Source organism: Deinococcus metalli (genome assembly GCF_014201805.1).
GTDB lineage: Bacteria > Deinococcota > Deinococci > Deinococcales > Deinococcaceae > Deinococcus > Deinococcus metalli.
Map to the genome: position 1 here is coordinate 444609 of NZ_JACHFK010000001.1, position 109289 is coordinate 553897.

111 protein-coding genes and 2 tRNA genes (2 of these 113 cut by a window edge) are annotated in these 109289 nt (G+C 70.2%); 54 read left to right on the forward strand and 59 right to left on the reverse strand.

The features are described 5' to 3' along the window. Positions 1–371: the beginning of a heme-dependent oxidative N-demethylase subunit alpha family protein gene (locus tag HNQ07_RS02165; RefSeq protein WP_184109247.1), read on the reverse strand. It extends 616 nt beyond the left edge of the window; only the first 371 of its 987 coding nucleotides appear in the window; it begins with the start codon at positions 369–371; the stop codon falls past the left edge of the window. 67 nt (positions 372–438) lie between these two features. Continuing rightward, positions 439–1275 (reverse strand): undecaprenyl-diphosphate phosphatase, encoded by an 837-nt coding sequence (locus HNQ07_RS02170; RefSeq protein ID WP_184109248.1) that lies wholly within the window; start codon positions 1273–1275, stop codon positions 439–441. Positions 1276–1340: 65 nt separating this feature from the next. Between HNQ07_RS02170 and HNQ07_RS02175 the strand changes: the two genes are divergently transcribed. The 6 genes from HNQ07_RS02175 to HNQ07_RS02200 all read left to right on the forward strand — a co-directional run bounded on the left by HNQ07_RS02175 (position 1341) and on the right by HNQ07_RS02200 (position 6467). Next, a complete protein-coding gene (locus tag HNQ07_RS02175; RefSeq protein WP_229831784.1) occupies positions 1341–2150 on the forward strand; it encodes an aminoglycoside phosphotransferase family protein in 810 nt (269 codons plus the stop codon). Between the two features lie 141 nt (positions 2151–2291). Then, the gene (rpsB, locus tag HNQ07_RS02180; protein WP_184109249.1) at positions 2292–3044 is read left to right on the forward strand and encodes a 30S ribosomal protein S2; all 753 of its coding nucleotides are present in this window, start codon (positions 2292–2294) and stop codon (positions 3042–3044) included. Positions 3045–3140: 96 nt separating this feature from the next. After that, entirely contained in the window at positions 3141–3935 is a 795-nt protein-coding gene (gene tsf, locus HNQ07_RS02185) for a translation elongation factor Ts (RefSeq protein WP_184109250.1), read from the forward strand. Between the two features lie 115 nt (positions 3936–4050). After that, positions 4051–4758, forward strand: a complete 708-nt coding sequence (gene pyrH / locus HNQ07_RS02190) for a UMP kinase (protein WP_184109251.1) — start codon at positions 4051–4053, stop codon at positions 4756–4758. Positions 4759–4843: 85 nt separating this feature from the next. Next, positions 4844–5395 carry a ribosome recycling factor gene (gene frr, locus HNQ07_RS02195; protein ID WP_184109252.1) on the forward strand — a complete coding sequence of 184 codons (552 nt, stop codon included), beginning with the start codon at positions 4844–4846 and terminating at the stop codon, positions 5393–5395. Between the two features lie 238 nt (positions 5396–5633). Further along, complete coding sequence (locus HNQ07_RS02200) at positions 5634–6467, forward strand: phosphatidate cytidylyltransferase (protein WP_184109253.1); 834 nt, start codon at positions 5634–5636, stop codon at positions 6465–6467. Positions 6468–6481: 14 nt separating this feature from the next. Here HNQ07_RS02200 and HNQ07_RS02205 read toward each other — a convergent pair whose 3' ends face one another. Further along, complete coding sequence (locus HNQ07_RS02205) at positions 6482–7327, reverse strand: M8 family metallopeptidase (RefSeq protein WP_184109254.1); 846 nt, start codon at positions 7325–7327, stop codon at positions 6482–6484. Between the two features lie 89 nt (positions 7328–7416). On the opposite strand from HNQ07_RS02205, the gene dxr reads away from it, so the two are divergent. Both dxr and HNQ07_RS02215 read left to right on the forward strand, forming a co-directional pair. Continuing rightward, entirely contained in the window at positions 7417–8577 is a 1161-nt protein-coding gene (gene dxr, locus HNQ07_RS02210) for a 1-deoxy-D-xylulose-5-phosphate reductoisomerase (protein ID WP_184109255.1), read from the forward strand. Next, a complete protein-coding gene (locus HNQ07_RS02215) occupies positions 8574–9692 on the forward strand; it encodes a M50 family metallopeptidase (protein ID WP_184109256.1) in 1119 nt (372 codons plus the stop codon). The genes dxr and HNQ07_RS02215 overlap by 4 nt, the downstream gene beginning before the upstream one ends. 9 nt (positions 9693–9701) lie before the next feature. Here the strand turns inward: HNQ07_RS02215 and HNQ07_RS02220 are convergent, their stop codons facing one another. Then, on the reverse strand, positions 9702–10265 hold the full coding sequence (locus HNQ07_RS02220; RefSeq protein ID WP_184109257.1) for a peroxidase-related enzyme: 564 nt from the start codon (positions 10263–10265) through the stop codon (positions 9702–9704). A 118-nt stretch (positions 10266–10383) separates the two neighbouring features. After that, positions 10384–11550, reverse strand: a complete 1167-nt coding sequence (locus HNQ07_RS02225; protein WP_184109258.1) for a BMP family ABC transporter substrate-binding protein — start codon at positions 11548–11550, stop codon at positions 10384–10386. Between the two features lie 166 nt (positions 11551–11716). Between HNQ07_RS02225 and msrP the strand changes: the two genes are divergently transcribed. The 4 genes from msrP to HNQ07_RS02245 are packed head-to-tail and all read left to right on the forward strand — an operon-like array spanning position 11717 to position 14374. Further along, positions 11717–12673 carry a protein-methionine-sulfoxide reductase catalytic subunit MsrP gene (msrP, locus tag HNQ07_RS02230; RefSeq protein WP_184109259.1) on the forward strand — a complete coding sequence of 319 codons (957 nt, stop codon included), beginning with the start codon at positions 11717–11719 and terminating at the stop codon, positions 12671–12673. Beyond that, positions 12673–13347, forward strand: coding sequence for a protein-methionine-sulfoxide reductase heme-binding subunit MsrQ (gene msrQ / locus HNQ07_RS02235; RefSeq protein WP_184109260.1), 675 nt, complete (start codon positions 12673–12675; stop codon positions 13345–13347). Before msrP ends, msrQ begins: the two co-directional genes overlap by 1 nt. Before the next feature lie 44 nt (positions 13348–13391). Further along, a complete protein-coding gene (locus HNQ07_RS02240) occupies positions 13392–13925 on the forward strand; it encodes a redoxin family protein (protein WP_184109261.1) in 534 nt (177 codons plus the stop codon). Further along, positions 13922–14374, forward strand: a complete 453-nt coding sequence (locus HNQ07_RS02245) for a hypothetical protein (RefSeq protein WP_184109262.1) — start codon at positions 13922–13924, stop codon at positions 14372–14374. The genes HNQ07_RS02240 and HNQ07_RS02245 overlap by 4 nt, the downstream gene beginning before the upstream one ends. Here the strand turns inward: HNQ07_RS02245 and HNQ07_RS02250 are convergent. From HNQ07_RS02250 to HNQ07_RS02260, 3 genes are read right to left on the reverse strand one after another with little or no spacing between them, the layout of a single operon-like run. Beyond that, positions 14353–15246 carry an ABC transporter permease gene (locus tag HNQ07_RS02250; protein WP_184109263.1) on the reverse strand — a complete coding sequence of 298 codons (894 nt, stop codon included), beginning with the start codon at positions 15244–15246 and terminating at the stop codon, positions 14353–14355. The genes HNQ07_RS02245 and HNQ07_RS02250 overlap by 22 nt on opposite strands. 24 nt (positions 15247–15270) lie before the next feature. Further along, complete coding sequence (locus HNQ07_RS02255; protein ID WP_184109829.1) at positions 15271–16326, reverse strand: ABC transporter permease; 1056 nt, start codon at positions 16324–16326, stop codon at positions 15271–15273. After that, on the reverse strand, positions 16326–17870 hold the full coding sequence (locus HNQ07_RS02260) for an ABC transporter ATP-binding protein (RefSeq protein WP_184109264.1): 1545 nt from the start codon (positions 17868–17870) through the stop codon (positions 16326–16328). The genes HNQ07_RS02255 and HNQ07_RS02260 overlap by 1 nt, the downstream gene beginning before the upstream one ends. 125 nt (positions 17871–17995) lie before the next feature. Between HNQ07_RS02260 and HNQ07_RS02265 the strand changes: the two genes are divergently transcribed. After that, positions 17996–18661: a phosphate signaling complex PhoU family protein gene (locus tag HNQ07_RS02265; RefSeq protein WP_184109265.1), complete on the forward strand. Its 666-nt coding sequence runs from the start codon at positions 17996–17998 to the stop codon at positions 18659–18661. A gap of 156 nt (positions 18662–18817) precedes the next feature. Here HNQ07_RS02265 and HNQ07_RS02270 read toward each other — a convergent pair whose 3' ends face one another. Genes HNQ07_RS02270 through HNQ07_RS02285 form a run of 4 tightly spaced genes read right to left on the reverse strand, consistent with a single transcriptional unit; the run spans position 18818 to position 23004 of the window. Continuing rightward, entirely contained in the window at positions 18818–19945 is a 1128-nt protein-coding gene (locus HNQ07_RS02270) for an LLM class flavin-dependent oxidoreductase (protein ID WP_184109266.1), read from the reverse strand. Positions 19946–19992: 47 nt separating this feature from the next. Then, the gene (locus HNQ07_RS02275) at positions 19993–20847 is read right to left on the reverse strand and encodes a carbohydrate ABC transporter permease (RefSeq protein ID WP_184109267.1); all 855 of its coding nucleotides are present in this window, start codon (positions 20845–20847) and stop codon (positions 19993–19995) included. Beyond that, on the reverse strand, positions 20844–21758 hold the full coding sequence (locus HNQ07_RS02280; RefSeq protein WP_184109268.1) for a carbohydrate ABC transporter permease: 915 nt from the start codon (positions 21756–21758) through the stop codon (positions 20844–20846). Before HNQ07_RS02280 ends, HNQ07_RS02275 begins: the two co-directional genes overlap by 4 nt. Positions 21759–21762: 4 nt before the next feature. After that, positions 21763–23004 carry an ABC transporter substrate-binding protein gene (locus HNQ07_RS02285; RefSeq protein WP_184109269.1) on the reverse strand — a complete coding sequence of 414 codons (1242 nt, stop codon included), beginning with the start codon at positions 23002–23004 and terminating at the stop codon, positions 21763–21765. A 176-nt stretch (positions 23005–23180) separates the two neighbouring features. Here HNQ07_RS02285 and HNQ07_RS02290 point away from each other — a divergent pair, with 176 nt between their 5' ends. After that, a complete protein-coding gene (locus tag HNQ07_RS02290; RefSeq protein WP_184109270.1) occupies positions 23181–24980 on the forward strand; it encodes a M3 family oligoendopeptidase in 1800 nt (599 codons plus the stop codon). Positions 24981–25039: 59 nt separating this feature from the next. On the opposite strand, the gene HNQ07_RS02295 is transcribed toward HNQ07_RS02290, so the two are convergent. From HNQ07_RS02295 to HNQ07_RS02305, 3 genes are read right to left on the reverse strand one after another with little or no spacing between them, the layout of a single operon-like run. After that, the gene (locus HNQ07_RS02295; protein WP_184109271.1) at positions 25040–26653 is read right to left on the reverse strand and encodes a S49 family peptidase; all 1614 of its coding nucleotides are present in this window, start codon (positions 26651–26653) and stop codon (positions 25040–25042) included. Positions 26654–26696: 43 nt separating this feature from the next. Beyond that, a complete protein-coding gene (locus tag HNQ07_RS02300) occupies positions 26697–27509 on the reverse strand; it encodes a group III truncated hemoglobin (protein WP_229831782.1) in 813 nt (270 codons plus the stop codon). Positions 27510–27566: 57 nt separating this feature from the next. Further along, positions 27567–28223: a c-type cytochrome gene (locus HNQ07_RS02305; protein ID WP_184109273.1), complete on the reverse strand. Its 657-nt coding sequence runs from the start codon at positions 28221–28223 to the stop codon at positions 27567–27569. An 80-nt stretch (positions 28224–28303) separates the two neighbouring features. Between HNQ07_RS02305 and HNQ07_RS02310 the strand changes: the two genes are divergently transcribed. Next, positions 28304–29053: a helical backbone metal receptor gene (locus tag HNQ07_RS02310; RefSeq protein WP_184109274.1), complete on the forward strand. Its 750-nt coding sequence runs from the start codon at positions 28304–28306 to the stop codon at positions 29051–29053. A gap of 31 nt (positions 29054–29084) precedes the next feature. On the opposite strand, the gene HNQ07_RS02315 is transcribed toward HNQ07_RS02310, so the two are convergent. After that, on the reverse strand, positions 29085–29684 hold the full coding sequence (locus HNQ07_RS02315; RefSeq protein ID WP_184109275.1) for a TetR/AcrR family transcriptional regulator: 600 nt from the start codon (positions 29682–29684) through the stop codon (positions 29085–29087). 82 nt (positions 29685–29766) lie between these two features. Between HNQ07_RS02315 and HNQ07_RS02320 the strand changes: the two genes are divergently transcribed. Further along, positions 29767–30339, forward strand: a complete 573-nt coding sequence (locus HNQ07_RS02320; RefSeq protein WP_184109276.1) for an MOSC domain-containing protein — start codon at positions 29767–29769, stop codon at positions 30337–30339. Here the strand turns inward: HNQ07_RS02320 and HNQ07_RS02325 are convergent. The 3 genes from HNQ07_RS02325 to HNQ07_RS02335 are packed head-to-tail and all read right to left on the reverse strand — an operon-like array spanning position 30326 to position 32089. After that, on the reverse strand, positions 30326–30988 hold the full coding sequence (locus HNQ07_RS02325) for an LrgB family protein (protein ID WP_184109277.1): 663 nt from the start codon (positions 30986–30988) through the stop codon (positions 30326–30328). The genes HNQ07_RS02320 and HNQ07_RS02325 overlap by 14 nt on opposite strands. A gap of 10 nt (positions 30989–30998) precedes the next feature. Continuing rightward, positions 30999–31397, reverse strand: coding sequence for a CidA/LrgA family protein (locus tag HNQ07_RS02330; protein ID WP_184109278.1), 399 nt, complete (start codon positions 31395–31397; stop codon positions 30999–31001). Beyond that, on the reverse strand, positions 31394–32089 hold the full coding sequence (locus HNQ07_RS02335; protein WP_184109279.1) for a 5'-methylthioadenosine/adenosylhomocysteine nucleosidase: 696 nt from the start codon (positions 32087–32089) through the stop codon (positions 31394–31396). Before HNQ07_RS02335 ends, HNQ07_RS02330 begins: the two co-directional genes overlap by 4 nt. Positions 32090–32161: 72 nt before the next feature. On the opposite strand from HNQ07_RS02335, the gene HNQ07_RS02340 reads away from it, so the two are divergent. After that, positions 32162–33355 carry a MalY/PatB family protein gene (locus HNQ07_RS02340; protein WP_229831781.1) on the forward strand — a complete coding sequence of 398 codons (1194 nt, stop codon included), beginning with the start codon at positions 32162–32164 and terminating at the stop codon, positions 33353–33355. A 6-nt stretch (positions 33356–33361) separates the two neighbouring features. On the opposite strand, the gene hisG is transcribed toward HNQ07_RS02340, so the two are convergent. Then, positions 33362–34009 (reverse strand): ATP phosphoribosyltransferase, encoded by a 648-nt coding sequence (hisG, locus tag HNQ07_RS02345; RefSeq protein ID WP_184109280.1) that lies wholly within the window; start codon positions 34007–34009, stop codon positions 33362–33364. Beyond that, positions 34006–35157: an ATP phosphoribosyltransferase regulatory subunit gene (locus HNQ07_RS02350; protein WP_184109281.1), complete on the reverse strand. Its 1152-nt coding sequence runs from the start codon at positions 35155–35157 to the stop codon at positions 34006–34008. Before HNQ07_RS02350 ends, hisG begins: the two co-directional genes overlap by 4 nt. A 135-nt stretch (positions 35158–35292) precedes the next feature. Between HNQ07_RS02350 and HNQ07_RS02355 the strand changes: the two genes are divergently transcribed. The 6 genes from HNQ07_RS02355 to HNQ07_RS02380 are packed head-to-tail and all read left to right on the forward strand — an operon-like array spanning position 35293 to position 39865. Continuing rightward, positions 35293–35868 carry a hypothetical protein gene (locus HNQ07_RS02355; protein ID WP_184109282.1) on the forward strand — a complete coding sequence of 192 codons (576 nt, stop codon included), beginning with the start codon at positions 35293–35295 and terminating at the stop codon, positions 35866–35868. Between the two features lie 53 nt (positions 35869–35921). Then, positions 35922–36512 carry a DedA family protein gene (locus tag HNQ07_RS02360; protein WP_184109283.1) on the forward strand — a complete coding sequence of 197 codons (591 nt, stop codon included), beginning with the start codon at positions 35922–35924 and terminating at the stop codon, positions 36510–36512. Positions 36513–36559: 47 nt separating this feature from the next. Further along, positions 36560–37306: an endonuclease III domain-containing protein gene (locus HNQ07_RS02365; RefSeq protein WP_184109284.1), complete on the forward strand. Its 747-nt coding sequence runs from the start codon at positions 36560–36562 to the stop codon at positions 37304–37306. After that, positions 37303–38334: a 3'(2'),5'-bisphosphate nucleotidase CysQ gene (locus tag HNQ07_RS02370; protein WP_184109285.1), complete on the forward strand. Its 1032-nt coding sequence runs from the start codon at positions 37303–37305 to the stop codon at positions 38332–38334. Before HNQ07_RS02365 ends, HNQ07_RS02370 begins: the two co-directional genes overlap by 4 nt. Positions 38335–38343: 9 nt before the next feature. Further along, a complete protein-coding gene (locus HNQ07_RS02375) occupies positions 38344–38937 on the forward strand; it encodes a GNAT family N-acetyltransferase (RefSeq protein ID WP_184109286.1) in 594 nt (197 codons plus the stop codon). A gap of 4 nt (positions 38938–38941) precedes the next feature. Then, positions 38942–39865 carry an NAD(P)-dependent oxidoreductase gene (locus tag HNQ07_RS02380; protein WP_184109287.1) on the forward strand — a complete coding sequence of 308 codons (924 nt, stop codon included), beginning with the start codon at positions 38942–38944 and terminating at the stop codon, positions 39863–39865. A gap of 69 nt (positions 39866–39934) precedes the next feature. Here HNQ07_RS02380 and mnmA read toward each other — a convergent pair whose 3' ends face one another. Next, positions 39935–41077, reverse strand: a complete 1143-nt coding sequence (mnmA, locus tag HNQ07_RS02385) for a tRNA 2-thiouridine(34) synthase MnmA (protein WP_184109288.1) — start codon at positions 41075–41077, stop codon at positions 39935–39937. A gap of 118 nt (positions 41078–41195) precedes the next feature. Here mnmA and lysA point away from each other — a divergent pair, with 118 nt between their 5' ends. Next, positions 41196–42338: a diaminopimelate decarboxylase gene (lysA, locus tag HNQ07_RS02390; RefSeq protein ID WP_184109289.1), complete on the forward strand. Its 1143-nt coding sequence runs from the start codon at positions 41196–41198 to the stop codon at positions 42336–42338. Between the two features lie 58 nt (positions 42339–42396). Here lysA and HNQ07_RS02395 read toward each other — a convergent pair whose 3' ends face one another. Beyond that, the gene (locus tag HNQ07_RS02395; protein ID WP_184109290.1) at positions 42397–43035 is read right to left on the reverse strand and encodes a phospholipase A2; all 639 of its coding nucleotides are present in this window, start codon (positions 43033–43035) and stop codon (positions 42397–42399) included. Between the two features lie 100 nt (positions 43036–43135). Here HNQ07_RS02395 and HNQ07_RS02400 point away from each other — a divergent pair, with 100 nt between their 5' ends. The 3 genes from HNQ07_RS02400 (at position 43136) to HNQ07_RS02410 (ending at position 45073) form a co-directional block, all read left to right on the forward strand. Continuing rightward, positions 43136–43735 carry a TetR/AcrR family transcriptional regulator gene (locus HNQ07_RS02400; RefSeq protein WP_229831780.1) on the forward strand — a complete coding sequence of 200 codons (600 nt, stop codon included), beginning with the start codon at positions 43136–43138 and terminating at the stop codon, positions 43733–43735. A gap of 173 nt (positions 43736–43908) precedes the next feature. Beyond that, on the forward strand, positions 43909–44691 hold the full coding sequence (locus HNQ07_RS02405) for a TerC family protein (protein WP_184109292.1): 783 nt from the start codon (positions 43909–43911) through the stop codon (positions 44689–44691). A gap of 124 nt (positions 44692–44815) precedes the next feature. Continuing rightward, complete coding sequence (locus HNQ07_RS02410) at positions 44816–45073, forward strand: NAD(P)H-dependent oxidoreductase subunit E (RefSeq protein ID WP_184109293.1); 258 nt, start codon at positions 44816–44818, stop codon at positions 45071–45073. Between the two features lie 24 nt (positions 45074–45097). On the opposite strand, the gene HNQ07_RS02415 is transcribed toward HNQ07_RS02410, so the two are convergent. Continuing rightward, positions 45098–46417 (reverse strand): S41 family peptidase, encoded by a 1320-nt coding sequence (locus HNQ07_RS02415; protein WP_229831779.1) that lies wholly within the window; start codon positions 46415–46417, stop codon positions 45098–45100. 78 nt (positions 46418–46495) lie between these two features. Beyond that, positions 46496–47038, reverse strand: a complete 543-nt coding sequence (locus tag HNQ07_RS02420) for a hypothetical protein (RefSeq protein ID WP_184109294.1) — start codon at positions 47036–47038, stop codon at positions 46496–46498. Positions 47039–47143: 105 nt separating this feature from the next. Between HNQ07_RS02420 and HNQ07_RS02425 the strand changes: the two genes are divergently transcribed. The 3 genes from HNQ07_RS02425 to HNQ07_RS02435 all read left to right on the forward strand — a co-directional run bounded on the left by HNQ07_RS02425 (position 47144) and on the right by HNQ07_RS02435 (position 49186). Beyond that, positions 47144–48322 (forward strand): class I SAM-dependent rRNA methyltransferase, encoded by a 1179-nt coding sequence (locus HNQ07_RS02425; RefSeq protein ID WP_184109295.1) that lies wholly within the window; start codon positions 47144–47146, stop codon positions 48320–48322. A 33-nt stretch (positions 48323–48355) separates the two neighbouring features. Beyond that, positions 48356–49030 (forward strand): TrmB family transcriptional regulator, encoded by a 675-nt coding sequence (locus tag HNQ07_RS02430; RefSeq protein WP_184109296.1) that lies wholly within the window; start codon positions 48356–48358, stop codon positions 49028–49030. An 80-nt stretch (positions 49031–49110) separates the two neighbouring features. After that, positions 49111–49186, forward strand: a tRNA-Ala gene (locus HNQ07_RS02435). 56 nt (positions 49187–49242) lie between these two features. Here HNQ07_RS02435 and HNQ07_RS02440 read toward each other — a convergent pair. After that, positions 49243–50865, reverse strand: a complete 1623-nt coding sequence (locus tag HNQ07_RS02440) for an NPCBM/NEW2 domain-containing protein (RefSeq protein WP_184109297.1) — start codon at positions 50863–50865, stop codon at positions 49243–49245. 122 nt (positions 50866–50987) lie between these two features. Here HNQ07_RS02440 and HNQ07_RS02445 point away from each other — a divergent pair. Then, positions 50988–51064: transfer RNA gene (locus tag HNQ07_RS02445), tRNA-Met, on the forward strand. Between the two features lie 35 nt (positions 51065–51099). Here the strand turns inward: HNQ07_RS02445 and HNQ07_RS02450 are convergent. From HNQ07_RS02450 to HNQ07_RS02460, 3 genes are all read right to left on the reverse strand, one after another. After that, positions 51100–51888 carry an SDR family NAD(P)-dependent oxidoreductase gene (locus HNQ07_RS02450; RefSeq protein ID WP_184109298.1) on the reverse strand — a complete coding sequence of 263 codons (789 nt, stop codon included), beginning with the start codon at positions 51886–51888 and terminating at the stop codon, positions 51100–51102. Between the two features lie 138 nt (positions 51889–52026). Continuing rightward, positions 52027–52977, reverse strand: coding sequence for an electron transfer flavoprotein subunit alpha/FixB family protein (locus tag HNQ07_RS02455; protein ID WP_184109299.1), 951 nt, complete (start codon positions 52975–52977; stop codon positions 52027–52029). Next, positions 52974–53735, reverse strand: a complete 762-nt coding sequence (locus HNQ07_RS02460; RefSeq protein ID WP_184109300.1) for an electron transfer flavoprotein subunit beta/FixA family protein — start codon at positions 53733–53735, stop codon at positions 52974–52976. The genes HNQ07_RS02455 and HNQ07_RS02460 overlap by 4 nt, the downstream gene beginning before the upstream one ends. Positions 53736–53949: 214 nt before the next feature. Between HNQ07_RS02460 and HNQ07_RS02465 the strand changes: the two genes are divergently transcribed. Next, a complete protein-coding gene (locus tag HNQ07_RS02465; RefSeq protein ID WP_184109301.1) occupies positions 53950–54606 on the forward strand; it encodes a hypothetical protein in 657 nt (218 codons plus the stop codon). Between the two features lie 40 nt (positions 54607–54646). Here the strand turns inward: HNQ07_RS02465 and HNQ07_RS02470 are convergent, their stop codons facing one another. Then, positions 54647–55027 (reverse strand): carboxymuconolactone decarboxylase family protein, encoded by a 381-nt coding sequence (locus tag HNQ07_RS02470; protein WP_184109302.1) that lies wholly within the window; start codon positions 55025–55027, stop codon positions 54647–54649. 267 nt (positions 55028–55294) lie between these two features. Here HNQ07_RS02470 and HNQ07_RS02475 point away from each other — a divergent pair, with 267 nt between their 5' ends. Continuing rightward, the gene (locus HNQ07_RS02475; RefSeq protein ID WP_184109303.1) at positions 55295–57532 is read left to right on the forward strand and encodes an ATP-dependent Clp protease ATP-binding subunit; all 2238 of its coding nucleotides are present in this window, start codon (positions 55295–55297) and stop codon (positions 57530–57532) included. 40 nt (positions 57533–57572) lie between these two features. Here the strand turns inward: HNQ07_RS02475 and HNQ07_RS02480 are convergent, their stop codons facing one another. Continuing rightward, positions 57573–58703, reverse strand: a complete 1131-nt coding sequence (locus tag HNQ07_RS02480) for a serine hydrolase (protein ID WP_184109304.1) — start codon at positions 58701–58703, stop codon at positions 57573–57575. Between the two features lie 77 nt (positions 58704–58780). On the opposite strand from HNQ07_RS02480, the gene HNQ07_RS02485 reads away from it, so the two are divergent. After that, positions 58781–59068, forward strand: coding sequence for a DUF2087 domain-containing protein (locus HNQ07_RS02485; protein WP_184109305.1), 288 nt, complete (start codon positions 58781–58783; stop codon positions 59066–59068). After that, complete coding sequence (gene radA / locus HNQ07_RS02490) at positions 59061–60404, forward strand: DNA repair protein RadA (protein ID WP_184109306.1); 1344 nt, start codon at positions 59061–59063, stop codon at positions 60402–60404. Before HNQ07_RS02485 ends, radA begins: the two co-directional genes overlap by 8 nt. Positions 60405–60764: 360 nt before the next feature. Here the strand turns inward: radA and HNQ07_RS02495 are convergent, their stop codons facing one another. From HNQ07_RS02495 to glnA, 10 genes are all read right to left on the reverse strand, one after another. Beyond that, positions 60765–61286, reverse strand: a complete 522-nt coding sequence (locus HNQ07_RS02495; RefSeq protein ID WP_184109307.1) for a chromate transporter — start codon at positions 61284–61286, stop codon at positions 60765–60767. Then, positions 61279–61887 carry a chromate transporter gene (locus HNQ07_RS02500; protein ID WP_184109308.1) on the reverse strand — a complete coding sequence of 203 codons (609 nt, stop codon included), beginning with the start codon at positions 61885–61887 and terminating at the stop codon, positions 61279–61281. Before HNQ07_RS02500 ends, HNQ07_RS02495 begins: the two co-directional genes overlap by 8 nt. 115 nt (positions 61888–62002) lie before the next feature. After that, positions 62003–64561, reverse strand: a complete 2559-nt coding sequence (gene clpB, locus HNQ07_RS02505; RefSeq protein WP_184109309.1) for an ATP-dependent chaperone ClpB — start codon at positions 64559–64561, stop codon at positions 62003–62005. A 535-nt stretch (positions 64562–65096) separates the two neighbouring features. Continuing rightward, positions 65097–66080 (reverse strand): lipocalin-like domain-containing protein, encoded by a 984-nt coding sequence (locus HNQ07_RS02510; protein WP_184109310.1) that lies wholly within the window; start codon positions 66078–66080, stop codon positions 65097–65099. Between the two features lie 90 nt (positions 66081–66170). Then, on the reverse strand, positions 66171–66911 hold the full coding sequence (locus HNQ07_RS02515; protein ID WP_229831778.1) for an ABC transporter ATP-binding protein: 741 nt from the start codon (positions 66909–66911) through the stop codon (positions 66171–66173). Next, complete coding sequence (locus HNQ07_RS02520) at positions 66904–67716, reverse strand: ABC transporter ATP-binding protein (RefSeq protein WP_229831777.1); 813 nt, start codon at positions 67714–67716, stop codon at positions 66904–66906. The genes HNQ07_RS02515 and HNQ07_RS02520 overlap by 8 nt, the downstream gene beginning before the upstream one ends. Beyond that, on the reverse strand, positions 67713–69344 hold the full coding sequence (locus HNQ07_RS02525) for a branched-chain amino acid ABC transporter permease (RefSeq protein WP_184109311.1): 1632 nt from the start codon (positions 69342–69344) through the stop codon (positions 67713–67715). The genes HNQ07_RS02520 and HNQ07_RS02525 overlap by 4 nt, the downstream gene beginning before the upstream one ends. After that, positions 69341–70354 carry a branched-chain amino acid ABC transporter permease gene (locus HNQ07_RS02530; protein ID WP_184109312.1) on the reverse strand — a complete coding sequence of 338 codons (1014 nt, stop codon included), beginning with the start codon at positions 70352–70354 and terminating at the stop codon, positions 69341–69343. Before HNQ07_RS02530 ends, HNQ07_RS02525 begins: the two co-directional genes overlap by 4 nt. A 195-nt stretch (positions 70355–70549) precedes the next feature. Then, a complete protein-coding gene (locus HNQ07_RS02535; RefSeq protein ID WP_184109313.1) occupies positions 70550–71704 on the reverse strand; it encodes a branched-chain amino acid ABC transporter substrate-binding protein in 1155 nt (384 codons plus the stop codon). 288 nt (positions 71705–71992) lie between these two features. Beyond that, entirely contained in the window at positions 71993–73357 is a 1365-nt protein-coding gene (glnA, locus tag HNQ07_RS02540; RefSeq protein ID WP_373297933.1) for a type I glutamate--ammonia ligase, read from the reverse strand. 377 nt (positions 73358–73734) lie between these two features. On the opposite strand from glnA, the gene HNQ07_RS02545 reads away from it, so the two are divergent. Further along, positions 73735–75891 (forward strand): glutamine synthetase III family protein, encoded by a 2157-nt coding sequence (locus HNQ07_RS02545; RefSeq protein WP_184109314.1) that lies wholly within the window; start codon positions 73735–73737, stop codon positions 75889–75891. A 109-nt stretch (positions 75892–76000) separates the two neighbouring features. Then, positions 76001–76807, forward strand: coding sequence for an AAC(3) family N-acetyltransferase (locus HNQ07_RS02550; protein ID WP_184109315.1), 807 nt, complete (start codon positions 76001–76003; stop codon positions 76805–76807). A 64-nt stretch (positions 76808–76871) separates the two neighbouring features. On the opposite strand, the gene HNQ07_RS02555 is transcribed toward HNQ07_RS02550, so the two are convergent. The 4 genes from HNQ07_RS02555 to HNQ07_RS02570 all read right to left on the reverse strand — a co-directional run bounded on the left by HNQ07_RS02555 (position 76872) and on the right by HNQ07_RS02570 (position 82784). Then, positions 76872–78230 (reverse strand): FAD-dependent oxidoreductase, encoded by a 1359-nt coding sequence (locus tag HNQ07_RS02555; protein ID WP_184109316.1) that lies wholly within the window; start codon positions 78228–78230, stop codon positions 76872–76874. Between the two features lie 208 nt (positions 78231–78438). Next, entirely contained in the window at positions 78439–79050 is a 612-nt protein-coding gene (locus HNQ07_RS02560; protein WP_184109317.1) for a helix-turn-helix domain-containing protein, read from the reverse strand. Between the two features lie 306 nt (positions 79051–79356). Beyond that, positions 79357–81792 carry a DNA gyrase subunit A gene (gene gyrA, locus HNQ07_RS02565; protein WP_184109318.1) on the reverse strand — a complete coding sequence of 812 codons (2436 nt, stop codon included), beginning with the start codon at positions 81790–81792 and terminating at the stop codon, positions 79357–79359. 326 nt (positions 81793–82118) lie between these two features. Then, on the reverse strand, positions 82119–82784 hold the full coding sequence (locus HNQ07_RS02570; RefSeq protein WP_184109319.1) for a Type 1 glutamine amidotransferase-like domain-containing protein: 666 nt from the start codon (positions 82782–82784) through the stop codon (positions 82119–82121). A gap of 159 nt (positions 82785–82943) precedes the next feature. Between HNQ07_RS02570 and HNQ07_RS02575 the strand changes: the two genes are divergently transcribed. The 7 genes from HNQ07_RS02575 (at position 82944) to HNQ07_RS02605 (ending at position 86464) form a co-directional block, all read left to right on the forward strand. Continuing rightward, positions 82944–83294 (forward strand): roadblock/LC7 domain-containing protein, encoded by a 351-nt coding sequence (locus HNQ07_RS02575; RefSeq protein ID WP_184109320.1) that lies wholly within the window; start codon positions 82944–82946, stop codon positions 83292–83294. Beyond that, positions 83291–83629 carry a roadblock/LC7 domain-containing protein gene (locus HNQ07_RS02580; RefSeq protein ID WP_184109321.1) on the forward strand — a complete coding sequence of 113 codons (339 nt, stop codon included), beginning with the start codon at positions 83291–83293 and terminating at the stop codon, positions 83627–83629. Before HNQ07_RS02575 ends, HNQ07_RS02580 begins: the two co-directional genes overlap by 4 nt. After that, a complete protein-coding gene (locus HNQ07_RS02585; RefSeq protein WP_184109835.1) occupies positions 83629–83946 on the forward strand; it encodes a roadblock/LC7 domain-containing protein in 318 nt (105 codons plus the stop codon). The genes HNQ07_RS02580 and HNQ07_RS02585 overlap by 1 nt, the downstream gene beginning before the upstream one ends. Before the next feature lie 72 nt (positions 83947–84018). Then, positions 84019–85017 carry a porphobilinogen synthase gene (gene hemB / locus HNQ07_RS02590; protein ID WP_184109322.1) on the forward strand — a complete coding sequence of 333 codons (999 nt, stop codon included), beginning with the start codon at positions 84019–84021 and terminating at the stop codon, positions 85015–85017. Next, complete coding sequence (locus HNQ07_RS02595; protein WP_229831776.1) at positions 85014–85568, forward strand: cyclin-dependent kinase inhibitor 3 family protein; 555 nt, start codon at positions 85014–85016, stop codon at positions 85566–85568. Before hemB ends, HNQ07_RS02595 begins: the two co-directional genes overlap by 4 nt. Beyond that, the gene (locus HNQ07_RS02600; RefSeq protein ID WP_184109323.1) at positions 85565–85885 is read left to right on the forward strand and encodes an antibiotic biosynthesis monooxygenase family protein; all 321 of its coding nucleotides are present in this window, start codon (positions 85565–85567) and stop codon (positions 85883–85885) included. The genes HNQ07_RS02595 and HNQ07_RS02600 overlap by 4 nt, the downstream gene beginning before the upstream one ends. 69 nt (positions 85886–85954) lie before the next feature. Continuing rightward, positions 85955–86464 carry a hypothetical protein gene (locus HNQ07_RS02605; RefSeq protein WP_184109324.1) on the forward strand — a complete coding sequence of 170 codons (510 nt, stop codon included), beginning with the start codon at positions 85955–85957 and terminating at the stop codon, positions 86462–86464. A 159-nt stretch (positions 86465–86623) separates the two neighbouring features. Here HNQ07_RS02605 and HNQ07_RS02610 read toward each other — a convergent pair whose 3' ends face one another. The 4 genes from HNQ07_RS02610 to sdhC are packed head-to-tail and all read right to left on the reverse strand — an operon-like array spanning position 86624 to position 89935. Continuing rightward, positions 86624–87403: a succinate dehydrogenase iron-sulfur subunit gene (locus HNQ07_RS02610; protein ID WP_184109325.1), complete on the reverse strand. Its 780-nt coding sequence runs from the start codon at positions 87401–87403 to the stop codon at positions 86624–86626. Positions 87404–87432: 29 nt separating this feature from the next. Beyond that, positions 87433–89184 carry a succinate dehydrogenase flavoprotein subunit gene (gene sdhA / locus HNQ07_RS02615; RefSeq protein WP_184109326.1) on the reverse strand — a complete coding sequence of 584 codons (1752 nt, stop codon included), beginning with the start codon at positions 89182–89184 and terminating at the stop codon, positions 87433–87435. 17 nt (positions 89185–89201) lie between these two features. Further along, positions 89202–89579 (reverse strand): succinate dehydrogenase hydrophobic membrane anchor subunit, encoded by a 378-nt coding sequence (locus tag HNQ07_RS02620; RefSeq protein WP_184109327.1) that lies wholly within the window; start codon positions 89577–89579, stop codon positions 89202–89204. After that, on the reverse strand, positions 89579–89935 hold the full coding sequence (sdhC, locus tag HNQ07_RS02625; protein WP_184109328.1) for a succinate dehydrogenase, cytochrome b556 subunit: 357 nt from the start codon (positions 89933–89935) through the stop codon (positions 89579–89581). Before sdhC ends, HNQ07_RS02620 begins: the two co-directional genes overlap by 1 nt. A gap of 206 nt (positions 89936–90141) precedes the next feature. On the opposite strand from sdhC, the gene HNQ07_RS02630 reads away from it, so the two are divergent. Beyond that, the gene (locus HNQ07_RS02630; RefSeq protein WP_184109329.1) at positions 90142–90486 is read left to right on the forward strand and encodes a hypothetical protein; all 345 of its coding nucleotides are present in this window, start codon (positions 90142–90144) and stop codon (positions 90484–90486) included. Between the two features lie 116 nt (positions 90487–90602). Here the strand turns inward: HNQ07_RS02630 and HNQ07_RS02635 are convergent, their stop codons facing one another. Both HNQ07_RS02635 and HNQ07_RS02640 read right to left on the reverse strand, forming a co-directional pair. Further along, complete coding sequence (locus tag HNQ07_RS02635) at positions 90603–93020, reverse strand: hypothetical protein (RefSeq protein WP_184109330.1); 2418 nt, start codon at positions 93018–93020, stop codon at positions 90603–90605. A gap of 95 nt (positions 93021–93115) precedes the next feature. Then, the gene (locus tag HNQ07_RS02640; protein WP_184109331.1) at positions 93116–94081 is read right to left on the reverse strand and encodes a hypothetical protein; all 966 of its coding nucleotides are present in this window, start codon (positions 94079–94081) and stop codon (positions 93116–93118) included. 262 nt (positions 94082–94343) lie between these two features. On the opposite strand from HNQ07_RS02640, the gene HNQ07_RS02645 reads away from it, so the two are divergent. From HNQ07_RS02645 to leuB, 5 genes are read left to right on the forward strand one after another with little or no spacing between them, the layout of a single operon-like run. Beyond that, positions 94344–95624 carry a homoaconitate hydratase family protein gene (locus HNQ07_RS02645; protein WP_184109332.1) on the forward strand — a complete coding sequence of 427 codons (1281 nt, stop codon included), beginning with the start codon at positions 94344–94346 and terminating at the stop codon, positions 95622–95624. A 10-nt stretch (positions 95625–95634) separates the two neighbouring features. Beyond that, entirely contained in the window at positions 95635–96225 is a 591-nt protein-coding gene (locus HNQ07_RS02650; protein WP_229831775.1) for a LysE family transporter, read from the forward strand. A gap of 2 nt (positions 96226–96227) precedes the next feature. Then, a complete protein-coding gene (locus HNQ07_RS02655; RefSeq protein WP_184109333.1) occupies positions 96228–97469 on the forward strand; it encodes a hypothetical protein in 1242 nt (413 codons plus the stop codon). A gap of 38 nt (positions 97470–97507) precedes the next feature. After that, on the forward strand, positions 97508–98074 hold the full coding sequence (locus HNQ07_RS02660; RefSeq protein WP_184109334.1) for a 3-isopropylmalate dehydratase small subunit: 567 nt from the start codon (positions 97508–97510) through the stop codon (positions 98072–98074). Beyond that, positions 98067–99125, forward strand: coding sequence for a 3-isopropylmalate dehydrogenase (gene leuB, locus HNQ07_RS02665; protein ID WP_184109335.1), 1059 nt, complete (start codon positions 98067–98069; stop codon positions 99123–99125). The genes HNQ07_RS02660 and leuB overlap by 8 nt, the downstream gene beginning before the upstream one ends. A 50-nt stretch (positions 99126–99175) precedes the next feature. Here leuB and HNQ07_RS02670 read toward each other — a convergent pair whose 3' ends face one another. Beyond that, entirely contained in the window at positions 99176–99631 is a 456-nt protein-coding gene (locus HNQ07_RS02670) for a DinB family protein (protein WP_184109336.1), read from the reverse strand. A gap of 25 nt (positions 99632–99656) precedes the next feature. After that, positions 99657–100301 (reverse strand): hypothetical protein, encoded by a 645-nt coding sequence (locus HNQ07_RS02675; protein WP_184109337.1) that lies wholly within the window; start codon positions 100299–100301, stop codon positions 99657–99659. A gap of 145 nt (positions 100302–100446) precedes the next feature. Between HNQ07_RS02675 and HNQ07_RS02680 the strand changes: the two genes are divergently transcribed. Then, positions 100447–100629, forward strand: a complete 183-nt coding sequence (locus HNQ07_RS02680; RefSeq protein WP_184109338.1) for a hypothetical protein — start codon at positions 100447–100449, stop codon at positions 100627–100629. Between the two features lie 57 nt (positions 100630–100686). Here the strand turns inward: HNQ07_RS02680 and HNQ07_RS02685 are convergent, their stop codons facing one another. Beyond that, a complete protein-coding gene (locus tag HNQ07_RS02685; RefSeq protein WP_184109339.1) occupies positions 100687–101148 on the reverse strand; it encodes an Lrp/AsnC family transcriptional regulator in 462 nt (153 codons plus the stop codon). Positions 101149–101405: 257 nt separating this feature from the next. On the opposite strand from HNQ07_RS02685, the gene HNQ07_RS02690 reads away from it, so the two are divergent. From HNQ07_RS02690 to HNQ07_RS02700, 3 genes are read left to right on the forward strand one after another with little or no spacing between them, the layout of a single operon-like run. Next, on the forward strand, positions 101406–102833 hold the full coding sequence (locus HNQ07_RS02690; protein ID WP_184109340.1) for a KamA family radical SAM protein: 1428 nt from the start codon (positions 101406–101408) through the stop codon (positions 102831–102833). A 14-nt stretch (positions 102834–102847) separates the two neighbouring features. Beyond that, the gene (locus HNQ07_RS02695; protein WP_184109341.1) at positions 102848–103348 is read left to right on the forward strand and encodes a DUF4274 domain-containing protein; all 501 of its coding nucleotides are present in this window, start codon (positions 102848–102850) and stop codon (positions 103346–103348) included. Between the two features lie 5 nt (positions 103349–103353). Continuing rightward, positions 103354–104715, forward strand: a complete 1362-nt coding sequence (locus tag HNQ07_RS02700) for an acetyl ornithine aminotransferase family protein (protein ID WP_184109342.1) — start codon at positions 103354–103356, stop codon at positions 104713–104715. A 54-nt stretch (positions 104716–104769) separates the two neighbouring features. Here the strand turns inward: HNQ07_RS02700 and HNQ07_RS02705 are convergent, their stop codons facing one another. The 5 genes in view from HNQ07_RS02705 to HNQ07_RS02725 are tightly spaced (at most 57 nt apart) and all read right to left on the reverse strand, a layout consistent with a single transcriptional unit that may run on beyond the window. Next, entirely contained in the window at positions 104770–105612 is an 843-nt protein-coding gene (locus HNQ07_RS02705) for a prephenate dehydratase (protein WP_184109343.1), read from the reverse strand. Positions 105613–105669: 57 nt separating this feature from the next. After that, positions 105670–107022 carry an FAD-dependent oxidoreductase gene (locus HNQ07_RS02710; protein WP_184109344.1) on the reverse strand — a complete coding sequence of 451 codons (1353 nt, stop codon included), beginning with the start codon at positions 107020–107022 and terminating at the stop codon, positions 105670–105672. Positions 107023–107057: 35 nt separating this feature from the next. Then, on the reverse strand, positions 107058–107945 hold the full coding sequence (locus tag HNQ07_RS02715) for a CAP domain-containing protein (RefSeq protein ID WP_184109345.1): 888 nt from the start codon (positions 107943–107945) through the stop codon (positions 107058–107060). A 56-nt stretch (positions 107946–108001) separates the two neighbouring features. Then, positions 108002–108805: an ABC transporter permease subunit gene (locus HNQ07_RS02720; protein ID WP_184109346.1), complete on the reverse strand. Its 804-nt coding sequence runs from the start codon at positions 108803–108805 to the stop codon at positions 108002–108004. Continuing rightward, a protein-coding gene (locus HNQ07_RS02725; RefSeq protein WP_184109347.1) for an ABC transporter ATP-binding protein crosses the window boundary here: on the reverse strand, positions 108795–109289 show its 3' portion. 399 nt of this gene lie beyond the right edge of the window; 495 of the gene's 894 nt are visible here — the last part of the coding sequence; its start codon lies off the right edge, out of view — the gene reads right to left on this strand; its stop codon occupies positions 108795–108797. The genes HNQ07_RS02720 and HNQ07_RS02725 overlap by 11 nt, the downstream gene beginning before the upstream one ends.

Here is a 109289-nt window from a genome sequence, read left to right on the forward strand (position 1 = left end):
AGCGCCTCGACACTGTTGCGGTTCAGGTCCAGCGTGGCCGTCCAGCCGAGCAGGGCGTGGGTCAGGGTCTCGCCGTCCCACGTGATCACGCCGCCGCTGTCCGCCGCGAGGGTGCAGGCGATGAACTCCAGCGCGGCCACCCGCAGGGCCGGGCGCAGGTTTGCCTCGCCGGCGTACTCGTGCAGGGCGCGGCGGTGCGCGGCGGCCTTGCTGGCCACGAACCGCGTGTGGGTGTCGTCCAGCGCAAAGGTGTGCGTCTCGACCGCTGCGTCCTCCCGCCACGGGATGGCCTGCGCGCCCAGGCGGTACAGGCCCGCCGAGACCTCGTAGCGCCCGGACATGAAGGGGCGGTAGAGCACGGGCGGGCGCATGGGGGGATTGTGGCAGAGCACGGAGGAGAGTGGCCCGGGAACAGCGGGAACCTGGGCTCTGCGGCCCCTACGCCAGGCTGGCGTTGCTCAGGACGCCGGTGGCGATCAGCACCAGGATGAGCACGCCGACGATCACGCGGTACACCGCGAAGGGTTTGAAGTCGTGCGTGGACACGAAGCGCAGCAGCCACCCGATCGACACGTACGCCACGACGAAGCTCACGCCGATGCCCAGCACCATGTTCAGCGTGCCGATCTGTGCGAGCACCGCGCGGCTCTTGATCAGGTCGAGCAGCGACGCGCCGCCCAGCGTGAGGAAGCCCAGGTAGAACGAGAACTGCGTGGCGGCCGGCCGGTCCAGGCCCAGCAGCATGCCGCCCAGGATCGAGCTGGCGCTGCGCGAGAAGCCCGGCCACAGCAGCGCCAGGCACTGCACCGCGCCGATCCCCAGGGCCTTCACCGGCGTGATCTGCTCGATGTGGTGCACGGTCGGGGTCACTCTGCGGCTCTCGACCAGCCAGATCAGGACGCCGCCCACGATCAGCGCCCACGCGACCACGCTGGGCGTGAACAGGTAGTGCTTGATGGTCGAGCCGAACAGCACGCCCAGGATCACGGCGGGGATGCAGCCGATCACGACGCTGGTCCACAGGCGGCGCTGCGTGGCGTCGCGGCCCACCGTGCGGATTTTCAGGAAGTCGCGCCAGTAGTACACCAGCACCGACAGGATCGCCCCGCCCTGGATCACGACCTCGAAGGCGGCGCGCATCTCCTTGGTCCACGGCGTGGTGGTCATGCCCGCCAGCAGGTCACCCGCGACGATCAGGTGGCCGGTCGAGCTGATGGGCAGGAATTCCGTGATTCCCTCGACGATGCCCAGGATGATCGAGTACAGAGCGTCCATGCAGGGGCGAGCTTAACACCGGGGTGTCAGGGTGTGGCGTCCGCCGAAAGGGGCAGACTGGGCGGGTGGACGTGACCGACCTGATGCGCGAGTGGCACCTGAACCCCGACGGAGACGTGATCCGCACCTTTGCCAGCGATGTCTATCCCGTGCGCTTCCAGGGCCGCGCCGCGATGCTGAAGGTTTCCCGCATCGAGGAGGAGGCGCGCGGCCATCTTCTGATGGTGTGGCTGGACGGCGACGGCGCGGCGCGCGTCTACCGCCACGAGGGCGATGCCCTGCTGATGGAGCGGCTGTTGGGCACGCCGAACCTGACGGAGATGGTACAGGCCGGCGACGACGACGCCGCGACGCGCATCCTGGTGCGGGCGGCGCAGGGCGTGCACCGCGACCGGCCCGCGCCGTGGCCGGAACTGCCCGAGCTGCGGACGTGGTTCCGCTCACTGGAGGTCGCCGCGGCGGGCGGGGGCGATTACGCGGCGGCGTGGGACGTGGCGCGGGCGCTGCTGGACGACCCGGCGGACGTGCGCCCGCTGCACGGCGACATCCACCACGGAAACGTGCTGTGGTCTCCGGAACGCGGGTGGGTGGTCATCGACCCCAAGGGCCTGATCGGGGACCCCGGCTACGACTACGCCAACATGCTGTGCAATCCGTCTGTGGAAACCGCGCTGGCGCCGGGCCGCCTGGAACGGCAGGTGGACGTGATTGTCCGGGCGCGTGGCCCGGCGCGGCCAAGGCTGCTGGCGTGGCTCCAGGCCTACGCGGGGCTGTCGGCCGCGTGGACGCTGGAGGGCGGTGACGCCGCACATGCGGCGCGAACGCTGGAGGTGTCGCGCCTCGCCGCAGGACTCCTCATGAGCGCCGGAAACTGATATACTCCGCGTTTGGGTGCCCCTGTGACCCGCCGTGCGTGCTGGAACGTCGCGCGCGGCCTGGCCCGACACCGCGTCGCTGACGCTGGGCTGGCACACGGACGGCAGACTTCTTCCCACACGAACGTTCAGGAGCCCGACATGTCGTACATCTCCATGAAGCAGCTGCTGGAGGCCGGAGTGCACTTCGGTCACGAGACCAAGCGCTGGAACCCCAAGTTCAAGCGCTTCATCTTCGCCGAACGCAACGGCATCTTCATCATCGACCTCCAGAAGACCCTCAAGCAGGTCGACCGCAGCTTCGACTTCATCAAGGACCTCGCCGAGCGCGGCGGCGTCATCCTGTTCGTCGGCACCAAGAAGCAGGCGCAGGAGATCGTGGAGCTGGAAGCCCGGCGCACCGGCATGCCGTTCGTCACCAGCCGCTGGCTGGGCGGGATGCTCACGAACTTCAAGACGATCCGCACCCGCGTGGACCGGCTGAACGAACTCGACGACCTGTTCGAGACGGGCCGCATCAACGACCGGCCCAAGGCCGAGCGCATCGAGCTGGGCAACCAGCGTGAACGCCTGCTGCGCTTCGTGGGCGGCATCCGCAAGATGAACCGCCTGCCCGACGCGATCTTCGTGGTCGACCCGACCAAGGAAGTCATCGCGGTGCAGGAAGCCAACCGCCTCGGGATTCCCGTGATCGCGCTGGCCGACACCGACTCCGATCCGGACGTCATCGACTACATCGTGCCCGGCAACGACGACGCGATCCGCAGCATCCAGCTGATCACGCACCGCATCGGTGACCTGCTGGTCGAGGCGCGCGGCGGCGGCGAGGACGTGGCCGACAGCGCCGCGACCGGCGACGAAAATCAGGCCGACGCGCAGGACGACACCAACTAAGCCCACGCGGCCGGAATGCAGGGGGATGTCCGGCGCACGCCCCGGACGTCCCCCGTTCCATACCACCCCACTCTGCGACCCCAGGAGGTCACTCCCATGATGGAATCGATCAAGAAGCTGCGTGAACTGACCGGCGCGGGCATGATGGACGTCAAGAAGGCGCTGGCCGACGCCGGCAACGATGAGGACAAGGCCGTCGCGCTGCTGCGCGAGCGCGGCATCGTGAAGGCCGCCAAGAAGGCGGACCGCGAGGCCCGCGAGGGTCTGGTGCGCTTCGTGGTGGACGGCAACCGCGCCGCCATCGTCGAGGTGAACAGCGAGACCGACTTCGTGGCCCGCAACGCTGACTTCCAGGCCCTGGTCGAGAAGCTTGCGCACGCGGCCCTGAGCGCCAAGACCAGCGACATCGAGGAGTTCCGCGCCTCGGCGCTGGACGGCGATACCGTCGGGAACGTCGTGGCCGCCGCCGCCGGCAAGATCGGCGAGAACCTGGTCCTGAACCGCGTCGCGTATGTCGAGGGCGACAATGTGGCCGGCTACGTGCACTCCAACGGCAAGATCGGCGTGCTGGTGGACGTGGCGGGCGGCAGCCAGCAGCAGGCCAAGGACGTGGCCCTGCACGTGGCCGCCGAGCGCCCCCAGTACCTGACGCGGGACGAGGTGAACGCGTCGGACATCGAGAAGGAGCGCGAGATCCTCACCAACAAGGCCGTGAACGAGGGCAAGCCCGCCCAGATCGTCGAGAAGATCGTCGACGGCCAGATTGGCAAGTTCTACTCGGAGAAGGTGCTGCCCGAGCAGGCCTTCGTGAAGGACAACTCCCTGACCGTCGCGAAGTACCTGGGCGACGCGAAGGTGCAGAAGTTCGTCCGCTTCGAAATCGGCGCGTAATATCACGGGGCGGCCGAGGCCGCCCTGTTCACTGGGTCATCCCACCCAGGCCGCACCGACCCCCAGCGCCCGGCGGCCACACCGCCGGGCCGCGTTGTTTTCTCCGAGGTCAACCATGTTCAAACGCGTCCTGCTCAAGCTCTCCGGCGAGTTTCTCGCCAACGAGAACGGCTTCGGCATCAGCCCGGACACCACCGCGCAGCTCGCCCGGCGCATCACCCAGGCCCTGACGGGTACGGACGTTCAGCTCGCCATCGTGATCGGCGGCGGCAACCTGTGGCGCGGCGCCCGCAACGGCCAGGGCATGGACCCGGCCACCGCCGACTACATCGGCATGCTGGGCACCGTCATGAACGCCATGGCCCTGCAAGACGCCATGGAGACGGCCGGCTCGCCCACCCGCGTGATGAGCGCCATTCCGATGGCGGCGGTGGCCGAACCGTACATCCGCCGCCGCGCCATCCGGCATCTGGAAAAGGGCCGCGTGGTGATCTTCGGCGGGGGCAACGGCGCGCCGTTCTTCACGACCGATACCACCAGCACCCTGCGCGCCATGGAGATCGGCGCGGACGTCGTGCTGATGGCCAAGAACAAGGTGGACGGCGTGTACGACAGCGATCCGCGCAAGAACCCGGACGCGAAGTTCATCGCGCAGGCCACGCACCTCGAGGTCGTGGAGCGCCGCCTGGAAGTCATGGACGCCACCGCCCTGACGCTGTGCATGGACAAGGGCCTGCCCATCGTGGTGTTCGACCTGTTCGAGGACAACAACCTCGCGCGCCTGTTCGCGGGCGAGCGGGTCGGCACCCTGATCCAGAGCTAGTCGCCCGCCGCACCGGGCGGAGCGTTACACTCGCTGCAGTTCCCTTCATTCCGTCCGTCCTTCTCATCCCACCGGGAGACTCCTCATGGCTGACATGAAATCCATCCAGGCCGACGCCCGCGAGCGCATGGGCAAGGCCCTCGAGGCGCTGGACAGCAACCTCGCCATCCTGCGCACCGGCCGCGCGAACCCCGGCATTCTGAAAAAGATCGTGGTCGAGTACTACGGTTCGACCATGCCGCTCGACCAGGTCGCCAGCGTGACCACGCCCGACGCCCGCACGCTGGTCATCACGCCGTGGGACCGCGGCGCGCTGAATCCCATCGAGAAGGCCATCCGTGACAGCGACCTGGGCCTGAACCCGAACAACAAGGGCGACACCATCTTCATCACGGTGCCCATGCTGACCGAGGAGCGCCGCAAGGAGATGGTCAAGAACGCCAAGGGCTACGCCGAGGACGCCCGCATCGCCGTGCGCAACCTGCGTAAGCACGCCCTGGACGAGGTCAAGAAGGTCGAGGGCCTGGGCGACGACGAGATCAAGCGCGGCGAGGCCGACGTGCAGAAGATCACCGACGAGTTCACGGCGAAGGTGGACCAGATCCTGCAGAAAAAGGAGCAGGATATCCTCGGGTGAGACCGGACGGTGCCGAGTCGCAGACAACCCCGAGCGGACGTGCGAAGCTGCGGCGCAGCGCACGCGGTGAGCACTGCCGGCGGGCGGCGATGGACCACGGTCCGGCGTCCTGGCCGGAGGTTCCGGAACCAGCGCACGCCGGTATGACGGCCCCTCCGGACGGTCGGCGGTGGAGGGCGGCGTGCAGGGTCCGGCCCGGTGCCGCCCTCCACCGCCCGCTGTACCCGGCCGGAGACGCATGGAAAGCCTGAGCACCCGCGTCCTCACCTCGGTGGTGGCCTTCTCGGTCATCAGCGTGCTGGTGTGGCTGGGCGCGTACGCCATGCTGCCCGCGCTGGCCTTCGTGTCGGTGATGTGCCTGTACGAGTACATCCGCATGCTCGACCGCAACGACATCGACGTGCGGCGCATCTCGCTGGCGGTGTTCGGCACGGCCCTGATCGTGGCGAGCCTGCCGGGCCTGCGCGACACGCCGCCGTGGGCAGGCGGATCGTGGCGCGAGGTGGTCCTGACCGTCGCGTTCGGCTACCTGCTGGTCGTCGAGGTCATGCGGCCCGGCGAGCGGCCCCTGGAGCGCATCGTGTACTCGATGTTCGGCCTGCTGTACATCCCGTGGCTGCTGGGGTACTTCCTGCTGCTGCGCTACAGCCCCGACGCGCAGGGCGGCCTGCTGTACTTCGCGCTGCCGCTGCTGGCGACCTTCGCGGCCGACATCGGCGGGTACTTCGGGGGCTTCTACTTCGGGCGGCGCAAACTCGCCCCGGAGGTCAGCCCCGGCAAGACCGTGGAGGGCGCGGTCGGCGGGCTGGCCCTGAGCTTCCTGACGGTGCTGCTGATCAGCTCGCTGACGCAGCTGTGGTCGCCCCTGGAGAGCCTGCTGTACTCGATCCTGGTCGCCAGCGCGTCGCAGCTCGGCGACCTGTCCGAGAGCCTGATCAAGCGGGCGCTGCGCACCAAGGATTCCGGCAGCAGCCTGCCGGGCCACGGCGGTTTCCTCGACCGCATCGACTCGCTGCTGTTCGCGGTGCCGGCCACGTACCTGTTCCTGCACATCAGCGTCTTCTCGCGCTGAGGGGGGCGCAGGGCTCACTCCACCGGGCACGCGCCTTGCGGCAGCCGGAACGGGCTGGCTGCCGCCGTGTTCACGTGGTAGCCGAGGTCCTGTAGGGCGGCCAGCGTCAGCGGACTGAGCGGGTTCACGCGCCCGGTGTACTCGCCGGCCGTGCCGGACAGGATCTCCGAACACACGCTGTTCCCGGCCCAGTGCCCGGCGTCCGGATCGAGGGGAATGCCGGGCCGGGCGCGGCCGCCCAGCGCGCGGTACGCCGCCAGGGCGCGCGGCGCGGTGTAGTACGTCGTCCTGCCGACCGTTCGCAGGAACACCGTGTCGTCCTGCTCGCCGCCGATGGACACGCGCGTGTCGGCCGTCCACAGGGTGCCCACGCCCAGCGCATGCAGCGTCTCGTGGATCATGGTGTCCAGCAGGTCCACACGGCTCAGGTCGGCCAGCCCGGCGCTGTTCAGGTTGATCAGCGCGTAGATGGGCAGGAACGTGCGGTCGTGCAGGTCGCAGGGTGCGGCGTCGGCGTACACGTCGTCGTCCAGCTTCGTCACGTTCACATAGATGACGAGGTGGCGCACCGTCTCGTGCAGGGCGGGCAGGGCGCGGTCGCAGGCGCCAGCATCCGCGTCCACCCGCACCGGCTCGAAGGGCGACGTGATCAGGGCCGCGACCCGGGCGACCGCCCGCTCTACCGTGGCGCGCTGCGCAGGCGTGAGCGCGCGGCCCAGCGTGCGCACTTCAATGGTGAAGGGCGCAGGTGCCGCGGCCGCTCCTCCCACCCCGCCGCCCAGCACTGCCAGCGCCAGCAGCCAGCCCCGGACGGCGAGCCGGAACCCGTGCGGGCCGCGTGCGGGGTGGGCTGGGGGCATACTCCACTGTAGAGCGCCCCCGGCCGGTCCGGCGCGAAGTGTCGCGGGGGGCCCGCTCCGCGGCGCGGCGCTGCTCTACACTCCGGGCGATGAGGCTCACCGTTCTGGGATCCACCGGCAGCATCGGCACGCAGGCGCTCGACGTGGCACGTGGGCGCGGCTGGACCGTCGGGACGCTCGCGGCCGGGCGCAACCTGGACGTGCTGGCCGAGCAGGTGCGGGCCTTCGACCCCGAGCTGATCAGCGTGGACGAGTGCGTGTACGCGCAGGCACGTGGGCGCTTTCCCGGCCGGACCGTGATCGCGGACGCCGCCGAGGCCGCCGCGCGGCCCGCCGACGTGGTCGTGAACGCCATGAGCGGCCTGATCGGGCTGGCGCCCACCCGCGCGGCGCTGCTCGCGGGCCGCGCCGTCGCCCTGGCGACCAAGGAGGCGATGGTCACGGCCGCCCACCTGATGTGGGACGCGGCCGCGGCGGGCGGCGGGCGGGTCGTGCCGGTGGATTCCGAGCACACCGGCGTGTACCAGTGCCTGACCGGCGAGGCGATGGCGGACGTGGCCGAGGTGATCCTGACCGCGTCCGGCGGGCCCTTCCGCGACGGCCCGGCGGACCTGTCGCGCGTCACGCCGGAGCAGGCGCTCAGGCACCCGTCGTGGACGATGGGGCCGAAGGTCACCATCGATTCCTCCACCCTGATGAACAAGGGCCTGGAGGTGATGGAGTGCGCCAGCCTGTACGGCCTGCCCATGACTCAGGTGGGCGTGGTGATCCACCCACAGAGCCTGGTGCACGCCGCCGTGCGCTTCCGGGACGGCAGCCTGAAGGCACAGTTCGGCCCGACCGACATGCGCCTGCCCATCGCCTACGCCATCGACGCTGCGCCGACCGGCATGACCCGCCCCGGCGACGTGCACGGCGCGCGGCGCGGCCCGGAGGTCGCCGGGCACCTCGCGTGGCCCCTGCGCGGCGAGTGGCAGTTCCGCGAGCCGGACCTGGAGCGCTTTCCGTGCCTGGCCCTGGCGTACCGGGCGGGGGAGGCCGGCGGGCTGCTCCCGGTCGCGCTGAACGCTGCGGACGAGATCGCCGTCGACGCCTTCCTGGCCGGGCACATCGGCTACCTGGACATCCCGCGCGTGATCGGGGGCGTGCTGGACGACACGCCGGCCGGGGACCTGACGTGGGACTCGCTGCGCGATACGGATGCCTGGGCGCGGGCCCGCGCCCAGGAACTGAGTGGGGTGCGCGCATGAGCTTCTTCCAGAGCCTCGCGGCCGTCCTGACGCCCGCCGGACTGCTGTGGACGATCATCATCATCGGGATCGCCACGTTCCTGCACGAGCTGGCGCACTACGCGCTGGCGCGCTGGCAGGGCGTGGCCGTGAAGTCGTTCAGTGTCGGCATGGGGCCGGTGGTGCTCCGGCGCGGGTGGCGCGGTACCGAGTGGCGCCTGAGCGCGTTGCCCATTGGCGGCTACGTCGAGATCGACGGCATGGCTCCCGAACCCGGCCCGGACGGCGGTGCCCGGCCGCCCCAGCGCGGCTTCGCGCTGCTGCCGGCGTGGGGCAAGATCGCCGTGCTGCTGGCCGGGCCACTGATGAACCTGCTGCTCGCGATCCTGCTGATGACCGTGACCTTCACGGCGCAGGGCGTCCCGGCCCCGGACCGCGCGCGCATCGAATCGGTCGTGGCGAACTCTGCGGCGCAGAAGCTCGGGCTGCGGGCGGGCGACGTGATCACCGCCATCGACGGGCGCGACCTTCCCCCCACCGTGACGGTCGCCGGCCGGGACGCGCCCGGCTGGGAGGCGGTGCGCGACACGCTGACCCGCGCTGGCCGCCACGTGTTCACGGTCGAGCGGGGCGGTCAGTCCACCGACCTGGCCTTCGACTGGACGCCCACCGTGAACGGTCAGCGCCAGCTCCTCGGCATCCGCTACGGCCCGGATGTGGTGCCCACCACGCTGCCGGCCGCCTTCGCCACGTCGTGGCGGGTGACGGCGCAGGCCGTGCCGCAGGTCGTGCAGTCCTTCGCGGGCCTGTTCAAACGCTTCCTGACCCTCGACATCTCGCGCGACGAGAACGTCAGCGGGCCCATCGGCACGGCCGAGATCGTCAGTCAGGCGGCGCGCGTGAGTCCGTGGGCGCTGGTGCAGGTCGCCACGCTGCTGAACCTGTCGCTGGCGTTTTTCAACCTGATTCCCATTCCCGGTCTCGACGGCGGGCGCATCCTGCTGGTGCTGGTGGGTGCGCTGCGCGGGCGACCGCTGAGTTTCGCGCAGGAGCAGGCGATCAATCTCGCGGGCTTCGCGTTCGTGATGCTGCTGATGGTGTTCGTGGTGGTGCGCGACGTCAGCCGCTTCTTCTGACCGCCACGCTCAGCGGTGCTGGGCGTGGTACTCGGCGTTGGGCACGAAGCCCAGGGCGCTGCTCACGCGGTTGGTCAGGTTGAACATGCCGACCACCTGCACGAGTTCCAGGATCTGGTGGTCGTCCAGCCCCACGGTGCGCAGCGTGCCCAGGTCGGCCGGCGTCATGTCGGCCGGGTTCAGCGTGAGCTTCTCGGCGTAGGCACACATGGCGGTCTCGCGCTCGCCCAGGCGGGCGTGGCGCCAGTTCACCGCGATCACGTCCGCGCGCGTGGGGTCGTCCAGCAGACCGCGCAGGGCCGCCCCGTGCGAGACCTCGCAGTACACGCAGCGGTTGGCGCCGCTGACCACCACGGCCAGCATCTCGCGGTCGGCGGGGCTCAGGAAGCCGTCCTTGTTGACGAGGAGGTTGAAGTACGCCCACCACGCCAGGAACTGTTCACCGTTCAGCGCCTGCGCGCGGAACACGTTCGGCACGAACCCCAGGTTCGCCCCGGCCTTCTGCCACAGCTTGCGCACGCCCTCGTGCGCGGACGCGTCGTCCGGCACGGCCAGCCAGGAAATCTCGGTCATGATGGCTGCAGCTTACGCCAGGGCCGCACGCGGACGGCCGCGGGAACCCTGGGCGGCGCGAATACGGAGGGAGCCCCCGGCACGCTCGCCAGGGGCTCCACTCACGACAGCTGCGCGCTTACTTCTTGGGCTCGTCGGCCACCTGACCGACCACGCCGGGGGCCATCCACGCCATGTTGTTCAGCTCGGCCACGCTCATGACCTTGCCGGCCGGCACGCGCAGGATGCCGTTGCGGTCCTTGATCGGGCCGGTGTACGGATCGAACTTGCCGCCCATCTCCATGTCGGCCTTGAGCTGCATGACGCGGTCGTACACGCTCATCTTCTTGCCGTTCACGGTCATGGTCGCGGCTTTCAGGGCCGGGACCCACTTGGGGTTGATGGCCATGCTGTCCTGCGCGCCGAGCTCCACGCTGCCGCCGCGCAGCAGGTTCCAGTAGTCGACCTTGTCGAGGTTCTTCAGGGTGTACGTGCCGTTGTGCACCTTGGTCAGGAAGTCGATGTAGATCTTGTCCCAGTGCACCAGCTGCCCGGAGACCACGTAGTCCGGCGCGAACTTGTACATGGGCGAGTAGTGGGCGAAGGCCGGCACCTTGCGGGACGCGGCCGTCTGCACGACCGTCGCGGAGTCCTCGGTGAAGGCCAGCGCGTCGGCGCCCTCGCTGACCAGGGCCTCGGCGGCCTCGCGGGCCTTGTTCGGGTCGAACCACGCGTTGATCCACTTCACGCTGACGGTCGCCTTGGGGTTCACGGCGCGCGCGCCCAGCGCGAAGGCGCTGATGTGCCGCTTGAGTTCCGGCACCGGGAAGGCGCCCACGTAGCCGAGCTTGCCGCTCTTGCTCAGGGCCCCGGCCATCAGGCCGTTGAGGTAGTACAGCTGGTAGAAGTCGGCCATGTACGTGCCCATGTTCGGCGCGCGCTTGTAGCCGCTGGCGTGCATGAACATCACGTTCGGGTACTTCTTGGCGGCTTCCAGCGTCTGGTCCATGTAGCCGAAGGACGTGGTGAAGATCACCTTGCAGCCGTCCTTGGCGAGCTTGTCGATCACGGGCATGGCCTGGCCTTCGGGCACGCTCTCGACGTACTTCGTCTGGAGCCACGGCAGGGCCTTCTCGGTCTTGCGGCGGGCCTCGTCGTGGGCGTAGGTCCAGCCGATGTCTCCGACCGGCCCGATGTACACGAAGCAGGCCAGCAGCTTCGCGTCGGCCTGGGCGCGGGCCGGGCTGCCGGTGACGGAGAGCAGGGCGAGGGTGACGGGCAGGGCAGTGAGCAGAATCCGTTTCATGATGAACCTCCGGTGAAGGGATGCCCCCATTGTGGCGTGCGCAACCTGATCCGTATAGCGCCGGACGTCCCGGTCGGGGCGGGCGACTCGGCAATGCGTGGGACACACGACGGTCGAGTGATCCATTTCGCGGCAGACTCCGTATCACGGAGTAAGGAGGCTGCACATGCCGAATGATAAGGATCAGCCGGGGACGCCACCCACCGCACGCCGGGAGTTTCTGAAGAGTGCAGGACTGTTCACTGTCACCGCCGCCGGCTTGGCCGGAGGACTGGAGGCCCTGACCCGCCGCCCCGGAGCGGGCAGCGCCGAGGCTCAGGGCACCGCCTTCGTGCGCCCGGCCCGCCCGCTGGGACCGTACGACACCAAGGAGGCCGTGACCCCCTGGGAACAGGCGACCACGTACAACAACTTCTACGAGTTCGGCACCGACAAGGGCGACCCCGCGCGCATGGCCGCGAGCCTGAAGCCCCGGCCGTGGACCGTGAAGATCGACGGCGAGGTCAAAAAGCCCCAGACCGTGGACATCGACACGCTCCAGGGGTGGTTCCCCCTGGAAGACCGGATCTACCGCATGCGCTGCGTGGAGGGCTGGAGCATGGTCATGCCGTGGCTGGGCTTCCCGCTCGCGTCGCTGATCCGGCGCATCGAGCCCACCAGCAAGGCCAAATACGTGCAGTTCACGGCCCTGTACGACCCCAAGCAGTTCCCCGGTCAGCGCGGCAACGTGCTGGACTGGCCCTACGTGGAGGGCCTGCGCCTGGACGAGGCGCTGCACCCGCTGACGCTGCTGGCGGTCGGCCTGGACGGCCGCGTGCTGCCCAACCAGAATGGCGCGCCGCTGCGGCTGGTCGTGCCGTGGAAGTACGGCTTCAAGAACATCAAGAGCATCGTCAAGATCACCCTGACCGAGCAGCAGCCCAAGACCACGTGGGCGCTGGCCGCTCCTGACGAGTACGGCTTCTACGCCAACGTGAACCCGGCCGTGCCGCACCCCCGCTGGAGCCAGGCGACCGAGCGGCGCATCGGGGAACTGGGGCGCCGGGCCACGCTGCCCTTCAACGGCTACGCCGATCAGGTGGCGGGGCTGTACAAGGGCATGGACCTGCGGAAGAACTTCTGATGGAACGCCCGCTAAGCGGCACCCGGCCGGCCCCGCCCCGGCCCCGCGCCGCCGGGCGCCCGCTGGGCTGGCTGGTGCCGGCGGTCACCGTGGGTGGTCTGCTCCCGGCCGTCATCCTGATCCAGGACGCCGTGAGTGGCGCGCTGGGGGCCAACCCGATCCAGCGGGCCACCCTCCAGACCGGGCTGCTCACCCTGGCTCTGCTGGTGCTGTCGCTGGCGTGCACGCCGCTGAGACTCCTGACCCGCTGGACGTGGCCGGCCCGCATCCGCAAGAGCCTGGGTCTGCTCGCCTTCGGGTACGGCGTGCTGCACTTCCTGATCTACCTCTTCGACCACGGCTTCTCGCTGGGCGTGATGGTGGACGACGTGGTCAAGCGGCCCTTCGTGACGGCCGGGTTCACCGCCCTGCTGCTCATGGTGCCGCTGGCGCTGACCAGCCGCAAGGACTCGGTGAAGCGCCTGGGCTTCCAGCGCTGGACGCGGCTGCACCAACTCGTGTACGTCGCCGTCAGCCTGGGGGTGCTGCACTACTACTGGGGCGTGAAGAAGGACCACACCCCACCCCTGATCTACGCCGGGATCGTCATTGCGCTGTTCGTGGTGCGCTGGGCCGCGCCGCGGCTGCGTTCCGGTCCACGCCCGGCACGGCCCGCGCCCGGCCGGCCCGGCTGACGGCCGCAGTGAACCCTGGCACCGGCTGAATCCGTATACGTGGTATGACCCGGACCACACTCCTGTCGCTGGCCGCTGCCGTCATCCTCGCGCTGACCGGAGCGGCCAGCGGCATCCAGCGGGGTCAGGTGCCTCCGGAGGTCATGGGGACGGCGTGGCTGAACACACCTGCGCCCACGCCACTCGCGGGCCTGAGGGGGCAGGTCGTCCTCGTGAACTTCTGGGTGTACTCGTGCATCAACTGCTCCAACAGCCTGCCGACCCTGAAGGGCTGGTATGGCAAGTACCACGCGCAGGGGCTGGAGATCATTGGCGTCCATACGCCGGAATTCGAGTCGGACAAGCCCACGGCGTCGGTGCAGGCAGCGATCCGGCGCGAGGGGCTGGCGTGGCCGGTCGTGCAGGACAACGCCCGCGCCAACTGGAACGCATGGGGCGTGAATGCGTGGCCGACCTTCGTGCTGATCGACCGTGGCGGTCGCGTGCGCGCCGTGCACGTCGGCGAGATCAGCGACCGCTATCCCCAGGCGATCCCTGCCCTGGACGCCCAGATCCGTGCTCTGCTGGCCGAGAGATGAAGCAGCGGTCGCTGCTTGCCCTGCTGCTGGCGCTGACCTCCGCGCCGGCCGCGACCGCCGTCAGCCCGACCACGCTGCTCGTGACCTTCCGCCTGCCCGCTGGGGCACACGTGAACGCCCGCGCGCCCAGCACCCTGGTCCTGAGCGCGGGCACCTTCGCCCGCACTGTGGCTCTGACCGGCCCGCGCGACCCAGCCGACCGTGATGGCAATCTCGCCCGCCTGGACGACGTGCGAGTGGGGCTCCCCGTCCGGGCCGGCACCAGGGTGACCCTCCAGGCCCGCCTCTACGTCTGCGACGCCGTGGCCGGGATCTGCACGGTGCGCCAGCGCCAGCAGGTGGTGACACTCAAGCCCGGCGAGACCACGGTGGTGGTTGATGGTCGAGAGGGAAGAGAGAACCGCACGGTCCATCACCCACCCGTCGTCTACCGTTCTCCCCGCACGTAGGCGCGGCCCAGGCCCGCCGGGGCCGATCCTGCCTGTCCGCGCCGCCCTGCCAGCGCCAGCACGACCAGCACGAGCACGAAGGGCATGGCGCTGAAGACCTCGGTCGGAATGGGGCTGTTGCCCTGGAGACGGAACTGGAGGTAGTACAGGAAGCCGAAGAACAGCGCGCCGGCCACCGCGCGCAGCGGGTCCCACGCCACGAAGATCACCAGCGCCACCGCGATCCAGCCCAGGCCGCCAGCCATGTTGTCGGACCACGAGGAACGGTACGACAGCGACAGGAACGCGCCTGCCAGTCCGCCCAGCGCGCCGCCGCCCAGCACGCCCAGCCAGCGCACCAGCCCCACGTTCACGCCCAGTACGTCCGCTGCCGCCGGGTTCTCGCCCACCGAGCGCAGGGTCAGGCCCGGGCGCGTGGCGTTCAGGTAGAAGGCCAGCGCGCCCGCCAGCAGCAGCGCCACCACTGTGAAAGGGCTGACCGTGAAGCCGCCCAGCGTCCAGTCCGGCACCTTGTTGAACAGCGGCAGGCCTTCGAACTTCTTGCCCAGCAGGCCGGCGGCGCCCGTGCCGATCAGCGCCAGGGCCAGCCCGCTCACGAACTGGTTGGCGCGCAGCGTGACGGTCGCCAGCGCGTGCAGCGTGCACAGCGCCGCGCCCGCCAGCATGGAGGCCAGCACCGCCAGCCACAGGCTCGCGTCCGGCGCGCTGGCTGCCACCGCGAAGGCCGCGAGCGCCCCGATGGCCATGACGCCTTCCATGCCCAGGTTCACGATGCCCGAGCGCTCGTTCACGATGGCGCCCAGGCTGGCAAGCAGCAGCGGCGTGCCCACCGCCAGCGCCCGCACCAGCGCCTCCACCACGATGTTATCCATGCCGTCCCCCTGTCCCGAGCGGTGTCATGCGCGACCCCAGACCACGCGGTGGCGGACGAAGACCTCGGACGCGATCAGGCACAGCAGGATCACGCCGGAGAAGACGTCCACCACCCGGAAGGGCATGTTCAGGTCGATCTTCAGCAGGTCGCCGCCAGCCAGGATCACGCCCATCAGGGGGGCGGTCACCAGGCACAGCGCCGGATTGCCGCGCGCCAGCCACGCCACGATCACGGCCGTGAAGCCGTAGCCCAGCGAGATCTGCCCGGCTTCGAGCAGCCGGTGGTGGATGCCCGCGACCTCGCCGGCCCCGGCCAATCCAGCCGCGCCGCCCGTGATCAGGGCGACCACCGTGGCGATGCCGGCCGCGTTCAGGCCGGCGTAGCGCGCCGCGCCGGCGTTCTCGCCCACCACCCGCAGCGCGTAGCCGAAGGTCGAGCGCGTGAGCAGCCATTGCAGCCCCAGCGCGACCACGATGCCCAGCAGCAGCGTGGGCCAGTGCACCTGCGTGCCCGGCACCACCGGCAGGTAGCCGCCGGCCGGAATGGTGTCGGTGTAGATGTATCCGCGCACGTCCTTGCCCTTCCACGGCCCCGCGATCAGGTACGTCACGACTGCCACGGCCACGTAGTTCAGCATCAGGGTGGAGAGGATCTCGTTCACGTTCACGCGGCGCAGCCACGCGGCGATGCCGGCCCACAGTCCGCCGCCCAGCGCGCCCATGATGAACATGGCGGGCGCGACCAGCGGCCCTGGCAGCGGGATGAACAGCGCCGTGCCCGCCGCGAACACCGCGCCCAGCAGCAGCTGCCCCTCGGCGCCGATGTTGAAGAACTGCGCCCGGAACGCCAGCGCCAGCCCGGAGCCGATCAGCAGCAGCGGGATGGTGCGCCGCCCCACCTCGGCCAGGCCGGTCGGGTCGCCCAGCGTGCCGCGCAGCATCGAGCCGTACACCGCGCCCGGCGACACGCCGTACACCAGGAAGATCAGCGCGCACACCACCAGGGCGACCACCACCGCTGCCAGGGTGACCAGCGCCGAGCGGGCGGTCGTGGTGGCCGGCAGGGCCACGAAGCGCATCACGCGACCACGCCCTGTTCGGCGCCGGGCACCGAGTGCGGGTGTGCGCCGCCCATCAGCAGGCCCAGCGACTCGCGCGTGACCTCGCGGGCGGGAAATGGCCCCAGGAGCGACCCGCCGACCATCACGCCGATGCGATCGGAGAGGCTGAGCAGTTCGTCGAGATCCTCGCTGACCAGCAGCACGCCCGCGCCCGATCCGGTGCGCTCCAGCAGCACCCGGTGCACCTGATCCGTCGCGCCGATGTCCAGGCCGTAGGTGGGGTGCACCGCCAGGATCAGTTTCGGCGCGCCCGCCAGTTCGCGCGCCAGGATCAGCTTCTGGATGTTGCCGCCGCTCAGCAGGCGGCTGGGGGTATGGATGCCCGGCGTGGCCACGCCGTACGCCTCGACCTCCCGGCGGGCAAGGTCGTCCACCTGGCCCAGGTCTCGGGCCAGCCCGCGGGCCAGGGGCGGCTGGTCGTACGCGCGCAGGGCGACGTTCTCCGCGACCGTCATGCTGGGCACGGTGCCCGAGTGGATACGGTCTTCGGGGATGTGCGCCACGCCGGCGCGGAAGCGGGTGCGCGCGCCGCCCGCGAGCGCCTGCCCGTCCAGGGTGACGGTACCCGTCGCCGGGTGGAGGCCCGCGAGCACCTCGACGAGTTCGCTCTGCCCGTTCCCGGCGATGCCGGCCACGCCCAGCACCTCGCCGCGTGCGAGGTCGAAGGACACGCCGCGCAGCGCCGGCAGGCCGCGCGAGCCGCTGGCCGTGAGGTCGCGCACACTCAGCAGCGCGCCGCCCGGGGCCGAGCCCGACTGCCGCTTGCGGGTGAAGTCCACCGAGCGGCCCACCATCAGCTCCGCGAGGCCCTCGCGCGTGGCGCCCGCCGTGGGCACGCCGCCCACCACCTTCCCACGCCGCAGCACCGTGACCCTGTCCGCGACGTCCAGCACCTCGTCGAGCTTGTGCGAGATGAAGATCAGCGAGCGGCCGTCGGCGCGCAGCTCGCGCATCACGCGGAACAGGCCCTGCGCCTCCTGCGGCGTGAGCACCGACGTGGGCTCGTCCAGGATCAGCACCCGCGCGCCGCCCAGCAGCGCCCGCACGATCTCCACCCGCTGTTTCTCGCCGGGCGACAGGTCGGCCACGCGGACGGCGGGATCGACCTCCAGGCCGTACTTCGCCGACAGCTCGCGGATGCGGCTCGCCACGCCGCGCGCCGGAAACAGCGCGCCGCTGCCGCCCAGTGCGAGGTTCTCCGCCACCGAGTGCCGCGCGACCAGCAGCGGGTGCTGCGGCACCAGCCCGATCCCCAGCGCGCGCGCGTGGGCAGGGCTGCCGATCCGCACGGCCTTGCCGGCCAGTTCCACGGTGCCCTCGTCGGGCTGGTACAGGCCGTACAGGATCGAGATCAGGGTGCTCTTGCCGGCGCCGTTCTCGCCCAGCAGGGCCAGCACCTCGCCGGGATGCAGCGTCAGGTCGACGCCGTCGTTGGCGACGACCCCGGGGAAGCGTTTGGTGATGCCGCGCAGCTGCAAGGTCGGGGGAGACGCCACATCCATGACTCCATCCTGACAGCACATGGCGTCCGCGCACAGGCCGATGTGCAGTCGGCAGCGCCGCGCCCGTGAAGGCACGCCGAAGCGCACCTGACTCCATCGTTACACGGACGCCGGATACTGACGGCATGACGTCCGGCACCACCCCGGCCGGGCGGGCCAGCACCGCCCTGGTCACCGCCCGCTTCCTCAGGATGCTCAGCATCGTACTCGAGCAGCTCGACGCCGTGCGGGACGCCGACACGCGCGCCGAATACGCCGGCCTGACCGCCCGCGCGAAGGTGCTGGAACGCGAGACCGACGCGCTGGAACGCGAGATCGAGGACGCCTGCTTGCAGGCCTTCGGGTCGGGCCTGAGCGGCGAGGAACTCGCCTTCCACTCCATGGTCTTCCGCTCGCTGACGAACCTGGAGCGCGTCGGGGACTACGCCTTCGGTGTGGCCCGCGACCTGGAGGCCTTCGCGCCGCGCGTGCGCTCCGCCACGCTGCAAGACGCCGTGCCGATCGTGCGGCTGCTCTCCAGGATGGTCGAGCGGCTGTCGTACGCCTTCGCGGAGCGGGACGCCTCGGCGGCGCGTGAGGTCATGCGCCTGGATTTCGAGCAGGTGGACGCCCTGTACGAGCAGATGCAGCGCGCCAGCCTGACCAGACTGCTCGAACGCCCGGAAGACACCGAGGTCGCCCTGATCGCCGGACGCATGGCCCGCAACCTCGAACGCCTGGGCGACCACCTCGTGAATGTCGCGGAGCGGCTGGAACTGCTGGTGCTGCGCCCCGCCGTCCCGCTGCACTGACAGCGGTAACCACATCAGTTGAAGGTTTTACCTTCAACTGATGTGGGGCGAGCAGAGCGAGTGATCGCGACAGACAGCGGTCGAAGCGGAATTGATGGTGGTGCTGTCCCACCAGGGGTGCAACGGAGCACCGCTGTGAGACGGTGACGCGCTGGATTATGCGACCGGCGCCACCTTGTCCGTGTGGATGGTGCGCTCCTCGGCCCTGGCACCCTTGAGCAGCGGCATGACCAGTTCGCCGAAGCGCCGCGCTTCCTCCACGTGCGGATAACCGCTGAAGATGAACGACGAGAAGCCCATGGCCTCGTAGCGGCGGATCTTCGCCGCCACCTGCTCCGGGTTCCCGATCAGGGCGACGCCCACGCCGCTGCGCGCCATGCCCACGCCCGCCCACAGGCCCGGCTCGACCATCAGGTCGGCGTCCAGGTTCTTCGTCAGCTCGATCTGCCGCTGCTGACCCACGCCGTCCACGTGCGCGTGGCTCGCCACGAACGCCGCGCGCACCGAGGGATCGACCCGGCTGATCAACCTCTCGGCCGCCGCGCGGGCCTCGGTCTCGGTTTCACGCACGATCACGTGCGTCCGCAGGCCGTAGCGCAGGGGTCGGCCGGTCGTCGCCTCCAGCGCCTTCATCTGCGCCATCCGCTCCGCCAGCATGTCCTCGCGCTCGCCCCACATCAGGTACACGTCCGCCAGTTCCGCCGCGATGTCCTGCGCGACCGGGGACGCCCCGCCGAAGTACAGCGGAATCGGCTGGGCGGGCGCCGGGTCGAGCACCGCGTTCTCGAAGGCGTAGCGCTCGGACGCGTGCGACTGTGGGGGCGGCTGCGTCCACAGCTGCCGCAGGATCGTCATGAATTCGCGGGTGCGCTCGTAGCGGCTCGCGTGATCCTCGAAGTCGCCGTACATGGCGTTCTCGGCCGGACTGCTGCCCGTCACGATGTTCACGCGCACCCGCCCCGGGAAGAGGTTTTGCAGGGTGGCGAGCATCTTGGCGTACATCGCCGGGTGGAACATGCCCGGGCGCACCGCGATCAGCAGGCCCGGGTCGTCCGCGGCCGTGCGCGCCAGGGCGGCCACCGCGGCCGTGTAGTTCTCGTGCTCGCTGTGGTAGTTCGTGGCGGTCAGCAGCGCGTCGAAGCCGGCCTCGCCCGCCGTGCTGATCTGCGCCTGCAGGTACGGCAGGGTCGGCCGGCGCGGCGGCTTGGTGGCCGTGCCGATGAACTCGCCGTCACGCGACAGTTGCAGGAACCACAGGAATTCGGAGGGGGAGGGCTGGGTCATGGGGAATCACCACCTGAGAATGGGACATGGAGCGGAAGAGAGCGCTGTCACGCCTTCACGCCGCCCGCCGTGAGACCGGCCACGAAGCGGCGCTGGAACACGGCGATCAGCAGCACGATGGGCACCGTGGCGACCACCACGGCGGCGGCGATCAGCGGCCACGGAAACGCGAACTCGCCCTGGTACAGGGTCACGCCCACCGATACGGTCCGCATGCTCAGCCTGGTGTTGAAACTCAGGGCGAGCAGGAACTCGTTCCAGGAATTCACGAACACCAGCAGCGCGGCCGTGACCACGCCCGGCGCGGACAGCGGCAGCACCACGCGCAGCATGGCCCCGACGCGGTCCGTGCCGTCCACCATCGCGGCGGCCTCCAGGTCGCGGGGGATGGCGCTGAAGAACGCGACCAGCGTCAGGATCGCCACGGGGAGGCTCAGGGCGGCGTAGGGGAGGATCAGCGCGGGGTAGGTGTTCAGCAGCTCCGCGCCGCGGAACAGCCGGAACAGCGGCACGAGCAGGCTGACGACTGGGAACATCGAGAACGCGACCACGCCGGTCATCAGCACGCCGCGCGCCCGGACGTGCAGCCGCGCCAGGGCGTACGCGGCCGGCACCGCGCACGCGATACACAGCGCCGTGGACAGCACGCTGACGATCAGCGAATTGGTGAAGAACGTGGCGAAGGGCTGCTCGCTGAACACGCGGGCGTAATTGCCGACATTCATGCTGGACGGCAGGTACTGCACCGGGAATGTCTGGAGTTCTCCCTCGGATTTCAGGCTGGTGAGCACCATCCAAATGAAGGGAAAGAAGCCCCCGACAATCAGGGTGCCCACCGCCACGGCGCGCACGAGCCGTTCGGGCGGGGAGAGGCGGGGCGCGGGCTGGTCGGTGCCGCTCATGAACTGGACCCGTCGCGCACGAAGCGCACGTACACGGCCGTGACCGCGAGGCTCAGCGCGAACAGCGCCACGCTTAGGGCCGCGCCGTACCCGAAGTCCAGGAACTCGATGCTGGTGCGGTAGATGTACACGCCCAGCGTTTCGAGCAGCCCCTGCGCCGGCGCCTGCTGGATGAAGGTGTACGGGATGTCGAAGACCTGCACGGCACTGATCGCGCGGAAGATGAACGCGACCGCCAGGCTGGGCGCCAGCAGCGGCAGCAGCACCCGGAAGAAGCCCTGCACGCGCGTGGCGCCGTCCACCTCGGCCGCCTCGGTCAGGTCGCGCGGAATGCCCTGGAGGCCCCCCAGGACGATCAGCGCGACGAAGGAACTCGTCTTCCACACGATGGTGATCACCATCGCCACGACCGCGAGCCCCGGCGTGCTGAGCCAGCGCAGCGGTTCGTGGATCACGCCGGCGCGGTACAGCACATCGTTGACCACGCCGTACTGCGCGTTGAACAGCCACGCGAAGATCAGGCCAGAGATCACCGGCGGCATCGCCCACGGCAGCAGCAGCGCCACGCGCGCCAGGCCGCGCACGCGGCTGGGCGTGTGCGCGGCCAGCGCCATGGGAATGCCTACCAGGAAGGAGCCGCCCACCGTGAAGATCCCGAACACCAGCGTGTTGCGTAGCGCCTGCCCGAAGCGTGGGTCGTGGAGCATCTGCGCGTACTGACTCAGGCCCACGAAGCCGCGCAGCCACGGCTCGGTCAGCTTGTTCACGTACAGCGAGTCGCGCAGGGTGGTCAGCATGGGGAACAGCAGCACGCCGCACAGCAGCAGCGCGGCGGGCAGCAGCAGCAGCAGGGCCAGTCGCCCCTCGGAGGTCTCGCGGCGGGGCTGCCCGCGCCCAGGTCGTGCGGTCATCGGCTCACTTCAGCAGCGGGTCGAGGTCGCGCTTCATGTCGCCCAGGGCGGCGTCCACCGTCTTGCTGCCGGCTACAGCCGCCGACACGTTGTTGCGGATGATCTCCGACACGCGCGGGTAGTTGGGCGTCACGGGGCGCGGCCGCGCCTTCGTCACGATGGAGTACAGGGCCCCAAAGTGCGGGTTGGCGGCCAGCACGGCCGAGTCGTTGTACAGGCTCTTGCGCACCGGCAGGTACGCGCCCTTCACGGCCATCTCCTTTTGCACGTCGCTGCTCGCCATGTACTGCAGCAGCTTCACGGCGGCCGCCTTGTTCTTCGAGAAGGCGTTCACGCCCCATTCCCAGCCGCCGGTGCAGGTGGCGGTGCCGTTCTTGCCGAAGGCGGGCAGCGCGGCCACGCCCACGTCGCCCTTGACCTTGGTGGGCTGCGGGCTGTTGCCCTGGAAGTGCGCCCATGCGTAACTCCAGTTCAGGCCGAAGGCGACGTTGCCGGCCTGGAACTGCTGGCGCGAGTCGTCGGTCTTGATCTCGGCGCTCGCGGCGGGCGACAGCTTGCTCTTGACGCTGTCCACCAGGTAGCCCAGGCCCTGCTTGGCGGCCGGGCTGGTCACGTCGCTGACATTCCCGCCGCCGGTCCACAGCAGTTCCAAGAAGTTGCACACGGTGCCCTCGATGGGCGCGCCCTGGAAGTTGAAGCCCTGCATGCTGCCGCCCTCGCCCTTCTGGATCTTCGTGGCGGTGGCGGTCAGGTCGTCCCACGTCTTGGGCACCTTGGCGTTGTACTTGGCGAGGAGGTCCTTGCGGTAGTACAGGAACTGCGCGTCCGTGAAGGCCGGCATGGCGTACAGCTTGCCGTTCACGCTGGCAGCGCTGATCGGGCCGGGCAAGAAGGCCTTCAGGTACGTGTCCTTGCTGGGCAGGTAGGCGTCGAGCGGCTCGGCCCAGTTGGCGGCGGCGAAGGTGGCGGTACGCACCACGTCAATCAGGAAGATATCCAGGGTGCTGTCGCGCGCGGCGAGCACGGTGGTCAGGTACTGGTTCTGCGCCTCGCTGGTGGCGCCGCCGGTCTCGATCTTGATCCTGATGTTGGGGTTCTGGGTCTGGAAGCGCTCGAAGATCGGCTGGAAGATCTCCGGGCGCTGCTGGCTGCCCATGAACACCGTGAGGGTGGTGGGGGCGGCGTGCGCGGCGCTGCCGAGCGCGGCCAGGGCGAGGGCACTGAGGAAGGGAATGCGGTTGGACATGGCGGCCTCCTGGGCGGAATAGTGGACTGGTTTTATCAACTGCTTGTTGTATCAGGGGACGGCGCGGCGGTCTAGCCGGGGCGCGGCCTGGGAGGGAACACGTGGTTGACACCACGAGTGTGACACGTCCCCGGGCGGCGCCGGAAGCGGGGTGGGGCGGCGCTACACTTCGGCGCATGACCACCACCGACCTTCCGCGCTGGCGGACGACCGACCTGTACGGCGGTCTGGACGCCCCGGCTCTTACGGCTGACCTGACCACGCTGGCCGACGACGTCTCCGCCCTGGTGACCACCTTCGACACCCTGGACATCCGCGAGGGCGGCGCCGTCGTCACGCCGGACGCGCTGGAGACCGTGCTGGACGCCATGAACGCCGTGACGCTCCGGGCCGCCACGCTGCGCTCGTACCTGAACGCCTTCGTCGCCACCGACAGCCGCGACGCCGCCGCGCAGGGCCTGATGTCCACACTCACCACGACCACCCTGCCGCTGGGGCCGCTGCGTTCGCGCTTCACCGCGTGGCTGGGCGACCTCGACGACGCCGCGCTGGACGCCCTGACCGGGTCGTCGGACACCGCGGGCGGGCACGCGCACGTGCTGCGCCGCGCCGCCCTGTACGCCCGCCACCAGATGAGCCCCGCCGAGGAAGATCTCGCCGCCCGCCTGCGTCCCAGCGGAGCCGGCGGCTGGGCGAAGCTGCACGGCAACGTCAGCGCCGTCCTGAGCGGCACGCTGAACGGCGAGGCGCTTCCCGTTACTGCCCTGCGTGCCCTGGCGACCGATCCCGACGAGGCCGTACGGAAGGGCGCGTTTGACGCCGAGATCGCCGCGTGGGCGTCCAGCGAGGTCGTGATGGCCGCGTGCCTCAACGGCGTGAAGGGCGAGGAGGGCGCCCTGGCCGCGCGGCGCGGCTTCACGGACCCGGTGCAGCCCAGCCTGCTCCTGAACGGCATCGATCAGGCCACGCTGGACGCCATGCAGGGGGCGGTCGTGCGCTCCCTGCCGGACTTCCGCCGGTATTTCGGCGCGAAGGCCCGCGCACTGGGCAAGCCGAAGCTCGACTGGTGGGACCTGTTCGCGCCGGTGGGCCGCAGCGAGACCGCGTGGACCTACGGCGCCGGCACCCGCTTCGTGGAGGAGCAGTTCCGCGGCTACAGCGCCGCGCTGGGCGACTTCGCGGCGCGCGCCTTCGCGGGGGAGTGGGTGGACGCCGGGCCGCGCACCGGCAAACGCAGCGGCGCGTTCTGCATGCGCTGGACCGGCGACCAGAGCCGCATCCTGATGAACCACGATCCCAGCCTGGACTCCGTGAGCACCCTGGCGCACGAACTCGGGCACGCGTACCACAACGTGCAGCTCGCGCACCTGCCGCCGCTGCGGCGCGAGACGCCCATGACCCTCGCAGAGACCGCCAGCATCTTCTGCGAGACGATCATCCAGAACGCCGCGCTGGACAGCGCCACCGGCGCCGAGCGCGTGTACGCCCTGGAGACGCAGCTCCTGGGGCACGCGCAGGTCGTGGTGGACATCCACAGCCGCTACCTCTTCGAGCGCGCCGTGTACGACAAGCGCGCCGAGCGCGACCTGAACCCGGCAGAGTTCGTGGAGCTGATGACGTGGGCGCAGCGCGAGACCTACGGCGACGCGCTGGGCACCCTGCACCCCTACATGTGGGCGGTGAAGGGCCACTACTACAGCCTGCCGTTCTACAACTACCCGTACACCTTCGGCCTGCTGTTCGGTCTGGGCCTGTACGCCCAGTACACCGCGGCCCGCGCACAGGGGGACGGAGCGGTACAGGACTTCCAGCGCCGCTACGACGACCTGCTCGCCAACACCGGGCAGGCGACGCCGCTGGAACTCGCCGCCCGTTTCGGCATCGACCTGCACGCCCCGGACTTCTGGGAGGGCAGCCTGGACGTCATCCGGGGGCAGATCGCGGCGTACGAGGCCCTGACGGGCGCGGAGGGCTGACAGGACGGAGCGGAGGGCACGAGCAGTCCGCTCCGTGCCCTCCGCTCTGTGCAGGCGCGTCAGCGCACCTTGATGTCCTGATCGAACCACGTCAGCACGCGCTCGCGGCCGAAGGGCCACACCTGCACCTGGGCGGCGTGCGCGGCCTCCTGCACGAATTCCGGCAGGGGACCACGGGTTTTCGGAGTGGCGTTCCACGTGGGCGCGTCGTGCGGCAGGCCCGCGAGTTCCCGCGCGCGCTGGAGCCCGAGGCGCAGGTCGCCCAGTTCGTCCACCAGGCCGCGTTCCAGGGCGTCCGCGCCGCTCCAGATGCGGCCGCGGCCCAGCTCGTTCACGCGCTCCTTGCTGAGCTTGCGGCCGTCCGCCACGCGCGACGTGAAGCGGTCGTAGACCTCCTCGATCCCCTTCTCGACGTGGCCGCGTTCCTCGTCCGTGTACCCACGGCTGGAGGAGTACAGCAGGGCGCTGTCTCGGCCCACCCGCTCCGGGTTCAGGCCGTGGCGCCGGTTGAAGTCGGTCAGAACCGGCTTGCCCGTGACCACGCCGATGCTGCCCGTCAGGGTGTACGGACTGGCGACGATGTGTTTGGCGTGCGCGGCGACGTAGTACCCGCCGCTCGCGGCGTACTCGCCCATCACCACGACCACCGGCTTGGCGCTGCGCTGCACCTCGCGCCAGATCAGGTCGGACGCCAGGGCGCTGCCGCCGCCGGAATTGACGTACAGCACGATCGCCTTGGTGGCCTTGTCCTCGGCGGCGCGCTTCAGGGCGGCGACCACGGTGTCCGACCCCGCCTGCGGGCCGCCCAGCAGCGGCAGGGGCAGCGGGTTGTTCTTGCTCTTGCCGGTCACGATGGTGCCGATCACCGGCACGACCGCCACGCGGCCCGCCTTGGGGTTGCCGGGCTTGTGCGGCACCAGCCAGTCCACGATCGCCATCAGCGGCTGGGTGGCCGGGCCGACCAGCTCGTCCTCGTACGCGACGCGGGTGATCAGGCCGGCGTCTTGCGCTCCCTGCGCGCTGGTGATGGTGCCCGACAGCCACCCGGCCGCCACACCGGTGTCCACCCCGCGCGCCTGAGCCATGTCCTGCACCCACGCGGTTTCCAGGCCGTCCAGGTAGGCCTGGAGCTGTTCGCGATTGGCGTCGTCCATGTGCTCCTGCGAGAAGCGGGTCAGGGCCGCCTTGTACTCGCGGATGCGCAGGTTCTCGAACTCGATGCCGTGCTTTTTCAGGAACTCGCCCAGGAAGGTGGGTTCCACCGCGAAGCCGCCCAGCATCACGTCCGCCGACTCGGGCGCGGCGATCTCCTTCGCGCCGCTCGCCGTGATCAGGGTGGTCATGGTCAGCTGCGGCACGTACGCCACCACGCGCTTGTGCTCGCCCAGGTGCGCGATCAGCGTGCGGATGGCGTGGGCGGTCGCGGGCGCCGCCGTGAACTCGCTGATCTTCACCAGCACGCCGTGTAGCCACTCGGCGCTGCGCAGCTTCTCGATGCGCGCCTCCAGCGCCTCCAGGGTGTCCGTACGGTTCAGCAGGGCCTGGAGGGGCGTGCTCGGCTGCCGCTCGGGGTACGGGCCGGTCACGTCCAGCACCACCCACGTGGGCCGCGACACGCCGTCGGGCAGGCCGCCAGCGGATTTGTTCAGGAATGGGATGTTGAAGAGGGGCATATGCGTACGGTACGCGGCCCGGTCGCCCCGGGTTCCCCCGGCGTCACGTTTCGGCCCGGGGCGGCCCCCTCAGCCGCCGCGCCATCACGCGCGCCCGGGCGTCGAGCCGGGCGGCCGTGTCCGGCGCCAGCTCGGCGTGGACCGTCTGCGACCACAGCGCCAGCCACCGCTCGACGTGCGCCGAGCGCAGGCCCAGTCCCGCGTGTGCTCCGCCCAGGTGGCCGCGCCACTGCGCGCCGCCGCCCAGCACCGTGCTCCAGAAGGCCGTGACGCGATCTACGTGGGCGTCCCAGTCGTGGACGTGCGCGGCGAAGATCGGGCCGATCACGGCGTCTTGCCGCGCCCGCGCGTAGAACGCCGCCACCACGCGGCGCAGCGCGTCCGGGCCGCCCAGCGCCTCCAGGTCGCTGCCCGGCCGGCGCGACGACCACGCCGGCAGCGCGGCCAGAAACGCGTCCAGCTCAGCGGTGGGCAGCTCGGGGGCGGCCAGGGCCGTTACGCGGCCCAGCGTCCAGCGTACGGGTACGCTGCCCTGCTCGCGCTGCGCGGCCGCGCCGCGTGGTGGCGCGCTCCACTCGGTGGGCCACACCGGACCCGGGGGGTAGATGACCGCGCCCAGCGCCCGGCCCGCCAGCGCCGCGCCTGTGCCCCATGCGAGCACCGGCACGTCCTGGCGCACGGCCGCGCCGATCAGCCACAGCAGCGCCCAGCGCTCGGGGCGCTCTCGCACGTCCAGCACGGGTTCGCCGTCGTGCGGCACCAGCAGCCCGGCCGCCGTGTCCAGGCCCCCAGGCGTGGCAGGCTGGGCCGAGGCCAGCGCGGGCAGGGGAGACGTGGTGAGCACGGGTCCCGGCATGCCGCCAAGCATAGGGCCTGCCCCGTGAAGGCAGGCCCGCGGCGTCCGTACCGGCGCTCAGTTCAGGGAGCTGATCCAGGCGTGGATGTTGGTGATGTCGCTGTCGCTGATCTGCTCGCTGGTGAAGCGCGGCATGATGGTGTTCAGGGTCTTTTCGGGCGTCTTGCCCTCACGCAGCGCGGTAATCATCTGGGCGTCGGTCCAGGCCTTGGGGCCGTCGGCAGTGGTGAGGTTGGGACCGACGCCGCCCTTGGCCTCGGCGCCGTGGCAGCCCGCGCAGTTGCTCGCAAACACCGTCGCCCCCGCCTTCTTGTCGCCCTGGGGCTCGGCGGCGGCGGCCGTCTCGGCCGGCTGCTGGCCCGTCTCGCCGCCGGTGGCCGCGCCGCCCGGAGGCGTGGTCTCGCTGGCGGTGCTCACGCTCTTGCCGCCGTCTGCGCCGCCCGCGCCGATCACCGCGCCGTTGTCGCCGGACTGCGTGCCGCCCTCGTTCTGCGCGAGCGTGTCGCCCTGCGCGGTGGCCGGCCCGGTGGGGCCGGTCGACGAGGAACTCGGGCTGGGCGCGGAGTCGTTCGCGGTCTGGGCCGACCCTTCGGCCGCCGACTCGCTGGCGGCCGGCTCTTCCCGCTCGGTCGTGGCCAGCTTGTACCCGGCGATCGAGCCGCCCAGGGTCAGGGCCAGCAGCAGCGTCATGGTGACGGCGAACGTGTTCTTCATGATCCCGAGCCTACCACACGGTCAGGGGGCAAATGACCGGCCTGCACGTGTTCTGCGGCCCGCAGCGCTACACTCCGCGCATGCTCCGTCCGCCCCGGCTCGCGTCGCTGGTCGCCAGCAACTCCGACATCCTGGCCGCCCTGGGTGCCGCGGCGTGGGTGGTCGCCGCCGACAGCCACAGCGACGCGCCGGGGCTGGAGGGCGCCGTGCGCCTCGGCCCGGACCTGGACATCGACGTGGCCGCCCTGAGCGCCGCCCGGCCCGACCTGGTGCTCGCCAGCCTGAGCGTGCCCGGCCAGGAGCGCGTGGTGCAGCGCGTGCGGGACGCCGGGCTGGAGGTGCTGGTGCTGGACCCCATCAGCGTGCATGACACCCTGGCCGACATCCGCACGATCGGCCACGCGGTCGGCCTGGCGGACCGGGCCGAGGAGGTCGCGCGCACCCTGGACGCCGAGCTGGACACCCTTCGCCTGCCCTTCTCGGCGCCGCCGCGCGTGCTGGTCGAGTGGTGGCCGCGCCCGATCATCGCCGCGACCCGCGAGTCGTGGGTGACGGACCTGCTGGAGCGCGTGGGCGCTGTGAATGCCCTGGCGGACCGCGCGGGCCGCAGCGCGCCCCTCACGCTGGATGAGGTGCGGGCCGCGCGGCCCGACGTGATCGTGTGCTCGTGGTGCGGCGCCAAGCGGCTGCGCCCAGAAGTGATCGAGGCACGTGGCCTGGGCGTGCCCGTCGTGGCGATCCATGAGAGCGGCCTGGGCCGCCCCGGCCCCCGCCTGCTGGAGGGCGCGCGGCACCTGCACGCGGCGCTGGAATCCCTGGTCCCCGCGTGAGCCGGGGCGCTCAGCCGCGGGCGGGGGGCGCTCAGCCGCGGGCGGGGGGCGCCCAGCCCAGGATCGCGCGCAGGCCCGCCAGGCAGTCGGCGCGGTAGGCCGCCAGATCCGGCTGCGGGTCCGCCAGGAAGCGCACGCTCAGGCCCTCCACCAGCGCCCGCAACTGCCGTGCGCGTGCCGGCGCACCCACCTCGCCGGACAGCCGCGCGAGTTCGAGGTCCAGGGTCAGCGTTTCCTCCAGAAAGTCGCGCTGGACTGCCATCAGCGCGGCGTCACGGGTCGCGGCGGCCAGGAAGTCCAGCGACACCGTGTAAAAGCGCCGGGTGTTCTCCACGCCGTAGAACTGGTTGTCCACGAAGGCACGCAGCTTGGCCTCCGGCGTCTCGGCCAGCCGCAGCGCCCGGCGCGTCGCCACGCCGATCGTCCGCGTGAAGCGCCGGATCACCGCCGACAGTAGCCCCGCGCGGCTCCCGAAGTGGTACACCAGCGTGCCGCGGCTCACCCCGGCGTGGGCGGCGATGTCGGCCAGCGTCACGCCAGCGTAACCGCGCTCGTAGATCGCCAGGTAGGCCGCTTTCTCCAGCGCCGCGCGCCGGGCGCGGTCCTGGATGGGATTCACTCGGCGGGCCATGCTGCGCCCAGCATCCCGGCTGCGGCGGGGAGCGTCAAGCGCGCTTCGTACACCGCGACACGGCCGCGGCTACACTGCGGGCATGCGAGTCCTGAGCGTGTGCGTGGGCCAGCCGCGGGCGATGCGGAGCAAGTCCGGCTGGAGCGGCATTCACAAGATGCCGGTGGACGGCCCCGTGCACGTGGGCCGGCTGGGGTTGGCCGGCGACCACATCCTGGACACCGAACACCACGGCGGCGTGGAGCAGGCCGTGTACATCTACACCGCGCCGGACTACGCGTGGTGGTCGGAGCGGCTGGGCCGGCCGCTGTCGCCCGGGACCTTCGGCGAGAACCTGTTGCTGTCCGACCTCGAATCCGCGGCAGTGCGGCTGGGCCAGCGGTTCCGGGTGGGCGGCGCGGTGCTGGAGGTCGCGTCCGCGCGGGTGCCGTGCGTGACCCTGGCCGAGCGCATGGGCGACCCGGCCTTCGTCAAGAAGTTCCGCGACGCGCGCCGGCCCGGTGTGTACGCCCGCGTGCTGCACGAGGGGCCGGTGCAGGCGGGTGACCCGGTGACGCTGCTGGACGTCGCGCCCGGGATGGACGGCACCATCCTGGACAACTTCGAGGCCTTCTACGTGCGCCACCCGGGCGCGGCCACCGTCATGGCCGACTGAGGCCCGCCACCACCAATGTCACGGTCAGCGCGGCCAGCCCCATGCCGATGGAGCTGGCCGCGCCGGTCAGCTCGCCCTCCTCGCGCGCCCGCGCGGTGCCGATGCCGTGCGACACCGCGCCGATGGCGATGCCCCGCGCGAGCGGATGCTGCACGCCCAGCGCGCTCAGGACCGGCGGCAGGATCAGCGCGCCCAGCAGGCCCGATAGCACCGCCAGCGTGGCCGCCAGCGCCGGCGGCGCGCCCGTTAACTGCGCGAGCTGGAGCGCGACCGGGCTGGTGGCCGGCGCGGTGAGCAGCGAGCGCTGCGCGTCGTCACCCAGATGCAGCGCGCGGGCCAGCCCGGCGTCCACCGCCACGCCCGCCACAGTGCCGGCCAGCCCGCCCAGCACCAGCGCCCGCCATTGCCGGGCCAGCAGCGCCCGCAGGCGGTACAGCGGCACCGCCAGCGCCACCACCGCCGGAGCGAGCAGCCCCTGGAGCGGCCCGACGTCGTGCAGGTACGTGGCGTACGGCACGCGCAAGGCGAGCAGCGTCGCCGCGACGAGCAGCGTCGCGATCAGGGTGGGGTTCGCCAGCGGCGAGCGGGCCCGCGTCTGCGCGACCACGCCCAGCGCGAAGGCCAGCAGCGTCACCGCGGTCCACGTCACGCTCCGCCCCTCACGTCTCGCCCCGCACCATCCGCGACGCGAGCACGCCCGCCACGCCCGCACCGACCAGCAGCCCGGCCGCCATCACCAGTAGCCACCAGCCCCACGCTGCGCCGGCCGACAGGTACCCGATGAAGCCCACGGTGGCCGGCACGAACAGCAGGCCCAGAACGCCCAGCAGGCCGTCCGCGGCGTCCGAGATCCAGTGCAGGCGGATCACGCGCGCGCCCAGTGCACCCCACAGCAGCGCCATGCCGACGACGGAGCCCGGCAGGGGCAGGTGCAGGGCGGTGACCAGACCCTGCCCCAGCGCCGCGAAGGCCAGCAGGACGCCCAGGCCCAGCACGAAGCGCGCCGGGGCGGGCAGGCGGGCGGTGATCGACCCGCCGGCGCTGTCCCGCCCGGTCACGGCGCCGGCGGCAGTCCGGCGAGCATGCCGCGCACGACCTGCTTGGCGTGCCGGGCGACCCGCGGCATGAACTCGCGGTAGTCCACGTTCGCGCCCGTGTCGGCGGTGTCGCTCACCGAGCGGATCACCACGAAGGGCACGCCGGCCTTGGCGCACACCTGCGCGACCGCCGCGCCCTCCATCTCGGCGCACGCCGCGCCGAAGGCCTCGCGCAGCCGCGCCACGCCGGACGCCGACGCGATGAACTGGTCGCCGCTCGCCACGCGGCCCTCGACCACGTGCACGCCCTCCACGCCGCGCGCGGCCGTCACGGCGGCGGCCCGCAGCGCCGGATCGGCCGCCCAGCTCGGGCTCTCGCCGGGCACCGTGCCCGCGTCGTAGCCCAGCGCGGTCACGTCCACGTCGTGCTGCACGCAGTCGGTGCTGACGACGATGTCGCCCACCTTCAGGTCCGGGTGCACGCCGCCCGCCACGCCGGTGAACACCACGCGCGACGCGCCCTGCATCAGCAGGTACGCCGTCGTCAGCGCGGCGTTCACCTTGCCGATGCCGCCGCGCGTGAGCAGCACCGGCACGCCGTCCAGCACGCCGCGGTGTAGCGTCACGCCGGGAAAGCCCAGGTCCTCACGGTCCTGCAGGTCCGCCAGCAGCAGTTCGATTTCCTCGTCCATCGCGCCCATGATCGCCAGCATTGCGCCCAGTCTACGCGGCCGGCCCGCGCGTCCTGTGCATGGACGTTCATGCGCCGGGCGTATGCTCGGCCCATGACGAGCCCCACCACACAGGCCGACGACGTGCGGGACACGCTGGACGTGGGCGCCCTGCGCCATCCGGACTCCATGAAGTGGACGCTGTACCCGCCGGACGTCATTCCGATGTGGGTCGCGGACATGGACTACCCGGTCGCCCCGGCGATCCTGGACGCGCTGCGCGAACGGCTCACGCGCGGCCTGGGGTACCACCAGCTGCGCGGTGACCCCGAACTGCTGCCTCTGCTGCGCGCCCACCTCGCCGCGCAGGGCCTGGACGACCTGCCCGAGGGCGGCATTGCCTTCCTGCCGGGCGTCGTGCCGGGCCTGTACGCGGCCGTGCACGCCCTGACCACGCCGGGCGAGCCGGTCGTGACCATGACGCCCATCTACCATCCCTTCCACATGGCGATCACGGACCTGGGCCGCCGGGTCGCTGGCGTGCCGCTGCGCGAGGGCGAGACCGGCTACGAGATCAACTGGGCCGCGCTGGACGCCGCGTCGCGCGGCAGCCGCCTGCTGATGCTGTGCCATCCCCACAACCCCACCGGCCGCGTGTGGACCGCGGAGGAACTGGAAAAGCTCCGCGACCTTGCCATCGCCCGCGACCTGTTCGTGGTGAGCGACGAATTGCACGCGGACCTGCGCTACACCGGGTCGGCCTTCGAGGCCTTCGCCGCCGACCCGCGCGTGCGAAGCCGCACCATCACCCTGACTGGCCCGTGCAAGGCGTACAACACCGCCGGGCTGGGGATCGGCGCGATGGTCGGGCACAACGCCGGACTGGTGAGCCGCGTCCGCTCGGCCGCCGGCGGTCTGATGGGCCACGAGGGCGCCATGAGCGTGACCATGTGGCGCGCAGCGCTGTCGGGCGCCGGCCCATGGCTGGAGGACACGGTGGCGTACCTCCAGACCAACCGCGACTTCCTGATGGCGTACCTGCGCGAGAAGCTGCCGTGGGTGCGCGCGTATGCGCCCGAGGCGACATACCTCGCGTGGCTGGACCTGCGCGACCACCCGCGCGCCGGGGACATCCAGGCCTTCTTGCTGAACGAGGCGAAGGTCGCCGTGCACGACGGCCCGGTCTTCGCGCCCGAGGCGCAGAAGGCGCAGTATCAGGGCTTTGTCCGGCTGAACTTCGCCACCAGCCGCGCGATCCTCACCGAGGCGCTCGACCGCATGGCGACCGCCCTGAACAGCGCCCGCTGACGCTGCTCAGCCCGGCTGCGGCTCGGCCACCAGTTCCCGCAGGCGCGTGATCAGCGGGTGCAGGCGGTCGCGCCGGAGCTTCAGCGCCGCGCGGTTCACGATCAGGCGGGCGCTGGAGTGGAACAGCACATCCAGTTCCTCCAAGTTGTTCGCGCGCAGCGTGCCCCCGGTCTGCACGAGGTCGATCACGGCGTCGGCCAGCCCGGTCAGCGCGGCGAGTTCGATGTTGCCGTTCAGCTTCACGATCTCGGCCGGTACGCCCCGCTCGTTCAGGTACGCCTGCGCGGCGCGCGGGTACTTCGTGCCCACGCGGTTCACCGGCCCGGCCGCGCCCACCTCGCGGATCAGGGACAGGCGGCACGGCGCGAACCGCAGGTCGAGCGGTTCGTAGACGGTGCGGCCGGACTCGACGAGCACATCCTTGCCAACGATGCCGGCGTCCGCCACGCCCAGGTCGACGTACACCGGCACGTCCTGGTTGCGCAGCTCCAGCACCGTCACGCCGGGGAACTCGTGCCGCAGCGCGCGGGACTTCTCCGGCAGCGTCAGGGGCAGCCCCGCGCGCGACAGCAGGTCGATGGCGTCCTCCAGAATGCGGCCCTTGGGCAGGGCCAGCGTCAGGTGGTCCGGCGCGCGGCCGGGCAGGGGGCTCACGGCTGCACCTCCAGCCACCCGTTGCCCGCAATCCAGCGGGTGATGCCCCGCTCGCGGCTGTACGCGCTCAGCGCCGCGCGGTCGTCCGTCCACGCGAGTTCGGCGTGCAGGCCGGCGTCGCGCGCCGCCTGCGCGCCCGCCAGATCCAGGGCGAGCACCACCTCCGGTTCCGGCGGCAGGGCACTGGCCGCCGCGCGCGCCAGGCGCTCCAGCCCGATGGCGAAGCCCGCGCCGGGCAGCCCGCCCTCCAGCGCGTAGCGGCCGCCGCCCAGCACCGGCTGGTTCAGGCCCGACGAGTACGCGCGGAACGTCACGCCGGTGTAGTAGTCGTAGCGGCGGCTGACGCCTAGGTCGAACAGCAGCGGCCCGCCGACCTGCGCCGCGACGTCACGCAGGTGCGCCACGGCCGCCCGCGCCCGCGTGCCCTGCGCCATGTGTGCGGCGGCGTCCAGCACCTCCGGGCCGCCGTACAGCTCGGTCAGCTCGTGCAGCGTGCGCGTGACGTCACCCGACAGGCCGTCGCGGCGGGCCAGCACGTCCACGTCCGCGCCGCTCTTGCGGTCGATGGCGTGGTGCAGCTCCTCACGCGCCCGGCCGTGCAGCCCGGCGTCCTCCAGCACCGCGTCCACGAAGCCCGGGTAGCCCACCTCGAGCTGCGCGTGCACGCCCACGTCGCGCAGCGCGGCGTCCGCGAGGTGCAGCAGTTCGGCGTCCGCGTGCGCGCTCTCGACTCCGATCAGCTCCACGCCCGACTGGTTGAACTCGCGCAGGCGCCCGAGTTCGCTGGTCAGGGCGCGCAGCCACAGCCGCCCGGCGTACTGGAGCCGCAGCGGGAATGGCCCCGCCGGGAAGCGCGTGCGGGCCAGCCGGCCCACGGCGGTCGTGAACTCGCTGCGCAGCGCCAGCACCTGGCCGCCCGAGTCGATCAGCTTGAACGCCAGCGCGTCCTGCGGGTGCGCGGGGCTCGCGTATTCCAGTGCCGGCACCTCGATGCCCCGGTACCCCCACGCGCTGAAGGTGGCGGCCAGCCGGGCGCGCAGGGCCTCGCGCTGCGCCCACTCGGGCGGCAGCACGTCGCGGGTGCCCTCGGGAATGCCGGGAGCGGTGGAGCGGGACAGGACACGGGCGGACGCACTCACGGGGCGCATTGTAAGCGCGCGGTGGCCGGGCGCGGTCAGCCGGGACGGGTCCGGATGTCCAGCGGTCTGGACGTGTCCCGCTCCGGTGGTCCGGCGCCTCGGCCGGCAGAGTGCCTCACAGACACGCCCGGTATACTCGCCCGTATGCGCCGTGCCCGTCCCGCTGTGACCGCCCTGCTCGCCTGCACCGGGCTGCTGGCCGGCTGTGCCCGCACGACGGACACCTTCAAGCCGCGCATCACCATCAGCAACGCCGACGGCGCCGCCAGCCGCGCGAAGTCCTTCGTGGTGGACGGTTACGTGCTGGACGACACCGGCGTCACGCAGATCACCGTGGACGGCACGCCCATTCCGATCCTGCCGGGCAGCCGCAAGCTCGCGCACTTCCAGTTCAAGACCTTGATCCAGGGCAGCAGCGGCAAGTACACCATCGCCGCGCAGGACGCCGCCGGGAACCGCAGCACGCTGGTGCTGCCCGTCACGGTGGACGCCGAGAAGCCCGTGATCAAGGTCACGAGTTTCGAGAAGACCGGCAACGTGATCCGCGTGGGCGGCACCGTCACGGACAACGGCCGCGTCGTGCAGGTACTGGTGGACGGCAACCAGATCAACATCACGCCCGGCCGGACCGTGGACTTCTACGCCGAGACGACCGGCATCTGGGCGGACCTCGCGGCCGTGGACGCCGCCGGGAACCGCGCCACGCTGCGCGCCCGCTGACCTCCACCCGAAGGGTGACGTTCGTGTAGCTCCCCCCACGTTAGGGTGGCGGCATGGACTCGCTCGTTCACTCCATCCTCGCGTTCTCGTATGTCGGGATCTTCCTGATCGTGTTCGCGGAGACCGGCCTGCTGCTGGGCTTCTTCCTGCCGGGCGACAGCCTGCTGATCACGGCCGGGCTGCTCGCGGCGAGCGGCGACCTCAGCCTGGGCGGCGTGATCGTGGCGGTGGTCGCCGGCGGCATCCTGGGGTGCATCTCGGGGTATTTCATCGGGCAGCGCTTCGGGCCGGCGGTGTTCCGCAACCAGGAGTCGCGCTTCTTCAAGCCGGAGTACGTCACGCAGGCCGAGAAATTCTTTGAGCAGTACGGCTGGCAGTCGGTGGTGCTGGCGCGCTTCGTGCCCATCGTGCGGACACTGGTGCCCACCCTGGCCGGCGTGAGCCGCATGCCGCTGGGCGTGTTCACCGCGTACAACGTGCTGGGTGCGCTGCTGTGGGGCGTGTCGCTGCCAGCCCTGGCGTACTACTTCGGCAAGCTGATCCCGAACCTCGACCGCTACGTGCTGCTGATCGTGGCCGTGGTGCTGGTCGTGAGCGTGATTCCGGTGGTCGTGAAGGTCATGCAGGCCCGCCGCGGAGCGTAGCGAGAAGCGCCACGGTGTGACCGGCGCGGGCAGCCTACGCTGCGGCCGTGACCCTGCCGGCCGCGCCCCGCCCGACCCCCGATACCCTGCCCGCCCCCCCGCACCTGCCCGAGATCGCGCGGCGGCTGCGGGAACGCTACCTGCCCGATCCGCCCGTGCCCACCCGCAGCCGCGAGCCGCTGGACGGGCTGATCTCGACCATCCTGTCGCAGCAGAACACCGCGCCGATCACGCGCCGGCAGTTCGCCGCCCTGAAGGCCGCGTATCCCCGCTGGGAGGCGGCCCTGGCGGACGGCCCGGACGGCATCGAGGGCGTGCTGAAGGAAGCGGGCGGCGGGCTGTCGCGGATCAAGGCCGGGTACATCCACGCGGCGCTTGCCCACCTGGACGACACGCGCGCGGAGCTGAGCCTGCGGGACCTGCGCGACCTGCCGGACGCGGACGTGCGCACCCTGCTGGAGGGCATGCCCGGCGTGGGCATGAAGACCGCGAGCTGCGTGCTGCTGTTCGAGCTGGCGCGGCCCGCCATGCCCGTAGACACGCACATCTGGCGCATCGCCGGGCGCCTGGGCCTCACGCCGGAAGGCTGGAACGCCGTGAAGGTCGAGCGGTGGTTCGACCGCGTGCTGCCGCGCGAGTGGGGAGCGCGCTACACCTTCCACGTGGCGACCATCCGCCACGGCCGCGAGACCTGCCGCGCCCGCCACCCGCGCTGCGACGCGTGCGTGCTCCTTGACCTGTGCCCCTCGGCCGCGCTGCTCGCTCCGCGCCTGCCCGCTATGCTCCAGCCATGACCACGCCCGCCTACGCCGCCGAACTGGAGGTCGCGACCCGCCTGGCGCACGAGGCCGGCGCGCTGCTGCAGGGCCACCTGCGCGCCGGCCTGAATGTCGAGCACAAGACCTCCATCGACGATCCCGTGACCGCCGCCGACCGGGAGGCCTCGGTGCTGATCACCGCCGGGCTAGCCGCCGCGTTCCCCGACGACGGGCTGCTCAGCGAGGAGGAGGCCGACAGCGACCGCCGCCTGTCGCGCGGCCGGGTGTGGATCGTCGATCCCATCGACGGCACCAAGGAGTACGCGGGCGGCAGCGACGACTACTGCGTGAGCATCGGCCTGGCCGTGGGCGGCGAGCCGGTGCTGGGCGTGGTGTACGCGCCCGCCACCGACGAACTGTTCACGGGCGTGGTCGGGCACGGCGTCACGTACTCCGGCACCCACGCCGCGCCGTCCACCGAGAACGGCTGGCGCGTCGCCGTGTCCGACACCGAGTACGGGCGCGAACTGCGCGGCCTCGACCTGCCCGGCATGCACCCCAGCGGAAGCATCGCCCTGAAACTCGCGCGGATCGCCGCCGGGCACGCGGACGCGACCTTCACCATGTCACCGCGCAGCGAGTGGGACATCGCCGCCGGGCACGCCCTGCTGCGCGCCGCCGGCGGAGAGCTGCGCCGCCGCGACGGCCGGCCGATCACCTACAACCGCCCCGCGCCGCACGTCGAGCAGGGGATCGTGGGCGGCATTCCGGACGCCCTGGCGTGGCTGGAGGCCGAACTGGGTTCCCGCGCGCTCCCCACCGCGCACCTGGGCCTGCGCCCGGACGCGCCTGCGTGGACGACCCTGGACGCCGCAGACCAGACCGCACTGACTGGACACCCTGGCGTCTACGTCCGCCACGCCGCCGGGCGGGTGCTGGCCCTGCTGGTCGTCGATCCGGCCACCCGCACGGTCGAGCGGGCCGAGGGCGACGCCTTCCACCTCGAGCGCCTCACGCGGGACGTCACGCGGGCCCTGGGGGCGCTGACGCCGGCCGGACGCTAGGCTGAGCGCATGACGGAGCACGCGCCCACGCCCTCCCCGGTCGGCGGATCGGGGGATGGGGCGGCCGTGACCCTCAAACCGCTGCTCGACTTCACGCCGGCCGAGTGGCGCACCCTGCACGGCTTTTTCCGCAACCGCGAACTTGCAGACTGGAACGACGCCAAACCCATCCACCTGCCGGAGTGGCTGTTCCGGCGGATCATGCAGGACGAGGAACGCGGCGGCGAGCGCGCGGGCTTCGGCGTTCTGGACGCTGCGGGCCGATTGATCGGCAGCGCGGAGCTGTACGACCTGCGCCCGCCGCCGCCGCTGGCCGCCACGACCGGCACGCTGGGCATCATGATCGGCTACCCGGAGCTGTGGGGCCAGGGCTATGGGCGCGGCGGCGTCAACGCGCTGCTGCGCTGGGCCTTTGAGACGCGCGATCCGCCGCTCACGCGCGTGCGCCTCACGACCTTCGGGCACAACCGCCGCGCCCAGCGGGCCTTCGCCGCGTGCGGCTTCCGCGAGACCGGCCGCACCGAGCGCCCCGGCCGCACCGACGTGCACATGGACATCAGCCGGAGCGAATGGCGCTCCCGGCGCGAGCGTCCGGCAGAATAGACGCATGCGTGTGCTGCTGCCGGATCTGCCCGAGTTTCGAGCCCTCACTGAAGTCGGGGAGCGCAGCGTGCCCGGCTGCGACCTGGCGTACTACTCAGACGGCCACGTGCCGGACGGCGAGGCGTCCGGCGTCGTGCTGTGGTTCGCGTCCAGCGACACGCGTGACCGCCTGCTCGCCACGCCGGGCGTGCGGTGGGTGCTGACCCTCACGGCCGGGATCGACCACGTCCGGAACCTCATTCCGCCGGGCGTGCAGCTGTTCAACGCCAACCGCCTGCACGAACGCGCCGTGGCGGTGCACGCCCTGGCCGGCATGCTCACGGCCGCACGCGGCTTCCACCGCTTCCGGGACGCCCAGGCCCGCCACGACTGGGCCCCGCCGAAGACCCTCAGCGAATCGGGCCTGATCAGCCTCGACCGCACGCGGGTGGTGCTGTGGGGCTTCGGGCACATCGGCCGCAACCTCGAGGAGCTGCTGCGTCCCTTCGACGTGTTCCTGAACGGCATCTCCTCGGCCACCACCGACAGCGAGCGCGACGAGTTCCTGAGCACCGCCGACTTCGTGGTGCTGCTGCTCCCCAGCACGCCCGACACGCGCGGCATCGTCAACGCCGACATCATCGGCCGCATGAAGCGCGGCGCGTGGCTGGTGAACGTCGGGCGCGGCAACCTGATCGTCCGGGACGACCTGATCGCGGCCCTCCGCAGCGGGCACCTGTCCGGCGCGGTGCTGGATGTCACGGACCCCGAGCCCCTGCCGCAGGACGATCCCCTGTGGGCCGAGGAGAACGTGATCATCACGCCGCACATCGCCAGCACCACCACGGACCTCGTGTACCGCGGCGCAAGCCTCACGCGGGATTTCCTGATCGATCTGCAACAGGGCCACGAACCCGAGGGTCTGGTCGAATCCTGGCGCAAATACTGAGCCCGTGAGCTGAACGGACGACGGCACCGGCCCGATGCAGGCGGTGCCGTCGTCCGTCCGGTGGGCGGCCTACGCGATCGGCGGCAGCTCGCGGGCGTGGTCGTCGATCAGGCCGCCGCCCAGCAGGCGCGGGCCGTCGTACAGCACGGCACTCTGGCCGGGCGCGACTGCGAACTGCGGTTCCACGAACGCCAGTTCGAAGGACTCCGCGTCGGCGTGCACCACGCGCGCGCGCACCGGCGTGCTGCGGTAGCGCACCTGCACGTCCAGCTCGGCGGGCACGTCCGTCACGTCAAGTAGCCAGTTCGCGCGGCTGGCGCGCAAGCCCGTCCACAGGCAATCGTCGTAGTCGCCCACCCACACGGTGTTCGTGGCCGGGTCGAGGTGCACGACGTGCCGCACGCGGTGGGACTGGTACAGGCCCAGCCCCTTCTTCTGGCCCAGCGTGTAGAACTGCGTGCCCAGGTGGTCGCCCACGCGCTCGCCGGTGCTGATCTCGCGGATCGCGCCGCTGGCCTGCGGGAGGTGCTCGGCCACGAAGTCCTGCACCCGGCCCGGCACGAAGCAGATGTTCTGGCTCTCGGGCTTGTGGGCGGTCAGCAGGCCACGCTCCGCGGCGATCTCGCGCACGCGCGGCTTCTCCAGTTCACCCACCGGGAACAGGATGTACGGCAGCGCGTCCCGTGGCGTGCCCCACAGGAAGTACGTCTGGTCCTTGCGGGGATCGTCGCCGCGCCAGAACTCTACGCCGCCCGCCGCATTCACCACACGCTTGACGTAGTGGCCGGTCGCCACATAGCGGCAGCCGAGCATCTTCGCCTTCTTCACCAGTTCGTCGAACTTCACCTTGGTGTTGCAGTTCACGCAGGGGTTCGGCGTGCGGCCGTGGGCGTACTCGTCCAGGAACGGCCCCACGATGTGCCGCTGGAACTGCTCGCGGTAGTCGAGCAGGTAGAAGGGCACGCCGACCTGTTCGGCCACGCGCCGCGCCTCGTACGCCGCGTCGGGCGAGCAGCAGGTGTCGAAGGTGTCGACCCGCTTGTCGTCCGGCCAGAAGCGCATCATCGCGCCGATCACCTCGAAGCCCTGCTCCTTGAGCAGCGACGCCGTGACCGACGAGTCCACGCCGCCGGACATCGCGCACAGCACGCGTTCCCCGCGGCCGGTGGCGGGGGAGACGGCGGGTGCGGTGGCAGGGGCCGGAGCGCTCATACAGCCGCGCAGCTTAACAGGTCGGCCAGGGCGGCGACGTGAGGCGCAGGGCAATTCGCCCCCACTGGACGAGGCCACCCGGCGACGCGGTGCCGGGCCGCCCCGCTACACTCGCCGCGTGAGCCTGTCCCCCGAGTCCCTGACCGACGCCGCGCGCGAGTACGGCACGCCCCTGTACGTGTACGACGCCGCCGAACTGGACGCCGCCCTGGCCCGCGTGCGCGCCGCCTTCGGGGACGCGCGGGTGTACTACGCGATGAAGGCCAACCCGAACCTGACCCTGCTGCGCCGCCTGCACGCGGCCGGCGTGGGCTTCGAGTGCGTGAGCGCCGGCGAGATCGCGCGGGCAGAGCACGTCGGCGCGGCGGGCGAATCTCTGCTGGTGAACGGCCCCGCCAAGTCGGGCGCCGAGTACGCGGCGGGAGCGCGGCTGGGCGCGACCTTCATCGTGGACCGCGACGAGGAGGTCGCGCTGCTGCCCCCGGCCTCGCGGGCGCTGGTGCGCGTGAACCCGGCGCTGGCCGTCAGCACGCACGACCACCTTGCCACGGGCGCGGCCGGCAGCAAGTTCGGCGTGACGCTGGAACAGGCGCCCGGCGTGCTGGATGCCCTGCGCGCCGCCGGACACGACGCCCTGGGCCTGCACGTGCACATCGGCAGCGCCATCCGCGACGCGGGCGACTTCACCGCCGCTTTTGGCCGCCTGACGGACCTGCGCGACCGCACCGGGCCGCTGGCGGTGCTGGACGCGGGCGGTGGCTGGGGCCTGGACGCCGACCTGCACGGCATCGCGCGCGAGGCGCGGGCGGCGGCCGAGGCCTTCGGCGCCGAGCTGTGGGTGGAACCGGGCCGCTACCTGGTGGCGCGGGCCGGACAGCTGCTCACGCGCGTGGTCGGCACCAAGCGCACCGGACGCCACTTCGTGCTGGTGGACGCCGGCATGACCGAGCTGCTGCGCCCGATGCTGTACGGCGCCGTGCATTCCGTGACCGCCCTGTGGGACGCCCCGGAGCACGGCCTGTGGGATATCGCCGGCCCTGCCTGCGAGAGCGGCGACGTCCTGGCACGCGGCGTGACCCTGCCGACCCCGCCGCGCGGCGCGCTCCTCGCCTTCGGGGAGGCCGGCGCGTACGGCGCGGCCATGAGCAGCGCCTACCTGACCCGCTCCCGCCCCGCGGAGGCGCTGTACGAGGACGGCCACTGGACACTGGTCCGCCGCCGCGAGACCCCGCAGGACGTGTGGGTCGCCGAGGAGGTGTAGTGATGCCTCTGATACCTCCCCGAGCGACCATAAAACGGTCAGGCCGTCAGACCGCCCCTCAGAACGAGCTGCCGCCTCCCACCCGCACGCCCTGGTAGTACGCGTACGCGGCCGTGTAACACGCGGGGCGGGCATACCAGCTCTTCGCGGCGCAGATGGTCTTCATGTTGGTGTAGAAGGCGTCGTCGCTGGCCAGGCGGTTCGCGTCGGTGCGCTCGTACACCTTGAGGTTGCGGTACGCGAAGTCGTGCTCGTTGCACGGCGGGCGGAAGTCCTCGCGGTAGCCCAGGCCCAGGCCGTCGGGCGCGCTGCACCCGTCGCGGGTCCAGTCCAGGCCGGGGTACGGCACGCTGCCGGACGTGGCGTAGGCCGCGTACTGGGCGTTGTAATTGCTCACGGCGCCCCAGCCGGTGCGCTTGATGTACGCCACGCGGTCGCTGGCGAGGTCCAGCGTGCCGAGCGGCGGCACGGCCGGCCGGCTCAGCGTGGTGGGCCGCTCGCCGTAGGCCTCCTGGAGCGCCGCCAGCAGGCCGGGATCGTCGGCATAGCGCTGAAGGATCGCCTGGCTGCCGGAGTCTTGCAGTTCCGGCCGGGCCGCGTACGGCGCGGTGGCCGCGGCATCCGGAGCCGGGGTGGACTGTGAGCAGGCGGCGAGCAGAACGGCGGTGCACAGCGCAGTCACGGGCAGGTGTCGCATACGGGCAGCTCCTTGCATGAGGGACGGTGGTCTGTCGGTCACCCCGAGTGTAAAGGGCCATGTCAGGGCTGTGTTCGCGGGCGGCGCCTATCATGGCGTGGTGACCGTCCAGTCCGTCTCCAGCGCTCCGGCCTCCTCGCCGGACAGCACGCGCGCGCGCATCCAGCTCCACGCGGCGCGGCTGTTCGTGCAGAGCGGCTACCACGGCGTGAGCATGCGCGAGGTCGCCCAGGCGGTCGGCGTGACCAAACCCGCGCTGTACCACCACTACGCCGACAAGGAAGCCCTGTTCCTGTCCATGCTGGACGGCGCGCTCTCGGGCCTCGCGCGGCTGGTCGAGGTCGCCTCGGCGCAGCCGGACCTGCGCTCGCAGCTGCGCGCCCTGGTGGACGAGCTGATCGCCAGTGCGCCGGAGCAGCGCGTGGGCCTGCAACTCGCGAGTGAGCTGCGGCACGTGTCGCCCGAGCGCCGCGCCGCCTTCGAGGGAGCGTACCGCCGCGTGTGGCTGGGCGGCCTGACCGGGCTGTTCGAGGCCGCGGCGACGCGCGGCGAGCTGCGCCGCGACCTGCCTCCGGCGGTGCTGGCACGCGCGTTCCTGGCGCTGCTGTACCCGCTGGTCACGGGCACCCCGCCGGCCGATCCGCAGGGCACGGCGCGGGCGCTGCTGGCCGTGTACCTCGACGGCGCCGTGCCCCGCTGAGCGCCACCCGAACATGAAGACCCTTCATGTGGTGCACATGAACGGTGGGTGGCTTCTCCCGGAGCATAGGCCCTAGCGCGCCGCACGGGCGCGGCAGTACGGGGATTCTCCCTCTTCGGTGACCTGGACGTGCGTGGCAGCGTCCGCTTCCCTTCCTGTGGAGACCACAATTCATGGAATCACTGTTTGCCTGGATGGCCCAGCCCGAGGCATGGCTGGCTTTCGCGACGCTGCTGCTGCTCGAGATCGTGCTCGGCATCGACAACGTCATCTTCATCTCGATCCTCGCCGGCAAGTTGCCGCCCGAGCAGCAGCAGCGGGCGCGCACCGTCGGCCTGCTCGCCGCGCTGATCATGCGTCTGGGCCTGCTGTTCTCGATCACGTGGGTCTACAGCCTGAAAAACGACCTGTTCACGCTGTTCGGCATGGGCTTTTCCGGCCGTGACCTGATCCTGATCGGCGGCGGCCTGTTCCTGCTGTACAAGGCCGTGCGCGAGATGCACGAGCAGATGGAGGGCCACGGCGCGCCCGTCGGTGCGGGGCAGGCCGGCGTGCCCGGCCGGGTCGCGGCGGGCTTCGCGGCCACCATCGCCCAGGTGATGGTGCTGGACATCGTGTTCAGCCTCGACTCGGTGATCACGGCGGTCGGCATGGCCGACGACATCGGCGTGATGGTCGCGGCGGTGGTCGTGACGGTGGGCATCATGCTCTTCGCCGCGCGGCCCATCGGGGATTTCGTGCAGGCGCACCCGACCGTGAAGATGCTGGCGCTGGCGTTCCTGATGCTGATCGGGATCAACCTCGTCGCGGACGGCCTGGGCTTCAAGATCCCCAAGGGCTACACGTACTTTGCCATGGGCTTCTCGCTCGCCGTGGAGTTCCTGAACCTGCGCCGGCGCCGCACCGGCCATGACGCCCACGCGGCGGACGGCACCCCCGGCCGGACGGCGGGCTGATCCACCCACCACTCCTCTGCCGGGCACCGGGGCGATGTTCCTCGGTGCCCGGCGCCCACTGACTCCCGGCGCGAATCTCGGCCACGATCCGCTAGGATGGGCCCGCCATGAAGGAGGCTCCCACGTGCCCGTCACCCGTCTGGAAATCTGTACCGAACACCTGTCCATCGACCAGCGGGAGAACCTGCTCGACGCCGTGTGGGATGCGCTGCGCATCAGCCCCGGCATGGTGACCGCCGACGGCAATGTGGAACTGTCGCTGAGTCAGTGCGGGCCGAGCACTGCCCCAGAGGACGCCCCGCTGGTCCGCGTGGACGGCCACGAGTACCGCAACGTGACGCCCGAGCGGCTGGTTACGCTGATGAAACGCTGGTCGCGCTGACCCGTTTCCCCGGAGCGCTCCCCGTCAGGGCACGGGGGGCGCGTCCGATGTGGCGGGGGCCTCGGCGGCGGGCGCGCGCAAGGCGCCCAGCGCGGCCAGCAGCGTCGAGTCCTCCCCGCTGGTGGTCAGGGCGGCGATATCGAGCGGCGCCTGCACGTCCGGCGTGATCCGTTCGGGCAGGGGCTGGCCCTCGGCGGCGTAGCCGCGCAGCACCGTGACGGTCAGGACGCCGCCGTCCGGCATGGCCTCGAAGGTCACGCCGCTGTTGCACACGCCGCGCGTGACGTCGCCCACCGCGGGCACGCCGGCCCGCTGCGCGTAGTACGTGAACACCTCCGCGCACGACGCCGTGTCGGGGCCGACCAGCACCGCCGCCGGGCCGGTCCACACGCGCACGTCTCCGGGCGGCCGGTCACCGGGGCGCGGCGGCCGCCGTGGCACCTCGCCCGCGATGCCCACCATCACCTGCGCGCCCTGCCGGAACTGCATGCGGTACGACACCCGCGCGAAGATGCTGGCCGCCGCGACGCACTGCGACAGCCCGCCCCCCGTGTTGAAGCGCAGGTCCACGATCAGGCCGCGTGCTCCCTGGGCCTGCGCATCCCGCACCCGCCTGAGGAACAGGGCGGCCGAGTCGTCCGGCAGGAACGACGGCAGGGTGACCACCGCGACCCGCCGGTCGTCGCCCGCCCATTCCAGGGTCGGCTCGTCCCGCGCGGCGAGGTCGCGCGTGCCCACATCCACGCTCAGGTCCGGGCTGCCGGGGCGGCGGACCGTCAGGTGCAGGGTCCCGGCCTCGCGCTCCAGCTTCACGAACTCGGTGGGGCCGACCGGGGCATTCACGCGCCCCGTCTTCCCGGCCGCCTCGCCGTTCACGGCCGTGATGAGATCCAGGGCGCGCAGCCCCGCCGTCTCGGCCGGACTGCCGGGCATGACCGACGCGACCAGCAGGCCGCCCTCGACCCGCACCACCCGCGCGCCGGTCCGCGGCACCGGGGCGTTGCGGGCGATCTCGTCCAGCCGCCGGGCGGCGTCGGGGTCGCGCACGCTGGTGTGGGGATCGCCGACCTCGCGCAGCAGGTCGCCCAGCACGTCGCGCGCCGTGGTGTACGGGCAGGTGTCCACCTGCTCGGCGCAGCGGCCCTCCAGCACCGCGCGGTACTTGTCGGTCAGCGCCTCCAGGTTCGCCGTCGACCAGCCGTAGTAGTCGCGCACCACGTCGCCGGACGCGGCCCGGAACAGCTCGGTGGCCGGGCTCGCGTGTGCGGCGGCGCCCAGCAGCGCGCCTAGGGCAGTGCCCAGCACGGCGGCGCGGACCGGCGGTCGGAATGAATTGAGGGGCACGCCCCAGGGTACGGCCGCCGGGAGACGGCCGTCAGATCGGCGCCACAATCCGCCGGGGATACCCCCGGTCGGGCGGCCTTACAGCCGGGCCTGCGCCGTGACGGACGTGAGATTCACGCTCTCGCCGTTGAGCGCGGTGCCCGTCACGACCTGGAAGCCGAAGTACCCGCGGCCGGTCCTCGCGGCCGCGTCCAGCGCCGCGCCGCTGAGCGTGAACGGCACCTTCGTGCCGGCCTGCACGGTCACGGTGCCGATGGCCTGGGCACTCTCGCCTGCCGGATCGCAGGCGTACATGGTCGGGGACGTAAACGGCACCGTCGAGCACGTCGCGTCCAGCCCGTCGAGGGTGGAGCGCACGTACAGCTTCACGGTCCCCAGGTCCCCGCCGGACGCGTTGTACAGCGCGTTGCCGCGGATCGTCAGGCCGCGCAGCGCCGCCGGGAGGGTCACGCCCTCCAGCTGGTCCTGATTGACATACACCACCTTCCCCTGCGTGATGAAGGTATTCGCCAGGGGCACGGTCGTGTCGCGCAGCGCGACGACGGGCGTGGGAATCACGCCACAGCCGGCCAGCAGCAGGGCGGCAAGGGGCAGCAGGGGACGGGCGGGACGGTCGGGCATGGGGTGATCCTCCGGAGTCGGCTTGAAACGGCGGGGCAGGGTCCTGACCGCCAGAATAGTGAGCGTTCCTGACAGCCGGGTGACACGCTCTGCTAGCCTGCCCGCGTGAAACGCCGTCCCACCGTCACCCTCCAGGCCGCCGCCGTGCGCCGCATCACGGGCCGGTATCCCTTCGGCCACCGCGCCGATATCGCCGCGAGCGACGCCGGCATCCAGCCCGGCGAGGTCGTGGACGTGCGCGGCCCGACCGGCCCGGTGATCGCGCGCGGGTACTTCAACACCGACGGCGGCACACCCCTGCGCCTGCTGACGTGGACCGGCGAGGACATCGACGCGGCGTTCTACCGGCGCCGCGTGCGGGCGGCCCTGGAGCGCCGCGCCGGCCGCATCCAGGCCACCGACGCCATGCGGGTGCTGCATGCCGAGGCGGACGGCCTGCCGGGCGTGGTCGCGGACCGCTTCGGGGGCGTGCTGGGCGTGCAGCTGCGCAACGCCGGCGTGGAGCGTCACCGCGACCTGATCGTGCAGGCGCTCAAGGCCGAGACGGGCGCAGACGCCGCTTACGAGCGCAGCGACACCGGCGAGCGCCGCAAGGAGGGCCTGGACCTCCACACTGGCACCCTGTGGGGCGACGTGCCCGAGCGCGTGAGGTTCCACGAGGACGATCTGGAACTGCATTTCGCGCCCATGGACGCCCAGAAGACCGGGTTCTTTCTGGATCAGCGCGACAACCGCCGGCTGCTGCGCTCCTTCGTGCAGCCTGGCCAGGGCTTCCTCGACGTGTACTCGTACACCGGGGGCTTCAGCCTGCACGCCGCGCGGGCCGGCGCCAGGAGCGTGGCGGTGGACAAGGACCAGGTCGCGCTGGCCGCGCTGGAGCAGGCTGCCCGGCACAACGGCGTGAACGTGGGGGTGCGCTGGGGCGACGCGCTGGAGGTGCTGCGCACGCTGTCGCGCGACAAACGCAGCTTCGGCGTCGCGGTGCTCGACCCGCCCACCCTGGCCAAACGCCGCGACGACGTGCCCGGCGCCAAGCGCATCTTCACCGACGGTGCCGCACTGACCCTGGGCATGCTGGAGCCCGGCGGGGTGCTGCTGATCAGCACCTGCGCCCACTACATCCGCGTGGATGACCTGCTTGACGCCGCGCGCGTGGCCGCCGCCACCGCCGGCTGCGACGCCGAGGTGCTGGACGTCACGTACCAGCCTGCGGACCACCCGCACCTTCTGAGCGTGCCGGAGAGCCTGTACCTCAAGAGCATCCTGCTGCGTAAGCAGGCCTGACCTGCCGCGCGGATCGCTTATGCTACGCACTACATGAGCGCCGTGATCCACCTGCAAGCGCTGGGGCTGACCGAGTACGAGGCCCGCGCGTACACCGCCCTGCTGGCCCTGGGCCGGGCGGTGCCCGCCCGCGTGGCCAGACAGGCGGGCATCCCGCGCCCCAAGATCTACGAGACGCTCGAACGCCTCGAGGGCCGCGGGCTGGCCGCCAAGGTCGGGCAGAACCCGCTGGAATACGCGCCGCTCAGCGCCCGCGAGTACCTGTCGCGTGCGCGCCGCTCCTTCGACGATCGCCTGGGTGCCCTGGAGCGCGACCTGACCCGCCTCGCCCCGGACCCGGCGCCCGAGGCCGTGTACCACCTGTACGGCGAGGCCGCGATCCGCAGCCTGTGCGAGGACCTGACCCTGAATGCCCGCCGCAGCCTGCACGTGGCTGGCGACGCGGGCATGGCCAGCCGACTGGAACGCCTCACGCCGCGCGGTGTGCACCTGCTGGTCAGTTCGCTGGACGGCCTGCCCAGCGTGGCCGCGCAGGGCCAGCGGGCCTTTCTGCTCGCCCGTGACGGCGAGGCCGCCGTGATCGCGCACTTCATTGACGAGGGCGGCAGCGGCGAGGCACACGGCGTGCACACGCACAACCCGGTGATCATCCACCTGATCGAGGGGTATGTGGAACTCGCGGCCCGCAGCGTGGGCGTGCCCGGCTGACGCAGCCTGCCGGCACTGTTGACAAGCCTGGGAACCGCTGTTAACCTAGCTGAGCCCTGAAGAGGGCGAAGCGCAGAAGTGGGGCTGTGGCGCAGCTGGGAGCGCGTCTGAATGGCATTCAGAAGGTCAGCGGTTCGATCCCGCTCAGCTCCACCAAGAAAGAGTCCGGAGGCCTAGGCTTCCGGACTCTGGCTTTGTTTTCGCCTGTGGCGTCATCTGGCCTGCGACGGGTCGGGGAGGCGTGCGGACGCCACCTCGCTTAGTGTGGCCTTCCAACCCTGGGCCGAAGCGTTGCCGCCCGTGAAGTAAAAGCTGTTCCCAATCGCGCCCGCCACGCCTGAGACGCGGGCCACAGGCAGGGGCGTCAGCGGGGTCCACGTGTTCGAGACGGGGTCGTATGCCGTCACGTCTGCCATTGGGACGTTGTGGGCGGTTTCACCTCCGGCCACGATGATCCTCCCACCCAGGACGAACGTCGAATTCGAGATGTGGCTCCGGGCGCGTGGCAGCGGGGCGAGCGGGGTCCAGGTGTTCGTCGGTGGGTCATAGGCCTCGACCCAGGGCTGAGTGGTCAACGTGCTGTCGTGCCCGGTCTGGCCGCCGATGGCATAGATTTTGCCGTTCAGTACGGCAGAACCCAGGTGATTCCGGGCATGGAGGAGCGGCGCCGCCACGGTCCAGGTCGTCTGCCGCGCGCCCAGGTCTAGGACATAGTGGACGCTGAGGTCCTGGTTCCGGGCCCGGTTGGTGCCGCCGAAGTAATGCAACTTGCCATCCAGGTACTGCAACTGTCCGGCGGCCAGCGGCACGGGCAGGGCGGGCAGGGGGCTGTACTGCTGCGAGCCGGTGTCGAACGCCCAGACCTGGGTCGTCCCGAAGACCTGGCCAGACCACGTGCCATTCGGGCCGGGAAGCCCGGAGTAGCCGCCTGCAAAGTAGATGATGGAGCCGTTTGAGGTGATGCCCGCGTGAGTGAGCCCGGTCCCGGGCATGACTGTGCGGGCCGTCCATGTATTGGTGAGGGGATCGAAGGCCTGCACCCTGTTGGTCGGCGTGCAGCACGCCCTCAGGCTGTCGAAGCCGCCGAACACGTACAGCCTGCCGCCCGAGACGACACCCTGCCCTTCGGACACGCCGACAGCGTTCGGCTGGCTGGCGATGGGGGTGTAGACGACGGTGGTTGCAGCGGTCGGCGGTGGGCTCACGACCGGCGCGCAGTCGAGCGTCGCCGATCCCCAGTCCGCGTGGTCGTACGCGATGCCGTCGCCCGCATCGGTCACGACCAGTTTCACTTCCTTCACGCCCTTCAGCGGGGCGCTGAGGGTGAAGGCGCCCTGGCCGCCGGTGCGCGTGCCGCTGTCGGCGAGCTTCCGGCCGTCGCCATACACCTGGAAGACGACGCTGCCCTTCCCGGCGGTCTCATCGTCCACGCCGACCTGCGCGGTGATGGTCGAGCACGTGCCGGGCAGGGTGTAGATGATCTCGCTGGGTGCGTGCACGCCCAGGCCGCTGCTGAAGGTCTGGCCGGCCACGGTGAGTGTGCGCCCGTCGCTGGCCTGCTCGCTGCCGTTGCTGGCGTTGCGTTCCAGCGGTCCCCACCCATTCGTCGCGCTGCTGTAGTCCAGTGCCGACACTTGATTCAATTTCGCCGGGATGGCCGCAGGCGAGGTGTTGCGGTCACTCCACGGGTGCGTCGCGCCGTGCCCATACGGATCGGTGTGGGCGGGCTGCGGACTCGAGGTGCCCGGCGTCGTACACGCGGCCAGGGTGACGGTCAGCACGGCAGCCAGGCGCGTCACGCGCGGGGCCGGTCGGTCGGGAGAGAAGATGGACATGGGTCCTCCGTTCAGGCGCAGCCGTCAACGCTTCGTTGTACGTGCGGCCCGGGTCTTGTGCGATTCGCTTTCGGGCGGTACTCTGATGCGGCCCGGTCAACGGGCACCCGCACACCCTCTGCGGCGATGTAGCTCAGCTGGTTAGAGCGAACGACTCATAATCGTTAGGTCCGCGGTTCAAGTCCGCGCATCGCCACCACCGACCCGCCTCACGGCGGGTGTTGTCGTGCCCTGTCACACCGGGCGCCCGGCCATCATGAAGCTGGCGGTCATGCCGCCGTCCACGGGCAGGATCGCGCCGGTCACGAAACTGGCGGCGTCGCTGCCCAGGAAGTACACGACCTCGGCCACCTCGCGCGGCGTGCCGATGCGGCGCAGGGCGTGCAGGTCCTCGTAGTCGCGGCGGGTCTGGGCCGGATCGTCACTGCTCTCGATGCCGCGCAGCAGCCCTTCCGTGCTGATCGCGCCGGGCGCCACGGCGTTTACCCGCACGCCGCGCGGCGCGAGGTCCAGGCACATGGCGCGCGTGAGGTTCACCAGACCGCCCTTGCTGGCGTTGTATGCGGCGTTGTCCTGCTCGGCGAACAGGCCCTGGACGCTGGCGACATTCACGACCGCGGCGCCGCGCGGCATCTGCCCGATCAGCTCGCGCACCAGCAGCAGTGGAGCGGTCAGATTCACGTTCAGGGTGCGCGCCCAGCCCCGCTCGCTGACGTCGAGCACGCTGCCGTGCGCGCCCTGGTAGGCGGCGTTGTTCACCAGCACCTGTACACCGCCGTGCTCGTGCGCTGCCTGCGCGATGCGGGCGCGGCCGCGCGGCGTGGTGATGTCCGCCTTCACGCGCGTGTGCCCCTTGAGCGTGGGCGGCAGGTCGAGGTCGACCGATACGATGCGGGCGCCGCGTTCGGCGTACAGCTCGGCGATGGCGCGGCCGATGCCCCGAGCCGCACCGGTGACGATCACCGCCAGTCCGGGCGTCCCGTCCGGCGTCGTGGGGGCGGGTGGAGGAGTTGTGGAGACCATGCCGTCAGTGTCCGGCACCATGTAGAGCGCTGCATGGAGTCTCAACAGTTCCTGAATTCTTGGACTCCTGTCCAGCTTCATCAAATCAGAGCAGGCGGAGCCAGGAGTGGTCTCCGCCTGCGGTCTGTATGGAACTAGTTACTTCTTCGCAGCCTCGATCAGAGCGGGCACGATCTGGTTCACGTCACCGACGATGCCGTAGTCCGCGACCTTGAAGATCGGCGCCTCGGCGTCCTTGTTGATGGCAACGATATTGCGGCTCTTGCCCATGCCGCTCAGGTGCTGCACGGCGCCGCTCACGCCCAGCGCGATGTACGCCTGGGGCTGCACGGTCTTGCCGGTCTGCCCGACCTGCTCGGCGTAAGGTCGCCAGCCGGCGTCCACCACGGCACGCGTGGCACCCACGCCCGCCCCGATCGCGTCGGCGAGACCCTCGACGTAGGTGGCGAAGTTCTCCGGGCTGCCCACGCCGCGCCCGCCGGTCACGATCACGTCCGCTTCCGCCAGGGCCACGCGGCTGGACTTCTCGACGCTCCGGCCCGTGACCTCGACGCGCGGGGCAGGCAGGTCGAGGTCCACGTCGTACTCCTCGCCGGGCTGCGCGGCGGGCGCGGCCGGGGCGAACGCGCCGGGCTTGACCGTCACCACGATCATGGGGCCGCTGGCCTCGACCGATTCGGTCACGCGGGCCAGGAAGGTGTAGCGCTGCGCCCGCAGGGCGTCCCCCTGCGCGCTAAGGCCGATGACGTCCTCGAGGTACGGCGCGTCGAGCTTCACGGCCACGCGCGGCGCGTACTCGCGGCCCGAGCGGCTCCCACCGATCAGGACCGTGTGCGCCTCACCCTCGCGGGCGATCTGGGTGGCGGCGGCGGCCCAGACCTCCGCGTTGTAGATGGCGAGGGCCGGCAGGTCGGCCACCAGCACCTGGTCCGCGACAGCGGCGGCTTCCTTCGCCACGCCCGTCACGCCCTGCCCGAGGACGAGCAGCGTGACCGGCCCCTCGCGGCCCGAACCGCGCGCAGCGGTGACCATCTCCAGCGTGGACTTGGCGAGCTTGCCGCCCGCGTGTTCGGCAACGATCAGGATCATGCGATCACCTTCGCTTCATTGCGCAGCAGCTCCAGCAGATGCTGGGCGGCCGCCTGAGGGTCTTTGCCGTCGATCATGGTGTTGCGCCTGGCGCGCGTCTGGATCTCCGCGCCGACCACCTTCACGGTCGGCGTCACGCCGTAGGTGGCGGGATCGTCCTTGCGGAGTTCCTTCTTCTTGGCCTTCATGATGTTCGGCAGGGTGGGATAGCGTGGGTCGTTCAGGCCCTGCTGCGTGGTCACCACGGCCGGCAGGGTCGCGCGGAAGCTCTCGTTGCCGTCGTCCACGTCGTGCCGGCCGGTCAGGGTGTCGCCCTCGACCTTCAACTCGTTCGTCCACGTGAGCTGCGGCCACCCGAGGCGTTCGGCACTCGCCGCGCCCAGCGCCTGCGAGTCCCAGTCGGCCTCCTGCCCGCCGACCAGCACCAGCGACGCGCCCTCGGCCTGGGCGACCTGCGCGACGATGCGGCTCAGGGCCACCGCGTCGTACTTCTCGTCCGTCTCGACGTGGATGGCGCGGTCGACGCCCATTGCCAGCGCCGTCCGCAGGGCGTCCTCGTTGCGTTTGGGGCCGACCGCCAGCGCGACGATCTCCTCGACGTCGGCGCCGGCCTCACGCAGCCGCAGCGCCTCCTCGACGCCGTACTCGTCCATGCCGTCGATCACGACGGTGGTGCCGTCGAGGTCGACGGCCTGTCCTTGAATCTTGATGCGGGCTTCCGCATCGGGAACTTGGCGTACCAGGGTCAGGATCTTCATGGGGCCTCCGGGGCAGGGCAGGGGCCGGAGCGGACGCTCGGCCGACCTGCCCAGCATGACAAATTGAACCGAGTTCAAGTTTAGCAGGAGTTGCGCTCCTGCCGTCCACCGATCCTGGCCCCCGCGCTCCGGCCCAAGACAACCTAAAAAAGGCCACAATCCTTCAATCAGAATTCTCATCTGACCGCTGGCGGTCACGGTGCATAGTCCGGATATGAAGCCTATTCACCTCCTCGCGGTCACCGCCCTCGCCACAGGTGCCAGCGCCGGCGCCCAGTCCTTCGAACTCGGCCTCACCGGCGGCTACGCCAACGGCCTGAGCGGCGAGGCGTTTATCCACTCGCCCAACCTCATCGGCCCGGTCGGCGTGAAGTTCGGCGTGTCCTACGCCCGCGCCGCCGACGCGATCAAAGACAGCAGCGACCTGGGGGCCGGCACCTTCGCCAGCTACAAGGCGAGCGGAGCCACAGAGTCCGGCACGCACACGATCGTCGGCCTGGACGCCACGTACGGCCTGGGTGAACTCGCGCCCGGAATCGACACCACGCTCTACGCCGGGGCGCGTTATGGGATGTTCCGCTCCACCGAGGACTACGGCTCCAACATCAATGCGACGTACTCCACCAATGCGTTCGGCGTTGGCGGCGGTGTGATGGTCGGGTATGCCCTGACCGGCAATCTCAGCCTCGTGGCGGATCTCGGCGCCGACTACTTCTTCAACTCCACGATCAACCAGGTAAACAACACGGCCTCTGGTCAGACCACCGCCAGCTACGCGACCAACGATCCGAACTACGGCGACATCAGCAACCGCTTCGTCCGCCCCGGCATTGATTTCAAGGCGCGCATCGGCATCAAGTACGTGTTCTGATCCTAACCCCGCCTGGAACGGTGAACTGGCTGCAGCTGGTTCACCGTTCTTGCGTAGGAGCCCGGCCCGCCAGGTGGGCTCGGAGCTGCTCGAAGCCGGCGATGGTGCGTGGAAAGCCCACGTAGGGAATGCACATCAGTAGGGCGCCGCGCACCTCCGCCTCGGTCGCGCCGGCGTTCAGGGCGCCGCGCAGGTGGGTGCGGAGTTCGGGCGGGCTGCCCAGGGACACCAGCAGCGCGCACGCGATCAGTTCCTTGGTCTTGAGGTCGAGGCCCGGGTGATCGTAGATGGTGTCATACGCGAAGTCGCGGACATATCCGGACAGGTCGGCGTCGAGCGTGACGAGCCGTTCAAGGATGCGGTCGTGCTGCTCGCCGAAGATCGTCGTGCGGGCGTGGGGCGGCTGGGCGTCGTCAGGCATACGCCAGGGTACGGCGGCCCGCGACACGGAAAGAACTCCGTCAGGCGGCGGTGGGTACGCTGCGCGCAGGGCGGGGAACCCTGGGGCAGAGCAGACAGATCGTAAGGTTGGCCGCGCCATGACAGCCGCCCGGACGATACCCTAGACTCACAGCAGTCTGACCGAGTCCGTCTACGCCCGCTGCGCCGCGTTTGTAATGCTGTTTCGTCCGTGCTCCGTCCGACCAGCCCCGCGCTCACCACCGCGCTCCCTCCCTGGGGGTTCCCCATGAACAGATACGACGACCGCGCCCGACTGGTATTCCATTACGCCCGTGAGGAGGGCAACCGCCTGGGCCACGCCATGGTCGGCCCCGAGCACCTGCTGCTGGGCCTGATGCGTGAGGGCGGCACGGCCGCGACCATCCTGACCGAGTTCGGTGCGTCCCTGGACGGCCTGCGCCGCCGGGTCGAGGAGATCATCGGCCGGGGAGAGGGCAACCGCCTGAACGACGCGCCGAGCATCACACCCCGCGCCCGCCGCGTGATGGAACTCGCCAGCGCCGAGGCCCGCAGCCTGGGCGCGCAGGTGACCTCGACCGAGCACATCCTGCTGGGCATCATCCGCGAGGGCGACGGTGTGGCCTTCCGGATCCTGCAGGAGCTGACCAAGGACGTGGACACCATCCGCTGGCGCATCCTGGCGCAGGGCGACGGCACGAGCAGCAAGCCCGCCAAGCCGGTTGCCACGCCGTTCCTCGACGAGTACGGCCGCGACCTGACGAAGTGGGCGCGCGAGGGCCGTCTCGATCCGGTGATCGGCCGCAGCGAGGAGATCCGCCGTGTCACGCAGATCCTGACGCGCCGGACCAAGAACAACCCGGTGCTGATCGGTGATCCCGGGGTGGGCAAGACCGCCATCGTGGAGGGGCTCGCGCTCGCCATTCACGAGAAGCGCACGCCGCCGAACCTGCACGGCATGCGCCTCGTGAGCCTGGACCTCAGCGGCGTCGTTGCCGGCACCAAGTACCGCGGCGAGTTCGAGGAACGCCTGCGCCAGATCATCGAGGAACTCCGCAACGCCAAGGTCATGGCCTTCATCGACGAGCTGCACACCCTGGTCGGGGCGGGCGGCGCCGAGGGGACGCTGGACGCCGCGAACATCCTCAAGCCGGCCCTGAGCCGTGGGGAAATTCAGGTGATCGGCGCGACCACCACCGGCGAGTACCACCGCTACATCGAGAAGGACGCCGCCCTGGAGCGCCGCTTCCAGCCGGTGATCGTGCTGGAACCCAGCCCCGCCGAGACCATCCAGATCCTGCGTGGCCTGCGGCCCAAGTACGAGGAGCACCACGGCGTGCAGATCCCGGACAGCGCCATTGAACTCGCCGTCCGCATTGGGGAGCGCAGCCTGCCGGGCCGCAACTTCCCGGACAAGGCCATCGACCTCATCGACGAGGCCGCCAGCCGCGTGCGTCTGAACATGAGTGTCGGCTTGCCCGTGCAGGAGACCGAGGACGGCGAACCCGTCGTGACGCGCGAGGACATGGAGGCCGTGATCAACTCCATGGGCGGTATCTACAGCGAGGAGTCCGCCACGCAGCTGTCCGACCTGGAGCAGAACCTTCAGGATCAGGTGTACGGTCAGCCGGACGCCATCAAGGCCCTGAGTTCCGCGCTGCGCCGCGCCCGCGTGGGTCTGGGCGGGCGCACCCGTGTCGCCGCCAGCTTCCTCTTCGTCGGCCCCAGCGGCGTGGGCAAGACGCACCTCGCCAAGGCGCTCGCGCGCAGCCTGTTCGGCAGCGAACGCGCGCTGATCCGCGTGGACATGAGCGAATTCCAGGAAAGCCACTCGGTCAGCAAGCTGATCGGTTCGCCTCCCGGCTACGTGGGCTTCGAGCAGGGCGGCCGCCTCACCGAGGCCGTGCGCCGCCAGCCCTTCAGCGTGATCCTGCTCGACGAGATCGAGAAGGCCCACCCGGACGTGTACAACACCTTCCTCCAGGTGCTCGACGACGGACGGCTCACCGACGGCCTGGGCCGCACCGTGGACTTCCGCCGCACCATCATCATCATGACCAGCAACACCGGCTTCAACGTGAACCCCACCGTGGGCTTCAGCCCGGTCACGCCGGACAACAACCAGCCGCTGCGGCACATCTTCACCCCGGAATTCCTCGACCGTCTGGACGAGGTGATCCGCTTCAAGAGCCTCGGCGAGGAGGAACTCGTCCGCGTGGCCCAGCAGCTCATGGGCGAGATGCGCGAGGAACTCGCCAGCCGCGAGCTCACGGTGACCTTCGACCCCGCCATCGCGTCGTGGCTGGTCGGCAAGCTCAAGGCCCGCAGCCCCAAGCACGCGGTCGGCAGCTCGCGGCAGCTCCGCACCCTGGTGCGCGAGGAGATCGAGGACCCGCTGGCGATGGAACTCATCGGCAACGATGGCGAGGAAGTCCGCGTCGTGCTGGGCGACGAGGGCATCCAGTTCGAGCGCAGCATGCCCGCCCCGCCGCAGATCCTGGCGTAAGGCGGAGAGGGCAGAGGGGCGGGGAGTGATCCCCGCTCTTCTATTTTCCCGCCAGTGTCCGCAGATTCTGCTCGATCCACGTGACCACGGCTGGAATCTGCGCCTCCATGTCCTCGGCTTCCAGGGTGTCGCTGCCGTCGTTCAGGTAGGCATAGGCGAAGGTGCGGCCGCCCGGCATCTCCACCAGTCCGGTGAGGGTCAGGAGCCGCCAGCCGCTCCCGGCCTTCGCACCCCAGTACGTGGCGTTCAGTGGGGATGTCCTTGGATGGCAGCAGCCCTGGGAGAGCAGATCGCGAAAGAGGCGCCGGGTGCCAGGCTGGAGGTTGTTCCCGCCGTATACCCGAGCCACCAGATCGGCATATGCCTTCGCCGTGCTGGTGTGCTGGAAGGCCAGATCGATGAACGGGTCGTACAGCGGCCCCCGGAAGTACGAGTCGATGGCGGCCTCCACCTCCGGCCCGGTGAAGCGGGCGGCGTTTGCGTTCAGGCGCGTGGCGACGGCCACCCGCTCCGCGAACGGCAGCGCGAAATATGAGTGTGCTCCCGACAGGAGGTCGTCGCCCAGCACCGCCGATTGCAGGAAGCCCTGTGCCGCCCACGCCGCCTTGCTGGTCAGCAGGACGGAGGTGCACGGACTTCGCCAGCGCAGGCTGAGGGCTACGCGCTGCGTCCCCACGGCCTGCTGGAGGATGTCCCCGGCGGTGTTGTCGCTCCGCACGATGGCCCGTTTCGCCAGATCGACCAGCGTGTGCGTGCCCGGCGGGTAGGCCTCGATACTGCGGTTCGCGGCGGTGGTGGTGAACGGCGTGTTCAGCGACAGGCGGCCGGCGTCCACGTCGCGCAGGGCCAACTCGACCACCACCGGCTTGTACGTGCTGGCGACCGGCTGCAGTTCGTTCAGCGCGCCCAGGCCGACGCTGCGGATCACCCGCTGGGTGGTGGGAGCGTACTCGGCCGCGTAGAAGGCCACGCGGCCGGACACGGTTCCCGGCAGGGGAGAAGCGGTCAGGGTCGGTCTAGTTGGCTCGCCACAGACCGCCGGAGCGGTGTTCCACACCGGCCTTGCCGTCGGACCGGCGGGCTTGGTATTGGACACGGGTGGGAGGCCGGCCGCCGCGCCTACGCCGCCCGCGACCAGCACGGCAAGCGCACGTCTGAAGGGGCCGGCCATGCGCGGAGTGTAGCGGGCGGCTGGACTTTGTGCCTGCCGCAACCCGGCCCGGGTCCATTGCCGGGTAGCATGGCCGCATGACGAAAAGCATCGCCGCATTCCAGGACGAGCACGGCCGCATCACGGGCTGGCCCAGCGACCGCCGCCGGGCCCACCAGCTCGCCATCCTGGATTACCTGACGGGGCTGTTCGATCCCGGCGTGTCGTACGACCAGGGCCAGGTCGATCAGGTGCTCGCAGACCACAGCACCCTGGCCGACCCGACCCTGCTGCTGCGCGAACTCGTGGAGGGCGACTACCTCGCCACGGCCGACGGCATGTACTGGCGTGCCGATGGTCGCCCGGGACCGGGGGCCCGTGGCTAAGGTCGCCGCGAAATACATCTGCACCAGCTGCGGCTATCAGGCGTCCAAACCGCTGGGCCGCTGCCCGAACTGCCAGGCGTGGAATTCCTTCGAGGAGGAGGCCCCCTCTGCGGTTGCCCCGAAAGCGCGTGTTGGAGCCTACGGCGGCGTAACCGGAGGGAAACTCACCCCGCTCTCGGACGTGGGTCGGCGTGAGGAGCCCCGCACCCCCAGCGGCATTCCGGAACTCGACCGGGTGCTCGGCGGGGGTCTGGTTGCGGGCGGCGTTACCCTGATCGGCGGCGAACCCGGCATCGGCAAGAGCACGCTGCTGCTCCAAGTTGCGGACCGTGTGGCGCAGTCCGGTGGCACCGTGCTGTACGTCGCGGGTGAGGAATCGCTGGAACAGATCCGGTTGCGCGCCGACCGCCTGGGTGTGACCGGGCAGATCCAGCTCACACGCGACACCCGCGCTGAGCACGTCGCCGGCCTGATGCAGGAACACCGGCCCGCGCTGTGCATCGTGGACTCCATCCAGACCGTCACCGTCGAGGGCGAGGGCGCACCGGGCGGCGTGGCCCAGGTGCGCGACGGCACGTCCATGCTCACCCGCGCCGCGAAGGAAACCGGCACCGCCACCGTCCTCGTTGGGCACGTCACCAAGGACGGCACGGTCGCCGGCCCCAAGGTCATGGAACACATCGTGGACACCACCGTGTTCCTCGAAACTGTCGGCGCGTTCCGGCTGCTGAGAAGCGTCAAGAACCGTTTCGGTCAGGCCGGCGAACTCGGCGTGTTCGAGATGCGCGGCGAGGGCCTGATCGCCGTCGAGAACCCCAGTGCCGCCTTCCTCGCGGAGCGGCCCCTGGGCGTGCCCGGCAGCGTCGTCGCCGCCACCGTGGACGGCCAGCGCCCCATGCTGCTGGAAGTGCAGGCGCTCGCCAGCAAGACCCCCTACCCGAACGCCCGGCGCGTCGTCGTCGGCCTCGACCCCCGGCGCGTGGATGTCGTGCTGGCGGTACTCGAACGTCGGCTCGACCTCACGCTCGGCGGGCTGGACGTGTACGTGAACCTTGCTGGCGGGTTGAAGGTGCCGGACCCTGGCCTCGACCTCGCGGTCGCGCTGGCCGTGTACTCCGCTGTCGTCGGGCGGGCGCTGCCGGAAAATGTCGCGGTGTTCGGGGAGGTCGGGTTGGCGGGTGAAGTGCGCTCCACGCAGGCCACCGTCCGGCGGGCAGAGGAGGCGGGGCGGGCGGGATACACGCGGTTGGTCGTTCCGCCCGGCGTGGAGGGACACCCGGGTGTGAAGAGTGTGGAGGAAGCGGTGAGGATGGTCTGGAGGTCGGCCGGATCGTAAAAGGCGGCCAGCCCCCTACCCCGACAGGGCAGGGGAGTAGGCGCTGCGCTGGGCAGGTGGTCGCCATGTCGTTCGGACTGTCCTGACATGGGGTTTTGTCAGCGTTAGGCCACGTCCTTGCCTCGTGCGTTCACGCCGTCAGCGCCCACGAGCGAGTGAGCCTGCGTCGTCTGAGCAACGGGAGCGAGGGGCCGCCCCGAGCGGATGGGGCCACGTGCGATGGCGTTCGGTCAGGGGCAGGGTGAGATACTTCGGCCCTAAACCCTCTCCCTTGCGGTGAGGCAGGGCGACGTCTCCCGGACCGGCTCACTCTGTGAGACCGACTCTCTGGATCAGGCAAGGGTCGCCCATGACTGCCTGTCACAGGCCCAGCAACGCGCCCAGCACCGCCGCGCCAATCACCACGATCACGGAGTTGACCTTGGTGCGCCACAGGATCACGAAGGCCACGGCAGCGATACCCGCACCGACCCACGAGTGGATGCTGGACTGGCCCAGCACGAGCACGCCCGCGAGGAGTACGCCGGCCCCGAAGGGCAGCAGCGCATCGCGGAAGGCGACGAGCCACGGGTGGGTGCTGAAGCGCCGCCACGCGAGGGCCGCCAGGGCGCTTAGCAGGGCCGTCGGGCCGTAGAAGCCCAGGGTGGAGGCGAGAGCGCCAGGCCAGCCGGCGGTGGCGTAGCCGTAGTACGTGACGGCCAGCATGTTCGGGCCGGGCATCAGCTGCCCGAGCGCGAAGCCGTTGGCAAGCGTGCCGGGTGTGATCCAGTGGTGCTCGCCCACCAGAACGCGTTCCAGTTCGGCGATGTTGGTGCCGCCGAAGGAGATCAGGCCCAGTCGGACGAATTCCAGCACCAGAGCCCACAGGGTGCTCTCAGACATGGTCTTCCTCGGGCGGGGGAACGCGCTGGGGGCGGTTGAGATACAGGCCTAGGCCGACCAGCGCGGCGAAGACCGGCAGCAGGTTCAGGCGCAGCACACCCAGGCCGAGGAACGTCAGGGCAGCAAGGATCAGGCCACCCTTGACTCCCAGACCGACCCGCACGACCGGAATGGCGGCGCTGAGCATGACGGCCAGGGCCGCGCACGCCGCGCCGCGCAGGCCGCTCTGCACGGCCGGGGGCAGGCCGCTGCCCGCACCGAGCGTCACGGCGGACGCGGCGAGCATGGCGATCAGGCCGGGGATCAGGATGCCCACGACGGACGTGGCCGCGCCGGCGGGGCCGCACAGCCGCGCGCCGATCATGGCCGCGAGGTTCACGGCGTTCGGACCCGGGGTGAGCTGCGCGAGGGTGTAGGTCTCGGCGAACTGCGCGTCCGTCATCCACCCGCGGGCGGTCACGGCGCGGCGGGCGTGGGCGGGCAGGCCGCCGCCGATGCCGGACAGGGCGACGCCCACGAACAGCCGCAGCAGGGTCGCTGGCGTGGGCGGCGCCGGGGGGCGGGCCGTCTCCTCCGGGCGGGAGGACGCGGTGCTGGTCATGCCCTGAGCGTAGACCTGCTGGCCACAGGCGGGCGTGACTGGGGCGGGAACAGCCGGGCACGCAATGAACGAAAACCCGTCCCCGGAGAGGGAGCGGGCCATTCGCCGGCACGGCTCAGTTCAGGACGCCGGTGCCGAATTCGAAGCGGTGGCCGTCGTAATCGACGTTTAGGGTGCTGGAGTCCGGGACGTGGCCCTGCAGGATCTCGCGCGCCAGCGGCGTCTCGATCTCGCGGGAGATGGCGCGCTTGAGGGGCCGGGCACCGAAGGCGGGATCGTAGCCGATCTCGGCCAGGCGGGCCTTGGCCGCGTCGCTGAGGTGCAGCGTCACGCGGCGCTCGGCCAGGCGCTTGCGCAGGCTGCCCAGCTGGATCTCCACGATGCGCGTCAGGTCGGCGGCGGTCAGCGCGTCGAACACGATGATGTCGTCCACACGGTTCAGGAATTCCGGGCGAAAGTGACCCTGGAGTTCGCCCAGCACGGCGTCGCGAATCTCGTCCGGATCGTCGCCGCGGTGCTGCATCTCCAGGATCAGCGGCGAGCCGATGTTGCTGGTCAGGATGATCAGTGTGTTGCGGAAGTCCACGGTGCGGCCCTGTCCGTCCGTCAGGCGGCCGTCGTCCAGCACCTGCAATAGCACGTTGAACACGTCCGGGTGGGCCTTCTCGATCTCGTCAAGCAGCAGCACGGAATACGGGCGGCGGCGCACGGCCTCGGTCAGCTGGCCGCCTTCCTCGTAGCCCACGTACCCGGGAGGAGCCCCGATCAGGCGGGCCACGGTGTGCTTCTCCATGTACTCGCTCATGTCCAGCCGGACCATGGCGTCCTGCGAGTCGAACAGGAACTCCGCGAGCGCCTTGGCCAGCTCGGTCTTGCCGACTCCGGTCGGCCCCAGGAACATGAAGGAGCCCAGCGGCCGGTTCGGGTCGTTCAGCCCGGCACGCGCACGGCGGATGGCGTCGGACACGCTCACGATGGCGCGGTCCTGCCCGATCACGCGGCCATGCAGGCCCTCTTCCAGGCGCAGCAGCTTCTCGCGTTCGCCTTCCATCAGCTTGCTGACGGGAATGCCGGTCCAGCGGCTCACCACCGCGGCCACGTCCTCCTCGGTTACCTGGGTGTGGGCGAACTCCGCGCCCTTGAGCTTGGCGGTCAGGTCACTGACCTCCTTCTCCAGCGCCGGCAGCTTGCCGTATTCCAGCTCGGCGGCGCGTTGCAGATCGTAGTCGCGTTTGGCCTTCTCGATATCGGTGCGCATCTGATCGAGTGCGTCACGCTTGGCCTTCAGCGCGTGCACCTCACCCTGCTCGGCCTGCCAGCGCGAGCGCACGTCGCCCAGCTCATCCGAGACCTTCTTCAGGGCGTCCTCGAGGTCGTTCAGTCGCGCCAGCGAGTCCTGATCCTTCTCGCGCTTCAGGGCCTCGCGCTCGATCTCGAGCTGGAGCTTGCGGCGCTGCAGCTGATCCACGCGCTCGGGGCTGGATTCCAGCACCATGCGCAGCCGCGCGGCGGACTCGTCGATCAGGTCGATGGCCTTGTCCGGCAACTGGCGGTCCGTGATGTAGCGGTTCGAGAGCTGCGCGGCGGCCACCAGCGCCGGGTCCGTGATCTCGACGTTGTGGTGCACCTGGTAGCGGTCCTTGATGCCGCGCAGGATGCTGATGGTGTCCTCCACGCTGGGTTCGTCCACAAACACGGGCTGGAAGCGGCGTTCCAGCGCCGAGTCCTTCTCGATCTCGCGGTACTCGTCCAGGGTGGTCGCGCCGATCAGGTGCAGTTCGCCGCGCGCCAGGGCAGGCTTGAGCATGTTCCCGGCGTCCGGGCTGCCCTCGGTCTTGCCGGCGCCCACGATGGTGTGCAGCTCGTCCACGAACAGGATGATCTCGCCGGCCGAGGCGAGCACGTCGTCGATCACGCCCTTGAGGCGTTCCTCGAACTCGCCGCGGTACTTCGCGCCGGCGAGCAGCGAGCCCATCTCCAGCGACACGATGCGCTTGTCCTTCAGGCCCTCCGGCACATCGCCGCTCACGATCCGGCTGGCGAGGCCCTCGGCGATGGCAGTCTTGCCCACGCCGGGTTCGCCGATCAGCACCGGGTTGTTCTTGGTGCGCCTCAGGAGGATCTGCATGGCGCGGCGGATTTCCTCGTCGCGGCCGATCACGGGGTCGAACTTGCCGTCCCGCGCGCGCTGGGTGAGGTCCGTGCCGTATTTGTTCAGCGCGTCGAACTGGCCTTCAGCGGATTTGTTCTTCACGGTCTTTCCTTTGCGCCCGTCCGTCATGGCGCGGTTCAGGTCGCTCTCGCTGGGCAGCCCCTTGCCCCGGTACTCGCCGCGCAGGGCGAGCAGCAGCGTATCGGCGGCCACGAAGGCGTCCCCCAACTGCCCCGCCAGGGTGTCGGCCTTCTGGAAGGCGCGGCTCAGGGCCGGGTCGAGGTACAGCTGATCCGCGCCGCCCTGCACGCGCGGCAGTCGGGCGAGTTCGGCGTCCAGTGCGCTACGGGCAGCGTTCAGGTCGCCCCCGGCCGCGGTGATGGCGCGCGAGGCGGTGTCGTTGTCGAGCAGGGTACGCAGGACGTGGTCGACGGTCAGATTCTGTTGGCCGCTGGCCTGCGCGAGCTGCTGGGCAGCGGCGACAGCCTGGGCGCTGGCTTCAGTGAAGCGTTCAGGATTCAAGGTGGGCCTCCGGGGTGGGGAAGAGGACGGACGTACAACTGCCCCTATTCTGAAACTTGAGTGTGGTCATGTCAAGTTTATTGCGGGTTAAGGCGCGTAGGGCTGGTCACAGACGCTGACGCCAGACGGAGTGATATCCCGTACAGCATTGCTGCTGTCCAGGAGGGCGACGGTGACCGCCGAGTGCTCTCTGACGGCTGCTCTGTTCGCTCACGCGCAGATCACCGTGACGGTCAGCAGGCACATTTCTTTGTAGCCTCAAACCAGCGCGAGACAGCCTCAGCGCCCACCGGGGAAGAACGAGGCTGACACCCGGTCCACATTGAACGGGCGGCTCCTCAGCGGTGCCATAACGAACCCTGTGTTTTCGTGGCCGGGCAGGCGCCCGACCAATGCCGCGCTCCAGGCTAAAATCTTCGAATTACACCGTGCTGGTGGAGGTCTCTGCGCCACACCGGGGCGGTAGCGCGCGCTCCAGTCAGCTCCTCGACGTCCTTATCTTTCTGGTTCGCTCTGACCTGCCAGAAGGAGGCGCTCAGCGGTTCAATTCCTCGCTGCTCAGGGCGCCGCCTACGAACTCGCCCATGCCCTCGGCGGTCACGGCGGCGTCACCGGAAGTGCCTGCCCCCTTCACCGGTCCTTCCCAGTACGCGACTCGTGTGGTCTTGCTGATGAGTTCCTGCTCGTCCCGCAGCGGCGCGAGCGTCAGGGACAGGCCGGGGGCCTGCACCGTCCACTCCAGCACGTAATCCCGGCCGGTCGGGCTGCGCCACACGCGGCCCGGCGTCATGGTCAGGCCCGGCACGGCGCGGGCCACGCCGTCTGCCCCCACGCGCGATCCGACCGTCTGCACGATCTGGCCCGCCGGGGTGCGCACCCGGTACAGCATCAGGTCCGAGCCGTCCGAGAGGTGCAGGCCGAACCAGTCCCACAGGGCCGCGCGGCCCGGCATCTGGTCACCCCACTGGTGGTCGAACCACACCGTGCCCTGCGCCGGCCGCGCCTCGGCGCCCACCTGCACGGTGCCAGTCGCCGCCAGCCGCGTGATGCTCTGGTAGTACAGGCGGCCCACCTCAGCCGTTCCGGAGTACCCCGGCGGATGCACCACCGGCGCCTTCTGCGGCGTCAGGGTCAGGTTCAGCGGGCCGGCCGTCAGGCGGTACGTGTTTCCGGATTGCACCAGCTTCCACGTGCCCTGCTCGATGTCCAGCGGCGGAAAGCCGAAGCGGGCCGACTGCGCGCCGTTCTCCTCGAAGTTCACGGTGTTGCCGCGCAGGTCCGTCACCGCCACGTGCGAGGCGTACAGCGGCAGGCCGCGGTAATTCACCTTGAACGCAGCCCAGTGGAACGCCAGCCCGGGCTCCGGCAACACCCCGGACACGTACCACCACTCGGTGCCGGAGTTGTTCGGCCCCAGCGCGTCGGCGGCGGGCATGCGGTCCGGGTCGAAGGCCAGCGGCGCGGGCATGCACGCGCTCAGGAGGACGCACAGCAGGGCAGGAGCGGGATGCAGGCGCATGCCCCACCGTACTCCCGCCGGGCGTGGCAGACCGTCTGAATGGCGACCGGGCCGCTCCCACGTGGGACGCGGCCCGGCCCGGGGCACGGCCTACTCCTCGCCGAGGTATGCCTTGCGGACGCTCTCGTCCTGCGCGATGTCCGACGCCCTGCCGGACAGGCGGATCTCGCCGGTCTGCATCACGTAGGCGCGGTGCGCGATCTGGAGGGCCATGTTCGCGTTCTGCTCGACCAGCAGCACTGTAGTGCCGTGCTCGCGGTTGAGCTTCTCCACGATGTCGAAGATCGCCTCGACGAACAGCGGCGACAGGCCCATGCTGGGCTCGTCCAGCAGCAGCAGCTTCGGCGCGACCATCAGTGCGCGGGCAATCGCCAGCATTTGCTGCTCGCCGCCGGACATCGTGCCGCCCAGCTGGTGCTCGCGCTCTTTCAGGCGCGGGAAGTACCCGAAGCCCTCCTGCACGCGGCTCTCCACCATCGCCCGGTCGGTCACGGTGTACGCGCCCACATCAAGGTTCTCGCGCACGGTCAGCTGCGGGAAGATCCGGCGGCCCTCCGGTACGTGCGAGATGCCCAGCTGCATGATGTCGTGCGCGGGAATCCCGGCGATGGTCTTGCCCTGATACGTCAGCGTGCCGCTGCGGGGCTTCATCATGCCGCTGATGGTGCGCAGCGTGGTGGTCTTGCCCGCGCCGTTCCCGCCGATCAGGGCCACGATCTCGCCCTCATTCACGGTCATGGAGATGCCCTTCAGGGCATGGATGTGCCCGTAGAAGGTGTTGATGTCGTTCAGGGCCAGCATCGGCGTGGCCGCCATAACGGACTCAGGCATTCGGGCGTTCCTCCTTGCCGTACTCGCCGGCCGCCGCGCCGCGGCCCAGGTACGCCTCCATCACGCGCGGATCGTTGCGGACCTGGTGCGGCAGGCCCTCGCTGATCTTGCTGCCGTAATCCAGCACCGTGATGTACTCCGACAGGGTCATCACCAGGCGCATGTCGTGCTCGATCAGGCACACCGTCACGCCCAGCTCGTCGCGGATGCGGCGGATCAGGGCCTTGAGGTCCTCGGTCTCGCGCGGGTTCATGCCGGCGGCCGGTTCGTCCAGCAGGATCAGTTTCGGCGTGGTCGCCAGCGCGCGGGCGATCTCCAGCTTGCGCTGGTCGCCGTACGGCAGGTTCGTGGCGAGTTCCTGGCGCCACTTGCCCAGGCCCACGAAGTCCAGCATGATCCGCGCCGCGTCGCGCGCTTCCTGCTCGGCCTCGCGGAACTTGCGGGTGCGTAGCACGGCGTCCACGAAGCCGCTGCGTAGCCGGGCGTGCCGGCCCACCATGATGTTCTCCTCGCTGGTCATGGTGGAGAACAGCCGGATGTTCTGGAACGTGCGGGCGATGCCGGCCTCGGTGACCTGGTCCGGGCGCAGGCCCACGAGTTCCCGCCCGGCCAGCCGGACCGCGCCGCTGGTCGGGGTGTAGATGCCGGTGATCATGTTGAAGAAGGTCGTCTTGCCCGCGCCGTTCGGCCCGATCACCGACACGATGGACGCCTGCGGAATCTGCATGGTCACGTCGTTCACGGCCGTCAGGCCGCCGAACTGCTTGGTGACGTGCTGCACGTCGAGAATGGATGCGGCCGTCACTTCGTTCCTCCGCTGCGCTCGCCCTCGGCGGCGGGCGCCAGTCCCGGGCTCAGCACCTCGACCGGCCCGGCGGTCAGTGCGCCGCCGCTGCCGTGCCCGGAGTCGTCTTCCTGGTTCTCGTCGTGGTGCAGCTCCAGGGTGCGCCGCCGGTTGGGCAGCAGCCCCTCGGGGCGCAGCAGCATCATGGCCACCAGGATGATCCCGAAGATCAGCCGCTGGAGCTGCCCCGGGTTCACCTGCTGCGGAATGCCGAGGTTCGCGGTCGCCTCGCCCAGGCCCGGCAGGATGCGAAGGTTCAGCAGGGTCACGACCGCCGCGCCCAGGATCACGCCGGGGAACGAACCCATGCCGCCCAGGATGACCATGCTCAGCACGCCGATGCTCTGGAAGAGGTTGAAGGACTCGGGCGAGATGAAGGTCTGCTTGGCCGCGAAGATCATGCCCATCACGCCGGCGAAGCTGGCGCCGGTGGCAAAGGCGATCAGCTTGGTCTGCACCAGCGGCACGCCCATCGCCTGCGCCGCGACCTCGTCGTCGCGGATGGCGATCCACGCCCGGCCGATGCGGCTGCGGTCGAGCCGCACGTTCACGGTCAGGATCACCGCGATTACGATCAGCACCAGGAAGTACAGGAACAGCAGGTAGAACTGGTCGTCACTGAAGCCCAGCGCGCCCGCGAGCTTGTCGAACCACGGCACCGAGGCGCTCTTGATCGGCGTGATGCCCTGCGACCCGGCGGTGTACAGCGACAGGTTGTTCGCCAGCACGCGGATGACTTCCCCCAGCCCCAGGGTGATGATTGCCAGGTAGTCGCCCTTCAGGCGCAGCACCGGCAGGCCGATCAATACGCCCACGATCGCGGCGGCCATGATGCTCAGCGCCAGGAACAGCCAGAAGAAGCCAGGATTGATGCCGTTGGCCAGCGCGCCGGCCTGCCCGGACATCAGCACGGCGATGGCGCGCACGGCCAGGACCAGGCCCGCGATCAGGCCGAAACTCGCCAGCCGGAAACTCCACGTGGTCGTGGGGGTCGGGGCGGTGCGCGCGGTCAGGCGGTTGATGTACAGCATGCTGGCCGCGGTCACGACCACCAGGAACAGCCCGATGGCCAGCGTCCCGGCGTTCGTCGCGCCCGGGTGCGAGCCGTAGTACTTCAGGACCTCCCCGAAGCGCGGACTGGCGAAGATGCCCCAGGTGTACGCGCCCACCGCGAAGAACGCCACGTACCCCAGGTCGAGCAGGCCCGCCAGGCCCACCACGATGTTCAGGCCCAGCGCCAGCGCCGCGAAGATCATGATCTGGATCGACAGGTCGAGCAGGCTGGTGTCCTCACGGCCGGCCAGCGGCAGCACGATCAGCAGGCTGCCCAGGCCGACCAGCGCCTTGGCCCACGGCGCGGCCCGCCACAGGTGCGCGAACAGCACGTTGGCGAGGAACAGGGACACCATCAGCGCTTCCACGATGGGGTTCTTCAGGAACGTGCCCAGCGGTCCCAGCGTGTCCAGCAGCGGGCCGTTGTGCGACACGAGCAGGATGCCGCTGGTCACCAAGAAGATCAGCACCAGCATGATCGTGCGCTCCGGTGCGGGCGCGGGCGGGGCCGGGCGGGTGGACGGCATGGCCGTCATACCTTCTCCACGTTGCTCTTGCCGAGCAGGCCCGTGGGTTTGAAGATCAGGATCAGTACCAGCACGATGAATGCCCCGATGCGCTGGTAACTCGCGTCGATGGCGCCCAGGTTCGCGCTGCCCAGCACGCTGCCGAGCACGTTCGTCACGCCGATCAGGTTCTGGATCACGCCCAGCGTCAGGCCGCCCAGCACCGCGCCGGGAATGGAGCCGATGCCGCCCAGCACGGCCGCCGTGAAGGCGATGATGCCGGGGTCGAAGCCCGAGTACGCGTTGACGGTGCCGAACTTCATGCCGAACAGCACGCCGCTGATGCCGCCCAGCGCCCCACCGATCGCGAAGGTCGCGGAGATCATGCGGTTGGCGTCGATGCCCATCAGGCCCGAGGTGACACGGTCCTGCGCCACGGCGCGGATCGCCGTGCCCAGCCGGGTGTGGTTCACGAGGTAGTTCAGGACGGCCAGGCTCAGCCCCGCGACGATCAGCAGGATCACGTCTTTCAGCTGCAGGTCGATGCCGACCGTCCGCAGCGCGTTCCCCAGCCCGGCGCAGGAACTCGCCGCCGCGCAGAACTTGGTCGTGAAGGCAGTCGGCAGCGTGTAGGTCAGGTCAAAGCGCCCCTGGAAGCCCTCGATCACGCGCAGGACGTCCTGGAGGATCAGCGACACGCCGATGGCGGTGATCAGCGGCACGAGTTTCGGCGCGTTGCGCAGCGGCCGGTACGCCAGGCGCTCGATCACCACGTTCAGGGCGCCGGACACGATCATGGCGGCCAGCAGCGCGATCAGCAGTTTCACGTAGCCGTCCAGGGCCACGTCCCGCAGTACGCGGAACACCTCGAAGCCCACCACCGCGCCGGTCACGAAGACCTCCGAGTGCGCGAAATTGATGAGCTGCAGCACGCCGTACACCATGGTGTAGCCCAGCGCGATGATGGCGTACACGGCGCCCAGCACCAGGCCGCCGACGATCACGTTCACCAGGAAGGGAAGCAGGGTGGCGAGATCCAATGAAGTCAACTCCTTTCAGGAACAGTCCGGAACGAACAGCGACAGAACCACGGTTCGGGGCGAAATGGCGGCCGGCGTTCACAGCGTGATGAACAACACTTACATATGCCGGCCGGAATTGGTAGGCCCACGCGGCCATCCACCACAGCACGGGGGCCGGGCGCGCTGCCCGGCCCCGTGCGAACCGCCCTGGCCTTACTGCTTGGCGGGCTTGACGTTGATCGAGGAGTCCAGCTTGTACTTGCCGCCGGTGATGTTCATGACGTACATCGTCGCGGCGCGGCGGTCACCCACCGAGTTGAAGCTCACGGCGCCCGACAGCAGGCCCGTGAAGTTGCCCTTGCGGATGGCCGATTCGACCTGCGTGCGGGTGGGGAGCTTGTTGCCGTTGCTGCGGATGGCGTTCAGCACGCCCTGCAGCACGACCTTCGCTGCGTCGTAGCCGAAGGCGCCGAAGCCCTGGGCCGTGTCGTTGAAGGTCTTCTGGTAGCTGGCGGCAAAGGTCTTCGCGGCGGGCAGCGCTTCGATGGGCGCGGCGACGGTCGTGAAGTAGATGTTGGTGGCGCCCGCACCGGCAATGGTGGCCAGCTCGCTGCTGTCCAGGCCGTCGCCGCCGATCACGGGAGTCGTGACGCCCGCTTCGCGCAGCTGCTTGATGAACACGCCGACCTGGTTGTAGATCCCGCCGAAGTAGATGGCGTCGGGGTTCTGCAGCTTGATCTTGGCGATGATGCTGGAGAAGTCACTCTTCTCCTCGGTGCCCTCGTTCGCGACGACGTTCACGCTCTTGGCCTTGAGGGCCTTCTCGACTTCGGCCGACAGGCCTTCGCCGTACGCGGTCTTGTCGTTCAGGACGTAGACCTTCTTGGCTTTGAGGGTCCCGGAGATGAAGTTCGCACCGGCGCCGCCCTGTGCGTCGTCACGCGCGACGATGCGGTTCATGTTGGGCAGGCCGCGGTCCGTGACCTGGTTGGCGGTGTTCGCGGGGCTGACCATGGCCACGTGGCTGGCCTGCAGCGCGGCGCTGGAGGGAATGGCCACGCCGGAGTTCAGCGTGCCGACCACGGCGAGGATCTGACGGTCCGCGGCGATCTTGCGGGCGGCGGCGGTGCCGGTGGCGGGGTCGGCCTGGTCGTCGTAGGGCACGAGTTGCAGGTCGAAGCCCAGCTTCTTGAACTGGGCCTTGTACTCGTTGACGGCCAGCTGGGTGCCGTTGCGGATCTGGGTGCCCAGGTCGCTCTGGCCGCCGGACAGCGGGCTCAGCGAGGCGATGCGGATGGTGGTCTGGGCGCCGGCCGTACCGAGGGCGAGCGCGGCCAGGACGCTGAGGCTCAGGGCAGTTTTCTTCATGGATCCTCCGGGTATGGGTGCAGCGCCAGCCGTCTGGGTAGCGTGCGGTGTGGTGATGGCGCAATTCTAGACGCGGTCTTGATTTGATGTCAATGCGCCGCTCATGAACGCATTGAAACGATCCGGCGCTCCCATCCTCAAGTTGCCGGATGTATTGCGCCGCAATGGTTTGCTGACGCAATTCTGGCGCTGTGGTCAAGTCCACTGTCGGGCGAGTGGGAACCATTCTGTACAGCTGACGCAAGCGAGACACTCACCGCGCGCCAGCATGCCCTCACCACGGGCCGTTCACACGAGGTCGAGATAGCGCTCCAGTTCCCACGCGTGTACGGTCGCGGAGTACTCCCTCCACTCGGCCATCTTTGCCTCCACGAAGTGATCGAGCACGTGCTCACCGAGCGCGCGGGCGATCACCTCGTCTTTCTGGAGTTCCTCGACTGCCTCGCGCAGGTCCGTGGGCAGCTCCTTGACGCGGTGGTGCCGTTTCTCGCGCACCGTCATGCGGAAGATGTTGCGCTGGATGGCCGGAGCCGGCTCCATGTCCTGCTCGATGCCGTCCAGACCGGCGGCCAGCATCACCGCCAGCGCCAGGTAGGGATTGCAGCTCGGATCGGGCATGCGGACCTCGGCCCGCGTGGAGTTGCCGCGTTTGGCCGGAATGCGGATCAGCGCCGAGCGGTTGCTGGTGCTCCACGCGATGTTCACCGGCGCCTCGAAGCCCGGCACCAGACGCTTGTAGCTGTTCACCAGCGGGTTGGTGATGGCCGTGATGCCCTGCGCGTGGTCCAGCAGCCCGGCGATAAACTGCCGCGCCGTGGTGGACAGCCCGTACTCGCCGGCCGGGTCGGTGAAGGCGTTCGCGCCGTCCCGGAACAGGCTGAGGTGGCAGTGCATGCCGCTGCCGTTCACCGAGGGCATCGGCTTGGGCAGGAAGCTCGCCAGCAGGCCGTATTCCAGCGCCACGCGCTTGACCACGAACTTGAAGGTGGCGATGCGGTCGGCCGTTTCCAGCGCCGGGGCGTAGCGGAAATCGATCTCGTGCTGACCGGGCGCGACCTCGTGGTGTGCGGCCTCGATCTCGAATCCCATCTCGACCAGCTTGTTGGTGATCTCGCGCCGGATGCGCTCACCCTTGTCGATGGGCGCGAGGTCGAAGTATCCGGCCTTGTCGTGCGTGACGGTGCTGCCCAGTCCGCCGGCCGTGCGCTCGAACAGGAAGAACTCGGGCTCGGTGCCGACGAACATCTCGAAGCCCAGGGCGCGTGCGCGCCCGATCTGCTGCTTGAGGACGTAGCGGGGATCGCCGGTAAACGGCGTGCCGTCCGGCAGCGACACGTCGCAGATCAGGCGGGCGACCCGGCCGCGCTCGCCTTCCTCGCGCGAGAACTGCGGGTAGATCAGGAAGGTGCTCAGGTCCGGGCGCAGCAGCATGTCGGATTCCTCGACCCGCGTGAAGCCCTCGACCGCGCTGCCGTCGAAGGTCACGTCGCCGCTCAGCGCCTTGGCGAACTGCGAGCGCGGCACCTCCACGTTCTTGGTGGTGCCCAGGATGTCGGTGAACTGGAGGCGCAGGAACTTGACCTCGCCCTCGTGCAGGGCGCGCAGCACCTCGTCGGACGTGGGGGGAGTGGTGGGCGGGCGGTGGGGACTCACGATGCGGATACCTCCGGGGCAGGACACGGCGCCGTTCGGGACGGCGGACAGAGAGCAGGACTGTGCCGATTATGGGGGAGGCGCCGGACGTCACGGGCCACCACCGACCTGTGGAGCGCCGCGTCCCGACTCCGGGCGTGAGCATGATGTGCCCTGCTTTCAGCGCAAAGTGAATGGTTCTGATGGACAATCTGCATGGTCTGCGCAGGCAAGGCGCCCAGCGTCTCCAGCCCCCGGCAGCTTGTGCAGGAGAATGCGTTGACCCTTCAGATGGGCCGCTCCTATACTCGCAAGCAGTGTCACGGTCCCGGCGGGCGGCGTGGAGTCAGGGATGCCCCGCGCCGCCCCCAGCCCCGGAACCTGAACGAGGGAGCCACATGAACCATGATTTCGACGTGATCTCTGCCGCCCGCAACTGGCGCACCGACGCCACGCCCAGCGCCAATCCGCATGACGTCGTGTCCGACGTGTATGCCAGCGACGTCCTGACCCTCGAACAGCTCAAGACCCGCCTGAGCAAGCCCGTGTACAAGAGCCTCCAGGCGACGCTGGAGCGCGGCGAGACGCTCGATCCCAGCATCGCGGACACGGTCGCGCTGGCCATGAAGACGTGGGCGATGGAGAAGGGTGCCACGCACTACACGCACTGGTTCCACCCGCTGACCGGCGCCACCGCCGAGAAGCACGACTCCTTCGTGTCCCCGAACGGCGACGGCCTCGCCATCGCGTCCTTCAGCGGCAAGGAACTGATCCAGGCCGAGCCGGACGCCAGCTCCTTCCCGTCCGGCGGCCTGCGCGCGACCTTCGAGGCCCGCGGCTACACGGCGTGGGACGCGAGCAGCCCGGCGTTCATCATGCGCCACGCCAACGGCGCGACCCTGTGCATCCCCACGGCCTTCGCGTCGTGGACCGGCGAGGCGCTGGACACCAAGACCCCGCTGCTGCGTTCGGTCGAGGCGCTGAACAAGGCCGTATCGCCCGCCCTGGCGCTGTTCGGGGCCAGCGAGGGCACCCGCGTGGGCAGCAGCCTGGGCGCCGAGCAGGAGTACTTCCTGATCGCCGAGGAGTACTTCTACCGCCGCCCCGACCTGGTCATGACCGGCCGCACGCTGTTCGGCGCGCAGCCCCCGCGCGGCCAGGAACTCGAGGACCACTACTTCGGGGCCATCCCGGACCGCGTGCTGAGCTTCATGACCGACGCCGAGACGCAGATGTACGCGCTGGGCATCCCGGTCAAGACGCGCCACAACGAGGTCGCGCCCGGCCAGTTCGAGATCGCGCCCATCTACGAGGACAGCAACGTCGCCGCCGACCACCAGCAGCTGATCATGCAGATCCTGCGCAACACCGCCCGCAAGTACGGCCTGGTCGCGCTGCTGCACGAGAAGCCCTTTGCCGGCGTGAACGGCAGCGGCAAGCACTGCAACTGGAGCATGGCCACCAACGCCGGCGAGAACCTGCTGGAGCCCGGCGACACCCCGCACGAGAACATGCAGTTCCTGTTCTTCTGCTCGGCCGTGATCAAGGCCGTGGACGACCATCAGGACCTGCTGCGCATCAGCGTGGCCAGCGCCAGCAACGACCACCGCCTGGGTGCCAACGAGGCGCCGCCCGCGATCCTCTCGATCTTCCTGGGCAGCGAGCTGAGTGAGATCTTCGACCGCCTGGAAAGCGGCCAGGGCGGGCGCGGCGCCGAGGCCGGCCTGCTGGGCCTGGGCACCAGCGTGCTGCCGCCGCTGCCCCGCCACGCCGGTGACCGCAACCGCACCAGCCCGTTCGCCTTCACCGGCAACAAGTTCGAGTTCCGTGCGGCTGGCAGCTCGCAGAGCATCTCCTTCCCGATCACCGTGCTGAACCTGATCGTCGCGGACGCTGTGACGCAGCTCACCGCCGACCTGAAGGCCAAGCTGGACGGCGGCGCCGACCTGAATTCGGCCGTGGCCGACCTCGTCAAGAGCACCTATGCCGCCCACAAGCGCATCGTGTTCAACGGCGACGGCTACTCCGACGCGTGGCACCAGGAAGCCGAGCACACCCGCGGCCTGCTGAACCTGCGCACGTCGCTGGACGCCATCGAGCACCTGACGGACGACAAGAACAAGGCCCTGTTCGAGAAGTTCGCCGTGCTGTCGGACCGTGAACTGGCCGCGCGCCAGGAAATCATGTACGACATCTACTTCAAGACGGTGAACATCGAGGGCGAGACCACCGAGTACATGGCCCGCACCATGATCCTGCCCGCCGCCGTGAAGTACCTGGGCGACCTGCACGCCGCCGGTGACGGCCGCGCGGTCAAGGGCGTGGCCGGCGAGGTCAGCTCGGCCGCCGACGAGCTGTACGACGCGGTGCAGACCCTCAGCGCCCAGAACGCGGCGCAGGGCGGCGAGGAAGTGCACGAGAAGGCGCACCACATGCGCGACCACGTGCTGCCCGCCATGCTGGACGTCCGCAAGGCCGCCGACAAGCTGGAGAAGGTCGTGGCCGAGCAGCACTGGCCGCTGCCCACGTACCGCCAGATGCTTTTCGTGAAGTAACCGGGCACGACTGCGACGGGCCGTCCAGCGCTGGGCGGCCCGTTCCCGTGGCCGGACAGCCGGGACTGCCCGTGACCGCCCAGGGCGCTCCTCCGGTACACTACAGAGCGTGCTGAACCTGCTGCGCAAACCCGCCGTCACGCCCGCCGACCTGGAGCGGGGACTGGCGGACCTGGGGCTCGACGGCACGCAGCATGTCATGGTCCACGCCAGCCTGAAGTCCTTCGGAACGCTGGAAGGCGGCGCCCGCGGCGCGGTAGACGCGCTGCTCGCCAGCACCGCCACGCTGGTCGCGCCGGCCTTCACGTACTCCACGCTGCTCACGCGTCCCACGTCGCTGTCCTCGGCGCGCTTCCACCGCGACATGAGGGTCAGCCGCGACATCGGCCGCGTGCCGCAGGAGATGGTCGAGCGGGCCGACGCCCTGCGCTCGGCGCACCCCACCCTGAGCTTCATCGCGCTGGGCGAGCGGGCCGCCGACATCACGGCCGCGCAGAGCCTCGACAGCCCGTACCGGCCCGTGGGCGCGCTGTACGACCTGGACGGCTACGCCCTGCTGATGGGCGTGGACCACGGCAGCAACACGTCCATCCACTACGGCGAGCACCTGGCAGGCATGCCGCTGCTGACGCGCTACGTGCACACGCCGCAGGGCGTGCTGCCGACCGCGTTTCCGAACTGCTCGGCGGATTTCGAGAACCTCGCCCCGGAACTCGAGGGCCAGTACCGATCGGTGAGGGTCGGGTCGTCTGACCTGCACCTGTACCCGGTGCGCGCGCTGGTGGACACCACCGTGGCGTTCCTGACCCGCCACCCCGAAGGACTGCTGTGCACGTACCGCGGCTGCCGCTGCCAGGAGGTGCGCGGCATGGTGCGCCAGCGCGGGCTCACGCCCCGCCCGCACGCCGGACTGTAGGGCGGAGCGGCAGAGAGCGGGCGGAGGGAGCCGACCTGGCCCCTCCGCCTGCTCCCTGCCGTCCTCAGCCCTTGCGGTGCGTGAGCATCTCGGCGCGGTGCACGACCTTGTGGCGGGGGCGGCCCTGCGCCTGCCCCTGCGCCAGCTCGTGCGCGTCGAGCACCTGCCAGTCGTGGAAGGAATAGACGTCCACGCCGCGTGACGCCAGCAGGGCGTCCACGTCCGCGCGGGCGGGCCGGGCGGCGGCGGGCAGCGCACCGGAGCGCGCGTCGGCCAGCAGGTGCGCGACGGTGTCGGTGGCGTCCTTGCGGTTCGTGCCGATCACGCCGCTGGGGCCGCGCTTGATCCACCCGGCGGTGTACTCGCCGGGGCGGCCGTCCACCCGGCCCTCCGTGTTGGGAATCACACCCCGGCGCGCGTCGAAGGGCACGCCCGGCAACTCCACGCCCTTGTAGCCCACCGACCGCAGCACCAGTTGCACCGGCAGAACCTCGAACTCGCCGGTGCCCACCGCGTTGCCGCCCTCGTCCAGGGTGTTGCGCTCGATTTTCAGGCCGCCCACGTTGCCGTGCCCGTCGTCCACGATCTCGACCGGAGAGACCAGGAAACGCAGGTGGATGCGGCGGTCCTTGCCTTCCGGCGTACGGACGGCGAAGTCTCGCAGCACATCCAGATTCTTCTTCACGGTGTTGTCGGTGATGGCGGTCTCGGCCGCCTCGTCCACCTGCACCTCGGCGGGCTTCACGACGGGCTCGGCGCCCTCCAGTTCCCCGAACTCGCGCAGTTCCTTGGTGGTGAACTTCGCCTGCGCGGCGCCGCGGCGGCCCAGCACCCACACGTCCTTCACGGCGCTGCGCTCCAGCACCGGCAGCGCGTGCGCGGCGATGTCCGACTCGCGCAGTTCCGCCACCGTCTTGACCAGGATCCGGCTGACGTCCAGCGCCACGTTGCCCACGCCGATCACGGCCACGCCGGTCGCCTCCAGGGTCAGGTCGCGGGTCGCGGCGTCGGGGTGGCCGTTGTACCACGCGACGAACTCGGTGGCGCTCATGGAGCCGCGCAGGTCCTCGCCGGGAATGCCGAGGCGGCGGTCGCTGCTCGCCCCGACGGTGTACACCACGGCGTCGTACAGCGACCGGGCGTCCTCATGGGTCAGGTCACGGCCGAACTCCACGTTGCCCAGGAAGCGCACGCGCGGATCGGACAGCGTCTTCTCGAAGCCGCGCGTCACGCTCTTGATGGTGAGGTGGTCCGGCGCCACGCCGTAGCGCACCAGGCCGTAGGGCGTGGGCAGTCGGTCGTAGACATCCACCTCCACGCTCAGGTCGGACTTCAGGAGGGCCTCGGTGGCGAACACGCCGCTGGGGCCGCTGCCGATCACGGCGACGCGCAGGGGACGGTCTGGGGTGTAGGGAAGGCTCATGCGGCGAGTCTAGTGGGCGGGGGTGAGGGTGTGAATGCCAACGCGGCCGGGTTGGTGTCACATGGACGGAAACACCTCGGCCGGAGGGTGGCAGCGTCGGCTGGAACGCGCATTTGCGGGGTCAGCCCCACCTAGACGGGTCACGGCCGAGCCACAAGAACACCGCCGCCCGGCACGTGGCCCGGGCGGCGGTGGAAGGAGCGCTGGATTACGCGGCAGCGATCTCGCCGAGGGCCGCCTCGTTCTTCAGGGTGATCTTGCCGTAGCCGGCGCTGATCACACCCTCGCGGGACAGCTCGCCCACGACCTTCGTGACGGTCTCGCGCACCGAGCCGACGGCCGCGGCGAGTTCGTCGTGGGTGGCATAGATCATCGTCTCGCCGGAGTCGAGCTGGGTGGCCAGGGCGGTGTCCTTGAGCTCCAGCAGCTCGCCGGCGATCCGGGCGCGCAGGCGCTTGCCCACCAGGCGGTAGATGCTCTCGTAGGCACGTTCCAGCGTGCGCACGAGGTGCGTGGTGACCACGAGGTTGTCCTCGGCGGTCATCAGGGCGGGGTTGATCACGTCCACGCTGGAATCCGTGACGGCCTCGGCGAAGTACGCGCGGTTCACGCCGGCCAGGGCTTCCTCGCCGAAGTATTCGCCCGGCTTGACATAGCGCAGGGTCAGGCCGTTGCCGTCGTCGTCCATGGTGTGGACACGGATCAGGCCGGAGGACACGCGGTAGAGCATGTCGCTCTTGCCGGGGTAGAGGATGACGGCGCCGGGGCGGTAGGTCACGGTATCGACGTAGGTACGCGCGGTGTTGGATGTCTGGGTCATTGCGGTCGCCTCCTTGGGCGGAATGGAGTGGGAAAGGGGGGCGGGGAGGGTGATGCAGCGACCTTTCCCGACCTGCTCACAGTGTAACCGAGAATCACTTTTTTGTAAACAATTTTGTTTCTTTAATCATCATTGAGCCCACACAACGTGCAGATAGGCATGGCCTCATCGACCCCGACAACCACGGCTAAACTCGCGGCCGGTCTCTTGCCCGCCATCTCACCCCGACCTCATGGCTCCGTCCGCCCTGAACGGACAGGGTGCCCGGCCGCACGCGCACCGGGCACCCTGTGGGCTGGTGCGGGGTTAGACCTGATCCTCGCGGCGGATCGGGAAGGCGCTGATCACGGAGTCCTTGTCCGCGATGTTGATCACCTTCACGCCCTGCGCGTTGCGGCCCGTGACGCGGACCTCCTCCACGCGGGTGCGGATCACGGTGCCTTTTTCGGTCAGCACCATCAGTTCCTCGTCGCCGGCCACGCGGGCGAGCGTCACGAGCTTCCCGGTCTTCTCGGTCACGTCCAGCGTGATCACGCCCATGCCGCCGCGGCCCTTGGCCGGGTAGTCCCCGACCGGAGTGCGCTTGCCCAGGCCGCATTCGCTGACGGCCAGCAGCTCGCTCTGCTCGTCGCCGCCGGGCACCAGGGCCATGCTGACCACGGCGTCCTGCTCGCCCTCGCGCAGGCGGATGCCGATCACGCCCTGGGTGGCGCGGCCGGTGTCACGCACCTCGCTCGACTCGAAGCGCATGGCCTTGCCGTTGCGGGTCGCCAGTACCACGTGATCGCCGTCCTGCACGATCCCGACGCTGATCAGCTCGTCGCCGGGCTGAAGGTTGATGGCGATCAGACCTGCCGACGTGATGTTGCCGTAGTCGGTGATCAGGGTCTTTTTCACCACGCCGCTCCTGGTGGCGAAGATGAAGCAGCCCGTTTCCTCGAAGCCCTTCACGCTCAGCACCGACGCGATGTTCTCGTCCTCGCGCAGGCTGGGCAGCAGGTTGCGGATATGCGTGCCCTTGGCGTCCCGGCCCGCTTCCGGCAGGTCGTAGATCTTCTCGTGGAACACGCGGCCCTTGTCGGTGAAGAACAGCAGGAAATCGTGGGTGCTGCCCACGAACACGCGGGTGTTCACGTCCTCCTCGCGCAGCTTGCCGCCGCTCGATCCGCGTCCGCCCCGGCTCTGGGCACGGTAGGCGTCCAGGTTCGTGCGCTTGAGGTACCCGGCCTTGGTCATGGTGATGACCATGTCCTCGACCGCGATCAGGTCTTCCTTGCTGATGTCGTCTTCCAGCAGGGTGATCGTGCTGCGCCGCTCGTCGCCGTAATTGTCGCGGATCGCGCGGATCTCCTTCTTGATCTCCTTCCACAGCAGGCCCTCGTCGCCCAGGATCGAGCGCAGGAAGGCAATGGTCTTCTGCAGTTCGTCGTACTCGCTCTGGAGCTTCTCGCGTTCCAGGCCGACCAGCCGCTGGAGCCGCATGTCCAGGATCGCCTGCGACTGGATCTCGGAGAGTCCGAAGCGCGCCATCAGCGAGTCACGGGCCTCGGCGCCGGTGTTGCTCGCTCGGATCAGCGAGATGACCTCGTCGATGTGGTCGAGCGCCTTGAGCAGCCCCTCCAGCACGTGGGCGCGTTCCTCGGCCTTGCGCAGGTCGTAGCGCGTGCGGCGCGTGACCACGTCGCGGCGGTGATCCAGGAAGTAGCGCATGGTATCGACCAGCGGCAGCACGCGCGGCTCACCGTTGACGATGCTGAGGTTGATGATCGTGAAGGTGCCCTGGAGCTGCGTGTACTTGTACAGCTGGTTCAGGACCAGGGTGGGAATCGCGCCGCGCTTGAGTTCGATCACGATCCGCACCGGGTCCTTGCGGTCGGACTCGTCGCGCAGGGCCGAGATGTCAGGGATCTTGCCGGCCTTGTACATCGCCGAGATCGTCTGGATCAGGTTGGTCTTGTTCACCTGATACGGGATCTCGCTGACGATGATCTGGTTGCGGCCGTTCTTCTCCTCGATGCGGGCCTTGCCGCGCACCTTCAGGCCGCCGTGGCCGGTCGCGTAGGCTTCACGGATGCCCGCCTGCGAGATGCGCCCGCCGGTCGGGAAGTCCGGGCCCTTCACGTGCTCCATCATGCCGTCGAGGCCCAGATTCGGGTTGTCGATCAGCGCGAGCAGGCCGTTGCAGATCTCGGTCAGGTTGTGGGGCGGGATGTTCGTCGCCATGCCCACGGCGATGCCCGACGCACCGTTGATCAGCAGGTTCGGCACCGCCGAGGGCAGCACCGTGGGTTCCTCGGTCGTCTCGTCGTAGTTGGGCTTGAGGTCGACCGTTTCCTTTTCCAGATCGGCCAGGACTTCCTCGGCGACCTTGGTCATGCGCGCCTCGGTGTAGCGCATGGCGGCGGGCGGATCGCCGTCGATGGAGCCGAAGTTCCCCTGCGGGTGGACCATCGGGTAGCGCATGTTCCACCACTGGCCCAGGCGCACCATCGCGTCGTAGATGCTGCTGTCGCCGTGCGGGTGGTACTTCTTCATGACCTCGCCGACCACCGACGCCGACTTGGCGTGCTTCTGGTTGGCGTACAGGCCCTCGAGCAGCATGGCGTACATGATCCGCCGCTGCACGGGCTTGAGACCGTCGCGCACGTCCGGCAGCGCGCGGTCCACGATCACGTTCATGGCGTAGTTGATGAAATTGGTCTTGACTTCGCTGGTGATGTCAACGGGATGAATTCCAGTCATGTGGCTCCAGTCAGGGGCCGCAGCGGACGAAGTGGTCAGCCACGGCAGGGAATGCAGAGGCCCGGACGTTCCGGGGGTGACGAGATTCTATCACACTATTATGCTAGCAGCGTAACAGAATCCGCATCCTCAATGGCCCCAGTATAGCCCAGAATGCCCGACTACACCGGAAACTCCCGCGTGTTGCCCACCGCGTCCCGGACGTGCCCGCGCCACCCGGAATCACTCTTTCCGCAGGGCAGAGCGGCAGGTACTGGGGGCGGTATGGACCCGGTGGGATCGCGAGCCGTCGCCCGTCCAGTCACAACCCGGCGCGCCGCGTGACCTTACGGCGCAAAAACCTTCCAGGTGCCCTCGGATACGACCTCGACGTGGCCATCCCGGACCTTGATCGCCGTCTGGTCGTCGATGCCGTATGTCGGCACCGGCACCTCGGCTGCCATCCTGGCCACCTTCGACGTGGTGCTCTCTGGATGGTCCGCGTGGTCCAGATGCGGAAGCAGCGCGAAATCGACGAGGCCCAGGCCCTGGTCGATCACGTACGGCGCGTGCGGATCGTCGTACGTCTCGCCAAATACGGGGGCGGTGACCATGCTGCCGGCGCTGATGCCCACGTACACGGTGCTTCGCAGCGACGGCAGGAGGTCGGCCAGCCCGGACTCGCGCATCCAGCGGGACAGGTACCACACGTCTCCGCCCTGCACCAGCAGCGCGTCGGCCTCCTGCACGGCCGCGACCCAGGACTCCCTGCGGATGCTGGGCAGCGCCGTGAGGTCCAGCACGCCCAGCGACTTCCACCCCAGCTCGCACATGGGGTTGTCGGTCGCGCCGGTGATGAACCGGTAGGCCAGGGTCGGCCCGCCCGGAAAGGGGAGGACCGCCGTGGGAATGCACAGGGCAGTGGCTTCAGTGACCGGTTTGTCCAGCAGATCCACCAGCGCGCCGTGGATGCTGGGGTTCCTGATGCCGGCGGACGTCAGTAGAAAGTTCATGATGCTCCTCCTCGGTGTAGCCTCTGGTTGTGTCCTGTGCGTAATGGCTGTTATGGATACGCTGGTAACAGAGTAGCGCCCGGGAAGGCGTCCTCCACGATTCGGGCCGCTCCGCCTTGTCAGGTCCGTGCAACAGCGCCGTGCCTATCATGGCGGGCGATGCTTGCCGAACTGACGCAACTCGTAAGTGACGTGGACGGCGCGTGGGCCGCCGCGATCGGCGGTCTGGACGGCCTGCTGATCGAGGGCCACAGCGCCGGCAGCGCCGACCTGGGCCTGCTGGTCGCGGAACACGCCGGCCTGCTGCGCGCCGCGACCACGTCCTACGCCCACACGCTCGGCGGCGGACAGACCCGTGAGCTGTACCTGCGGGGCGAGCGCCTGAGCGTGTACCTGCACCCCATCAAGACCGAGTATTACCTGCTGCTGGCGCTGGACGGCCGCAGCAACCTCGGGCAGGCGCGGCTGTACGGCCGGGACGCTGCCCGCAAACTGGGAGCCATGCTGTGATCATCGACGCCCTGCAGGGCCTGCCCGGCGTGGTCGCCGCCGCCCTGGTCGGCCCGGACGGTCTGCCCACCGAGTCCCAGGGGGAGGGCGGGGACGCGCTGGCCGCCGAACTCGCCTCGCTGCGCGCCACCTTCGACCGCGTCACGCGCCGTCTGGGGGCGGGCGACGTCACGCGCCTGGCCTTCACCAGCGAGCGTGTGGAGGTCGTGGCCGTCTCCAGCGCCAACCACGTGATCGGCGTGGCCCTCACGCGCGGGCAGGACACCCGCAGCGCGCAGCAGGCCCTGGCCCGCCTGGCCCTGGAACTCACGGCGCTGCCGAGGGCCGACACGTGATGATGGACACGCTGATGGCCGTGCGCGGCATGAAGCACGTCCTGCTGATCGACCTGAGCGGCTCGGTCGTGAGTTCCGCCGGGCTCGAGCCCGCGTTCCTGAAACGCGAACTGGGCCTGATCGCGGCCGGCAAGGCCGTGATCGGCAGCCTGCAGTCGAGCCTGGGCGCCACCGAGTGGAACGAACTGCTGCTCGACGTGGACGGCGGCCCGGTGCTGCTTACACCCTTCGGACCGCAGATCCTGCTGACCGCCTTCGACGACGTGACCAGCCTGGGCCGGGTGCGCTTCGCGGTCCGCCGCCTGATCAATCCCTGAGGGCGGTCCGGCCCCGCCGTGATCCGGACGGGCGTCACCGACCCGCCCGCCGTTCGGCGCTAGGGTGGACGCATGCTGGATCGCCCCCGCCGTCTGCGCCGCACGCCCGCCCTGCGGGCCCTCACCCGCGAGGTGCACCTGCACCCCTCGCAGTTCATCCACCCCATCTTCGTGCACGAGCGCGAGGATGAGCAGGCCATCGCCACCATGCCCGGTGTGAGCCGCCACTCGGTGGCCGGGGCGGTGGCCCAGGCGCGCGAGGCGCTGGCCCTGGGCATCCCCAGCGTGATCCTGTTCGGCATTCCCGACCACAAGGACGCGCACGGCAGCGGTGCGTACGCCGAGGACGGCATCGTGCAGCGCGCCGCCCGCGCCATCAAGGACGCCGTGCCGGGCATCAGTGTGGTGGCCGACACCTGTCTGTGCGAGTACACGGACCACGGGCACTGCGGCGTGCTGTGCGGCGTGCCCGGCCAGACCGGGGCCGACGCGTGGACCGTGGATAACGATCCCAGTCTGGACCTGCTGGCGCGCACCGCCGTGTCGCAGGCCGCCGCCGGGGCGGACGTGGTCGCCCCGAGCGCCATGCTGGACGGGCAGGTGGGCGCGATCCGCGCCGCGCTGGACGACGCGGGGTACGGGCACGTGCCGGTCATGAGCTACGCCGTGAAGTATGCCAGCGCGTACTACGGCCCCTTCCGCGACGCCGCCGGCTCCACGCCCAGCGTGGGCAACCGCGCCACGTACCAGATGGACCCCGCCGGTGGCTACCGCGAGGCCCTGCGCGAGGCCCGCCTGGACGCCGAACAGGGCGCCGACACGCTGATGGTCAAGCCCGCCCTGGCGTACCTGGACGTGCTGAGCCTGCTCAAGCGCGAGTTCGACCTGCCGGTCGTGGCGTACAACGTGAGCGGCGAGTACGCGCTGATCAAGGCCGCCGCGCAGGCGGGCTTCATGGATGAGCGCCGCACGGTGCTGGAGACCCTGACCGGCATGCGCCGCGCCGGCGCCGACGCGATCATCACCTACCACGCCATGGACGCGGCCCGCTGGCTTCAGGAGCGCGCGTGAACGCTCCGATCCGCGTGGACTGGATTCCCACCGGCCTGTGGCCCGGGCGCCTGGGCCTGACCTTCGCGCCCGGCAAGAAGGGCGTGAGCGTGTACCAGCCGGGTGTCACCCATGCCCGCGACGTGCACGAGGACATGCGGACGCTGGCGCAGGGCGGTGCGCAGGTGATCTCCCCGCTGATCGAGGATTTCGAGTTCGATTTGCTGGGAATGGACGGCTACCACGCGGCCGCCGACGCGCACGGCCTCACCGTCGTGCCCTGTCCGATTCCGGACGGCAGCGTGCCGCGTGACGTGGCCGCCTTCACGGGCTACCTCGACGACCTCATGACGGTGCTGCTCGACGGGCACTCCGTGGTCGTGCACTGCCGTGGTGGCCTGGGCCGCGCGGGGCTGACCGCCGCGTGTCTGCTGGTGCAGGCGGGTCTGACGCCGGAAGACGCCATCGCCCTGGTACGGCAGACGCGCAGCCCGAACGCCATCGAGACCCGCGAGCAGGAACGCTTCGTCCACGACTTCGCGGACGTCGTGCCGCAGGGAGGTCACGCATGATCACCGTCGCCAACCGTATCTACGTCAAGCCCGAGTACCATGACGCCTTCGAGCAGCGCTTCCGGGAGCGCGCCGGGATGGTGGACACCATGCCGGGTTTCGTGTCCAACATGGTGCTGCGGCCGGTGAAGGACGGCGAGCCCTTCGTCGTCCTGACGGTCTGGGACAGCCGCGAGGCCTTCGACGCGTGGACGCAGAGCGACGCCTTCCGCCAGGGCCATGCCCGCAGCGGCACCCTGCCGCGCGAGGCGTACAGCGGCCCGAACGTCCTGGAAATCCACGAGGTCGTGACCAGCACCGCCCCCCGCGCCACATGAACGCGCGCTCCAGAGGAGTGGCCGCCGGTTCACGGCCGGGTCAGGACCCGCGTCTACACTGAGTGGACCATGAAACACGCCGCCCTGACCGTGCTGGCCGCTGCCCTCCTCGCCTCGTGCGCGCCCACCGTGACTGGGCCGCGCCAGGGCCGGATCGTGAACTCCGTGACGGGTACCGAGGGTACCGTCACGTTCGTCTCCGGCAGCCTGCGCCCCCGCGTGGGTGATCCCTTCGCGCCGGACAATGCCACCATCACCATCGGCGGTCAGACGTACACCGGACGCACGGCCATCGTGGACGGCAGCGGTGCCGGCAATCCCCTGCCGGCCGGCTGGGGATTGAGTGTCGGCTTCGGAGCCAGCAGCAGCGCGTTCACGAACGGCATGGTCGGCATCGGCACGCGGCTCGACAGCCCCGATGCGCACCGTCCGCCGGTTGCCCGCATTGGCAACCTGATCGCCCGCACGACCGGCACGCCCGTCCTGACCCTCACCTGCACCCTGACCGTGGACGAGACCGAGCACGGCATCGGCGACTGCACCGGCAACGACGGCACCAAGTACGCCATGCAGTTCTGAGCCCGATTCAGACGTATTCCGGAGTGTTCCCGGAGCCCATTAGACGGGCATTCGCTGGAATTCGGCTGGATGCTGCGGCTGTCTGACTGCCAGCACCCATCAACGAAGGACGCGGAGGGAGCGCTGCCCTCCGCGTCCTTCTGCTGTCCTGGCTCTCGCTTACGCCTGCTGGAACATCACGGCGCGCTTGACTTCCTCGATCAGCTGCGTGATCGGGATGTCGCGCGGGCACGCCTCCGTGCAGTTGTACGCGGTGCGGCAACGCCACACGCCGGTGTTCTGGTTCATGATGTTCAGCCGCTGCTGCGTCGCCTCGTCGCGCGAGTCGAAGATGAAGCGGTGCGCCTGCACGATGGCGGCCGGACCCAGGTACGAGCCGTTCACCCAGAAGATCGGGCATGACGTGGTGCAGCACGCGCACAGGATGCAGTTGCTGGAGTGCGCCATCAGGTCGGCCTCGGCCTCGGACTGGATGCGTTCGGCGGCCGGAGCGGGCGACTCGTTGATGAAGTACGGCATGATCGCCCGGTACGCGTCGAAGAACGGTTCCATGTCGACCAGCAGATCCTTCTCGACCTTCAGGCCGCGGATCGGCTCGACCGAGATAGTGCCGCCGTCCTTCGCCACGTCGCGCACCAGGGTCTTGCACGCCAGGCGGTTGCGGCCGTTGATCAGCATGGCGTCGGAGCCGCAGATGCCGTGCAGGCACGAGCGGCGGAACGTCAGCCCCGGCTCCTGGTACCACTTGATCTCGTTGATCACGTCCACCACGCGGTCGCCCGGCTGGGCCTCGACGTTGTAGGTGACCCAGTGGGCCTTCTTGTCGCGCTCCGGGTCGAAGCGCAGGATCTTGACTTTCAGGTTCAGCAGGGTCACGCCGACCGGGGCCGCGGTGGGCCCCGCGCCGGTCGTGGTGCTGGGGGCAGTGGTCTGCGTCATGGTCGTCCTTTCGGGTGCGTGCGCCGCTCTCAGTACACGCGCGGCTTGGGTTCGAAGGCCCGCGTGAATCCCTTCAGGGATACCGGCTTGTAGCCGATGATCACGTTGCCAGGCCGATCCAGATCCTTGTAGGCCATGGTGTGCTTGAGCCAGTTCACGTCGTCGCGTTCGTGGAAGTCGGCGCGGTCGTGCGCGCCGCGCGACTCGGTGCGGTTCAGGGCGCTGGAGGTCATGGCCTCGGCACAGTCAAGCATGAAGCCCAGTTCCATCGCCTCGATCAGCTCACTGTTGTAGCGCCGGGCCGGGTCGCTCACGCTGACGTTCGCGTAGCGGGCCTTGAGTTCCTGCACGATCCCGACCTGCTGTTCCATGTCCGGGCCGTTGCGGAAGATCCCGACGTTGTTCATCATCGATTCCTGCAGCGCCTTGCGGATCGCGGCGGCGTTGTCCTTGCCGCTCGCGTTGCGCAGCCGGTCGAACATGTCCTCGGTGGCGCGCTCGGCGTGCTCGGGTATCTCGGGGAGTTCCACCTGCTTGGCGTACGCCGCGGCGGCGATCCCGGCGCGGCGGCCGAACACCACGAGGTCGCCCAGGCTGTTGGTACCCAGACGGTTGGCGCCGTGCAGGCTCACGCAGGCCTGCTCGCCGGCCGCGTACAGGCCCTCCACGGTGCCGCCGCTGCCGTCGCTCAAGCACAGGCCGTTGAGGTCCGTGGGAATGCCGCCCATCGCGTAGTGAGCGGTCGGCTGCACCATCACGAGGTCCTTGACCGGGTCCTGGCCCAGGTACGTCCTGGCCAGGTCGGTGATCTCGGCCAGCTTGCCCTCGATCACCTCGCGCGGCAGGTGCGTCAGGTCGATGTAGATGGCGTCGCCGTCCCGGCCCACGCCGCGGCCCTCGCGGATCTCGGTGATCATGGAGCGCGACACGATGTCGCGCGGCGCGAGGTCCTTGATGGTCGGCGCGTAGCGTTCCATGAAACGCTCGCCGTCCTTGTTGCGCAGGATGCCGCCCTCGCCGCGGATGCCCTCGGTGACCAGAATCCCCAGCTTGGCCAGCCCGGTCGGGTGGAACTGGTAGAACTCCATGTCCTCCAGCGGCAGGCCCTTGCGGTAGTAGATGCTCATCAGGTCGCCCGTGAGCGTCAGGGCGTTGGACGTGATCTTGAAGATCCGGCCATAGCCGCCCGCCGCGAGGATCACGGCCTTGGCGTGGAAGGTGTGCAGTTCTCCGGTCGCCAGATCGTACGCGACCAGTCCGCGGCAGCGGCCGTCCTCAATGATCAGGTCCGTCACGTGGAACTCGTTGTAGAAGGTGGTGCCTTCCTTCACGTTCTGCTGGTACAGCGTCTGGAGGATCATGTGCCCGGTGCGGTCTTTGGCGTAGCACGAGCGCTCCACCGCCGCCTTGCCAAAGTCACGGGTGTGGCCGCCGAACTTGCGCTGCGCGATCTTGCCCTCGGGCGTGCGCGAGAACGGCAGACCCATGTGCTCCAGCTCGTACACCGCGTCAATGATGTCCTTGGCGAACACCTCGGCGGCGTCCTGATCCGTCAGGTAGTCGCCGCCCTTGACGGTGTCGAACATATGCCATTCCCAGTGGTCCTCGGCCACGTTGCCGAGGGCCGCGCCGATCCCGCCCTGCGCGGCGCCCGTGTGCGACCGGGTCGGGTACAGCTTGCTGATACACGCGACCGACACGTTGCCCTTGGCGGCATACAGCGCGGCCATCAGGCCCGCTCCACCCGCCCCCACAACCAGCACGTCATAGCGATGATGCATGGATTTCGCCTTTACCTTTAAATTGAGAAGAGCCCGATGGTGCCGAACGCGAAGAGCAGCGCCACCACGGTGTAGAACAGGCCCTTGACCCACGCGCGGGTCGGCCGCGAACGCACGTAGTCCTCGATGGAGTACCGCGCGCCGTTCGCGCCGTGCAGCAGCGCCAGGCTCAGGATCAGCCAGTCATAGAACTTCCACGCCGGGTTGGCCAGCTTGCCGACCACGGCGTCGAAGGTCGCGTCGGACTCGCTCACCTGGATGAAGGTCATGTACACGTGCCCCAGGATCAGGAACACCAGGATCAGGCCGCTGATCCGCATGAACACCCACCAGTTCAGCTCCGCGTTGCTGTGCGCCTGCTGCCGGGCGTCCGTGAAGGTCCTCGCGCGGATCATCAGTACCCCCCGACCATGCGCGGCCACAGCGTCAGCAGCGCGTACACGAACGACGCGGCGCTGATCAGCAGCACCGCGTACCACATCTGCCGCTGGTACGCCACGCCCGCTCCGGTGAAGTCCATCACGATGATCCGCAGGCCGTTGAACGCGTGGTACACCACGCCGGCCGTCACGAACACCAGACCGATCCGGAACGGCCACAGATCGTAGGTGGTGTGGATCGCCATGTAAAACCGTTCCCCGAAGATGAACGACCCGATGCTGAACACATGCAGCAGCAGGTACAGCAGGATCGCCAGTCCGGACAAACGGTGAAGCAGGAATGCCCACTGCCCCTCTCTCCCTCGGTACATTTCCTCAGACCTCCTTGAACGTCCGCCCGGCCATACATGGGCCCCGGCGGGGCGGGCGGGTGTGCCATGAGCGGGCACGCCGCGCTGTCAGACCCGCCCAGAATAACACCGGCCCGGACGCACACCGTCACCGTTCACCCGGCTGTGCGGGGCCGTCCGCTGTCACCGGCCGGGGGGCAGGGTCCCGCACGCGCTACCCTGCACGCATGCCCCCCCAGCCCCCCAGGAAGGACGACCCGCAGGAAGCGGACTTCACCCGCAAGATGGTGCTCGGTATCCTCAGCACCCTGGAGACCAAGGGCCTGCTGAGTTCCGGCGAGGTCGAATCGATCATCCGGGCGGCCCGGCAGGCCAGCGCGCCCGCTCCTGCCCCCCGCCGCGCCGGCCCGGCCGCGCCCGGCACCCGCTGGGCCACCCCCGACGGCCAGCCCCTGGGCATGGATCGCAGCACGCCCATTGCCATTCCGGACGTCAAGCGCCAGTCCACTCCCGCGCTGGACCCGGCCGCGGGGAAGGAGACCGTGCCGGTCATCGACATGACCATGGAGTGATGTCGGCGGGGGAAGGGGAGGGCCAGCTCGACGGGAGCGGCCGCGTGTCCACGGCGCGGGTGACACCGGGCCGGACGTGACGGAGCGTCCTGGCGGACGCGGCCCGCGTCGTGGGGTCAGCGCACCAGCGTCAGAGAGGACCGGACGGTGCCGGCGGGACCGGCGTCGTAGGCCACCACGTACACGCCGCCGTCCGGGTTGAGGGCGGCGCGCAGGGCCGAGGTGTCCGACAGCTGGATGGGCACGGACGTGCCGGTGGCCGTGTCGATGCGGTACACGCTGGCGGCGTCGTGGCCCCACAGCACCGTCGGCTGCGCGGCGTCGAAGCCGATGAGTTCCCCGGTGGGGACGTTGGTGAACGCGGCCGTGCCGGCGGCGGACACGCGGGTCAGCGTGGTGTATCCGGCGAACCACACGTCGCCGCTGCTGGACAGCGCGGCGGTGCTGAAGCCGCCCGCCAGCGCCGACGTGCTGACGGCGCCCGTGCCGGTCGCGACGGTCAGGGCCACGCCGGCGTACCGGGGCACGACCAGCACCGTGCGGTGGTCCGGGCTCAGGGTCACGCGGGCGCCGTACGTGCTGGTGACGCTGCTGTCGTCCACGACCCGGATTTCGCCGGTCTCGGGCGTCCACGTGCAGATCTGAGGAGCGCCGCCCGCCGGGGTGCGCGTGAACCACACGCGTCCGGCCGTGTCCGTCCCGTCGGCCAGGTCATCCGTGGGCACGAGGGCCGGCGCGGGCAGGGCCGTGACAGTGCCGTCGTCGCGGATGCGGAGGGCGGCCGGCGCGGCACCGTCGGTCACGGCGATGACGCCGCCGGCCAACCCGACCAGCCGTGCGGCGCGGCCCGGCACCGTCACCGCGAGGGCGCTGCCACCCACGCCGGCGCGCGTGAGGGTGCTGCTGGTGCCGGTGGCCCCGGTGAGCTGCCACACGCCGCCGGAGGTCGCGGTGAGCAGACGGCCGTCCGAAATGCCCACACGCGGGGGACGGACCCGCAGCGTCATGGTGCTGTCCGGGCCGCCGTGCACAACGTCCGGCCCGCTGACCGTCACGGGGAACACGCCCAGCCGGGCGCCAGCCGTGGCGCGCACGCTGAAGGTGGCGGTGGCCGAGCCGCGCGCGCTGACGGTGACCGGAGCCGCGCTCACGCCGTCGGGGAGGCCGGACAGGGTGAGGGTCGTGGCGCCCTGGAAGCCGTACGCCGCGGTGACGCGGACCGTCACGGCGGCCTCCGATCCCTGGTAGAGCGTGGCGACCGGCTCGGCCACCGCCAGCGTGACGCCGGGGCCGAGCGTGGTGAGGGTGAGCGCAAGCCGGGCCCGGTAGCCGCCCCCGTCGGCGGTGAGGGTGAGGTCGTGGGTGCCGCCGCGCAGCGTGGCGTCGCCCGTGAGGACGACCAGGCCGCAGGTGAACGCGCCGAGCTGCACCGTGACCGGCGTGACGGTCACGCCGGCGGGCAGGCCGGTGGCGCTCAGGGTGACTGGGCCGCTGTAGTCGCCGTTACCCGACACGCACACGGGCACCTGCACGCTGGACGCGCGGAGGAGCGGCACCTCGGACAGCCGGGTGGACAGCGCAAAACCGGGCCGGGTGACCTCGAGGCTGGTCGTGGCGCGGCCCACCTCGCGCCCCGCGTCGTCCTTCACGAACACGGTCACGGCCCGGGTGACGTTGGTGCTGGGTGCGTAGGTGAAAGTCAGGTGGGTGGTGATCTGCTGGGCCCGCAGCGCCGCCGGCCCGCCGCTCAGGACCAGGGGGGGCAGCGACACGGTGCCAGGCTGAACGCTCAGGCCCGGCGCGTCGGTGCTGAGGTGCACGCGGCCGCTGTACCCGCCCACCTGCCCGAAGGTGGCGGGCACCGTGACGGCCTCGGCGGTGGGGAAGTGCAGGCCGTCGCCGCCCAGGCTCAGCGTCACGGCGGGCGTGGCGACGGTGCCGTACAGCTCGCTGCGGGCGGCGGGAGGCAGGGTCGAGAGGACGCCGCTGCCATTCCCGCGGAGCACGGCATTCCATCCGGCCCGGAGCGTCACGTCGAAGGCCAGTGGGGCGCGGTCCGGGCAGGCCACGGTGCCGCGGACGCTGGCCGCCCGGTCGCTGTACACGCGCACCACGTCCTGGCCCGCGCTGGGCTGGCCGTCGGCCAGTACCTCGGTCACGGTGCCCAGCGCATCGCCGCCCGCGCTCTGCAGGGCGACTGTGTCCCACACGCTCACGCGCACCGCCGGGTCGGGCGCAGCGCCGTTGAAGGTGCAGCCGCTGTCCGGCGCAGGCGGCAGGGTTATGAGCGTGGCGTCATCAGGGGGTGTGCCCAGGGTCAGCTCGAGCGTGGCGGGACTGACCACCGTGCCCATGTTGGCTGCCGACAGCGTGCCGTCTCGGGCCAGCTGCGCCCGGCCATTCGGAAACGACGCGGCCGCGATGGTGCCCGCGATCTTGGCGGCGTCGACCACCGTGCCGCGCGGTGGCGGGGTCGGCGCGGGCGTACAGGCCGTCAGTGCGGCCAGCAGCACGAGGGCGGGGCGGCGGAGCATGAATGCTCCATGGTAGGAGACCCGGCGCTCCGCGCAAGTCTCACGTGCCCTGGACGGGCAAGCATGAAGTCAATCCCAAGCCCGGGCCGGACGGCTCAGGGCCGCTGCACGTCCAGCACACCGTCGCCGCGGCCCGCCTGCTGCCCGTAGTCGTCCGAGAGGGTCATCACGAAGGGCCGCTTGCCGCTCTGCGTGCCGGTGTACGTGAAGGTCAGGGTGGTCGTCAGCGACTGTGCGCCCAGGCCCAGCCGGCCCAGCGCGGCGCCGGGCCGCGTGCCCAGCACGGCCAGTCCCGGCACCGAGACCCGGGCCGGCTCCACGCTCAGGCCGGGCGTGTCCAGCTCCAGGTTGTACTCGCCGCCGATCCCGCCCTCCTGGTAGAAGGTCGCGTTCACCTGGAAGGTCGTGTTCGACGTGAAGGTCAGCGTGGAGGGCGCGAACACCACCGAGAGATACGGCAGGTTCTGCTCCGCCTCGAAGGCGGTCGTGACCTTGCCCAGCGTCTTCATGGTCACGGAGTTTGATCCGACCGCGTATTCCAGGGCGTTCCAGCCCTTCACGACGGTCAGGTCGAAGTTCACCTGCGCGGCCGGGCCGCAGGAGATGGTCGCCTTGACCACGGCGGCCCGGTCGCTGTACACCCTCGCCACCCGGCTGAAGGACAGCGTGTTGCCGCTCTTGATCACCTCGCGGATCGAGCCCAGCGGATCGCCCTGGGGACTGTGGACGACCAGTCGGTCGTAGAAGTGCACCCGCGGGTGCGCCTGGGCCGGGCCGCTCACCGTGCAGCCGCTGGGCACGGTCAGCAGGTCGAACGCGGTCGCGGCGCTTGGGGCGGTCGTCGCCGTCAGCCGGAAGGTGTCCGGTGCGCTCAGGGTGCCGGCATAGTCGAGGTTGGTCTCGTCCCCGCTGGCGAGGTACACGACCGAGTCCGGGAACGACACGCCGGTCGCGGTGCCCTGCAGGGTCAGGGTGGGCACGGTGGGCGGCGTGGTGGTGGTGCACCCGGCCAGGGCGGCGCTCAGGGCAACGGCGGCGAGGGCAGGGGCGAGGCGGGTCATGGCCCTCTACTCTAGCGCCGCGTTCCTGACGCTGCCTGAGGACGGCCCGGCCCCGCATCCCGTATAACCCGCCGGGTGACCACGCCGCCGGCCGCGCGCTACACTCCGGGCATGTTCAGCGTTCACCGGACCGGAGGCACCCACACGGGGCTTCTTCTTCGTTGGGGGCGTTGAGCGCGCACCGCGAGCGTTCACTGTTCGCCCCCGTCGCCAGTGCGAGGACGGGGGCGTTTTGCGCGCCGGGCGCGGGAGGAATGAAACCATGGGAATGACGATTGCCGAGAAGATCCTGGCCGCCCACAGCGGGCACGACCACGTGGTGCCGGGACAGCTGATCGAGTGCGCGACCGACTGGGTGCTGTGCCACGAGATCACCACCCCCGCCGCGCTGCGCATGCTCGAGGAACGCGGCATGGACCAGGTGTTCAACCCGGACCAGATCGTGGCGGTCCCCGACCACAGCGTTCCGGCCATGAACATCAAGGCCGCCAAGATGTACCAGAAGCTCAAGTCATGGGTGCACGAGAAGGGCATCAAGCACTTCTACGACGTGGGCCGCGGCGGCATCGCGCACGTGGTGCTGGAAAATACCGGCCTGATGAAGCCCGGCCAGACGCTGGTGAGCGGCGACTCGCACACCTGCAACGCGGGCGCGCTGGGCGCCTTCGCTACCGGCGTCGGCTCGACCGACCTCGCCGGCGCGATCTACGCGGGCCGCGTGTGGTTCAAGGTGCCTGAGACCATGCTGATCCGCGTGAGTGGCCGCACCCAGCCCGGCGTGACCCCCAAGGACATCGTGCTGGAGGTCATCAAGCGCATCGGAGCCGACGGCGCGAACTACATGGTCATGGAGTGGGTCGGCGACTACATCGACGCGCTGGACATGGAGGGCCGCTTCACCCTTACGAACATGGCCATCGAGGCGGGCGGCAAGACCGGCATCGTCGCGGTGGACGACACGACGCGGGCGTACATGCAGGACCGCGGCGTGTCGCCCGACCAGTACACCGAGTACCACTCGGACGCCGACGCGGCCTTCAAGGTGGTCGTGGACATTGACGCCTCCACGGTGGAACCCACGGTGGCGTACCCACACATCCCCAGCAACGGGCGCGTGGCCGGCAGTGACAGGATCGCCGTCACGCACGCCTACGTGGGGTCGTGCACCAACGGGCGCATCAGCGACCTGCGTGACGTGGCGCGCATCCTGCGCGGCCGCAAGGTCGCCGACGGCGTGCAGATGATCATCGTGCCCGCCACCCAGCTCATCTGGAAGCAGGCCGCGGCCGAGGGCCTGATGGAGGTCTTCGTGGAGGCCGGGGCCAGCGTGTCGTATCCGTCGTGCGGCGCGTGCCTGGGCATGCACTCGGGCGTGCTGGGGCCGGACGACGTGTGCATCTCCAGTTCCAACCGCAACTTCGTGGGCCGCATGGGCGACCCCAGCGCGCAGATCTACCTCGCCAGCCCGGCCACCGTGGCGGCCAGCGCCGTCGCTGGGTTCATCAGCGACCCGCGCGCCTACAACGACGAAGCCGCCGACTGAGGAGCGTGACATGGACCTGAAACTCCTGTTGGCCGTGGCCGCACTGCACGTGGTGGTGCTGGTCGTGCCCGGCCCGGACGTGCTGCTCGTCAGCCAGACGGCGCTGGCCCGCACCCGGCGCGCCGCGCTGCTGGCGGGCCTGGGCGTGGTGCTGGGCATCGGCCTGCTGTTCCAGGCGTTCCCGTGGGTGCACGGCGTGATCAAGGTCGCGGGCGGCGTGTACCTGCTGTGGATGGGCTACAGCCTGTGGCGCTCCAGCCTCACGCCGGGGCACGCCGCGCACGCCCCGGTGGGCGCGCCGGCCGGCGACCTGCACGCGCTGCGGGCGGGGTTCCTGACGAACATCGCCAATCCCAAGGCGGCGGTGTTCTTCGGGAGCGTGTTCTCCGGGGTGCTCGGCGCCCACGCGGACGCGCCGCTGAAGATCGCCGCCTTCGCCGTCATCGTGCTGCTCAGCGTGGCGTGGTTCACGCTGGTCGCCACCGGCATGTCCACCGCCCGCATGCAGAGCGCGTACCTGCGCGCCCGGCGGGGTGTGGACCGCGTGGCGGGCAGCCTGATGCTGGGCTTCGGCGGGCTGCTGCTCGCCAGCCGGGAGTAGGGATGGGAGACGCCAAACGCCGCAAGGCCCTGGGCCTGATGCCCGCCGTGCATCCCTTCGAGGCGCAGCTCGACGTGGGCGCCCACGCCACGCTGCTCAGCGGCCCGGACGACGCCCGCCTGCGGAGCATGATCACCGCCACGTTGGAGGCCACGCAGCTGTCTGGCGACGCGTGGGCCAGCGAGTACCGCGCGCACCACGTGCTGGCCGGGCACGTCCCGGCGCGGCTGGCGACGGCCGAGGACGTGCACGCGATCCCGGTCGCGCCCCACCGCCGCGTTACGGGGGAACTTGTGGTCGGCTCCAGCGCGCCGGAGACGGACGACGTGCTGCTGCCGGTCGAGGGCGGCTTCGTGCGCCTGAGGACGCAGCAGCACTCGCACGACGGCGTGACGTGGGTGTCGCCCACGCCGCCCCGCGATCCGCAGGCGTTCCTGCGGCGGGTGCAGGACAACCCCGCGTTCGAACTCCAGGGCGACGTGATCGCCCAGATCCACGCCGAGCACTGGCTCGAGGGCCGCATCGACCTCGACCCGGAGCCGCCGGACGACCTGCTGGACGCCACCGAGGAGATCGTGCGCGAGTGGCACGGCAGCACTCCGGAGGACTGGGCGGCCATCCACCGCGACCTCGGCGGTGAGGGCGTGCCCGTGGCGCGGCGCACGGTGTTCGAGCTGCGCCGGCCCGCGCCGCTGCAATCCCCCCTGAGCCGGGTGTTCGCCATCCGCCAGGGCGTGGAGTTCTTCGCGCTCGCCACCGGCGCGTCGTACACGCTGGACGGCGAGGAGTGGATCACCTACGACCCGGCCGACTCCCCGCTGTCCGCCGGCGGGTTGCCCCCGGAACTCGCGGACCTGTTCGACATGGACACCGTGTCCGTCACGGTGCACGCCGACGGCCGTGTGGAGTGGGGGGACGCGGCCGTGCCTGAAGGGCGCGTGGACGCTCTGACCGACAACCTGCGCGACGCGACCGGCGCCGGCGATCCGGAGCACTGGGCTGCGTGGACCGCCGCCGTGCTGGGCGAGACCTACGGCGACGAACTCCGCGTCCCCGAGGGCGCGGCCCTGCCCGTCCCGGTGGCTGTCAAGCTCGACATTCCCACCGACGCGCTGGAGGACGACGATTCCCTGTCGCAGACCTTCATGGAATCCGAGGTGACCTTCGACGGCGCGGCGTGGCGCGACCTCTACGACGAGGAGCCCCCGCCCGAACTCGCGGCCTTCCGCCCGCCCACGAACTAAGCTGAAGCGCCGCCATCCTCTACCCACAAGGAGTGCCCATGCCCACCGTGCACGTGTTCGCCCGTGACCACATCAACACCGACGAGATCATCCCCGCGCGCCACCTGACCACCGACGTCGAATCAGAACTCGCCCGTTACGCCATGGAGGACTACGACAAGGACTTCGTGCGGCGCGTGCAGCCCGGCGACATCATCGTGGCCGGCGCCGACTTCGGCTGTGGCAGCAGCCGCGAGCACGCCGTCTGGGCGCTGCGCGGCGCGGGCGTGTCGGCCGTCATCGCCCCGAACTTCGCGCGCATCTACTACCGCAACTCGATCAACAACGGCTTTCTCGCGCTGGAATGTGACGGCATCGTCGAGGCCTTCCAGGACGGCGATCCGGCCGACCTCAACCTGCGCGGCGGCACCATCACCAACACCCGCACCGGGCAGAGCCTGACCTTCGTGCCGGTGCCGCAGTTCGCGCTGGACGTGCAGAAGGCCGGCGGGTGGCTGGAGTACATGAAGGCCCACGACCAGGCCGCGCTGGAAGCCGAGACGCTGAACGCACAGAGCACCGAGGCCGGACACGGCCACCCCGGCCAGGAGGAGCAGCATGCCTAAGGTCGTCACGCTGCCTGGCGACGGCATCGGCCCGGAGGTCACGGCGGCGGCCGTGCAGGTGCTGCGCGAGGTCGCGCCGGACGTGCAGATCGAGGAGCACGCCATCGGCGGCGTCGCCTACGACACGTACGGTGAACCCTTCCCGCAGCGCACCCGTGACGCCCTGCAAGGCGCCGACGCCGTGCTGCTCGGCACCGTGGGCGGCGCGCAGGACAGTGTGTGGAACACGCTGCCGCGCCCGCTGCGGCCGGAAAGCGGCCTGCTCGCGCTGCGCAAGGCGCTGGGCTGCTACGCGAACCTGCGCCCGGTGCGCGTGCAGCCGGGTCTGGAGCACCTGTCGCCGCTGAAGGCGGACCTCGCACGCGGCGTGGATATCCTGATCGTGCGCGAGCTGCTGGGCGGCGTGTACTTCGACGGCGACCGCAAGATCGACGGCGCGACCGCCTACAACACCATGCGCTACACCACGCCGGAGGTCGAGCGCGTGGCGCGCGTGGCGTTCTGGGCGGCCGAGCAGCGCAAGGGCCGCGTGACCAGCGTGGACAAGGCCAACGTGCTGGAGGTCAGCGAACTGTGGCGCCGGGACGTGACCGCCCTGCGTGACCGCGAGTACCGGGGCATCCACCTGAACCACGAGTACGTGGACTCGGTCGCCATGCTGATCGTGTCGGACCCCAGCCGGTACGACGTGATCGTCACCGAGAACCTCTTCGGGGACATCCTGAGCGACCTCGCCGCGGTGATTCCCGGCAGCCTGGGCCTGATGCCGAGCGCGTCCCTGGGCGACGGCGCGGGCCTGTTCGAGCCGATCCACGGCAGCGCGCCGGACATCGCCGGCAAGGGCGTCGCCAACCCGGCCGCCGCGATCATGAGCGCGGGCATGCTGCTGCGCCACGGCCTGAAGCGCCCGGAGGCCGCCAACCAGATCGACCGCGCGGTCGCGCTGGCCCTGCGCGCCCAGCCGACCCGCGACCTGGGCGGCACGGCCGACACGCAGAGTTTCACCCGCGCCGTGATGGACGCGCTGGAGACTTCGCCCGCCGTCGGGTAAGGCGCGCCGCAGCGGGGCAGGGGAGATCACCTCCTCTGCCCCGCCGCCGTTCACGTGGAGGGGGCGGTCAGCCGGCGGTGGTAGTTGACCTGGCCCAGGTGCCAGGTCAGGTGCCCGTGCAGGTGGATCAGGAAGTACCCGGACGTCATGCCCTCGGGAAAGCCGGGCAGGGCGCGCGGGTGCGGAGCGGCCAGCGTGGCCTCGTCCAGCCGCGACAGCGTGCTGCCGACCAGCGCGCGGACGCGCTCGACGCCGTCCAGCAGGTCGGCCCTCGGCACGTCCCGCCGCGCGAACTCGGCCGGGCGGTCGCGCTCGTATGGCACGCCGCCCAGATCGTCCCCGACGAACTGCGACAGGTTGCCGATCAGGTGCAGCGCAAGGTTCCCGGCCGGGTTCAGGATGTCGCCCTGCACCCGCCACAGCGACGCCTCGTCCGGGTAGGCGCGCAGTTCGCCGTGCAGGGCCAGCAGATCGCGGTCGTAGAGGGCCTGGAGGTCACGCAGCATGGTTCACGATACGGCCTGGCACACGTCAGTCCACTTTGCGGGCCACGGCGAGGTGGACCGTCGTGCGCGGCAGCTCCGGCCGGTCGCGGATGATGCGGCTGGCGTAGCGGTGGAAGATGTCCTCCAGTTCGCCGCGCAGCTCGGCCAGGGTCGCCGTGTCGAAGCGGCCGGTCATCCACAGGTTCAGGGCATTGCCCTCTGGCACCAGGATGTCCTGACCGATCAGGTCGGCCGGGAGTTCCTGCTGGGTCACGAGGCGGCCCTGGTACAGCCAGATGCGGATGGCCCAGCGCGACGAGACCTCGTCCGTGTCATGCACGATGGCTGCCTTCAGCGACGCCCACATGGGGCCGTAGGTGCGGTCCACGATCTCCTCGGCGGCGTAGCCGCCGGCGGGCAGCAGCACGAATTCGGCGGCGGTCACGCGGTAGAGCTGGCCGCGTGAGCGCACGCCGCGCCGCGGTGGCGCGTCTCCGACGCTCTCCAGGATGCCGGCCTGCACGTAGCGGCTGACCCAGTACGCCATCTGGTTGGCCTTCAGGCCCCGGTGCGCGGCGGCGTCTGCCACGGTGTGCGGCGCCTGGAAAAAGGGCAGCAGGGTCAGGGTGCGCTGGTGGTCGAGCAGCAGCCCGATCACGTCGGGGTCATCGATGATCAGGCGGTCGAGCACGGTGGGTCCCAGGGTAACAGGTGGGGTGCGGCCTCACTCAAAACGGAGCCTGTGTTTTGAATGACCCGGTGTCTACAGTGCATGGCACGAGGACAGGACGTCCACAGCGCGCCGCGCCCGTCCGGCCTTCCCAGGAGCCACCGCCATGACGAAGCTGACCACGACCGCCCTGATCGCCCTCGCCCTCCTGACTGCCGGCACCGCCAGCGCGGCCCCCGGCCTGATGTTGAGTGACCGCGCCGGCTTCCTGGTCAGCGACCGGGCCGGGCTGCTGGTCTCGGACCGGTCCGGTTCCGTGACCGTGACGGGCCTGATGCTCTCCGACTGAGGACACGCCGCATCCCGGTGGGCCCAGACGCACGGCGATCTGGGCCCATACCCTGTGTCATCTGGGCGGCAGCAGCAGCTTGCCCTCCAGCGGGGTGCTCAGGACGATGCTGGTGTCGCAGGTGAAGCCCATGGCGATCAGGTCCGTCAGCATCGCCTCCAGCGCGCCCACGTCCGGCACGGCGACCTTGAGGATGCAGGAGTTGTCGCCGGTCACGGAGTGGCACTCCAGCACGCCGTCGTGCTTGGTGGCCCAGCGCACCAGGGTGGGGTCGTTGCGGCCCGAGTCCTGCACGCCGATGAACGCGGTGATGGTGCGGCCCAGCGGCTTGCTCGCCACGCGGATGCCGTAGCCGAGGATCACGCCCGCGTCCTCCAGGCGCCGGACGCGTTCGGTCACGGCCGGCGCGCTCAGGCCCACCCGGCGGCCGAGTTCACGCATGCTCAGTCGGGAGTCCGTCTGGAGTTCCTGCAGGATGCGGTGGTCGAGGGGATCGAGATTGCCGCCGGTCTGTCTCACGCCGGGTGCTCCGGAGACCGTTCGGGGGCCGTCCGCGCGGCGTGGAGCAGGGGAGCGTCCGCGGGTGACGGAGCGGAGCAGTGGGGGAGCCGCATCACGACCGCATCCTAGCAAATGTAAGGTCGTCGGTGGCGTTTGCGAGGTTCCCGCGCGCCGAAGGTGGCATGTGAAGGGCAGGGCGCCCATTCAAAACACACGCTCCGCGCCTGGACAATGGACGCACACCACGAGATTCGTCCCAGCGCACCGGAGGCCGCATGAGCACCCACACCCCGCACCCGCAGGCGACCACCCGGTCGCAACGCATGCTCCCCAGAAACCACCGCGCCGCCCGCTGGCAGGACGTGCCCGACGAGCAGTGGTTCGACTGGAAATGGCAGCTCAAACACCGCATCAACACCGTCGAGGAACTCCAGTCCGTGATCCGCCTGACGGATTCCGAGCTCCAGGGGGCCAGCGCCCACGGCATCTTCCGCTTGGACATCACGCCGTACTTCGCGTCGCTGATGGACGCCGACGACCCCACCTGCCCCATCCGCCGGCAGGTGATCCCCACCCACCACGAACTCGAGCCCTTCACGGCGATGATGGAAGACTCGCTGGCCGAGGACAAGCACAGCCCCGTGCCCGGCCTGGTGCACCGCTACCCCGACCGGGTGCTGATGCTGGTGACTACCCAGTGCGCCAGCTACTGCCGCTACTGCACCCGCAGCCGCATCGTGGGCGATCCCACCGAGACCTTCAACCCCGCCGAGTACGAAGCGCAGCTGAACTACCTGCGCAACACCCCCCAGGTGCGCGACGTGCTGCTCTCCGGCGGCGATCCGCTGACCCTGGCCCCCAAGGTGCTGGGCCGCCTGCTCGCGGAACTGCGCAAGATCGAGCACATCGAGATCATCCGCATCGGCACGCGGGTGCCCGTGTTCCTGCCCATGCGCGTCACGCAGGAACTGTGCGACGTTCTCAGTGAAAACCACCCGGTGTGGATGAACATTCACGTCAACCACCCGCGCGAGATCACCCCGGAGGTCGCGGACGCCTGCGACCGCCTCACACGCGCCGGCGTGCCGCTCGGCAACCAGAGCGTGCTGCTGCGCGGCGTGAACGACCACCCCGTCGTCATGCAGAAGCTGCTGCGGGAACTCGTCAAGATCCGCGTGCGGCCGTACTACATCTACCAGTGCGACCTCGTGCACGGCGCCGGGCACCTGCGCACCACCGTCAGCAAGGGCCTGGAGATCATGGAGAGCCTGCGCGGCCACACCAGCGGCTATTCCATTCCCACCTACGTCGTGGACGCTCCCGGCGGCGGCGGCAAGATTCCGGTCGCGCCCAACTACGTCCTGAGCCACAGCCCGGAGAAGCTGATCCTGCGGAACTTCGAGGGCTACATCGCCGCGTACTCCGAACCGGGCGACTACACCGGCCCCGATATGGCCGTGCCCGCCGAGTGGCAGCGCCGCGAACCCGGCCAGAGCGGCATCTACGGCCTGATGGAAGGCGAGCGCATCAGCATCGAGCCCCGCGAATTCAGCGAGAGCCGCAACCGTCCCGGCGCGACCAAGCACCGCCTCAACAGCCGCGAGGACAAATGGGCTGCGCACGGCATTGGGGAGAGTGTGGTGGTCACGGACACCGCGCCGGATGGCATGGCGCAGGAGCAGATGCCGGTGAGCGGGGACTGAGCAAGAATATGAGCATGGGCGATCAACTGAAAATGATGAAGGATTTTCTCTCTACTGCTTCTGCCGAAGAATGGTTTTTCGTCGCCACGACAACGAATTACGACGACAAGGAACTGCTGCACTGGATGGTCGATCAGCCGATTTGTCCGCAGGCAGCGGCCCATGCAATTTATTGGATGATGGGTCCGGGATTTTATACAAAGTTTCGCAGTATTGATGACGTTTCGGACTGGGCGAAACCAACCCTCGTACTGCTTAGGGATACTGAAAAGAAATTTGCTGATGGCTTCTATGCAGAATCGGACATCGGGTTCGACCCTTCGGCCGACTCAATGAGTGAAACTGACTGGGTCGCCGAGTACCCCGAGAGTGCTGAAGGTATTCAGATTCCAACGTCGATGAAGGTGAAAACTCCTGGTCGCAAATTAAGCCATTCAGATATCCCTGAAGGCTGGGATGACGGAATGCCCCCGCACGTTGTAGAAGCTGTCTGGAAAGAACTGGACAAGGAGTAATTCTCATGACTACCCTTCCCAAACCCCGCCAGCCTGAACTCAAGACCGCACTTCCTGGCCCCAAGACGGCCGCGATCATGGAGCGTGACGCCCGGCACCTCTCGACCTCGTACATGCGGCCGTACCCCTTCGTGCCGGATCACGGCGAGGGCGTGTGGCTGACTGACGTGGACGGAAACACCATGCTGGATTTCTTCGCGGGCATCGCGGTGTCCACGACCGGGCACGCGCATCCGCACGTGGTGAAGGCCGTGCAGGAACAGATCACGCGCTTCACGCACGTGTGCCTTACCGATTACCCGCAGGAGATCACGACCAGCCTCGCGGAGCGCATGGTGCGCCACATCGAGAAGCCCGGCGAGAAGTGGCGCGTGTTCTTTGGAAACAGCGGCGCGGAGGCGGTGGAGGCGGCGGTGAAGCTCGCCCGCAACCACACGAGGCGGTCTCACATCATCTCGACCATCGGGTCGTTCCATGGACGCACGTACGGGGCGATCACCCTGACGGGCAGCAAGACGAAGTACAAGCGGGGGTTCGGGCCGCTGCTGCCGAACGTGTCGCACGTGCCGTACCCGAATCCGTTCCGGCCTCCGCTGGGCGCGACGGCGGACACCTGCGCCCAGGCGGTGATCGACCACATCGAGGGGCTGTTCCAGACGGTGCTTCCGGCAGACGAGGTCGCGGCGATCATCGTCGAGCCCATGCAGGGCGAGGGCGGGTACATCGTGCCGCCGGCCGATTTCCTGCCGAAGCTGCGCGCCCTGTGTGACGCGCACGGCATCCTGCTGATCTTCGACGAGGTGCAGGCGGGCATGGGCCGTACGGGCAAGATGTACTCGTTCCAGCACTTCAACGTGCAGCCGGACATCGTGACGGTGGCGAAGGGAATCGCGTCGGGCATGCCCATCTCCGCCATGCTGGCGAAGGAGAGCGTGATGACGTGGCCCGTCGGATCGCACGGCAGCACGTACGGCGGGAACCCGGTGGCGGCGGCGGCAGCGCACGCGACCCTCGACCTGCTGGAGGGCGTGGTCAAGCACCCTGGCTGCGGCGCCAGCCTGATGGCCAACGCGCGGGACGTGGGCGCCTACATCCTGAGCGAACTGCGGACCATGCAGACCGAGTTTCCCTGCCTGGGCGACGTGCGCGGCGAGGGGCTGTTCATCGGGCTGGAGTTCGTGACGCCCGACGGCCGCCCGGACGGGAAACTGAGGGACGAGGCGAGCCTGGCGATGTTCGAGCGCGGTCTGCTGAACCTCGACTGCGGCGAGGCCGTGATCCGCATCAGCCCGCCGCTGATCCTGACGAGGGAAGACGCGGCGACCGGGCTGGAGATCATGCGGGAAACGCTGCGCGCCCTGCGTTGAGACGCACCCGGGCGGGCCGGTCATCTCACGACCGGCCCGCCCCTTTACGTGGATTCAGCCCACGGTGTCGAGCGCGCGGGGGTACGAGCCGATGATCTTCGCGTAACTGGCCTTGCGGAGCACGCCGGCCAGCGCCTGCGCCACCTGCGGATCGCGGGCGTCGCCCTCGATGTCCACGTACATCAGGTAGCTCCACGCGCGGTCGCGGCGCGGGCGGCTCTCGATGCGCGACAGGTTCAGGCCGCGCAGCTCGTTCAGCGTCTCGACCAGGAAGCCCGGCGTGTGGCGCACGGCGAACACCAGGCTGGTCTTGTGCGGCGCGTCCGACGGCGCGGGTTCGTGGCGGTGCAGGATCATGAAGCGCGTGTAGTTGAAGGGCTCGTCCTCGATGTTGCTCGCCAGGATGTTCAGGCCGTACAGCTCGGCTGCGCGGCTGCTGGCGATGGCGGCCAGGTCGCGCTCGCCGCTCTGCGCGAGGTTCTTGGCGCTGCCGGCGGTGTCGTGCGCGGCCACCGGCTGCCAGCCGTGCTTGCGGATCAGCACCGTGCACTGGTCCAGGGCGGGCTGCTGGCTGGCCACGCGGCGGATGTCGTCCAGGCCGACGCCGGGCAGCGCCATCAGGCAGTGGGACACGCGCACGACCACCTCGCCCACCACGTGCAGGTCGGTTTCCGAGAGCAGGTCGATGGACTGGTGGATCGCGCCCATCAGCGAGTTCTCGACCGGCAGCACGCCGTACTCGGCCTCGCCGTTCTCGACGGCCTGCGCGACCTCGTGGAAGGTCGGGTAGCCGCGGGTGGCCGTGGTATGCGCGACGGCGTTCAGCGCGGCGATCTCGCCGTATGAGCCGGGATTGCCCTGGTAGGCGACGGTCAGGTCGGAGGCCGGCGTGGTCATGCCCGGAGGCTAGCGCAGCGTGCCGGCGGCGTCGCCGCGCGCGGGTAGACAGTCCGCTCAGCCCGCCCGCACGTCCCGGTGCAGGCGGTCGGCGGCGACCAGCAGCACGTCCCACACGCTGGAGAACGGCGGGGCGTACGCGAGGTCGCAGTCGAAGAGATCCTGCACGGTGGCGCGCTGCTGGAGCAGGGCGGCGACCACATCCACGCGTTTGGCGCTCAGGTGGCCGTGTGCGACGATCTGCGTGCCCAGCAGGCGGCCGCTGCCGCGCTCGGCGGTCAGGCGCACGTGGATGGGTTTGGCGTCGGCGTAGTACCCGGCGTGGTCTGTGCTGCTCACGTCCACCGAGTGCGCGTGCAGGCCCAGCGCGTCCGCCTCGGTCTGGGTGAGGCCGGTGCGGGCCACGCCCAGGGTGAAGGTCTTGAAGATGGCCGTGCCCAGGATGCCCGGAAAGGTGGCGTGCCCGCCGGCCATGTTCACGCCGGCCACGCGGCCCATGCGGTTGGCGGTGAGCCCGAGCGGGATGTGCACCCGTCGCCGCGTGACGCGGTGCGTGGCCTCAGCGTTGTCGCCGGCCGCGTACACGCCGTCCACGCTGGTGAGCTGGCGGGCATCCACGGCGACCGCGCCGGTCTTACCGATCCGGGCGCCGGCGGCCCGCGCGAGCGCCGTGTTGGGCCGCACGCCGACCGACACGACCACCACGTCCGCGCGGACCAGCCCGGCGTCCGTCTGCACGCCCGTCACGCGGCCGCCCTTGCCGGTGAGCCCCGTCACGGTCACGCCGCAGCGGACGTCCACGCCGTGCTCCTCGACGACCGTGCGCACGCGCTGCTGGTACGGCGGGTCCAGCACGCGGCCGGCGATGTCCGGTCCCTTTTCCAGCATGACCACGCTCAGGCCGCGCGCCCGGAAGTTCTCGGCAAGTTCCAGGCCGATGTACCCCCCGCCGACGATGCACGCGCGCCGGGCGCCGTCCAGGCTGGCCTGGATGGCCTGGCCGTCCGGGATGTCCTTGAGGACGTGCACGCCGCTGAGGTCCGTGGTCGCCCAGTCGGGGCGGACCGGCGACACGCCGGTGGCGAGCAGCAGGCGGTCGTAGGGCTCCGTGACGGTGCGGCCCGCGTCCCGGTCGAGCACCGTGAGGGTGCGCGCGGCGGCGTCGATGCCCGTGACCTCGTGCCGCAGCCGCACGCCGATGCCGCGGGCACGCATCTGCTCGGGCGTGCGGGCGACCAGATCACCAAAGTCCTCGACGTCGCCGCCCAGCACGTAGGGCAGGCCGCACGCGCCGTAGCTGATCCACTCGCCGCGGTCGAACACCACGATCTGCGCGGCGGGGTCGAAGCGGCGGGCGCGGCTGGCGGCACTCATTCCGGCGGCCACGCCGCCCACGATCACGAGACGCATGGGCCGAGCGTACCTCGGCCGTGAAGAGTGGGCCTTTACCGCCCGTACACCTGCGCCCAGTAGGTGGTGAACACGGTGCCGGGCAGGCCGTTGTTCTCGTCCACGCCCACGCGCCTCCAGCGGGCGTCCATGATGATCCGGCAGTGCGGCGGGCTGTCCAGCAGCGCCCGCACCGCCTCATCGGGCGTCAGGGCGTCGTAGGCGAGTGTCTCGGCGACCTCGGCGTCCGGCCAGCCGGCGGCCTGGGCGCGCGTGGGCGGCGTGCTGCCGGTCACGGGGTTGACGTGGCCCCGGTAGTTGTACTGCGGCAGTTCCGTGACCTGCTGCGTGGCCGCCTGCGCCAGGGTGGCGTCCGCGGTCAGCGGCCCCACCCCCGGATACAGCGTGTCGCCGCAGCGCTGGCCCTGGCGGCGGGCCTCGTTCAGGCCGCTTAGCATGGCGGCGTTCCACGTGGCCCTCGCGCTCAGGTCGAGTTCGGCGGGGCGGGCGTACACCAGCGCCGCGCGCGTTCCGTCCACGGCCACGCCGTAGCGCGGGTAACCCACCCGGTTCCCACACTGGTTCGCCAGCGAGTCGCGCACCTTCTCCCAGCTCGTCAGTTTCGGCACGAGCACCATGCCGGCCGCCTTGACCGGCAGCCCGGCGGCCGTGAAGGCGGCGCGGTCGATCTTGAAGCCGCGCAGCATCCGGCCTGCGAGGTCGTTCAGGCGCGGATCGGGGCGTGCGTCCTGCCCGCAGGCCTGGAAGTCCTGCTGCACCACCAGGGCGAAGGTCAGGGCGTCCGTGACGGGCTCGTTCGCTGCGAGCGGCCACGGCAGCGCGGCCAGCGCCTGCGTCGTCACGTCCGGAAGCTGCGCGTGGGCCGCAGAACACAGGCCGAGCAGGGCGGCAAGGACGGAGAGGACAGGGGCGCAGCGGAACATTCATCCACTCTTCATCTCCGCGCCTTGCGGCGCCCTGACGCCGGCAATCCTAAAGGTCAGCCGCCGATGTCCCGCCGCGTGAACAGGGGCCGGGCCAGCCCGACCAGCACGAGGCCCACCACGGCGCATGCGATCAGAGGCGCGGGACTGACCGCGTGCGTCAGCGGCGCGTCTCGCAGCGGTACCGTCCATGGGTTCAGCCACGCGGCGTCCCGCAGCGCGGGCACCTGGGCGCTGAGGGTGTGCAGCACCATCAGGCCCACGCCCAGACCCGCCCCGACGCCCGCCGCGAGGCCCGGCCGGCCGGTCGCCGCGCCCACTGCGAGGGCGAGCGCCCCGAACACCCACGCGCCCAGCGTGAACAGCGCGCTGGTCTCCAGCACCCGACTGGCCGGCAGCGGGGCCTGGAACACCTGGCCCAGCCCCCAGCTCGCCACGAACAGCACGCCGCCCAGCGCGAGCAGCAGCGTCAGCAGGGCCAGCGTGCGTCCCAGCAGCAGCGCGCCCCGTGACACCGGCTGCGCCAGCGGCCCCTCCAGCCACCCGCGCCCCTCGTCCCCGGCGATCAGGGCGGCGCCGGTCAGGCCTGCATACACGCTGAGCAGCGCCGGCATCAGCGAGTACAGCCGCCCACCCATGTATCCCGCCGGGCTGGTGAAGTCCGTGCCGAACAGCGCCTTCAGGGCGTCTGGGAGGTTCTGCACGATCTCGTTCACACTGGGGTCGTTCTTCACCGTGGGGTAGAACGCGAGCACCAGCAGCGTGTATGCCAACAGGCCCGCCGACCAGCCCAGCCACGCGCGGCGGTGGTCGGCCAGCGCGTGCTGCCACAGCTCCAGCCACGCCCGGTCAGCGGTCATGGCCGGTCCCCCGGTACTCGCCCAGGAAGGCGTCCTCCAGGGTGGGCGGCGTGACGCTGAAGGCGGAAAGCTCCTCGTCCGCCAGCGCGCGCAGGAGGTCACCGGGCGCGCCTCGCCAGTTCGCGTGCAGCTCGTGCCCTTCTCTAACCACGTCCGTCAGGCCGGGCAGCGCCGTGAAGTCGCGGGTGGGGGACGCGGCGAAGTGCACGCTCACGCGCTGTGGCAGGCCGGCGGTCAGGGCGGCGAGGTCGTCCACCCGCACGAGGTCGCCCGCGCGGATCAGGCCCACGCGGTCCGCCACGCGCTCCACCTCGGTCAGGACGTGGCTGGACAGGAACACCGTGCGGCCCTCCGAGCGCGCTTCCCGCAGCAGCGCCAGCACCGTGTCCTGCGCCAGGGGATCGAGGCCGTCGGTCGGCTCGTCCAGGATCAACACGTCCGCGCGGGCCGCGAGGGCGGCGCACAGGCCCACCTTCTGCCGGTT

Coding starts and splice junctions, on each gene's coding strand:
- HNQ07_RS02440 (WP_184109297.1), bottom strand. CDS start 50,865: ATGTCCATCTTCTCTCCCGACCGACCGGCCCCGCGCGTGACGCGCCTG.
- HNQ07_RS02585 (WP_184109835.1), top strand. CDS start 83,629: ATGATGGACACGCTGATGGCCGTGCGCGGCATGAAGCACGTCCTGCTG.
- HNQ07_RS02570 (WP_184109319.1), bottom strand. CDS start 82,784: ATGAACTTTCTACTGACGTCCGCCGGCATCAGGAACCCCAGCATCCAC.
- pyrH (WP_184109251.1), top strand. CDS start 4,051: ATGTTCAAACGCGTCCTGCTCAAGCTCTCCGGCGAGTTTCTCGCCAAC.
- HNQ07_RS02430 (WP_184109296.1), top strand. CDS start 48,356: ATGAGCGCCGTGATCCACCTGCAAGCGCTGGGGCTGACCGAGTACGAG.
- HNQ07_RS02395 (WP_184109290.1), bottom strand. CDS start 43,035: ATGCGACACCTGCCCGTGACTGCGCTGTGCACCGCCGTTCTGCTCGCC.
- HNQ07_RS02545 (WP_184109314.1), top strand. CDS start 73,735: ATGAACCATGATTTCGACGTGATCTCTGCCGCCCGCAACTGGCGCACC.
- HNQ07_RS02560 (WP_184109317.1), bottom strand. CDS start 79,050: ATGACCCAGACATCCAACACCGCGCGTACCTACGTCGATACCGTGACC.
- HNQ07_RS02295 (WP_184109271.1), bottom strand. CDS start 26,653: ATGCCCCTCTTCAACATCCCATTCCTGAACAAATCCGCTGGCGGCCTG.
- HNQ07_RS02250 (WP_184109263.1), bottom strand. CDS start 15,246: ATGGATAACATCGTGGTGGAGGCGCTGGTGCGGGCGCTGGCGGTGGGC.
- HNQ07_RS02690 (WP_184109340.1), top strand. CDS start 101,406: ATGAGCACCCACACCCCGCACCCGCAGGCGACCACCCGGTCGCAACGC.
- tsf (WP_184109250.1), top strand. CDS start 3,141: ATGATGGAATCGATCAAGAAGCTGCGTGAACTGACCGGCGCGGGCATG.
- HNQ07_RS02650 (WP_229831775.1), top strand. CDS start 95,635: ATGGACCTGAAACTCCTGTTGGCCGTGGCCGCACTGCACGTGGTGGTG.
- hemB (WP_184109322.1), top strand. CDS start 84,019: ATGCTGGATCGCCCCCGCCGTCTGCGCCGCACGCCCGCCCTGCGGGCC.
- HNQ07_RS02515 (WP_229831778.1), bottom strand. CDS start 66,911: ATGCCTGAGTCCGTTATGGCGGCCACGCCGATGCTGGCCCTGAACGAC.
- HNQ07_RS02640 (WP_184109331.1), bottom strand. CDS start 94,081: ATGACCCGCCTCGCCCCTGCCCTCGCCGCCGTTGCCCTGAGCGCCGCC.
- HNQ07_RS02695 (WP_184109341.1), top strand. CDS start 102,848: ATGGGCGATCAACTGAAAATGATGAAGGATTTTCTCTCTACTGCTTCT.
- HNQ07_RS02575 (WP_184109320.1), top strand. CDS start 82,944: ATGCTTGCCGAACTGACGCAACTCGTAAGTGACGTGGACGGCGCGTGG.
- HNQ07_RS02285 (WP_184109269.1), bottom strand. CDS start 23,004: ATGTCCAACCGCATTCCCTTCCTCAGTGCCCTCGCCCTGGCCGCGCTC.
- HNQ07_RS02635 (WP_184109330.1), bottom strand. CDS start 93,020: ATGCTCCGCCGCCCCGCCCTCGTGCTGCTGGCCGCACTGACGGCCTGT.
- HNQ07_RS02485 (WP_184109305.1), top strand. CDS start 58,781: ATGACGAAAAGCATCGCCGCATTCCAGGACGAGCACGGCCGCATCACG.
- HNQ07_RS02260 (WP_184109264.1), bottom strand. CDS start 17,870: ATGGATGTGGCGTCTCCCCCGACCTTGCAGCTGCGCGGCATCACCAAA.
- HNQ07_RS02470 (WP_184109302.1), bottom strand. CDS start 55,027: ATGCCTGACGACGCCCAGCCGCCCCACGCCCGCACGACGATCTTCGGC.
- HNQ07_RS02220 (WP_184109257.1), bottom strand. CDS start 10,265: ATGACCGAGATTTCCTGGCTGGCCGTGCCGGACGACGCGTCCGCGCAC.
- HNQ07_RS02645 (WP_184109332.1), top strand. CDS start 94,344: ATGGGAATGACGATTGCCGAGAAGATCCTGGCCGCCCACAGCGGGCAC.
- HNQ07_RS02475 (WP_184109303.1), top strand. CDS start 55,295: ATGAACAGATACGACGACCGCGCCCGACTGGTATTCCATTACGCCCGT.
- leuB (WP_184109335.1), top strand. CDS start 98,067: ATGCCTAAGGTCGTCACGCTGCCTGGCGACGGCATCGGCCCGGAGGTC.
- HNQ07_RS02205 (WP_184109254.1), bottom strand. CDS start 7,327: ATGCCCCCAGCCCACCCCGCACGCGGCCCGCACGGGTTCCGGCTCGCC.
- HNQ07_RS02225 (WP_184109258.1), bottom strand. CDS start 11,550: ATGAAACGGATTCTGCTCACTGCCCTGCCCGTCACCCTCGCCCTGCTC.
- HNQ07_RS02620 (WP_184109327.1), bottom strand. CDS start 89,579: ATGATCCGCGCGAGGACCTTCACGGACGCCCGGCAGCAGGCGCACAGC.
- HNQ07_RS02340 (WP_229831781.1), top strand. CDS start 32,162: ATGACGAGCCCCACCACACAGGCCGACGACGTGCGGGACACGCTGGAC.
- sdhA (WP_184109326.1), bottom strand. CDS start 89,184: ATGCATCATCGCTATGACGTGCTGGTTGTGGGGGCGGGTGGAGCGGGC.
- HNQ07_RS02670 (WP_184109336.1), bottom strand. CDS start 99,631: ATGCTGCGTGACCTCCAGGCCCTCTACGACCGCGATCTGCTGGCCCTG.
- HNQ07_RS02715 (WP_184109345.1), bottom strand. CDS start 107,945: ATGTTCCGCTGCGCCCCTGTCCTCTCCGTCCTTGCCGCCCTGCTCGGC.
- msrQ (WP_184109260.1), top strand. CDS start 12,673: ATGGAACGCCCGCTAAGCGGCACCCGGCCGGCCCCGCCCCGGCCCCGC.
- HNQ07_RS02660 (WP_184109334.1), top strand. CDS start 97,508: ATGCCCACCGTGCACGTGTTCGCCCGTGACCACATCAACACCGACGAG.
- HNQ07_RS02720 (WP_184109346.1), bottom strand. CDS start 108,805: ATGACCGCTGACCGGGCGTGGCTGGAGCTGTGGCAGCACGCGCTGGCC.
- dxr (WP_184109255.1), top strand. CDS start 7,417: ATGAGGCTCACCGTTCTGGGATCCACCGGCAGCATCGGCACGCAGGCG.
- HNQ07_RS02240 (WP_184109261.1), top strand. CDS start 13,392: ATGACCCGGACCACACTCCTGTCGCTGGCCGCTGCCGTCATCCTCGCG.
- HNQ07_RS02280 (WP_184109268.1), bottom strand. CDS start 21,758: ATGACCGCACGACCTGGGCGCGGGCAGCCCCGCCGCGAGACCTCCGAG.
- HNQ07_RS02610 (WP_184109325.1), bottom strand. CDS start 87,403: ATGACGCAGACCACTGCCCCCAGCACCACGACCGGCGCGGGGCCCACC.
- HNQ07_RS02465 (WP_184109301.1), top strand. CDS start 53,950: ATGAAGCCTATTCACCTCCTCGCGGTCACCGCCCTCGCCACAGGTGCC.
- gyrA (WP_184109318.1), bottom strand. CDS start 81,792: ATGACTGGAATTCATCCCGTTGACATCACCAGCGAAGTCAAGACCAAT.
- HNQ07_RS02355 (WP_184109282.1), top strand. CDS start 35,293: ATGCGCCGTGCCCGTCCCGCTGTGACCGCCCTGCTCGCCTGCACCGGG.
- HNQ07_RS02460 (WP_184109300.1), bottom strand. CDS start 53,735: ATGAAGATCCTGACCCTGGTACGCCAAGTTCCCGATGCGGAAGCCCGC.
- HNQ07_RS02630 (WP_184109329.1), top strand. CDS start 90,142: ATGCCCCCCCAGCCCCCCAGGAAGGACGACCCGCAGGAAGCGGACTTC.
- HNQ07_RS02555 (WP_184109316.1), bottom strand. CDS start 78,230: ATGAGCCTTCCCTACACCCCAGACCGTCCCCTGCGCGTCGCCGTGATC.
- HNQ07_RS02315 (WP_184109275.1), bottom strand. CDS start 29,684: ATGGCCCGCCGAGTGAATCCCATCCAGGACCGCGCCCGGCGCGCGGCG.
- HNQ07_RS02255 (WP_184109829.1), bottom strand. CDS start 16,326: ATGCGCTTCGTGGCCCTGCCGGCCACCACGACCGCCCGCTCGGCGCTG.
- HNQ07_RS02710 (WP_184109344.1), bottom strand. CDS start 107,022: ATGCGTCTCGTGATCGTGGGCGGCGTGGCCGCCGGAATGAGTGCCGCC.
- HNQ07_RS02360 (WP_184109283.1), top strand. CDS start 35,922: ATGGACTCGCTCGTTCACTCCATCCTCGCGTTCTCGTATGTCGGGATC.
- HNQ07_RS02375 (WP_184109286.1), top strand. CDS start 38,344: ATGACGGAGCACGCGCCCACGCCCTCCCCGGTCGGCGGATCGGGGGAT.
- HNQ07_RS02450 (WP_184109298.1), bottom strand. CDS start 51,888: ATGGTCTCCACAACTCCTCCACCCGCCCCCACGACGCCGGACGGGACG.
- HNQ07_RS02350 (WP_184109281.1), bottom strand. CDS start 35,157: ATGCGCCCCGTGAGTGCGTCCGCCCGTGTCCTGTCCCGCTCCACCGCT.
- HNQ07_RS02510 (WP_184109310.1), bottom strand. CDS start 66,080: ATGCGCCTGCATCCCGCTCCTGCCCTGCTGTGCGTCCTCCTGAGCGCG.
- HNQ07_RS02335 (WP_184109279.1), bottom strand. CDS start 32,089: ATGCTGGCGATCATGGGCGCGATGGACGAGGAAATCGAACTGCTGCTG.
- HNQ07_RS02200 (WP_184109253.1), top strand. CDS start 5,634: ATGGAAAGCCTGAGCACCCGCGTCCTCACCTCGGTGGTGGCCTTCTCG.
- rpsB (WP_184109249.1), top strand. CDS start 2,292: ATGTCGTACATCTCCATGAAGCAGCTGCTGGAGGCCGGAGTGCACTTC.
- HNQ07_RS02290 (WP_184109270.1), top strand. CDS start 23,181: ATGACCACCACCGACCTTCCGCGCTGGCGGACGACCGACCTGTACGGC.
- HNQ07_RS02245 (WP_184109262.1), top strand. CDS start 13,922: ATGAAGCAGCGGTCGCTGCTTGCCCTGCTGCTGGCGCTGACCTCCGCG.
- HNQ07_RS02700 (WP_184109342.1), top strand. CDS start 103,354: ATGACTACCCTTCCCAAACCCCGCCAGCCTGAACTCAAGACCGCACTT.
- HNQ07_RS02655 (WP_184109333.1), top strand. CDS start 96,228: ATGGGAGACGCCAAACGCCGCAAGGCCCTGGGCCTGATGCCCGCCGTG.
- HNQ07_RS02525 (WP_184109311.1), bottom strand. CDS start 69,344: ATGACGGCCATGCCGTCCACCCGCCCGGCCCCGCCCGCGCCCGCACCG.
- HNQ07_RS02455 (WP_184109299.1), bottom strand. CDS start 52,977: ATGATCCTGATCGTTGCCGAACACGCGGGCGGCAAGCTCGCCAAGTCC.
- HNQ07_RS02600 (WP_184109323.1), top strand. CDS start 85,565: ATGATCACCGTCGCCAACCGTATCTACGTCAAGCCCGAGTACCATGAC.
- msrP (WP_184109259.1), top strand. CDS start 11,717: ATGCCGAATGATAAGGATCAGCCGGGGACGCCACCCACCGCACGCCGG.
- HNQ07_RS02500 (WP_184109308.1), bottom strand. CDS start 61,887: ATGACCAGCACCGCGTCCTCCCGCCCGGAGGAGACGGCCCGCCCCCCG.
- HNQ07_RS02480 (WP_184109304.1), bottom strand. CDS start 58,703: ATGGCCGGCCCCTTCAGACGTGCGCTTGCCGTGCTGGTCGCGGGCGGC.
- HNQ07_RS02265 (WP_184109265.1), top strand. CDS start 17,996: ATGACGTCCGGCACCACCCCGGCCGGGCGGGCCAGCACCGCCCTGGTC.
- HNQ07_RS02380 (WP_184109287.1), top strand. CDS start 38,942: ATGCGTGTGCTGCTGCCGGATCTGCCCGAGTTTCGAGCCCTCACTGAA.
- HNQ07_RS02300 (WP_229831782.1), bottom strand. CDS start 27,509: ATGCCGGGACCCGTGCTCACCACGTCTCCCCTGCCCGCGCTGGCCTCG.
- HNQ07_RS02405 (WP_184109292.1), top strand. CDS start 43,909: ATGGAATCACTGTTTGCCTGGATGGCCCAGCCCGAGGCATGGCTGGCT.
- HNQ07_RS02170 (WP_184109248.1), bottom strand. CDS start 1,275: ATGGACGCTCTGTACTCGATCATCCTGGGCATCGTCGAGGGAATCACG.
- HNQ07_RS02275 (WP_184109267.1), bottom strand. CDS start 20,847: ATGAGCGGCACCGACCAGCCCGCGCCCCGCCTCTCCCCGCCCGAACGG.
- HNQ07_RS02320 (WP_184109276.1), top strand. CDS start 29,767: ATGCGAGTCCTGAGCGTGTGCGTGGGCCAGCCGCGGGCGATGCGGAGC.
- mnmA (WP_184109288.1), bottom strand. CDS start 41,077: ATGAGCGCTCCGGCCCCTGCCACCGCACCCGCCGTCTCCCCCGCCACC.
- HNQ07_RS02605 (WP_184109324.1), top strand. CDS start 85,955: ATGAAACACGCCGCCCTGACCGTGCTGGCCGCTGCCCTCCTCGCCTCG.
- HNQ07_RS02270 (WP_184109266.1), bottom strand. CDS start 19,945: ATGACCCAGCCCTCCCCCTCCGAATTCCTGTGGTTCCTGCAACTGTCG.
- HNQ07_RS02305 (WP_184109273.1), bottom strand. CDS start 28,223: ATGAAGAACACGTTCGCCGTCACCATGACGCTGCTGCTGGCCCTGACC.
- HNQ07_RS02705 (WP_184109343.1), bottom strand. CDS start 105,612: ATGACCACGCCGGCCTCCGACCTGACCGTCGCCTACCAGGGCAATCCC.
- HNQ07_RS02535 (WP_184109313.1), bottom strand. CDS start 71,704: ATGAAGAAAACTGCCCTGAGCCTCAGCGTCCTGGCCGCGCTCGCCCTC.
- HNQ07_RS02370 (WP_184109285.1), top strand. CDS start 37,303: ATGACCACGCCCGCCTACGCCGCCGAACTGGAGGTCGCGACCCGCCTG.
- HNQ07_RS02420 (WP_184109294.1), bottom strand. CDS start 47,038: ATGCCCGACCGTCCCGCCCGTCCCCTGCTGCCCCTTGCCGCCCTGCTG.
- HNQ07_RS02495 (WP_184109307.1), bottom strand. CDS start 61,286: ATGTCTGAGAGCACCCTGTGGGCTCTGGTGCTGGAATTCGTCCGACTG.
- frr (WP_184109252.1), top strand. CDS start 4,844: ATGGCTGACATGAAATCCATCCAGGCCGACGCCCGCGAGCGCATGGGC.
- sdhC (WP_184109328.1), bottom strand. CDS start 89,935: ATGTACCGAGGGAGAGAGGGGCAGTGGGCATTCCTGCTTCACCGTTTG.
- HNQ07_RS02680 (WP_184109338.1), top strand. CDS start 100,447: ATGACGAAGCTGACCACGACCGCCCTGATCGCCCTCGCCCTCCTGACT.
- HNQ07_RS02310 (WP_184109274.1), top strand. CDS start 28,304: ATGCTCCGTCCGCCCCGGCTCGCGTCGCTGGTCGCCAGCAACTCCGAC.
- HNQ07_RS02215 (WP_184109256.1), top strand. CDS start 8,574: ATGAGCTTCTTCCAGAGCCTCGCGGCCGTCCTGACGCCCGCCGGACTG.